Raw genomic sequence first — 112,742 nt, 5'->3', positions numbered from 1 at the left:
CCTATCAAGTCTGGTACTCGACCTTCCATGCGTTCGAGGTGCTCGGTCCGGGCGTCGAACTGTGGCTGCGGGTGGCCCAGGGGGCATCCTGGTTCGGGCTGGTCGCCTGCCTCGGCCTGCTCGCCCGCTGGTGGTGGAACGGTGCGCCGGCGTCCGGGATCGGCTGGCTCGCGATCACCCTCGTCGGCACCTTCGTGGTCACCTCGCGTGCCCTCAGCCCGCAATACCTGCTCTGGTTGGCGGCTCCCGCCGTGGTCGTGCTCGGGTATGCCTGGAACGCCGCCTGGCGGGAGCGTGATCCGGCCACCCCGGGTCGTGCCGGGTCGGCCGACGGCCCGGGGCTCGCCGCGGGTGCCTCGGACGGGCCCGGCGAGGACGCCCCCGGCCTGGTCGCGGCGCTCGTGACGGTGGCCGGCGTCCTGATCCTGTGCGCCCTCACCACCGCCGTCTACCCGGTCTACTACGGCGGAATCACCGGCCGCGGCGACACCACCGGCCACACCCTGCTGCTCCTCGCACTACGCAACGTAGGACTTTTGCTGCTGGTGTCGTGGTCCGCAGTGTGTGCCTATTTCAGTGCGCCGGGGCGGACCAAATTCAGGGCTGGGTCTGGTGTGAGGTAGTTGAAGGCACCACAATAGGCGCGTCACTCGGACGGAAGGGGGCGCATGCCCAAGCACCACGTCGTGATCATCGGATCCGGCTTCGGCGGCCTATTCGCAGCCAAGGCGCTGCGCAAGGCGGACGTCGACATCACCCTGATCGCGAAGACCTCGCACCACCTGTTCCAGCCGCTGCTCTACCAAGTGGCGACCGGCATCCTGTCCGAGGGATCGATCGCGCCCGCCACGCGCGAGATCCTTCACAAGCAGGACAACGTCAAGGTCCTGCACGGCCTGGTCACTGACATCGACGTCGAGGCGCGCACGGTCACCCACCGCATGCACGACGCCCAGATCACCACCAGCTACGACTCGCTCATCGTCGCCGCCGGTGCCGGGCAGTCCTACTTCGGCAACGACCACTTCTCCACCTTCGCGCCCGGCATGAAGTCGATCGACGACGCCCTCGAGCTGCGCGCCCGCATCTTCTGGGCCTTCGAGCGCGCCGAGCGCGAAACCGACCCCGAACGCCAGCGCCGCCTGCTCACCTTCGTCGTCGTCGGCGCTGGTCCCACCGGCGTCGAGATGGCCGGCCAGATCCGCGAACTCGCCTCGATCACCCTGCGCAACCAGTTCAAGATGTTCGACCCCAACGACGCGCGAGTCATCCTGCTCGACGGCGCGAAGCAGGTGCTGCCGCCCTTCGGCGAATACCTGGGCCGCAAGACGCAGGAATCCCTGGAACGCTCCGGCGTCGAGGTCGTGCTCAACAGCATTGTCACCGACCTCAACGGCCGCTCGGTCACCTACAAGAACGCCGACGGTGAACTCGTCACCATCGACTCCACCTGCAAGGTGTGGGCGGCCGGCGTCCAAGGCAATGTGCTCGGCAAGACCCTCGCCGCGCAGACCGGAGCCGAACTCGACCGGGCCGGGCGCGTCATCGTCAACCCCGACCTCACGCTGCCCGGTCACCCCGAGGTGACCGTCATCGGCGACCTCGCCTTCGTGAAGGGCGTGCCCGGTGTCGCCCAGGGCGCCATTCAGGGCGGACGCTACGTGGCCGCCCGGATCGCCGACCAGGTCGCGGGGCGTCCGGTCGACGACAAGCCATTCGTCTTCAAGGACAAGGGCTCGATGGCGACCATCTCGAAGTTCTCCGCCGTCGTGAAGGTGGGCAAGATCGAGTTCACCGGCTTCTTCGCCTGGGTGGCCTGGCTCGGATTGCACCTGCTCTACATCGCCGGCTTCAAGGGCCGCGTCACCACGCTGCTGCACTGGGTGCTGAGCTTCGTCGGCCGGGGCCGCTCCGAGCGCGTCACCACCAACCAGCAGCTGGTCGGACGCCTCGCGCTGGAGTCGCTGGGCCAGAACGTCACGGCGAAGCTGCTCCGTGGTGAAAAGGGCGGCACCGACCAGGCACGTACCGAGAACTAGTTCGCGCTGCCGCTGAGGCTGTCCTTGGGTTGAGGTTTGTCTGTGGGGCCGAGTGGGGTCCGGGTGGTGGGGCCGCCGCCAACCACCCTGCCGCGCTGACGCACGGCAGGGGGCCAGGACCATCCACGGCTGCGGCCCCACCACCCGGACCCCACTCGGCCAAGTCCTCAGGGTGTCTCGCGTTGGGTGCCGGGCGTGACGCCTGTTGAGGTCAGGCGGGACGCGTTGCGGGGCTCGACTTGGCGGTGAGCGACGGGTCGCGCTGGACGATGTCGCCCAGCGTGCTGTCGATCGCCGCGAGAACGCTGTCGTCCAGGGTGACGCCGACGGCGGCCACGTTCGAGGTGACCTGCTCGGGACGAGAGGCTCCCACGATGGCGCCGGCGACGTTGTCGTTGCTGAGCACCCAGGCGATGGCGAGCTGCGCCATGGTGATGCCCAACTCATCGGCGATCGGCTTGAGGTTCTGCACCCGGGTCAGCAGGTCGTCGTTCATGAAGCGGGCGATGGTCTGAGCGCCGCCCTTGGCGTCCGTCGCGCGCGACCCGGCGGGCACCGGCTGGCCCGGCAGGTACTTGCCGGTGAGCACGCCCTGGGCGATGGGCGACCAGACGATCTGGCTGAGGCCCTGCTCGCGGCAGGCGGGCACGACCTCGCCCTCGATGACGCGCCACAGCATCGAGTACTGCGGCTGGTTCGAGATCAGCGGGACGCCCAGTTCGCGGGCGATCGCCTGGCCGGCGCGGATCTGGTCGGCGGTCCATTCGCTGACGCCGATGTAGAGCGCCTTGCCCTGGCGGACGACGTCGGCGAACGCCTGCATCGTCTCTTCCAGCGGGGTTTCGATGTCGTAGCGGTGCGCCTGGTAGAGGTCGACGTAGTCGGTCTTCAGGCGGCGCAGTGAGCCGTTGATCGACTCCATGATGTGCTTGCGGGACAAGCCTGCGTCGTTGTGCCCCTTCGGGCCGGTGGGCCAGTAAACCTTCGTGAAGATCTCCAGGCTTTCGCGGCGCTCGCCGGCCAACGCCTCGCCCAGCACCGATTCGGCCGCCGTGTTGGCGTACACGTCGGCGGTGTCGAAGCTGGTGATGCCGGCATCGAGCGCGGCGCGCACGCACGCCTTCGCGGCGTCGTTCTCGACCTGCGACCCGTGGGTGAGCCAGTTGCCGTAGATGATCTCGGAGATCTTCAGGCCCGAGTTGCCCAGGTAGCGGAACTGCATTGGGGTGCGTCCTTTCGGTGGGGAGTCACCTCCCATCCTGCCACCGGCACCCGCCTGGGGAGTGGGTGGGAGCAAGGTCGTCCGTCCCAGCGTTGGCATCGCGGGCCGGCGCGCCACAATGGGTGGCATGCCGCACGACGCCGAGGGTCCCGATCTGACTGTTCCGCTCGCCCGGACGCCGCCGCTGGTCCTGCGCGGGCGCACCTTCGATGCGGGGCGTCCGGCCGTGATGGCGATCGTCAACCGCACCCCCGACTCGTTCTACGTGACCACCGGGACGCGCGGCGTCGACGAGGCGCTGGCCGGGCTCTCGGAGGCGGTGGCCGCCGGGGCCGACCTGGTGGACGTGGGCGGCGTCCGCGCCGGGCAGGAGGGCGACTGGGTCGATGTCGCCGAGGAGGTGGCCCGGGTGCGCCCGTTCCTGGTGGCGGCGCGTGAGGCGTTCCCGGATCTGCTGATCAGCCTCGACACCTGGCGCAGCGAGGTGCTGGAATCCTGCGCCGATGTCGGTATCGACCTGGTCAACGACACCTGGGCCGGGGCCGACCCCGACCTGGCGGCGGCTGCGGCCGCGTTGGGTGCCGGGTATGTCGTCTCGCACACCGGTGGGCTGCCGCCGCGCACCGACCCGGTGAACATCTCCTACGGACCGGATCCGGACGACGTGGTGGCCTCGGTGCTGGACGGTCTCGCGCAGGGAGCGCAGCGGGCGGTGGACGCCGGCGTCCGGCCCGAGGCGGTGCTCGTCGATCCCACGCTCGACTTCGGTAAGACCACCCGCAACTCCTTGCGCGTGCTGCGGGCGACGGGGCTCGTCGCGGGGCTGGGGTATCCGGTGCTGCAGGCGATCTCGCGCAAGGACTTCGTCGGAGAGACGCTGGGGCTTCCGGCGTCCGAGCGGCTCGAGGGATCGCTGGCGGCGACCGCGGTGGCCGCCTGGCTCGGGGCGACGGTGTTCCGCACCCATGACGTGCGCGCCACGCGCCGGGTGCTCGACATGGTGGCGTCCGTTCGCGGGGACCGTCCGCCGGCCGTCGCGGTGCGTGGTGAACCGGCCTCGCGCTGACCCGGCGGGTGCTTGCGGGGCGGCCGTGCCCGGACTCGACTTCGGAAAACTAGTCAGTACGACTATAGTTGACGGCCGGCGCGAATAATCGCGACCAAAGTGAGAGGCGCTCGCCCGCCCCACATCCCGCACCCCGACCTACCGTGGACATCACCATGAGCACCACTCAGACCCGCATCCCCGACTCCGATCTCGATTTCGGCCTCGATCCCGCGCGCGCCCGTGCCCCGCACGATGCCCGTGCGCTGTTCCGTGACGACCGCGCCGCCTCTGCATCGCGCGCCACCCCGGACGCCGACCGGGCCTCCGCGCGCCCGGTGGCGGACGAGCCGGAGGAGACCCCCGAACCGCCGAAACTTTCGCTGTCGCCCTCAGGCCTGACCGCGGGCGCGATGGCGGCGGTCACGTCGGCCGTCGTCGGGTCGCACCTGGGCACTGCGGGCACCCTGATCGGCGCGGCCGTCGGTTCGCTGGTGGGCGCGGTGGCTACCGCGCTCTACTCGTTCAGCCTGCAGCGCACCTGGCATGCCGTGCGCACGGCGCGCCGGGCTGATCGCGGCCGTGCCGCGGATGAGGTGGCCACGACGCAGACCGCCCGGACCGCCGCGGAGCCGGCACCCGCCCAGGCGCGAGCCTCGCAGGAGCGCGCCACCCAGCGCGGGTCGCGCCGGATCACCCCGGTGGCGCTGACCGCCTGGATCGCCGTCACTGCCGTCGCCGCCTTCGCGGTGGCCCTCGCCGTCATCACCGGGATCGAGAAGGTCGGCGGCGCATCGTTGTCGGGCCAGCCGGGCACCACCGTCCAGCAGGTGCGGCAGGCGCGCGCCGCCGTCGCCGATGAGCCGGCTACCCAAACCACCGACCGGCAGAACCAGCCGGCGGGCGCCCAGGTGCCCGCCACGCCCACCCCGCAGCCGTCGGCGTCCGTCGCCGAGCCGTCGGTGCAGGCGACCCCGCGCCTGTCCGCGGAGCCTGTCGCGACGCCGTCAGCGCCGAGCGCGCCGGCCGCGACCCCCGCCGCCGAGCCGACGAGCGGCGAGGCGTCCAGTGGGACTACTGGCAGCGGAACCACCGGCAGCAGCACCACGGGCGGCACGAGCACCACCCAGAACGTCGGCCGCTGACTCGGTGCGTGAACATTTCGTACTGCTCAATGAGCGAGGCCGGCTGAGAAGGTCAGTCCGACTGAGGTTTTCCGGGGCCGGCCGACATTGAGCAGTACGAAATTACCTTCGGCGTCAGTCGTCTACTTCGGCGTCAGTCGTCGGCGTTGATCATGAACACCGACGCCCGGTCGGCGTAGGCACGCAACTGTGCGGCGTCCTCGGGATCGATGTCGACAGAGTCCACGGCCTCGTACCAGCAGCGCGCCCAGCTCTCAGCGCCGCGCCGGGTGATCCGGTAGGGCATGTGCCGCATGCGCAGCATGGGGGCGCCGCGGGTGAGCGAATAGGTCATCGGCCCACCCCAGTACTGCTCCATGAACATGAGCAGCCGCTCCTCGGCTCCCTGCCAGTCATCGTTGGGGTACACGTGGGACAGTTCGGGATCGGCCTTTGCTCGCTCGAAGAAAGTGTGGACCATCGTCGCGAATGCCTCGTGCCCGCCCACGCGTTCGTAGAGCGATTGCTCGCTCTCGTCCGGCTGCGTCGTTGCCTGCACCCCTCCATGTCAGCACTTCTGCGGGCGCGCCGTGGCGGAATCGGTCAACTGCCCTCGTCAATTGCCCCGATACGATGAACAGGTGACCACCACCGCACCCCACGACGCCCCGCCCGCGGACTCCGGACGCCGTCCGCTCGGCGCACTGGTCCTCGACTGGGGGCTGGCGCTGATCGCGCACCTCGCCGTCGGGATCTCGTGGGTGATCACGACACTCGCGGTGATGGGATCGCTCGACGTCGCCCGCCGGATGATGATGAACTCCGAGTTCGCGTTCGACACCGGCCGGCTCCCGCAGCCCTGGGTGATCCCGATCGGGGTGGGGCTGGCCTACATCTCGCACCTGTTCCTGCGCTGGTCGATGCGCCGCGCCGGCCACGGCCGGCCCGCCTGGGGTGGCCGGGTGATCGCGGTCGTCGCCATCGCGCTCGGCGTGATGGTGGGCGCCTACCTGTGGACGCCTGCGCTGCAGGTCGGCGGCAAGGTCGGTCCGGCGTCTGGGCAGTACGCGCCTTGGGGTCCGTTCGGCTGGGCCGCGCACTACAGCCGGATGGCGCTCCCCGTGCTCGCGGCCGCGTTCGCCGGCATCCTGGTGCTGTTCTCGCGGCATTCGCCGCTGGTCGTCATCGTGAAGGCCCTGCTGCGTGCGCTCCGGTCCTGGCGGGACGCCCGCCGCGGCAAGGGCGCCGAAGCGCCGGACGCCTCGGCCCACTGATCTCGGCTCAGGGCCTTCAGATCCTGCGGCGATGTCAGGGTTGGTCGTCATTGTGAAGGCCGCGCTGCGCGCATTCCGGTCCTGGCGAGACGCCCGCCGTGGCGCGGCATCGCGTCGTTCCGCCTCGTCGGCTGAATCCACGGAGTCCTCGACCCACTGATCTTTGCTCGCGTGGTTGAGATCCTGCGGTGATGTCAGAGCGTGTCGGCGAGTGCGGTCAGTGTCGGGGAGGTTCCGGCGTCCACCTTGATGGTGGCGAGCTCGTCGGCACGGGTCGGGCCGTGATTGACGAGCACGACTGGGATGTTCCGGCGGGCGGCGTGGCGCGCGAACCGCAACCCCGACATCACCGTGAGCGACGATCCGGCGACCAGGAGGGCGTCGGTGGCGTCGAGCAGCGCGAAAGCCTCGTCGACGCGTGCGCGGGGCACGGTCTCGCCGAAGAACACCACATCGGGTTTGAGCACGCCGCCGCAGGCCGTGCACGGCGGAACCACGAAGTCGTCCGGGTCATCGATGTCGGCGTCCCCGTCGGGGCGAAGCTCGGCGGCACCTGCGGGAATGCTGCCGGTGACGGCGGGGTTGGCCCGCTCGAGTCGCGTCTGGAGCGCCGCACGGGGGCTGATCGCCTCGCAGTCGAAGCAGACCACCTGGTCGATGCGTCCGTGCAGATCGATCACCCGAGGGCTGCCGGCCTCTGAATGGAGTCCGTCCACGTTCTGGGTGATCACCGGGGCGCCCAGCCCGGCGAGCGCGCGATGCCCCGGGTTCGGCACGGCGGCGCCGAAGCTGCGGAACCCCATCATCGAGCGGAACCAATAGCGCCGCCGGGCATCCGGGTGCCGCAGGAAGTCGTCGTACTGGATCGGGTTGGTCGGTCGTGAGTCGGGGCCGCGATAGTCGGGAATGCCCGAATCGGTCGAGATGCCCGCACCGGTGAGCGCGAGCCAGGACCGTCCGCGCAGGACGTCGGCGACGGCGTCCACCTCGGCGGTGGTGGGCGGTCGGATCGGCACGGGTCGAGGGTACCGGCCCGTGCGACCGTCGTTGCGGGGCGGCGGAGGGATGGGTGCGGCGGGTGGTGAGAGTAAATCACTGCACTCGATTGCGAGGGTCGCTCAATAACATCAGTGGGACTGATGTTTTTCGAAGCCGCCCGAAATCGAGTGAAGTGATTTGCCGCGCATCGCACGGTGACCAGGCGACGAGAGGGCGCTGCGGGGAGTAGAAAGGAGCATCGCGGCAGGAGGAACCCATGACCGACCAGCACGCCACCTCATTCGGGCAGGCGAGTGACCTCTACGAGAACAGCCGGCCCACGTACCCTGCCGAGGCGGTGACCTGGCTCGTAGGGGAGGCGGCCGAGGTCGTCGATGTCGGTGCCGGTACCGGCAAGCTGACCCGCGGATTGCTTGGCGCGGGCTGCCGCGTGACGGCCGTCGATCCTGATCAGGCGATGCTCGGAGTTCTGGCTCAAGGACTGCCGGGGGTGACCACTCACCTCGGCTCGGCGGAGTCGCTGCCGCTGCCCGACGCCTCCGCCGACCTGATCACGTTCGGGCAGGCGTGGCACTGGGTCGACGTGCCGTCTGCCAGCCGCGAGTGCGCGCGGGTGCTGCGCCCCGGTGGCGCGCTCGGCCTGATCTGGAATGTGCGCGACGAGTCGGTGGACTGGATCGCCGCGATGACCGTGATCGTGACGGCTAGCAAGGCGGAGCGGATGGTCGCCGACGGGACGGTCCGGGTGGGTGAGGAGTTCGGTGCGCTCGCTGAGCGTTCCTGGTCGTGGAGCCGGACCCTGACGCCGGAGGTGATCGTGGAGCTGATGGCGTCCCGGTCGGCGGTCATCATGGCGGCACCCGAGGAGCGCGCCCGCGTGCTCGGCGGCGTCACCGACCTGCTGGCGAACCACCCGGATCTCGCCGGCCGCGACACGATCGAGGTGCCCTACCGCACCTACGCCTACCGCGCGATCCGGACGTAGGCCGGGTCACGGATACGAGAAGATCAAGTATGCGCGCACTGGCGAAGATGCACGCGGGCCCCGGGCTCGCACTCGTGGACCGTCCCGAACCCGAATGCGGTGACTGGCAGGTCAAGATCCGGGTGTTGCGGGCGGGCCTGTGCGGCACCGACCTGCACCTGCAGAGCTGGGACGATTGGGCCGCCGAACAGATCAGCGTGCCGCAGACGATCGGGCACGAGTTCTACGGCGAGATCGTCGAGGTCGGCGCCGAGGTGAAGGAACTCAAGTCCGGCGATCGGTGCTCGGGCGAGGGGCATCTGGTCTGCGGGTATTGCCGCAACTGCCGCGCCGGTCGCCGCCATCAGTGCATCCGCACCGTCGGACTGGGCGTGAACACCGACGGCGCGTTTGCCGACTACGTGGTGTTGCCGGTGGAGAACGTCTGGAGGCACCCCGACTGGGTCGATCCCGATCTCGGTGCCCTGTTCGACCCGCTCGGCAACGCCACCCACACCGCGCTGCAGTGGCCGATGGTGGGCGAGGACGTGCTGATCACCGGTGCGGGTCCGATCGGCGTGATGGCCACCGCGATCGCCCGGCACGCCGGCGCGCGGCATGTGGTGGTCACCGACCTCAGCGATGTCCGCCTCGAACTTGCTGCCGCGGCGGGCGCGGGTCATGTGGTGAACGCGAGCCGCACCCGGCTGCGCGATCTGCAGCGCGAGATCGGCATGCGCGAAGGCTTCGACATCGGGTTGGAGATGTCGGGTGCGCCGGCCGCGGTCGCTGAGATGCTGGAGAACATGAATCACGGCGGGCGGATCGCGATGCTGGGCCTTCCGGCGTCCGACTACGCCATCAACTGGGGCAAGGTGATCACGCACATGCTCACCATCAAGGGCATCTACGGGCGTGAGATGTTCGAGACCTGGTATCTGATGACGTCGATGCTGTCGACGTCGACCGCACTCAAGGACGCCGTCCGCTCGGTGGTCACCCACACCTTCGCCCCCGAGGACTGGGAAGAGGCCTTCGCCGTCGCCCGCTCGGGCCATTGCGGCAAGGTGATCATGGACTGGAGTTGATCACTCAGCGGCGGGCATCGAGAACGTCGTCACGGCCCAGGCCGAGCAACACCTGGTCGGCGGTGATGAACGTCAATCCTTCGACGGTGGCCTGGGTGAGCAGAATCCGGTCGAACGGGTCATGGTGCGGCAGCTCGGTTGTCCCGATGGAGTGGGCGTGCTCCGCGGTCACCGGCAACTCGTCTACGCCGATGGCGGGCGTGATCCGGCCAAACGGCGCGAGATTGCCGAAGCGGCCACGCAGACGTTTGATCTCCAACTCCCAGATCGACGCCGCGGAATAGTGCACGGTGGACGCCTGCGACAGTCGCTCCCGAGCCTCCGCGCCGAGACGTGGGTCGTCGGTCATCAGCCAATAGAGCGCGTTGGTGTCCAGCAAGTAGTCGCTCATGCGAGCGCCCCGCCTTCGAACAGCGAGACGAGTTCGGGGTCGACGGCATCGAAGTCGTCAGGGAGATCGATCACGAGCCCCTTCCAGGCGCCCCAGACAAGGTCGATGCGCTGATGGGGAACCAGGTCGGCGATCGGCTTGCCCGCACGGGCGATGGTCACCTTCTCACCCGCCTCGACTGCTTCGAGCAGCTTGGACAGATGAGTCTTGGCCTCATAGACGTTGACGGTCCTCATGAGCGAATAATACTAGTCTGACCAGACTTGATCAATCGATTGGTTGTTCGTCCGGTGTGGGTATGCGCCTCGCCTCGTCAGGCAGCTCGGTGGGCTGGACCGCAGGGGCGTGGACTAGCGTGGCCTCACGACGACGAAAGAGGCACGCGCTATGTACGGAGAGTTCCGCACCCACATCGACGCCACCCTGGCCGGCATCGAGGAGGCCGGGCTGACCAAGCGCGAGCGGGTGATCACCACGCCGCAGTCGGCGTCCATCGGCGTGGCCACGGCGGACGCCCCCGTGCTCAACTTCTGCGCCAACAACTACCTCGGCCTGGCCGACCATCCCGACGTGATCGCCGCCGCCCATGCCGGTTTGGACGCCTACGGCTTCGGGATGGCGTCGGTGCGGTTCATCTGCGGCACCCAAACCCCGCACCGCGAATTGGAGCAGCGGCTGTCAGCATTCCTCGGCACCGAGGACACCATCTTGTTCAGCTCCTGCTTCGACGCCAACGGAGGCGTCTTCGAGGCCCTGTTCGGCGCCGAGGACGCGATCATCTCCGACGAGTTGAACCACGCCTCGCTGATCGACGGAATCCGGCTGTCGAAGGCCCGCCGCTTCCGCTACCGCAACGCCGACATGGACGACCTCGCCGCCCAACTCGAGGCTGCGTCCGGCGCACGATTCACGGTGATCGTCACCGACGGCGTCTTCTCGATGGACGGCGCCTACGCCCCCCTGCGCGAGATCTGCGACCTCGCCGACCGCTTCGGCGCCCTGGTGCTGGTGGACGATTCGCACGCCGTCGGTTTCGTCGGCGAAGGCGGACGCGGTACGCCCGAGTTGTTCGGTGTCGCCGACCGGGTCGACATCCTCACCGGAACCCTCGGCAAAGCCCTGGGCGGGGCGTCCGGCGGCTACGTGAGCGCGCACGCCTCCATCGTCGAATTGCTGCGCCAGCGCGCCCGTCCCTACCTGTTCAGCAACTCCGTCGCCCCCAGCGTGGTCACCGGATCGCTCGCCGCGCTCGACCTGGTCGCCTCGTCCTCCGAGGGCCGGGCCCGGTTGAACGCCAACACCGCCCTCTTCCGAGAGTTGATGGACGCCGCCGGCTTCGACCTCGACCCGTTCGCAGGAAGCTCCTCGGCTGCGGGTGCTGGTGTGACTGCGACCGTGAGCGCAGGCGCAGGCGCAGGCATGAGCATGGCGGCGGGTGCGGGTGTAGTGCGCCCCGGTGACGTGCCGCCGCACCCGATCACCCCGGTGATGTTCCCGGGCGAGGACGGCGCCCGCGAGGCGTCCCGGATCGCCGAGAACATGCTCGCCGCGGGCGTCTATGTCATTCCGTTCAGCTTCCCGGTAGTGCCTCGAGGCAAGGCGCGTATCCGCGTCCAACTCTCCGCCGCCCACAGCGAGTCGGACGTCCGTGCTTGCGTGGACGCCTTCATCGCCGCCCGCGGATAGAGCTCCCGTTCGCTGGTGCCATCGGCGTCCACCGCACGGAGATGGGTGGTGTCGAACGCAATCTGGCCCTCGTTCGGGCCCGCCATCCTGGCCCCGGATCGCGAAAGTTCATACCCCTGGGGGTTACCGAGTGAACACTGAAGAGGCTCCGTGAAGAAATCTTCGTTGGTTCGCGTCATCATCTGGTGTGGGGTGGGTCTTTGTGAGTGAGCGGCCTTCGGGGGAGGTGCCGCTCGGAGGGAAACACAAGGGCATTCATGCCGTGAGCGACGCGCTTGGGGGAGGGCGTCGCACCGCATGAAGCAGTGCTGAGTGCGACGTAACTGGGGGGTGATGTCGCACCGCATGAGGAGTGCCGTGTGCGAGGCATCTGGGGGGACGCCGTCGCACCGCACGCTGAGGTGTTCTGTGTTTTCGTCGGGGGAGAGATGCCTGGCCGGGCCTCGGGACCGTGAGCGGTCCTGAGGCCTACGGCCGGAGCGTCGCCCAAGCTTACGAGGTGGCACGGTGGTGAACCGGCGCCCGACTCGGATCACAGAGGTGAAGCACCACCATCAAAGACGCGGAGCCGTGGGTGATGTCCCGCCACCACTCAGCGGGACGTCACCGAGCCGTGGGCTCCGTCACCAAGCTGGAGATGCACTGGCTGCGCGCGTGGTGTAGCAAGCGCTCCGTTGAGTAGTAGTGCGACGTGACCGTGAGTACGCTCCGTCTGGCCTGTGGGGAGAGTCTTCGTTGTCGCCGTCTGGTGATGGCAGTACTGGGCTTCGGTGGGGATGCCGACGTCGCCATCTGAGGGCGGGGTGAGGTCGTGGTGCCGGGAATGTCACTCGAATCCTTGTCGGAGTGCTCATCGGCGGCGATGAGTGTTACGTTTCCGGCGTCCGTCGCAAGGATCTGCCACTCGGCGCGCCCAAAGGCCCCTGCGGCGGGCGTCGAGTGGTCGATTCTTGCGAGCCTGAGGTCCGAGTCTGCCGGGCATGAGTCGTTTGTAGCGCTCGACGGTGTCCAAGCCTCTTCTCCATGCTTCGAGCGCTACAAACGACTCAGATGCCGAGGTCATGCACCCGATGACGGGCCGGTCCAGCGATGTGTGGCGTCCCGGCGACTCAGCCGTGTGGCGGAGCATGCGCTCCACGCTCGAGTGTAGGAAGGCGTGCTCGAGCGGGTGTTGCAGCATGCGCTCGATGGAGTAAGCAGCGCCCCGTGGCGGAGCGTACGCTCCGTCGGGGCGTGGGCGTGGGCGTGGGCGTGGGCGTGGGCGTGGGCGTGGGCGTGGGCGTGGGCGTGGGCGTGGGCGTGGGCGTGGGCGTGGGTGTGGGCGTGGGCGTGGGGCGCCAGGGTGTGAGCTCTCAACGCGGACGCCGGAATGCGCGGGATGGCGCTCGGGCCCGCCAACGGAGCCCAGATCGCGAAAGTCCATACCCCTGGGGGTTTCTGAGTGAACACTGAAAGTCGTGAGCGAGAAGATCTTCGTCGGTTCGCGTCATCATCTGGTTTGGGGTGGGTCTTTGTGAGTGAGCGGCCTTCGGGGGAGGTGCCGTTCGTGAGGGAAACACAAGGGCATTCATGCCGAGAGCGACGCGCTTGGGGGAGGGCGTCGCACGGCGTGGGTAGTGCTGAGTGCGACGAGCTGGGGGGTGGTGTCGCACCGCATGAGGTGTGTTGAGTGCGAGGTAACCGGGGGGATGCTGGCGCACCGCATGCCGGAGGTGTTCTGTGTTTTCGTCGGGGGAGAGATGCCTGGCCGGGTCTCGGGATCGCGAATGGTCCCGAGGTCTACGGCCGGAGCATCGCCCAGACTGAGCAATGATGTGGCGTTCGGCCAAGCCCCGGCCGCGCTGGGGCCAGCACGCCCGACATCTGGACCGATCCGCACCGAAGCGTGCTCGGCTCAGCGGGTGGCGTTTTCCAAACGTGCGATGTGCAGGGCCAGGTAGACGACTTCGTCGTTGGAGACCGGGTGGTTCAACCGCAACTCCAGCAATGCTCGAATGCGCTCGGCGAGCTGATAGGACCGCGGGTGCTGGGTCGACAGGGCCGCGCCGACGCCGGGGGCGTCGCCTTCGAGTTGCAGGCCTTTGCGGGCGCGGGCGAAGAAGTAGCGCAGGTGGGTGGCGAAGCGGGCGGCATCGATGGAGTCGGGATCGAAGCCGGCGCCGAAGTGTTCGGAGATCAGTTCGAAGATCTGCCGGATGAGCGCGGATTGGGCGAAGGTCTGTTCCATGCTGGCGCTGCCGGTGGTGGCGTGGAACAGGTGCATGGCCAGGGCGATCGCCTCACCCGGTGGCAGTGCGGCATCGAGCCGGGCGTTCAGCCGGTCGACGAGTGCTTCGGCGACGCGCAACTCGTCGGGGTGCAGGTGGGCCACCTCGGAGCGCATCGGGTATTCCATCAGCTCGCCGCGCGCCACCCGCTGCAGCGCCTGATGGATGTGGTCGGCGGCGGCGATGATCGACAGCGGCGGCAGGGTGGCGCCGAGTGAGCGGACGGCGTCCGCGAACAGTTCGGCGACCAATTCGAGGCGATCGGTCGGGATCTCGGCCAGCAGTTGGGCGACCGAGCCGGGATTGCCGGCGGGCACGAAGACCCGCGCCACTCGCGACGGGTCGACCTCCTGGCCGCGGCGGACCTGGAAGCCGACCCCTCGTCCGGTGAGCACCACCTCGCGGCCGAGTTCGTCACGGGCGAGGACGACGCTGTTGTTGAAGACCTGCAGGATCTCCATGCCATCCTTCCCGTGACGAACCCGATGTGACGAACCCGATGCGTGTGGCGAACCGGCCTCAGGCCAGCGAGGCCCCGTTGGACTCGATGATCTCGCGGTAGGCACCGAACGACTTCTTCTTGTAGCGCGCCAGGGTACCGGTGCCGTCGTCGTTGCGGTCGACGTAGATGAAGCCGTACCGCTTCGACATCTGCGCGGTCGAGGCGCTCACCACGTCGATGGGGCCCCACCAGGTGTAGCCCCACAGCTCGACGCCGTCATCGACGGCCTCGCCGACCGCCTTGAGGTGGTCGCGCAGGTAGTTGATCCGGTAGTCGTCCTCGACGGTGAGCTCACCGTCGAGGACGACGAGCTGATCCTTGGCGCCCAGGCCGTTCTCGACGATGAACAGCGGCTTGCCCCACCGCTCCCAGTAGTCGTTGAGGACGATGCGCAGGCCGAGCGGGTCGATCTGCCAGCCCCATTCGGACGCCTCGAGCGTCGGGTTCGACACACCGCCGAGGATATTGCCTTCGCCCTTGATCTGCTTGGCCGGATCGGCGGTGTTGCAGATGCTCATGTAGTAGCTGAACGACACGAAGTCGACGGTGTGCTTGAGCGTCTCGCGATCCTCGTCGGTGATCTGCACCTCGACGCCCGCGTCGCGCAGCGCCCGCAGGTAGTAGCCCGGGTATTCGCCGCGGCAGTGGATGTCGCCGAAGGCGTAGTTCTCCTGCTCGGTGAGGCGGGCCGCCCACACGTCGGCCGGGTCGGGCGACAGCGGGTAGACGGGCATGGCGATGATCATGCAGCCGACCTTGATGTCGGGGTTGATCTCGTGCGCGATCTTGGTGGCGGACGCCGAGGCGACCAGCTCGTGGTGGATCGCCTGGTACAGGTCGTTCTTGCTGAGCTGGTCCTTCGGCGTCCAGATGCCGCCCGACATGAGCGGGGCGTGGGTGATCGAGTTGATCTCGTTGAAGGTCAGCCAGTACTTGACCCGGTGGCCGTAGCGCTCGAACAGCACCCGGGCGTAGCGCTCGAAGAAGCCGATCATCCGGCGGTCGGTCCAGCCGTCGTAGGTCTTGGCCAGGTGCAGCGGGGTCTCGTAGTGGCTGATGGTGATCAGCGGCTCGATGCCGTGCTTCTCCAGTTCGTCGAGGACGCGATCGTAGAAGGCGAGGCCCTCTTCGTTCGGGGTTTCCTCGTCGCCGAGGGGGAAGATGCGGCTCCACGCGATCGAGAACCGGAACACCTTGAAGCCCATCTCGGCGAACAGCGCGATGTCTTCGGCGTAGCGGTGGTAGAAGTCGATGCCGATCAGCTTGAGGTTGTCCTCGGTCGGCTCGTCGGTCGGGGCGCTCAGGCCGCCGACGGGTAGGACGTCCTGGATCGACGGCAGCTTGCCGTCGTCGAGGTAGCCGCCCTCGTACTGGTTGGCGGCGACGGCGCCGCCCCAGAGGAATCCGTCGGGGAATCGGATAGCCATGAATATTCCTTGTCTGCGTTTAGCGGGTGACGATGAGCGCGGGCTCGTGGGCGGCGACGGTCTCGGCGGTGACGGCGGAGACGTCCTTCTGGGCGGCGGTGTTGGTGACCAGCATGATCGTCGTGGTCGGGTAGCCCGCGGCCTCGACGGCGGCCAGATCGACGACGGCCAGCACCTGGCCCGCCTCGACGCGGTCGCCCTTGGCCACTTGCATGGAGAAACCCTCACCCTTCATGTTGACCGTGTCGATGCCGACGTGGACGAGGACCTCGACGCCGTCATCGCCCTTGATGCCGTAGGCGTGCCCGGACGACATCGCCACGACCACCTTGCCAGAGATCGGGGCGTACACGGTGCCATCGGACGGAATGATCCCAAGCCCGCTGCCCATCTTGCCGCTGGAGAACACCGGGTCGGGCACGTCGGCCAGCGGGATGAGGCGTCCGGCCATCGGCGAGGAGACGACCACCTCGACGCTCGGCCCGGACGGCGCGGGGTCAGTGGTCTCGGACGCCACGGGTGCGGCAGCCTCGTCGGCAGCGGCCGGCGCCGGATCCTTCACGCCCCACAGGAAGGTCAGCACGAAACCGATCACGACGGCCAGCGCGGTGCCGAGGAAGAACAGCGGCAGGTTGGGCGTGGTCATGTAGGCGGGAATGCCGATCAGGGACGGGAACACGAACGCGGTCGTGCGGCCCCCGGCGATGCCGGCCAGGACGCCGCCCACGACGCCGCCGGCGATACCGAAGTAGAAGGGCAGCTTGCGGGGCAGGTTGACGCCGTAGATGGCGGGCTCGGTGATGCCGGCCAGCAGGCCGGACAGCGCGGAGGGGCCGGCGAGTTCGCGGGTGGCCTTGTCCTTGGTGCGGAACATGACGGCGAGGGTCGCGGCGGCCTGGGCGAGGACGGCGGCCAGGATGGGGCCGGTGATGATGGAGAATCCGTCCGCGGTCAGCTGCTGCAGCATGATCGGGATCAGGCCCCAGTGCAGGCCGAACAGCACGAAGACCTGCCAGAAGCCGCCCATGATGCCGCCGGCGAGCCAGGGCGCGGCGTTGAACAGGGCGGTGAGGCCGGCGGCGAGCGCGTTAGCGAGGAACGTGGTGGCCGGGCCGATGGTGAGCAGGATCAGCGGAACCATGACGAGCATCACCAGCAGCGGCGTCATGAAGTTGCGGACGGCGCCGGGCAGCGTCCGGGTCAGGAAGCGCTCGAGGTGTCCTTGCAGCCACACGCCGACGATGATCGGGATGACCGAACTGGAGTAGCTCATGATGATCAGCGGAATGCCGAAGAAGGTGAGCTGTCCCTCTTGGCTGGTCAGCGCGATGACGTCGGGGTAGACGAGCGCTCCGGCGATGGCCATCGCGGTGAACTGATTGGCCTTGAACCGCTTCGCGGCAGTGATCGCCAGCACCATCGGCAGGAAGAAGATGAGCGCATCGGACGCCGCGTTCAGCACCACGTACCCGGTGGTCTCGGTGTCGATCCACTTGAAGGTGGCGAACATCGCCAGGAACGCCTTGAACAGGCCCGCGCCGGCCAGCGGCCACAGGATCGGGTGGAAGATCGAGCTGACCAGCTTGATGAACTGGTCGAGCAGGTTGCCCTTCGGCCCGTCGTCGGTCGCGTCGGTGGCCGCGCCGGTGCCGAGGCGGGCGACGACGCCCGCGTGCACGGCCGGCACGTCGTTGCCGACGACGACCTGGTATTGGCCGCCGGCCACCACGACGGTGACCACGCCGGACAGCGCCTTGATGGCCTCGGTGTCGGCCTTGGCCACGTCACGTAGCTCCAAGCGCAGACGCGTGGCGCAGTGCTGCGCGCTCTTGATGTTCTCGACGCCGCCGACGCGCGCGACGATGTCGCCGGCGAGCTGGTCGAAGTTGACCGCCATGGGGTGTTTCCTTCCGAGTGCCCGGGCACAAAAAAAGACCCGGGACGCATGGCCCCAGGTCTTGCATCGCCGCCGGGGCGATTGACAATCCTGAATGGGTCTTCCGACCCGTGATGCCCACCCTAGGCCGACCGGCGGACGGCCGCAAACCCGGGTCTCGCCGTGGGCGGAGGCGCATCTCAGACCACGGGTGGAGGCCAAACAGTCCGCGGGTGCTTTTGTGCTCCAGGCGTGATCGGTTGGATAGAGACCATGACATCCCCAACCGATCAGGCCTGGGCCATCAGGACCCGCGACCTGCGCAAGACCTACCAGCGCGGCACGGTGGTTGCCGTCGGTGGGCTCGATCTGGCGATCCCGCGCGGCGGCGTCCACGGATTCCTGGGCCCCAACGGCTCGGGCAAGACGACCACGCTGCGCATGCTGCTCGGCCTGGCCCGCCCCGACTCGGGCACGATGGAGCTCCTCGGTGAGCCCGTTCCGGAGCGGCTGGCGGAGGTGATCGACCGGGTGGGCGCCATCGTCGAGTCCCCCAAGTTCTTCGCCTCGATGAGCGGACGCAAGAATCTGGCGCTGCTCGCCCAAGGCATCGGCGTCCCGCTCAACCGGGTGGGTGAGGTACTGGAGCAGGTCGGCCTGGCCGCGCGTGGCAAGGATCTCGCCGGCCGGTATTCGCTCGGCATGAAGCAGCGGCTCGCCATCGCGGCAACCCTGCTCAAGGATCCCGAACTGCTGATCTTCGATGAGCCCACCAACGGTCTCGACCCGGCCGGCATCCACGAGGTGCGCACCACGATGCGCGCGCTCGCCGACCAGGGCAAGACGGTGGTGGTGTCCAGCCACATCCTCGCCGAGGTGCAGCAGGTCGCCGACACGGTGAGCATCATCGCCCGCGGACGCCTGCTGCGCTCGGGCACCGTGGCCGAACTGCTGGCGGGCGGGGCTTCGCGCGTGCGCGTCCGGGTTGCCGATACGGACGCCGCCGCCCGGCTTCTGCTCGCGGCGTCCTACGAGGTGCAGCCTCATTCGGACGGCGCGCTGATGGTGCGGTGTCCGGGGCAGCCGACCGCCCCCGAAGAAGTGGCGCGCCTGCTCGGTGAGGCCGGGATCTGGCCCTCGGAGCTGGGTCTGATGGCCGACAACCTGGAACAGGTATTCCTCGACCTGACCCGCGACGAGCACCTCGGTGCCACGCAGTTCATGCCGCAGGGTCGCTCGCACACGGACGGGGGTGCGGCATGATCCGCCTGGTCCGCGCCGAGTCCAGCCGCTGGTTCGCCCGCCGCGGCCTGTGGATCACCCTCGCCGGTGTGCTCGTCTTGATGGGGTTCGTCGTCGTCTCGATCTGGTTCGCGACCGCCCCCCCCAGCGGGGAAGCACTCGCGCAGAACAAGAAGTACTACGCCCAGGCCGTGGCCGATTGGGAGCGCAACGGGCAGCAGTACATCGACGATTGCTTGGCCGAGGTCACGACGGACGCCGACCGTCAGAGTTGCCGCGAAATGGGCCCGCCGAAGGAGTCCGACTATCTCGGGGCACCGATGAGCTGGGAGAATGCCGCGAACACCGCATCGAGTGTGGCGACTGTCCTCGGCGGCCTGGCCGCGATGCTGATGGCTGCCAGCTTCTGGGGCGGTGAGTACCGGCAGGGGAGCATCTCCACCTGGCTGACCTTCGTGCCGTCGCGCGGGCGAGTGTGGAGCGCCAAGATGATCGTCGTCGCGCTGGCCGGCGCACTGGTCTCGGCCGCTTGCGCCGCGCTGGGCCTGCTCGGGGCATGGATATCGGTGAGCGTCCACCAGGGCGTGGCCGCCGTCGGCCCCTGGGCCGATCCGCTGCTGATGGCGGCGCGCGGTCTCGGCCTGGGTGCGATGTTCGCCGTGATCGGCGGAGCGCTCGCGGTCGCGTTCCGCAACACGTTCGCCGCGGTCGCGCTGCCGATGGGCTATCTGTTCGCCCAGGGCGTGGTCAACATCGTCCGGATCATTCCCGGCGCGGATCACCTGGCCACCTGGATGCCGGAGAACAACGTGCTCGCCTACCTGAGCGGCGGTTGGACGGTGATGGTGCCGGTCAGGCGCGTGACCGCCCAGGGCGTCGAATGGGAATCCGTCGAACGACTGATCACTTTCGGCCAGGGCCTGGTCTACCTGCTGGTCGTCACCGCGCTGTTCGCGCTGGCGTCCTGGGTATTGTTCCGGCGTCGCGACATCGCCGAGTGAGGGTATGCGCGGGCACCCCATAGCCAGGAGGCCAGGGAGGCGATAGCGTCCGGAAATACGCAGCCCAAAACCCCAGGAGGCTTCCCATGAATTCGCGCATGGACTTGTACGCGATCGGCGCCGATGCCGGTCTGACTCCTTGTGCATCCGCAGCCGGTATCCCGTCGGGGTACACGAGAATATGCAGCGGGAACTTCGGCGTCGACGGCGGGCTCAACCTGTTGTGCTACAGCGCCGAAACCGGTCAGGCCGACATCTGGGTGCGGGATGCGAGCGGCGTGTTCGCCAAGGCGGTGCCCGGCCTGGCCCTGCGCAAGGGGTGCACGCTGATGGCCACGCCGAACCTGATCGGTGACGCGAAACACGATGTCGTCCTCTACGACCCCACGGGCGGGACGATCGACATCTACCGCAGTGATGCTCCGGGCAAGGTGACCCTGGTGAAGACCACCACGGGAGTCCGGACGACGTGGACGCATATGGTCGTCGGCGGCTACGGCAGTCGTCCGTACCACAACCTGTTCTTCTACGACGCCCAGGCGGGGGTGGGCGAATTCTATGCCTCCGACGGCCAAGGAGGCCTGGAGAAGGTGGGGGAACGCACGGGGCTTCCCCGGGGCTGCACGCAGGTGGTGAACGGGCTCTTCGGAGGCAGCAAGTGGGCCGACTTGCTGTTCTATGATCCTGTTGCCGGCACGGGGACGTTCTACACTGTCGACGAATACACGATGGCGGAATTGCACACCCAAACGGGATGGCGGGGGACCTGGTCCTCCATCGGGAACGCGAAGTGGTCCAGCAACCCTTCGCACAGCCTCATCTTCTACGACGGCTCGGTCGGTGAACTGCTGCTCGCCGAAACCGACGGTCGGGGACGCCTGGGTGCGATGCAGGCACATAGCGGCCTGCCGAAGGGCTGGACGATCGTCGCCGGCCTGGACGCCGTGCCGGGACTTTCGGTTCCCCATCAGATGACGCTGATGGGCTACGACGCCAGCCCGATGCCCACCGGCCCGGCCCGGCTGGAACTTTTCAGCACCGATGCGGACGGCGGCCTGACCCGCTCAGGTGTCGGCTCCGGCGTCCACTCCGACTACACCCACCTGGTCACCGGGGCGTTCAGCCGCAGTGAGGGAATGGACGCCTTCTGCTACGACGCCGCGCTCGGGCGCGGCGATATCTGGACGCGTAACGCCCAGGGCGAACTCATCCTCACTTCCTCTGACACCTCGCTGCGCAAGGGGTGCACGCTGGTGGCCGCGGCCAACCTGGTCGGAAGCCCGACCTCAGGCCTGGTGCTCTACGAGCCCACCAGCGGCACCATCGACGTGTACGCATCGGCGGCGGGCAAGCTGACGCTGCTGAAGACCACGACCGGGTTGCGCACCACCTGGACCGCGATGGCGTCGGGATGCTTCGCCCCGAGCGGTTACCACGGACTGTTCTTCTACGATGCCGCGGCGGGGGTGGCGGAGATCTACTCCTCCGCCGGAGGCGGCGGTATCGCCAAGGCGGGGGAGAGTGCCGGCCTGCGCAAGGGCTGCACCCTCGCGGCGATCGGGTCGTTCGGTGGCAGTTCGTGGGACGACGTGATGCTCCACGATCCGGCCACGGGTCAGGGGGTGTTCTACGCGGTCGACAACTACGCGATCACCGATCTGTACACGATCGAGAACTGGCGCAAGGCCTTCACTCAGGTGGTCGTCGGCAGGTGGTCGGCCGGTCCGTTCACCGGCCTGGCACAGTACGACCCGTCCGCGGGTGAACTGCTGGTGCGTTCCCTCGACGGCAAGGGCGGGGTGGTCACATTGAAGACCCACACCGGTGTGCCGACCAACTGGACCGCGATCGTGAGCGCGAGGAGTCCTCAAGGCGGCGCGGACTCTCTGGTGTTCTACAGCCGCTCGGTGCCGGTGCCCCAGCCTGCTCCGGTCGTGCCGCCCACCCCGGCGCCGGTGGTTCCGCCGACACCGGCCCCGGTCGTCCCGCCCGCCCCGGTCAAGGTGGTGCCCGAACCCAAGTTGACCGGCCGGATGGCGGTGTACGCCGTCGACGACAACGGCAACTTCTCGCTGGTCGCCACGCACAAGGGCCTGCGTTCCTGGGACAGGGTCGTGGCGGGCTCGTTCGGCGGCTTCCACCCCGACAAGGCCGGCGGGGACGTGCTCTGCTACGACTCGAAGACTGGCGAGGCCGAAACCATCCAGGTCGGCGGGGACGGCAAGCTGACCAGCCTCGGCAAGCACACCGGGCTGCCGAAGTCGGCGATCCTGGTGCCTTTCACCATCAACAGCGCGCGGCAGGGCGTGTTCGCTTATTCGGCGAACTCCGGCATCAGCGTCTACAACGCGGGGCAGGGCAAGATGAAATTGCTGAAGTCCTACCCGGCCTGGCGCCGGGCCTGGGATTTCATCTTGAGGGGCACGTTCAGCAGGACGAAGAGCGCCGATGAGGACTTCGTCTTCTACAACGCCGACCGGCAGCTGTTCGAGTTCTGGACGATCAATGAGGACGGAAGCGGCTTGAGGAAGCTGGCGGACTACACGCTGGAGGGCACTCCGCGCCAGCACCAGATGACCGCCGGAGAGTTCGCCGGACCGACGGAGACCGATGTGGTGATGCGTTCCTCCAGCAGCGGAATGCTCTCCCTCTACCGGATCGCGGGTGAGACCACGGTCGAGGTGATCGCCCGGGTTCCCGAGCCCACCAGCTGGACCGACATCACCTCGATCGGGCTGAAGAGCCGGCTGCGGACGCTGCGCTCGGATCTGCTGTTCTACTCCTCCAGGACGGGCCGGGCCGAGATCCGCGAACTGACCGAGCGAGGCGATCAGCGGACGCTGTCCTCCGCGAGCGGGATCGGGTCGTTCGCCCATCTGGCGGTGCTGCCGGCCGGAGGCTCGGTGCGGCGCATCGTCTTCTATTCGCCCAACGGAGGCTAGGAAGCGAGGGCGTGGTCCCGGCCGTGGAATCCTCCCCGGCCGGGACCTGTCACGCCCAGGCCGCGCAGCAGCACGCGGACGCGGATCCGCACGACCGCGCGCCGGTCGGCGTCCGGCGTGCGGCCCACCAGGTCGCGCAGTAGCTCGGCGACCAGTGCGGAGAACATCCAACTCGCCGCGTCGGTAGGGGTGAGGCCTTCGGGGAGCATGGCGCGTGGAGCGGCCGGCGGGGTGTGCCCCGAGGCGTCCACGACGGCGCCGTCGGGTTGGTCGGGTGCGAGCAGCCCGGCGAGGACGGCGATGATGCCGTCGACCAACGTGAGGCTCTCGTCGCGATGTGGTCCGGGTTCGCCGAACAGCACCTCGCGCAGGAACGGGCCGGCGTTGCCGGGCTGGCGTTCGGCCAGGTCGAGCAGGGGTTCCATCGCGGCCATGATCGCGTCCTCGGTGCCGGACGCCGCCTGGGCCGCGGTGCGCCCGCTGGCCAGCAGCGGGGCGAGTTCGGTGTTGATCACCATCAGCAGCAGTTCGGGTTTGGTGCCCGCGTAGCGGAACACGGTGCCGTCGGCGACGTCGGCCGCGGCGGCGACCTGCTGGGTGGTGGTGCGGGCGAATCCCTGCCGGGTGAACAGTTCGGCGGCCGCGGCGATGATCCGCTCCCGCTTCTCGGCTTTGTTGCGCTCGCGGCGTCCGATCGTGGTCATGCCCCCAGACTAGCAAATTGTGAGTTCACTCAAAAATGAGTAGACTCATAAATATGAGCGTTGACCCCCTCCCTCCGGCACCCCGGCGTGCTGCCGGTTCGGTTGCCCTCACGGCGGCCGAGCCCACCCGGGCCGCGCACACCCCTCAGGTGGATCAGGCGGTCCCGGCGATACGCGCGGTCCGGCTGCGGGCCGCCACTCCCCGCGGGGTGGTGTTCGACCACCTGGACGTGACCGTCCCGGCCGGGTCCGTCGTTGCCGTCGCCGGACCGTCCGGGGTCGGCAAGTCGGCGCTGCTGCTCGCCCTGACCGGACGCCTGCGCGGCCTCAGCGGTGAACTGACCGTCGCTGGGCGCGACGGCATCAAGCACCCCGCGCAGGTGCGCGCGGTCACCTCGGTCGCCCGGATCGCCGGCCTGATCGAGCCCGAGGGGTCGCTGACGATCGAGGAGTGCATCACCGAACGCACCCTCGCGGACGCCGCCCCCGCGCGCTCGCGGCACGCCCACTTCCTGCACGCGGCCCGGCTGCTCGGCCTGGACGTCGCGCGTGAGGAACTGATGCGCACCCTGACTCCCGCCGACCAGACCCGGGCGGCCGTCGCGCTCGCCTGCATCCGTCCGGCGTCCGTCGTGGTGCTCGACGACCTCGACCATCACGCCACCCTCGCCGAGCAGCGCGACCTGTGGGCCGGCTTGTCCGCGCTCGCCGCCGACGGCTGCACCGTCGTCGCCGCCACCTCGGAGCGGGACGCGATTCCGGCGTCCGCCCTTGTCATCGACCTCGATCCCGCCCGGGAGGCCTGAGCCCGTGATCGATCCCGCACGCAATCCGCTCACCCTGGCCAACTTCGAGCTGCGCCGCTTCCGCGGGCCGCTGCCGCGCATCGCGCTCGCGTTCATCCTGCTGGTGCCGCTGCTCTACGGGTGCATCTACCTGGCCGGCAACTGGGATCCGTACGGGCGCCTCGACCAGGTTCCGGTCGCGGTGGTGAACCACGACGTGCCCACCACCGTGAACGACAAGCCGGTCACCGCGGGCGACGACTTCGTCGAGAGCCTGCACCGCGCGGGCACCTTCGACTTCCGCGACACCGACGACGCCGAGGCCGCCGACGGGCTGGCGCACGGCCGCTACTACATGGTGATCACCGTGCCGGACGACTTCTCCGCGCGCCTGGTCAGCGGGCAGGGCGACCATCCGCAGCGGGCCGGGATCACCCTGCGGCGCAATGACGCCAACGGCTTCGTGATCGGCACCATCACCAACAGCGCCCAGAACTCGATCGCCCGCGCCCTGGATGAGACCACCGTGCGCAGCTACTTCGAGGCGGTCTTCGCCAACCTGGCCACCATCCGCGAGGGCATGCTGGCCGCCTCCGACGGCGCCGCGCAGCTGGACGACGGCGCGCGTAAGGCCCGCGACGGCTCGGTGACGCTCGATCAGGGACTCGCGACGGCCGCCGACGGCGGACGCCAGCTCGCCACCAGGCTGGACGACCTGCAGGCCGGTGCCGGACGCCTGGCCACCGGAGCCACCCAGGTCGCCGACGGCACCCAGCAGATCGCCGATGTCGTCGACCCGGTGCTGAGCGTCGCGGTCGATGATCTGCCCGCGATCCAGCAGCGCGTCGGCGAGGTGTCGGCGCGGGCAGCCGAGCTGACGGCGTCCGTCTCGGGCGGCACCGACAGCCTGGCGCACTCGGTCGATTCCGCGCTGACCAGCCTGGACGCCGTGCTCGCCGCTCACCCCGATCTGGCCGGCGACCCGGCCCTGGCCGCGTTGCGCGGGCACCTCAAGGCGGCCGATACCCGTACCGATGCCCTCGCCGCGCGCGCCGGCAAGGTGGCCACGGACGCCGCCGCGGCGAACGAGCGGATCGCGTCCGCCGGTGACCTGAGCGTCGCGGCGCGCGACGCCAAGGCGAAGGTCGATCAGTTGAACGACGGCGCCCACCAGGTCGCCGCCGGGGCGTCCGAACTGCGCGACGGGGCCGGGCGAGCGGCGTCCGCCTCGCACACGCTCAGCGACGGCCTCGGTCAGCTCGCCGGTGGCGCGCACACGCTGCGCGGCGGCCTGGACCAGCTCGCGACGGGCACCGGCGAACTCGCCGGCAAGCTCACCGAGGGCGCGTCGCGCCTGCCCGTCCTCACCCCTGAGGAGGCCAGCGACGCCGCCCAGGTGCTCGCCGCCCCCGTCGACGTGGCGATGGAGGTCGACAATCCCGCGCACGTCTATGGACGCGGGCTCGCGCCGATGTTCTTCTCGATCGCGCTGTGGGTGCTCGGCATCTCCGCGTTCTTCCTGGTGCGGCCGATCACCGGCCGGGTGATCGCCGGACGCGCCAGCGACCTGCGCATCGCGATCACCGCCTGGCTGCCGCTGGCCGGCATCTCGGTGGGTGCCGGCTGGCTGATGCTCGCCGCGGCCTGGATCGGTTTGGGACTCGACCCCGTCCATCCGGTGCTGATGATCGTGACGGTGACCGTGGTGGCGCTCGCCTTCTCGTCGGTCGCCCACCTGCTACGGACGGCGCTCGGCCTGGTCTCGACCGCGGCACTGCTGGTGCTGCTGATCATCCAGCTCACCGCCGCCGGCGGCACCTACCCGCCCGAACTGCTGCCGCCGTTCTTCGCCTCGATCGGTCACCTGATGCCGATGACCTACACGATCGACGCGTTCCGCATCGTCATCTCAGGTGGTCTGATGAGCAGCCTGGTCCGCGACCTCACCCTGATGGGTGTGCTGGCGGCATCCTGCCTGGCGTTGCTGGTCCTGGTCGTGCACCGCAAGCGCCGGTTCAGCATGACCGATCTGCACCCGCTGCTCGGCTGAACCGTCTGCTTGAACGCTGGGCCTCATCTCAATCACGACCTCCAACGGCTGACCGACCACGGCGATGGCTGCTTCGCTGGCTATGCTCCTCAGCTCGCCAACCTGGAGGCCTGGCTGTTCCGGGACGATCAGGGTCAGCGTGTTCGAAACTGGATTGATGCCCAGCGCGAATTCGGTGACGTTCCTTCGAGTCAGTTGTCTCGCCATGCTGTCGGTGGCACGTTCACGGCTCTTGGTGCCCAGGCGGCCCCTCGTGTCGATTTCCACCGTGACGGGGAAGGTGGCCTGTGACGCAAACTCGCGAGCCTCTCGTGCAAGTGCGGCCTTCACTATCAGCCTGCCCCCTTGCTCGCCAAGCCATTCTGCATGAACGACCGCATCGTCAGATCTTTCGGACCAGTCGGCGACCTTCTCTGCGAAACTCCCCTGATTGATGAGGATCGTCTGTCGGCGAAGCGTCATGGTGAGAACGTAGGTGCAGGTCGAGGCCCTGTCAATGGGATGTTGTCAAACTGGGTCGTCACAGTTGAGGTCTCGTGGCTGTTCTTGATTCGTGATTCCGCGCGTGCGGGGCCCCGCATACCATCCCGCACCCGTGAATTCAGTGTATTCGGTGTCGTCGGCGAGGCCTCGCTCGGTAAACCAAGTGACGATCCCGTCCTCGCCGCAGACTCCGGCGACAAGGATAGGTCCAACGCTGTGCTGAGTCTCTTCATGGAATTCTCTTGCTAGGTCGAGCCCGGTCACGGGAGAAGGGTGAGCGTCGAGGAATCGACGCCAGAGAGACAATGGGAGTTCCAGGATTGTTGGACGGGTTGATTGGTGTGGGTGTGACAGCTGGTAGGTTCCATCGCGTAACCGCTGCACGTCGTAGCGGCAATCTCGAAGGGTCTTCAAGAAGAGCGTCCGCTCTTCCTCGGCTCTACTCATCGATCGCTCCCGGACGGGTGGTGAAATGGGCTCGGTTCCGCACATAAAGTGCATATTCTTGTCTTGCTCTCACGGCCTATCGCCTACTCCTGCGTGGTCTCCTTGGGCTACGCTCTCCTTGGAGAGTAGCGGAAGATCTGGTGTGCATCTAGTCCACTTTTCTGGTGGGAGGCTGGCGTGAATCAGGTAGTCAGGATGATTGGGGACGCTGGTGTTGGGTTGAAAGATCTCGGGTTTGCCCGCCTTCGATCGGGGATATTTGAGCGGAAAATATCAGATTCGATCCACTGGAGGATCGTGACGCTAGCTGATCGTGATGAAATTATGAGAGTCGGAATTACACCTACCACAGGAGGTGGAGATCGTGAACGGTAGTCCCTATATTACCCAGTTGGCGCGCGCGCTTGAGGAATATCAGTCGGCGGCCCGGGCCGACGCTGACCCGCAGGTGGTCTGTGCGTTGGCTGATGCGGCCATCGAAGCGATGCGGGATTATGAACGAGAGTTGTTCGAGACGACCAATTGGTCGAACCCGCTTCGGCACTATCACTCACTCGATGACCCTGGTTGGGGAAGTTCCTCCGTAATGGTGAGGGATATTCAGTCGGATGATGATTCTGAACTCGAGGTCTCTGTTCGCTACTCGATCTCAGTGAAGGATGTCGAAGGGTTGACGGAGGATGTGGAGGTCCGGTTTGGCGAAGACCCTCTCTCGGTGGAAGAGGCCATTCGTCTTCTCGTTATTGCAGACGGATGGGAGCCCGGGAAGTACCCGGGAATCCGGATGCTACGCGCTGAGTGTTCCGTGACGGAGGGTGGATGAACCAGGGTGGTGGTAGATGGGCGGCGGAAGGCCAGTTAGGGAGGGTTGCTCTGTTCCATGACGATCGATACTGGTCGATAGATGGGGTGTTCGGGTCGCTGGCTGAGGCGTCCGCCTCGGTTCGTCGTTGGGGATTGAGCGGTTGGGTCGTTGAACTTCAGATGGATGTGCTCCCTTATGACTTTGCGTGCGGGCGTGGTCTTGTCGATGGGGCGACTCCAGTGTCGGCCGAGGAGCTACGTGCCCTTCTGCAGGAACCTTGGGGGCGACATCATGCCGAGAACGGCGTCCTGTTCGGGGAGAGCGACCTGTCGGTCGCTCCGGCAGACGAGGGGTCGTCGAAATCAACGGAGACGGTGTGGGTGTTCCAGGGTGCGGATCTGGGGTGGACGGCAGCAGTGTTCTCTACGGAGGTGCTGGCTCGGCGGCGGATCGCGGAGGCGCAGCTATCTGGGGTGCTGACCTCTTACCCTCTGGGCCTGCTGCCTTACGAGTGGGCGGTACGACGCGGGTCGTTCCGAGAACCGAGAAGGCAGGCGGTGGATGGGTCGTTCATCGGGACGTACGTCAGTATCGACCAGCGGCATGAGCACTTCTGCGACGGTGTTCCGCAAGAATTGATGCCGCATGGGGACGGTGCCATTGATAAGCTATTGCCTGCGAGTCTGGATCTGATCTTCCATAAGGAGATGGGCGCTGGCCTGGGTGGCGGATTCATTCGGATCACTGACTACTCCGGCATGATGGGTCGGATATGTTATCAGCCGGCCTTCGGTGGGAGTGGTGAGGCGTACCTAGGTAGGGTGCCCAGTCGTGAATGGTTCGATGAAGAGGCCAAGGAGCAGGACAAGGCTGCCGAGGTGCGCGGCTTGACCGATTGGTTCCGCGCCGCTGGCTCGCTGAGCGCGGAAATTCCGCGTGTGCTGGACGAAATCCTGGTGGACGGGAACTCGCGCCGGTGGGGTGCGCCGATATCGGCGCAGGTGAAGAGGCTCCTCATGGTGGCGGGCATGCCCATTTCCAGTTTCGCGACCGCGGTGACGGACTTTGCTGCACTGGCCGGGCGTTATCCGCTCGGTTCTGATGAGAGCGTTTATCTCGGCGTGCGGTCGTGCTCCCGCCTGTTGCAGGCCTCGGCGAGTCTTCCGCAGGCATGGGCGCCGTATGTGTTGCTCGCGGTCACCGAAGATGAGGGTGGCGCTGGCCAAGACGGGCGAGTCCGGCGGACTGAGTTTTCTGAACTGTGTGAGGCGACATTCTCCGAAGGCGAGTACTTCGTCGCAAGTGAGCTGCTGTCACCGTGGCTGTCGGCGTGGGCAGGTGGATGCCTGTCCATACCCCAGATGTTCCTGGACCGGATGATCCGCATGTCATTGTATGACCCGGGCGACGGGGATCTTGGGTATGACGTTTCCTTGAGCGTGGCCGGGCCGGTGGGCGATGTGCGTACTGGTGACGTCTATGAACACAACGAGGTGCGTGTCATCTACCGTAGTCTGATCGAGGACCTGGGTGGTGTCTGGGCAACCGATATGTAAAGTGAGTGTGTGGCTAGCTGGATGGTTTCCGGCGGGAGGCTGGAGGTGTAGAAATGGTGGACTCTCGGTTCGTCCGTGAATATTTTCACGCCAATATTCCGCGCAGTCATGGTGTCGCTCTCGAATGTGGCCAAGATGGTGATGTCGCATGGGTGCGAATCACTCCGGCGGCTAACCCCGGTCGCTGGGTTGTCGTCTCCAGCCCCGGGAATCGCTGGTTCTCTGTTGGGGTCGAGGGTGGATACTCTTATGACTATGTCGATGAGGACCTCGACCGCGAGGAGGTGGAGGGTGCGCTCGATGAGCTTTTGGAAATCTCCGCCGAGTACATCAGTTCGGGCGGGTCGTGGTCGACGGAGGGCTGGCTTAAATCACCAGTTCTGCTCGTCAATACTTCGCAAGGCGTGCGCGTGCTCCGGCGGGATGTGCTGGTCAATCTTCGGGATTTTCTTCGTCGTTGGTTCGGCAATGCGCGTTGAGATGCGTGGTTCGAATGTGGTGTCAGTCTGACGATTGATGTCGGTTGGATCGCGGACGCAGCGTGACCGCGCCGGACGTTTAGTTTGACGACCTCGGAGGGTTATCGAAAACTTAGTCTGGGGGAGGTGGCCCGACGGTGCCGCCCGGGTTGGTCGCATTCGCCCGGGGTAAGCGCATTCGCCCGGCATGTCGCCCGGTGTAGTCACTATCGCCCGGGTAGGAAACCGGGCGAAGGCGCGGAAACCGGGCGGCGTGGGGCGCGTCGCCGCCACCACCGGGAACGGTAAGCGCCCGCGAATGAGTTCGCCCGGACGCCTGTCTTTGAGAGGCGCTTGGCGGGCCCCGTGGCGGCCGCAGGCGACGGAGCGCGTGCCCGGGTCACTTGGCGCATGCAACCGTCGTCCCGCGCACGCTTCAACACCACGACGGTGTCCGCGTCATCAATGCAAAATCGTGGTGCGTCTACTCGCCACATCTCTACATTGACGGCGCTCGTGCCTGGCCAAAGCATGGTGCTCCCTGGCGCCTGACCTCGCTGTCCCGCAGCCACGAGTGCAGCCTGCGGCGACAGGCGACGGAGTGCACGCGCCCTTGTGATCGGCCAGCCGTTCGCCAGGGACTGGGCCGATGTCGATCCGGTGCGGTGGGAACTCTCGGTAGTTCATGCCCAGTTGTAGGTCGCTACGTTCTCCTGTGTTGGGGTCGGCCACGTCGATGTCGACGAACAACGGCCGAATGCGCTTGTCAGTGACCACCAGGCCGACCGTATCGAATGCCTGGCGGAGCGCGGCGACCGCTTGGTCGAAGTGGCCCTGGTCGGCGCTCGAAGTGAACAGGTCGACATCGAGGGAGGGGCGATCGCCGATGCCATGCGCAGAGATGGCGTACCCGCCGGCGAGCACGAAGCCGTACTCCTCGAGGGCACGGAGCGAGACCGTGGCTAGGCGCCGATGGAAGTCCTTCATCGAGGGTTAGGTCGCTCGCTGGGCGGCCAGGATCGGGAATGCTTGCTCCCACTCTGATCGGCACCGGACGGGGAGTATCAGCGAGGGCCACAGCCTGAGGAGCCAGTCGTGGCGCAAGAGGGATCGCTGGTCGGCGATCGTGCCGTCGCGCACCACCCGGGTGTACAACACCCACACCTGGTCGGCGTCGGTCAGGTCATAGAACGGTCGCGGGCTCGTATCGATGTGCGCACCCACCTCAACAACACCTGACTCCGGACCACGCAACTCGTCCAGCGACGCCGGCAGGTCGTAAGGGATCGTCGACTCGTAGCGCACTCGCCCAGTGACGCTCATCGTGATCCCTCCCCTCATCTTCAAGTCACTCGATGGGGTCCAGCCTACGCGCCGTGCCCGGCCTACGCTGATCCATCAGGGCCAGCTTGCTCGGCCTTGGTGGCCTTGGGCTTCTTGCGTTCCTTCCGCTTGAGGCGGGCGTCCGCTCGGCCTCGGCGGTACAGCTCGCCCCAGCGGTTGACCTGCAGGCCACCCAAACGACCCCACAGGCTGCGCGGCTCGGGCTCCGGCAGACCCGGACGGCTCGCCTGCAGCACGACGATCGACCACGGCTCCACCGTGTATTCGCCGGTCACGTGCAGGGCGTCGGCCAGATCCCAGCAGTTGCCCTCGGGTTCCGCCCAGGAATGCGTGTCGACGATCCGGTGCCAGTCGTGCTTGCTGCCGGACGCCTCCACCCACTCGCCCAGGTCGAAGGTGGCCGGCTGGTCATACATGTTGATCAGCACCCAGAAGTCGTCGCCGCCGCAATTGCCTGCGTCGATCGCGACCGCGAGCTGGCGGTCGCCCGGGCGCGGCGGATCGTCCAGATCGGTGCCGAAGTAGACGTACGACACGTCGTCGCCGCCCAGGGACAGATCGCCCCACGAGCGCTGCCGCAGCGTCGGCTGGGCGGCGCGCAACCGCGCGACATAGCGGGCGAACACCAGCAGCGGGTTGATCCCCTCAGGTGTCGCGGTCTGGCCGACCACATCGTGGTAGCCGGGCAATGCCGGCTGTGCCGGGTCGACCGGCAGCCGGGTCGGTGTGTTCGAGCCGGCCTGGGCCCAGTTGTTCCAGATGCCGACGGTGTTCAGCGACCACGGGTTGTTGTTGCCGTTCTGCGTCCGCCCGTACTCGTCGCCCGAGACGATCATCGGGACGCCGCGGGCCAGGAAGGTGATCAGCCACAGGTTGCGCCACCGCGTCCGGCGCAAGGCCTGGTCGCCGCCCGAATCCCAGGACAGGTTGTTGTCCGACCCGCCGTCCGAGGGACCGAACGGGTAGGGCTGATCGTTGTTCTTGGCGTTGTAGGACACCAGATCGAACATGGTGAAGCCGTCGTGGGCGGTCACGAAGTTGATCGACTTCTGCGGCCCGGCGTTGTCGTTGAAGTGCAGGTAGTCGCCGTTGAAGAACGACATGAAGTCGTCGGTGTTGCCGTCACCCTTGAGGTAGGCACGCATCGCATCGCGGAACCGGCCGTTCCACTCGCCCCAGCCGGAGGGGAAATTGCCGACCTCGTAGCCCCACAGATCCCACGCCTCGGCGATCACCTCGAAGGTCTTCTCCTCGGCGAGCTTCGCCACGGCGTCCAGCAGCGGATGATTGGAGAAGAACCGCCGCTGCGCCTCCCAGTCCTCGGCCTCGGCGGCGTTGGGGCGGCGTCCGAGCACCGGCGCCAGATCGAAGCGGAACCCGTCCACGCCCATCGTGTCGTGCCAGTGCCGCAGCGAATCCAGCACCAGCCGGGAGGTGATCCGCGAGGAGAAGTTCATCTGGTTCGAGGTGCCGGTGGCGCCGTCGATCAGCCCACCGCCGGCGGTGAGCGCGTAATACTCGGTGGTGGCGAACCCGCCCAGCGTGGTGAAGCCGGCCGCGTCCAGGTCGCCGCCCCAGTTGCCGCCCTCGGCCGAATGGTTGTAGACGACGTCGAGGAACACTTCGATGTCGGCGGCATGGAAGGCCCGCACCATCTCTTTGAACTCCCGCGTCGGGCCGCCGAGGGACTGGTCGGAGCTGTAGTCGCGGTTGGGTGCGAAGAAGGCCAGCGTCTGGTAGCCCCAGTGGTTGGTGGTGCCCGCCTGGTCGCCGCGCTGGTCGGAGTCGGTCTCGTGCACCGGCAGCAGCTCGATGACGCTCACCCCGAGCGCCTTCAGGTAGGGCGCCATCAGTGCAGCGCCCGCGTAGGTGCCGCGCAAGGCGTCCGGAACGTTCTCGACCTCCTCGAACCCGGGGACGCCCGCGAGCAGGTCGGCGAGCCGCACCGAGTTCGGGTGCATCGTCAGGTTCTTGACGTGCGCCTCGTAGATCGAGTTGTTCTCCTCGGGGTGCTGGGGGTGATCGCCGTAGGGGGTGGAGTCCTCGATCACCACGCCCTTGGGGGCGACGGACGCCGTGTCCCACGCGCGCCCGGGCTTGCCGCGGCACTCGACCGGTCCCGAGCCCAGCAGTTCGGAGTCGGGGCCGAGGCTGAGCGGGGTGTGCGTCACCTCGCGCGCGTACGGGTCGAACAGCACCTTGTTCGGGTTGAAATGGTTCAGGTCGGCGTCCCGGTCGGACACGAAGCCCGCCGTCGAACCGGGCGTCCACTCCGGGGTGTACGGCCAGTTCTCGCCCCACACCCGGAACCCGTACAGCGTGCCGTGCCGGGCATTGGTCACCGCTGCGCGCCAGATGCCGTTCTGGGCCCTTCGCCATCGCGACCTGCGCGTGCGCGGACGCTCCCTTCGCCTCAGGGTAGAACTCCAGCAGCACACGGGTGGCCCGTGGGGCCGCCACCGCAAAGGTGGTGGCCGCGACAACGGGATCGAGATGAGCACCCAGCCGCCAGGTGGCGGACTCCCAGAGATCCTCGTGCACGGCGGACGGCAATCGCATGGACTCAAAGGTGCCACACTCCGCAAGCCATTGCTCGCTGCCGCCCCATGGGTCCGTGTCTCGGTCAGGTGCCACGTCGCGACGGTGCGGTGCTTGCTCAGTCGTTGAGTCGATGGAGCCAGTAGCCGGGTTCGCGGCGTTCGTGAGCGTAGGCAAGGATCAGGATCATGCCTGGTTCCACGGCATAGATGACTCGGTAGGGGTACCCGCGAACGGCCTTGCTGCGGATCACGGTGCCATCGTCAGCTGTGGTGAACAATGGGGCGGCGTCCGGCCAGTCGGCGATGTCTTGTCGGGCCTGCCTCGCACGGTCGATGAGCGTAACGCCGATCCCTGGTTCTTGTGCTTCGTACCAATTCACAGTGGCGTCGAACTCGACGACCGCTTCCGGGTGTTCCCGCTGAGGCAAGGTCATGCGGTGAGCGAGGCGCGCAAACGTGCGTAGTGCTCGTCGGCGTCCACCAGGTCGACTGCGCCGGCGCGCACGTCGGCGAGACGCCGAGTGACTTCTGCTCGCCACGCCGCATCGACATCGCTCGTGTCGTCTACGCCGTGGAGGCTCTCGAGCAGGGCGTTGGCGACGACCGCACGCTGATCGGCGTCGAGCGCGAGAGCGTCTCGGATCAAGGTTGCGGTGTCCGGTGTCATGCCCGAAGTGTACTTGTCGTGCCGGCGTGTGTTCCTGGCTTAGATCTCAGATTCGTTTCGTCATGCGTCCTTCCTGACCAGCGCCACGGCGCCGAGAGCACAGACGACCAACGCCCACGCTGCGATGAGCCAGCCGGCTCCGGGTTCGGGCGCCGCGACCTGGACGCCGTACCAGCGCGTGGCAGCGGTGCCCGGGAGATAGCGGGCGAGGCCGGTGAGTGGGGTGAGGAGCGGCGGTGCGATGACCAGCAGGCCCAGGGCCGTTCCCAGGGTGGGGATGAGGTGACGTAGAACCAATCCGAGGCCGCCGGCCATCAGGCCCACCGCGGTGAGGTAGCCGACGGTGAGGGTGGTCAGGCGGGCTTCCCCGGCGGACCAGGTGGCCCCGGCGACGTGGAATGTGATCAGCATCGAGACCAGCGAGATCGCCGCGGTGGACGCCGTAAGCGCCAGCAGTTTCGCCGCGACGAGGTCGGCTCTGCGGGGGACTGCGGCCAGCGAGACCACGATCTGGCGTGAGGTGTACTCGCTCGTCGTCGCGATGACGCCCAGCACGATGGGCCCGGCCTGGACGTAGTCGGGTACGAGGGCGGCCATGTCGACGGGGGTGAGCATCATCTCAGGGGTGGTGCGCAGGGTTGCGGCCACGATCCCGGCCATCGCCCAGGTGGCGACCGCCACCAGTGGCACCTGCCAGAGGCTCCAGAGCTTGCGCAGTTCGGCATCGACCATGCCGGCGATCCGGGTCATCAGGCGTCCCGAATGATGTAGCTGATCGCTGTGGCCGCAACGGCAGCGGCTCCCCAGATGGCCAGGACGACCAGGCCCGCCGACGGCTCCAGGGGGTGGGTCATGGGGTGCTCGGAGATGAAACTCGGGTACGCCGCGAGGTCGGGAAGGTACTTGGCGAAGTCGGTGACCCGGGACGCAAGCAGGCTGAAGGAGATCATCGACGCGTTGGTGATCAGCAGCACCATGGGCACCACGCCGTTGCGGGTGAGCGCGGTGAGACCGAGGGCCAGCAAGGCCATACACACCCAGTAGGCCGTGACGCCGACGCTCCTGGACAACATGTCGGGGAAGGCGGACGCGTACCGACCCAACCCGGCGCGCGACACGGTCACGGTCAGCGGAATCGTAATGGCGGCCATGACGGCGGTGCAGGCCGTGACCGCCACGATCTTGGCCGCGATCACCTGCCCTCGTCGCGGCATTGCGACCATGGTGCTCAGTAGCTGACGGCTCCCGCCGCTGTGCTGGCCACTGCGCGTGTACTCCGATGACACCGCGACGACCGCCAGCACGATCACGCCGACGATTCCCAAGGTGAGCTGGCCGAAACCCTCGTCGACCGTTGATGTGCTGAGGAGACCGTCCAGGCGACCCGTGTCGAGGGCGCGGCGCAACATGGCGGCGTTCGCGGAGGCCAGCGCGGGCGGAAGCCCGATGGTGAGTGCGACGGCCAGCCAGACCGCCGGCAGGGTGACGAGTTTGCGGAACTCCGCGTCGAGCGCCGCGATCACCGGGCACCGCCGGCCTGGCAGGACGACGACGCGGTGCTGCCCTCGCCGCCGGTGAGCGCGAAGAAGGCGTCCTCCAGGCTGGTATGCGCGCCGGTCACCTGCGCCAGCGTGCCCGCCGCCCGGATGCGGCCGCGATGGATGACGACGACGTCGTCCGCGATCTCGGCGAGCTCGCCCATGAGGTGGCTCGACAACAAGACGGTTCCGCCCGCGTCCGCATGACCCCGCAGAAGTCGTCGCAGCCACCGGACGCCCTCCGGATCGAGCCCGTTGACGGGCTCGTCCAGCACCAGCACCGGCGGCTCACCCAACAGGGCCGTCGCCAGCCCGAGCCGCTGGCCCATTCCCAAGGAGAAGGTGCCGACGCGCCGGCGGGCCGCCGACTCCAGACCCACCACCTCGAGAACGGTGGCGATGCGGTGGCGCGGGATGCGGTTGCTGGCGGCCACCCAGCCGAGGTGCGCCCGCGCCGTCCGTGACGGATGGGCGCCGCTGCCGTCGAGCATCGATCCCACCTCGACCAGGGGGCGCGCGAATGAGGCGTAGGGGCGCCCGGAGAAGGTGGCGGAGCCCGCGGCGGGCCGGTCGAGGCCCAGCAGGATGCGCAGGGTGGATGACTTCCCCGCACCGTTGGGCCCGACGAAGCCGGTCACCCGGCCGGGTTGGGCGGTGAAGGAGACGTCGTGCAGCACCTCAATGCTGCCGTGTCGTTTGGTGAGTCCGGTTACCTCGATCATGACATTCAGGTTCTCGTGCCGGACGCCGCCCGCCATCGCCCCTGGGGGTGGAGCGGCCCGTCGGCCTCAACCCTGGGGGTGTCAGCCCCAAGGCTGAGGCCCCGCCCGAGGCCTTTCGGTAGGCTCCCGGCATGGTCCGCCGCCACTCGATCGTCGGCGTGGCGAGCGTGGCGCTGGTGCTTACCCTCGCCGCGGTGCTGTTGGCTGTGGGGATGCCGGATGCGCCCCCGTGGGGGACGGTGCTCGCCCTGTCCGTGGGGGCGGGTGCGGTGCTGTGGGCATTGCGGCAGTCGTGGCACGACCGCCGCCGGTTCGAGGAGGCGCTACAGCGGCAGGCTGCCGACCAGGCGGTTGCCGCCGAGCGCCTGGCCATCGCGCGCGACCTGCACGACCTCGTCTCGCACGGGCTGGGACTCATCACGCTGCGGGCCTCGGTCGCTACCCGGCTGGCCGACCGCGACCCGGCCACCGCGCCGGACGCGCTGCGAGATATCGAGCGGGTCAGCCGCGCCACCACGACCGAGATGCGGCGCATGCTCCACGTCCTGCGTGGCACCGGCGATGCGCCCCGCGAACCGACACCCGGGTTGGAGGCGATCCCCGAACTGCTGAGCCGTGCGCGTGCCGCCGGCCTGGACGTCCGCTGGACCGGTGAGGACGTCCGGTCGAACAGCGACGGGGTGGCACTCACGGCGTACCGCGTGGTGCAGGAGGGGCTGAGCAATGTCGCCCGCCACGCGGGCCAGACGCAAGCCGATGTCAGCCTGCGTCACACCGGAACCACGCTCGAGGTGCGCGTCAGCGACGCAGGCCGCTCCGCCCACTGGACGCCCCGCCCGGGAGCCAATCACGGCCTGCTGGGTCTGCGGGAACGAGCCGGGGCCCTCGGGGGCACGGTGGAGGCCGGCCCGCGCGGCGACGGGTGGTTGCTGACCGCTTTTCTTCCCGATCCATCGGAGGTCGGCGATGACTGAGATCCGCGTCGTGCTGGCCGATGACCAGACTCTGCTGCGCCGATCATTGGCCGCACTCATCGACTCCGAACCCGACCTCACCGTCGTCGGCGAGGCGGCCACCGGGGCGGACGCGATCGCGGTGGCGCGGGCGACCCGCCCCGACCTGGTGCTGATGGACATTCGCATGCCCGAGATCGACGGACTCACGGCCACCCGGCGTCTGTGCGCCGACCCCAACCTCGCCGGGACCCGCGTCGTGGTGCTCACGATGTTCGAGCTGGATGAATATGTCGTCGAGGCACTGCGGGCGGGGGCGTCCGGGTTCCTGCTGAAGGACACCCCGCCCCAAGCGCTGGTGGACGCCCTCCGCACCGTGCATGCCGGGCGGGCGCTGCTCTCGCCGCGGGCGCTGGGCGTCCTGGTCGAGCGGTCGCTCCCGACGGCCGGCCCCCGGGGCAGTCTTGACGGATTGACCCCACGCCAGACCGAGATTCTCACCCTGGTGGCTCGCGGGCTGTCCAACGATCAGATCGAGGCCGAGTTGCGGATCACCAGGGCCACGCTCAAGACGCACATCTCGGCGCTGCTCGCCCGCCTCGGTGCGCGGGACCGCGCGCAACTCGTCATCGCCGCATACGAGGGCGGACTGGTCGTGCCCGGTTGCAGCGGTCCGGCCTGATCGCGCGGACGCGCCGGGCTCACCCCGTCAGCTCGGCGAGCTCTTCGCGCATATTGGTCCGCGCGGGGCGTTCCCACAACTGGATGCCGGCCGGGGTGCGGAACAGGGGCCGGCGCGCCAGCAGCGTGCGCAGCACGGCGGCGCGTCCGGCGGCGAAGGTGTCGGCGTCCAGGTGGTCGTATTCGAGGCGGACGTCGCGCGCGTAGACGTGGTAGCGGCCCGGCAGCGCGCCCAGGATGGACAGGTCGGCGTCCACCAAGGCGGCGCCGCGTGCGTCGCCCGGGGCGGGATCGTGGGTGGCGGTGAGCCGCACCAGGCGGGCGACCTCGGCGACGTCGGCGTCCGGTAGCAGGCCGTCCAGCCGTTGCTCGGCGAGTACGGCGGACGCCTCCTCGTCCTCGCCGGCCCGGCCGGTGTAGACCGCATCATGGAACCAGGCGGCCAACTGCACGACCGGATCGTCGTCGACGTCGAGGGCGGCCAACGCCATCAGGCAGGACGCCAGGTGGCGCAGGTCGTGGTAGCGCCGGTGCGGCTCGCTCCAACGGGCCAGCAGGTCGTCGCGCAGACCGCGCTCGGCGGGCAGCAGTCCCGACCAGGCCCGCCGCAGCCGGTCGGACGCCTCCGCGCGGCTCGGCGTCTTCTGCGCGGGCCGGACGCGTAGGCCGGCGGTCCGCAGCCGACGCAGCAACTCCGTCGACGGCACCAGCGCCGCGCCGAGCGCGACCAACTCGTCGTGGCGCGCCAGGGGATAGTCGTAGTGATCGTGGTCGAAGGAGCGCGCGGGCAGGCCGGCGGCGCGGGCGAAGGTGTGCAACTCGGCGAGCGAGGCGTCCGAGACGAGATGTCCCCACAGGGTGCCGTGCGCCGGCCAGCGCGGCGCGTCCAGCAGGATCATGGCTGCGGACGCCGCGCCCGCGCCCGCGCGGCGTGCAGCGCGATGATCACCAGCGTGGTCGCGATGCCGCCCAGGAAGCCGCCGAGGTGGCCCTGCCACGAGATGCCGGCGCTGCCCATGATGGTGATCACCACGTTGATGCCGATCCACATCAGCACCGATTGGGCGTTGCCGCGCAGCCGCAGCACCAGCACCAACAGTGCCCCCATCAGCCCCGAGATCGCGCCCGAAGCGCCGAGGGTTGAGGTCTCCGGCGCCGACAGCAGCAACACGAAGACGGACGCGGTGAGCAGCGAGACGCCGTAGACGGCCAGGAAACGGGTCCGACCCAGTACCCGCTCGACCATCGGCCCGATGAACCACAAGGCGAGCATGTTCATCGCCAGATGCAGCAAATCGACGTGGGTGAACGCGTTGGTCACGATCTGCCACCAGCCGCCGTCGAGGGGGCCGGGCAGGAACGTGCCCCCCGCGCCCGCGCACTGGAGCGCGGAGACGCCGACGTAGCTGCCGGCGGGCAGGTCGCAGATGCCGCCGGGGGTGAGAGCGAGGATGCCCGTGAGGCGTCCCTGACCGCCGCCGGCGAGCAGGATCGCGAGCCACACGGCGACGTTGAGGCCGATCAGCACCAGCGAGGTGAGGGCGGGGTTCGCCGAGCGGCGTCCGCCGAAGGGGCCTTCCGCCTGCCGGGTGAGGGCCATGCCCTGCGCGACGCAGGCGCGGCACTGGAAACCGACCGGCGCCTCGACCATGCATTCGCCGCAGATCGGGTTGCCGCAGCGCTGGCAGCGGACGCCCGCCGCGCGGTCGGCGTGGTAGGCGCACGGCGGCGGAACGGACGGCTGCGGCGTGCTCGGGGGCGGCCAGGTGGGTGGGGGAGCCTGCCAGCCCGCGGACGGGCCCTGCGCCGGGGGCGGCGGCCACCCCTGCGGTGGTGGTTCCTGCGGTGGCCACCCCTGCGGTGGCTGGGCCTGGAAATCGGGGCCGCTGGGTGGGGTGCTCGTCACCCGTCCACCCTAATCGCCGGCCCCTTTCCGCCGAAGCGCGCGTGCGGCGTCCGAGGAGTACCGGCGCGTTCGCAACCCAATAGTTACTTACCTACGTTCAGTAGTTACTGGCGCCGGACTAGGGTTTCGACATGGTGGAGGATGCTCGCAGCCCGGTCGTCGAGATGGAGCAGGTCAACAAGTTCTTCGGCGACCTCCACGTGCTCAACGACATCAACCTCGTCGTCGACAAGGGCGAGGTGGTTGTCGTGATCGGCCCGTCCGGGTCAGGAAAGTCGACCTTGTGCCGCACGATCAACCGGTTGGAGGCGATCAACTCCGGCACGATCCGCATCGCGGGGGAGACGCTGCCCGAAGAGGGCAAAGCGCTCGCCGAACTGCGCGCGAAGGTCGGCATGGTCTTCCAGTCGTTCAACCTGTTCGCGCACAAGACCATCCTGGAGAACGTGACGCTGGGGCCGCTGAAGGTGCTCAAGATGCCCGCAGCCCAAGCCAAGGAACGCGGCATGGAACTGCTCGAACGCGTCGGGGTCGCCAACCAGGCCGGCAAGTATCCCGCCCAGCTCTCCGGCGGCCAGCAGCAGCGCGTGGCGATCGCGCGGGCGCTGGCGATGAATCCGATGGTGATGCTCTTCGACGAGCCCACCTCGGCGCTCGACCCCGAGATGGTCAACGAGGTGCTCGACGTGATGGTCAGCCTCGCCAAGCAGGGCATGACGATGATCGTGGTCACCCACGAGATGGGCTTCGCCCGCAAGGCCGGCGATCGCGTCGTGTTCATGTCGGACGGCCAGATTGTCGAGACCAACACCCCTGATGAGTTCTTCACCCACCCGCAGACCGCCCGCGCTCAGGATTTCCTGTCGAAGATCCTGACCCACTGATCACCCGGCGCCGCCGGCGCCGTGGGGTACGACCGAGTGAACGAGAGGACACACACTCATGGCACGATCCAAGATGTGGGCGCTGGCGGGGGCCGCTTCCGCCCTCGCGCTCGTCCTGACAGCCTGTTCCAGCCCCTCCGGGACTCCGGCCCCCGGCGGCGGTGGCGAGAAGATCAAGATCGGCATCAAGTTCGATCAGCCCGGCCTCGGCGTCCAGGAAGGCAACACCTTCACCGGCTTCGACGTGGAGGTCGCCAAGTACGTCGCCAAAGAGATGGGCTATGCCGAGAACCAGATCGAGTTCGTCGAGGCCAAGTCGCCGCAACGCGAGACGATGATCCAGGCCGACCAGGTCAAGCTCATCTTCGCGACCTACTCGATCACCGACGCCCGCAAAGAGAAGGTCTCCTTCGCAGGGCCCTACTTCATCGCGGGCCAGGATCTGCTCGTCCGCACCGACGACACCTCCATCACCGGCCCTGACTCCCTGGCCGGCAAGAAGGTGTGCTCGGTGGCGGGCTCGACCCCGGCGCAGAACATCAAGAAGGAGCAGCCGAACCTCGACCTCGTCGAGTACGACGCCTACTCGCTGTGCGTGTCGGCGCTGGAGTCCGGCGGTGTGGACGCGGTGACGACCGACAACGTGATCCTGGCCGGCTACGCGTCCCAGCCGCAGTACACGGGCAAGTTCAAGGTGGTCGGCAAGCCGTTCACGACCGAGCGCTACGGCGTCGGTCTCAAGAAGGGCGACACGGCGACCTGCACCAAGGTCAATGAGGCCCTGACCAAGATGGTGTCCTCCGGCGCCTGGGCGAAGGCGCTCGACGACACGGCGGGCAAGTCGGGCTTCAAGCCGGACGACCGCAACCCGCCGGCCCTGGAGGCCTGCAGCTAGGCGACCGTCTCGAAGGCCGGCCGCCCACGGCGTGTGGGCGACCGGCCCGGGCCGGCGACACGCACACCCGGCCGCGACCCGCCTGACCGACGCGAAGGAGGATCCATGGACCGTCTCAGCCAGATGCTCACCGACTACAACGTCCTGGGCGCGTTCTGGATGACCATCCAGCTCACCGTCTGGGGCGCGCTCGGCGCGCTGATCCTCGGCACGATCATCACGATCATGCGCGTCTCCCCGGTGGCGGTGTTCTCGAAGGCGGCGGCCCTCTACACCAACGTCATCTTGTACACGCCGCTCACGCTGATCGCCTTCTTCTTCGCGTTCGGCGTCTACATGAAGATGCAGTTGTCGCTCGCACCCTTGTCGGAGCCGACGCGGGTGCACAACTACTTGATGGGCATCGTCGCCATCGCGGTCTACCACAGCTCCTTGGTGGCCGAATCGTTGCGTTCGGGGATCAACACGGTGCCACCCGGCCAGGCCGAGGCCGCCCGCGCGATCGGGCTCGACTTCGGCCAATCGCTGCGCGAGGTGATCCTGCCGCAGGCGTTCCGCGGCTCGATCGCCCCGCTGGGCAACACGATGATCGCCCTGTGCAAGAACACCACGGTCGTGGCCACCATCGGTGTGGCCGAGTCTGCATTCGTGATGAAGGAGATGATCGAGATGTACTCCGACCTGATCATCCCGATCTTCGTGATCATGGCCACCGGCTTCGTCGTCCTGACCCTGCCGCTGGGCTTGCTGTTCACCTGGTGGAGCAAGAAGGCGACGGTGCTGCGATGAGCGTCCAGAACGTCCTGTTCGACCTGCCCGGCCCGAAGGCCCGTCGCCGGTACGCCCTGCTCGCCGTCGCCGGCATCGTCGCGATCGCCGGACTGCTGGCCGGCATGCTGTGGCTGCTGCGCGCCGAGATCACCCCCGAGCGCTGGACGCCCTTCCTCAACCCTGTGGTCTGGACGGCCTACGTGCTGCCCGGCCTGCAGGCGACGCTGATGGCGGCGGCGATCAGCGTGGTGGCGGCCGGTCTGCTCGGCGTCCTGCTGGGCATGGGGCGCCTTTCGCCGCGCCGGATCCTGTCGGTGATCTCGGGCGTGGTGGTGGAGTTCTTCCGCTCGGTGCCGGTGCTGCTGATGATGATCTTCGCCTACTACTTCTTCATCTACTCGCGCGTCCTCACCGGGCCTGCGGCGTCCTTGGCCGGTGTGGTGACCGGCCTCACGCTGTACAACGCGTCGGTGATCGCCGAGTTGGTGCGCAGCGGCGTCCATGCCCTGCCCAAGGGGCAGACCGAGGCCGGGCTCGCCATCGGGCTCACCCGCGGCCAAACGTTGCGGATGGTGCTGCTGCCGCAGGCGATCCGGGCGATGCTGCCCGCCCTGGTCAGCCAGCTGGTCGTCGTGCTCAAGGACACCGCGCTCGGGTACATCATCACCTATCCCGAACTGTTGCAGTCGGCGCAGCGGATCTCGGCCAACTACGGCAATCTGATCGTCGCCTACTTCGTGATCGCGGTGATCTTCATCCTGATCAACTGGGCGCTGGCCGGGCTCGCCGACCGCGCCGAGCGCTGGGTGGCCAACCGTCAGGCGGGAACCGTGATGACGACGACCAATGAGTCAGTGGCGCTGGTGGCGGGCATGCGGCCGGTCAAGCCGATCGATCACATCGAGGACGAGCCCCCACGCTGAAGCAGCGGGGGCGTCGCTCGGGTGGGGTGGCGGGGGACCCGCCGGCACTCGGCTCAGTACCAGCCGTGGGCCTTCTTGAACGACCAGGCGCCGCAGGGCGTCCCGAAGCGCTCCTTGACGTACTTCAGGCCCCACTTGATCTGGGTCGCGGGGTTGGTCTTCCAGTCCGCGCCCTCGCTGGCCATCTTCTTGCCGGGCAGGGCCTGCGGGATGCCGTAGGCGCTCGAGGTGGGATTGTCGGCGGTGGTGATCCACAGCGACTCGCGCATGATGATGTTGTCGTAGCAGGAGAACTGATCCTCGCCCCAGCCGTAGAGGTCGCGGGCCAGCTTGCGGGCCAGCTCCTTGTTCTGCGCCGGAGTGCCGCCCTTGAGTGCTTCGGCTTCGGCCTTCTCGGCGGCGGCCTTGGCTTCGGCCTCCGCCTTCTCGCGGGCCGCCTTCTCTTCGGCGAGGCGCTGCGCGATCGCGGCGTCGGTCTCCGAGATCGCCTCGGCGGTCGCGGTCAGCGTCGCGTTGCGGGCCTCCACGGACGCGAGCATTTCCGCATCTAGGGCCTCCCGGGCCGCCGCACGGCTGATCTCGGCCTCGCTGCGCGCGTGGGCATCGCTCAGCAGCTCGGCGGACGCCTCGTGCACGGCAGGGTCCGTGGCGGTGGCGACGACCTCGGCCGGCGTGGTCGCGATGACGATGCCGGCGGAGGCGCCGATCGCGAGAGCCAGGGTGGAGACCGCGAGCGCGCGGAGCGGAGTGACGAAGCGCATGAATATGATGATTACATAAGAAACCCATTTAGGAAAATCTCAGGTTCGTGGTGGGGGTTGCGGTGAAGCACCCGCACGGCGTAGGAGACTGACATGAGCCTGCTCGATGCGCCCGTCCTCGCCCACGTCGTCCGCGGGGGCGTGATCGAGTCCGTGCACCGGGGGATCGCGGTGGTCACCGACCCCGGCGGGGCGGTCGCGCAAGCGTGGGGAGACCCCGGCACCGCCGTGTTCCCGCGCTCCTCGTCCAAGCCGATACAGGCCGTGGCCGCGCTCCGTGCGGGCGCTGATCTGGCCGGTGCCTCCCTGGCGCTCGCGTGCGCCTCCCACTCCGGTGAGGACGCCCACCTGGACGGCGTCCGGTCGATGCTCGCCCGCGCCGGACTGAGCGAGGCAGACCTCGACAACACCCCGATGCGTCCCCTCGGCGAGGCGCCGCTGGCCGCCTGGTTTGCCGCCGGGCGTCCGCCGGCGAGCATCGCCCAGAACTGCTCGGGCAAGCACGCCGGCATGCTGATCGCCTGCCGTGCCGCCGGATGGCCGACCGCCGGCTACCGGGACCCGGGCCACCCCCTGCAACGACTGATCGCGGACACGATCGAAGACCTGGCCGGCGAGACGATCAGCGCTGTCGTCACCGACGGCTGCGGTGCGCCCGCGCACCGGATCCCCCTCGCCGGGCTCGCCCGCGCCTTCGGACGCCTCGCCGCGGCGGCGTCCGGGTCTGAACGACGGGTGGCCGACGCGATGCGCACCCACCCCTGGTTCGTCGGCGGCACCGGACGTCCCGACACCGGCATCATGACCGATGTGCCCGGCCTGATCGCCAAGGAGGGCGCCGAGGCCGTGTTCGCGCTCGGTCTGCCCGACGGGCGCGGCATCGCGGTCAAGATCGCCGATGGCGCCCGCGCCGGACGCGTGGTCGCCGGCGCGGTCCTCGCCTGGCTCGGCGTCGACCCGGACGCCGCCGCTCGGCTCGGCACCGTCCCCGTGCTGGGCCACGGTGTGCCGGTCGGCTCGGTCGTGGCAGTGCTGTGAACTATTCCGGGGGGTGGCACCCTGTTGCCGGTTGGAGCTGCTGCGTACCGTTGAACGGGTGACGCATTCCGACGATGAGGACTGGTTGTACCGGCGCGGTCGCTACTCCGCCGGGGGGCGGCCGCGACCGCCGGTCCCCGAACCCGGCGCGCCCGCACCACGCGACGCCGCCGGCCAGGCAGGCGGCCACACTCCCGATCCGGCCGCGGGCCAGGAGCCGCGCTACGCCGCGCCAACCCCTGTCGGCCACTACGGTCCCGACGGGCGTCCGCTCGACGGTGGCACCGCAGCGCCCCGCCGATCCCCGGTCTCCCCGCCACCCGTGGCCCCGCCGCCGGTCGCTCGGCCGGCCCGCGCCCCGCGCGCGAAGCGGCGGCGTCCGGGCCGGGTCATCCTCGGCCTGCTCGCCCTCCTGCTGCTCTACGTCATCGCCGTTCCGCTCGCCACCTGGCCGTTCGTCACGCGGGTGAACGCGGCCCCGGCCGGGAACCGCCCCGCGGACACACCCGGACACGTGTTCCTGCTGGCCGGCTCTGACTCCCGCGAAGGCATGTCGGACGCCGACCGCAAGCGCCTCGGTACCGGTGAAGCCGTCGGGCACCGCACCGACACGATCATGTTGCTCTATGTGCCCACCGGCGGAAAATCCGCGCTGATCTCGCTTCCGCGCGACAGCTACGTCACCATTCCCGGCCGCGGGAAGAACAAGATCAACGCCGCCTACGCCTTCGGCGGCCCCTCCCTGCTCGTCGCCACGGTCGAACAGAACACCGGACTCAAGATCGACGGCTTCGCCGAGATCGGCTTCGGCGGGTTCGAAGGCGTGGTGGACGCCGTCGGCGGCATCGAGATGTGCCCCGCCAACGCCATCAAGGATCCGGCGTCCAACCTCGACATTGCCGCCGGCTGCCAGCAGATGGACGGCGCCACCGCGCTCGGCTACGTCCGGATGCGCAAACTCGACCCCGACGGAGACTTCGGCCGCGCCAAGCGGCAGCGTGAGATGGTCACCGCGCTGGCGAAGAAATCGCTGTCGCCCGCCACCGTCCTGCTGCCCTGGCGCTGGTGGGGACTCAATTCCTCGCTGGCCCGTGGCGTCACCGTGGGGGAGGAGGTCGGTGCCGGCGAACTGGCCGCCCTCGCGTCCGGCGCCGCCAAAATGGCCATCGGTCAAGGCGAGATGATGGTCGTCCCGATCGGCAACCCCGACTACACCACCCCCGCCGGGTCGAGCGTGCTGTGGAACGCGACCAAGGCCAAGGCCCTGTTCGATGCGATGGCGCGCGGTGAGGGCGATCTCTCCGCCTACGCGTGATTCCTGGTTAGTAGGTGCTCGTCCTCACCTCTTGTCGCCCGGTTTCCGCACCGTCGCCCTGTTTCCTGCCCGGGCGACTGTTCCGGAGCCGGGCGGTGCGGCGGGCGTTCGTGCGTATCCCGGGCGTCCGTGCGCAACCCGGGCGTGAGTGGGACTAGCTCTCGGAGAAGCGCTGGTTCATCTCCAGGGCGGGGAAGGACTCGGCGGGGAACGACACCAGCTTCGCCGGGACGCCGGCGACCGTGGAGTGCGGCGGCACATCGTTGAGGACGACCGAGCCGGCACCGATCTTGGCGCCCTCGCCGACCCTGATGTTGCCCAGCACCTTCGCGCCCGCGCCGATCATGACGCCGCGCCCGATCTTGGGGTGGCGGTCGCCGCCGGTCTTGCCGGTGCCACCCAGGGTGACCTCGTGCAGCATCGAGAAGTCGTCCTCGATCACGGCGGTCTCGCCGACCACCACCGAGGTGGCGTGGTCGAACATGATGCCGCGGCCGATGCGGGCGCCCGGATGGATGTCGACGGCGAACACTTCCGAGATCCGGCTCTGCAGCCACAGCGCGAGCGCCTGGCGGTCCGAGACCCAGAAGTGGTGGGCGATCCGGAAACTCTGGATCGCATGGAAACCCTTGAAGTACAGCAGCGGCTGGCTGTAGCCACGGGTGGCCGGGTCGCGGGTGACGACTGCCTGCAGGTCGGCGACCACCGACTCCTCGATGTAGTGATCGCCGACGAACGCCTCGCCGATCAGGTCGAGAAGCGTCAGCGGTGACATGACCGGGTTCGCCAGTTTGTGCGCCAGCAGCGATCCGAGGGAGTCCATCAGCGAGGTGTGCCGCAGGATCGCCTCGTGCAGGAAACCGCCCAGGCAGGGTTCGGCGTCCGCGTCACGGGCGGCCTCCGCGCGAATGGTGGGCCAGATGTCGTAGTCGGCGACGGGCTCGGTCATGGCGTCTTCCTTCGGTCCTGAACTGCACGGCAGCGTGCGCGCCCCAGAGTAACCGTGAGCCGGGCGGTCTCGCGACGCGGACGCCCACCGGGCACACTCACTCCGCCGATTCGGGCTCGGCCCGTCCATGCCGATCTCGGGTGTGTGTCTTCACCAGAATGCTGCACGGACGCCAACGGCCCCATGCTCGCCTCCAGCGGTCCACGATCATGGTGGGCATCACGACACCGAAGGCCTGCACTGGCCGGCGGCCTTATGCTCGCGTCCAGGTAACCCGAGCGAGAGAGGGGAGCGATGAAGGGGTCGCATGCGTACGCGTCGATGCCGATCGACGCGCTCTACCGGTGGTTCGCGGGTGAAGCCGATCCGACCTCGCCGGTCTGGGGTGCGCTGTGCCGCTGGATCGCCGGCGACGAGGCCCTGTGCGCCCGTCTCGACGCGTTGCCCGGCGGCAAGCGGCAGCCGAACCTGTTCCTGGCCGCGCTGCGCTATCACGGCGCCCCCACCCTGGAGGGCGGGCCTGCCTTCGCGGCCTGGGTCGACGCCCACTGGGACGCGCTACGCGCCACCATCCTGGCCCGGTTCACTCAGACCAACGAACCGGGGCGCTGCGCGGTGCTGGCGCCGATCCTGGCGAGCCTGCCGCAGCCGATCGCGCTGCTGGAGGTGGGGGCGTCGGCCGGTCTGTGCCTGATCCCTGACCGCTACCGCTACCGGCAGCCCTGGGGAGACGTGATCGCGACAGGGGCCACCGTTGCGCCGGCCTCGTGCCGGCCAGCGGGCCGATCTGGTCTGGTGCTCGACTGCGCCATGACCGGACGCCCGCCGGGCAACCCCGCCGATCTGGTGATCGCCCACCGGGCAGGACTGGACGCTCATCCGCTGGCGGCCGCCGATCCCGGCGACGCACGCTGGTTGCGGGCGCTGGTCTGGCCCGGTGAGCACGCACGCGAGGCGCGGCTCGCGACCGCTCTCCAGATCGCGGCGTCCGACCCGCCGCCCGTTCGTACCGGGCGGCTTCCCGAGGATCTGGACGCCTTCCTCGCCGAGGGTCTCGCTGCCGCGGAGGCCGCCGGTGCGACCCCCGTCCTGATGCACTCGGCCACGCTGGCCTACCTGCCGCGCGACGAGCGGGACGCCGTCGTCGAGACCATCGGTGCCAGCGGCGTCCGCTGGTTGTCGTTCGAGGGGCCGAGCGTCGTCACCTCGCTGCGCGGACGCCTGCCGGACGACCCGCGCCCACATTTCATCGCGGCGCTCGACGGTGAACCGGTCGCCCGCTGCAGCCCGCACGGCGGTTGGGCCGACTGGCTGGACGGCGTCCCAGTTGGAGCGCCCGATCCGCGCTGATTAGGGTATGCGGGTGACTGACCTGCGCTGGAGCGCCGTCCTGTTCGACTTCGACGGCACGCTCGCCAACACCATCCCGCTGATCATCGGATCCTTCCGGTGGACGCTCGCCGAGTACGACCTGCCGCCCGCCGACGACGCGACGATCCGCTCCTGGATCGGGCGCACCCTGCCCGACGTGTTCACCGAACTCGCCGGGACCGACGAGGTCGACGAACTGATGGCCGGCTACCGGGCCTGGCAGTTGGAGAACCATCACCTGCTGCAGACCTACCCGGGCATGGACGCCCTGCTGGCCAGGCTGGCGGATGCGGGCGTGCCGCTGGGGATCGCGACCTCGCGGCGGCGCGACAGCGCCGAGCACCTGATGCGGGTGGCCGGCCTGGACGGCAGCCTTCCGCTGCTGGTCGGCCTGGAGGACACCAGTGCCCACAAACCGGACGCCGCCCCGCTGCTGCTGGCCGCGGAACGGATCGGTGCCGACCCGTCGGGTGCAGTGTACGTCGGGGACGCGGTCGTCGACCTGCGCGCGGCCCAGGCCGCGGGCATGACCGGTGTGGGCGTCACCTGGGGGGCCGGCCTCCCCGGCGACCTGCGCGCCGAAACGAGCTTGGCCGTGGTGGACACGGTCACCGAGCTCACCATGGCGCTGGCCGGCTGAGCACCGCGGGAACGGGCCAGCCGGCCAGCGCCGGAACGAGGGGAAGGGCGTTCAGTCCCACTCCCAAACCATCGAGTAGACACCCGGCTTGGCATCGGTCCACACGTGCTGCGCCTGGGTGCCGCTGAGCGGGACGCTCACGGTCGTGGTCGGTGCGTCGTCGTCGTCCATCGAATCCTGGACGCCGGCGAGCACCCGGCTGGGCAACGCGTCCGGATGGAAGTGGATGACCATCGTCAGCGTCTTCAGGGCGTTGGACACCGCGCGCAGCAGGCGAAACGACGGCATCGCCGTCGGGGTGGTCGTCACCCGGTAGTCGGACGCGAACAGGTCGCCCCGCTGCATGCAACGGTTCGCCTTCATCTCGGCGATGAGCAGATGCCGCTCGGGATAGTCGACGATCTCGCCGACCTCGCATCCCATCAGGGCCTCGATGGCCTGGTCGGTGGGAACCTGGGCGTCCTGCTCGCTCACGACCGCCCAGCGCGGCACGCCGGAGCGTTCGGCCCGCCAGATGACGCGCATCTCGTGGTGCGACTCGGATCGATCGGCCGTAACGGTGAGGTGGTCCTGGTGTGCGACGCGGGTGAGTTCACCCTGCATGTCGATACCGAGGTCTCCGATCACCTGCGCGACGAGGTCGCGCGCGGGCATCACCTTTTGCCATTCGAACACCTCACGACGGGTGCGCCCGTCGGCGGTGTACGTGTGCTGGGTCAGGTGTCCGGGGTCGAGATTGAGGATGCGTTCGAGCTCCACCAGAGTGTGGAAGCTGCGGGAACGGGTCGGAAGCGAGCGCCCCGATTGCCAGTAACTCAAGGTGGCAATACTCACGGGCACGCCCGCCTTGTCCAAATGCGTGCGGATGCGCTCCAAGGAGAGCCCGCGGGCTTGGATGGCGGCGGTCAGGATCTCTGCGAACGTTGGGGGGGATTCATTCACGGGCCTATTGTCGCAGGAAATTGCTGGAGATGTTTCATGTGAACATCCCCGTGAACAACCACCGGTCTCAGATGGGCTCCACCAAGCCGAGTTCGTAGGCCCGAACGACGGCCTTGAGGCGCGAGGGCACCTTCATTTTCGTCATGATCGCGGAAACGTGAGTCTTGACGGTGGATTCCGACAGGAATAGCTCGCCGGCGATTTCGGTATTGCTGTATGCGGCGCACAGCAGGCGCAGGATCTCGAGCTCGCGCGGGCTGAGGCCCAAGTCGGCGGGCGGCGGCGTCGGGCGCGCGGTTCGCTGGCTGAGCAGCAACGACGTGATCGGCCCGGGCGAAACGACCGAGGTTCCCTGCATGACGGCGCGGATCGCGTCCACCAATGCGGACGGCGAGGTGTCTTTGAGGAGGAAGCCGTTGGCGCCCGCTTTCAGGGCGTCGCGCACGACGTCGTCCTCGTCGAAGGAGGTGATCACCAGGATCTTGACCTGGGGCAGGCGCGCGCGCAGGGCCGCCGTCGCCTCGATGCCGCTCATCCGCGGCATGCGCACGTCCATGATGACCACGTCGACCGGGTCTGCGGTGATCTTCTCGACCGCCTCGGCGCCGTCGGTGCATTCGTGCCGCACCACGAAACCGTCCGCGGCGTCGAGGTAGGCCCGTAGCGCGGTCCGGACGATGGCGTCATCGTCCACGAGTGCTACGAACACCGTCTGCTCCATGTGGGCCATTATCACCTGATCTGTCGGTTTTTGCTTAACTTGGTGTGCCTTGTGGACGCCACGCCCGTCACACGCTGCTTTCCAGCGGAATCCGGGCTCGCAGGATCCAGGTGCCGCCGACGGCGTCCGCCTCCAGTTCGCCGCCCAGCGCCTCCAGCCGCTCCGCCGCCCCCACGAGGCCAAGGCCGAGGCCGGTGGCCCGGCCTTGGGTGTCACCGGCGCTGATCTGGTTGGTGAAGACGGCCTCCACGGCGTCGTCGTGGATGTCGAGGAGGAGCTGGCATGTGCCGCGAGCAGCGTACTTGACCATATTGGTGGTCGCCTCGAACACCAGCTTGGCGAGTGCCTCGCGCACCGAGGTCGGCAGCGTGTCGGGGTCGACCTCGATGCTGGTCTGCAGTTTCAGGCCGTGGGCGGCGAGTTCGGCCTGCTGCTCGCGGATCATCTGGTTCGGGGGCACGATGTGCCGTAGCTCTTGTTCGGTCGGCTCCAGGTCCGGATCGTTGCGCCGCAGCGCTTCCATCATGCCGCGGAGGTCGCGCACCGAGCGGCGCCCGGTGGAGATGATGAAGTCGAGGTCGTCGATCAGTTCGGGATCGGTGCTGCGCAGCTTGATCTGTTCGGCGCGCATGATCATCGTGGCCGTGGCGTAGGAGACGGTGTCGTGCAGGTCACGGGCGATGCTGCGGCGCTGGCTGCGCAACGCCTGCCCTCGTAGTTGGGCCTGACGACGGCTTTCGCTGCGCAGCCGGTCGATCGAGCGTCCGGTCACCCAGGCCAGGCCGGTCACCAGGGTCCAGATCATGGCGGTCTGCGCGATCTCGAGGGGGTCGTGCGCCTGGGGGATGGTCCAGGCCAGCCCGCCGACGAGGTAGATGAACGCCGACGCGTCGCGCAATGAGCGCTGCCCGTGGGCGCCGTTGGACACGATCGGGATGAACAGCGCGACGAGCGTCGTGGTGGGCATGATCCGGCTCATGCTGAGCAGGAGCAGGCAGGCGCCGACACCGATCGTGCCGATCCGCGGCCACCGTCCGGTGACGCCGGCGAAGATGCACATCAGGGTACTGACGAACGCGAAATGGGCCGGGACCACGCCCTCGGAGGGGAAGAACTCGCTGTAGATCAGGATGACCAGGCTGATCATCGCTTCCGGGGCGCCCGCCATGCCGAGGCGTCCCATCCATTCGGGCAGCTGAAAGCGGTGCGGCTCTGCGTGCTGGCCGATCGCGGTTGTCATGGCACCAGTTTGACATGCCCGCGGGTCCACCTTAGGGCCTCCTACTTTGGTACGGGGCGCTCGGCACCTTTTCCTGATGGTGACCCCGAGGTCCTTCAATTAACGTAGGTGGCGTCCCAACCCCGGGAGATAAGGAGCCAGAAGATGGGCCGTGTGCCCGACGCCATTGTCATCGCATGTACGGTGGCCGGCGCAGCAGCAGGTCTTCTCATCGGGCTCCTCGTCGGTAGTCCAGCCGCCTTTGCCGCAGTCGGCTCTATGGTTGGAATCATCGTGGGTAGTTTGCTGACAGTCCTCGCCCCCAGGACGCCGCGCCCCACAGGTTCCGTCTATTCTCAGGATCACTGACGATAAGGCACGCGGGGCGCCCTGATCGCGAGTCAGGGGCGCCCCGCTGGCTTTCCAGAACTTGTCCGTCTGTCCCTTCGATGTACTTGTTGTTCTCTCCTCTTTCTGTTTTTCGCTCGTGTTGTTGTTCTCTGTGATCCTTCGGGGTCGATCGAGACGATTGGCCCCGGTTCGTGTTTCCTGTTTCCCGGCCCCGTGGTCGCTCTCTCCCTGGCCAATGAAGGCTGGGCAACAGGGACGCGGTGGGCGGGCGCCGTCGTGGTGTCGGCGGGTGTGGTGCCGTCGGGTCGTCGCTCAGGGCGATCGGTGCCAGGACATGGATCAGCCCGGCCTGCGGGGGGCGCTGGCCGGGCTGATCGAAGCTAGTGGTTTGGGGGGTTGTTTGGTGTTGCTTGGGGGTCTAGATCGTTGGGGGTTCTAGATCGTGTTGAAGGACTGGCGTCGGGTCGCGGTCAGGTCTGGGGGGCAGACGGTGACCGTGAGGATCAACGGCAGAAAATCGGAAGGATGTTGCACGCCCACCGAGGAACCATCAACATGTTGACGTTCGCGACGCCCACGTTGCTCAAGACAAGTCCACTGACCACTGCGACGATGATGCTCTTCATATTCTCTCCCCTAACTTTGTTGAGAGAGCAATTACCCTGCCCTCACGTTTAGAATTATAAATCATCCTGCTGGTGTATCCCATCGGTGAAAGGTACTAGTCGGGTCGTCCGAAGGTGTGGTTCGCCCCGGCGTGCCCGGCGCTGCCGAGGGCGGGCCGGCCACTCGCGACAGGAAGACCTCAACATTATGACGCAAGCGCCGGGTCCTCGCGTCCGGATCGAGCGTCTCCGGCAGGCGTCCGCCCCCGGTGGCCCGTCGCAGGCCACGCAGGTAGAGCGAGCAGGCGAGATCGGCGCAGATGTAGGTGCCGACGGTGTTGTGATCGAGCCCGGCCTTGCCCGCGCGCCGGGCGACCATGAGCACGGCGCCCTCGCCACGGTGTTGCGTGCAGCACAGGTTGCACAGGGCATGGCGTCCGCGCGGGCGTACCGACGGCAGCCGCAGCGTGACCCCCGCCAATCCCCAGCCGGTCTCGGCGACCAGATAGCCCCGATCAGGCAGCTGAGGATCGGTCCATCCCAGATAGTCGAGTGAATCCCACAAGGTGGCGTCGAACCACCAGGGCAACTCCAGGCGCGCCAACTCGGGCTCGGTGGCGTTGATGAAGCTGGTACGGACCTCGTCCGGACTGAGGGCTCTCATGCCTCCAGTCTGCCTCTGTGGCCTTGCCGTCAGGCGAGCGGCGCCAGCAGTTCGTCGATCCGCTCGGGGCCGAGGATGCCGACCTGGGTGGCCCGGATGATGCCCTGGGCGTCGATGAACCAGTGCACAGGGATGCCGTTGACGCCCCACGCGGACGCCAGTGCCTTGTCCGGGTCGGGCACATGGTCGTAGGTGAGGCCCAAGGCGTCGGCGAACGACCTCACGGCGGCGGCGTCCTCGCCGAGGTACACACCCACCACCTGGACGCCGGCCCGCTGAGCGCGATGTGCCGCCTCGATGTCGGGCGCCTCCACGCGGCAGGGGGCGCACCAGGTAGCGCCGAAGGTCAACCACACCGGACGCCCACGCAACTCCGACAGCGAGAGGGTGCGCCCGTCGGCGGTGAGCGCGGTGAAGTCCGGCGCAGGCGTCCCCACCTTGGGGGCCGGCCGGGCACCGTCGACGACCACCTGCGCGACACCGAACTCCGAGCCGCCGTAGCTGGTCGGCCGGGTGATCCACCACCCGCCGCCCACGACGATCCCGACGACGACCGCGATCGCCAGCAGGGTGCGCCACTGGCTGCCGGCGGGGCGTTCCTCGACCGTGGTGTGTTCGCCGGGACGCGGGGAGGCTGGTGCGCTCATGACTGGGTGCTCCGATCAGGCGTAGCTGTGCAGGCCGCCGAAGAAGAGGTTGCCGAAGTAGGTGAACAGGATCGCCAAGAAGCCGAGGATCAGCAGCCAGGCCGCGCGGCTGCCGCGCCATCCTCGCACGACGCGGGCGTGCAGGTAGGCGCCGTAGATCAGCCAGGTGACCAGCGCCGAGGTCTCCTTTGGGTCCCAGCTCCAGTAGCGGCCCCAGGCGATATTGGCCCACAGCGCGCCGAGGATGATCATGATGGTCAGCAGCGGAAAAGTGATCACCACTGCGCGGTAGCCGATCTCGTCGAGCAGGTCCTCGTGCGGCAGGCCGCGCAGGGTCAGCTTGGGCCGCAGCAGGTACAAGATGGCCGCTCCGGCCGAGACGCCGGCGGCTCCGTAGGCGACCACGGCGGTGATCACGTGCAGGGTGAGCAGCAGATGGTTCTGCAGCGCGGGCATCAGCGGGCGCGCCTCGGCTCCTACGGTGGAGGCGTACAGCAGCATGACCAGGCCCAGCGGCAGCACCATCAGGCTGAGCGCACGGACGCCGTAGCGGCGCTCGAAGAACACGTAGGCGGCGGTGATCCCCCACGCGAACGAACAGGCGAACTCGTACTGATTAGCGAACGGCGCGTGGCCGGTGCTGATCGAGCGGACGATCAGCGCCACCGTCATGCTGGCCAGTGCCACCTCGACCGCGCGATCGGCGGCCCAGGCCACGCCTCGCTGGGGCGCGGTCGCCGGTGTGGTCGCCGGGCCGTAGGGTGCGTCGAGATCCGAGGCGGGACTCATCGGCGAGACGGGGTGCGAGCCGCCGCCGGCCCGTGCGGGTTTGCGGGCCGCGACCGCGGCCGGGCGGCGGTGCCGGGTGGCGACCACGAACACGTTCACCACGAGGGCGACCGCGATCAGCGCGGTCGCGGCGGCGAGCAGGGAGCGGGACAGTTCGAGCATGGCGATTACCTCTTCTTCGCGGGCGCGGAGGCGGTGTGGGGCAGGGACGCGACGAGCGCGTGCACGGAGCGCTCGAAGGTGACGTCGTGGCGGTCGGGCGAGGCCAGGGTGACGCGGGTGCCGGAGCCGGCGGGCTCCAGGCGGATCCACAGGCGGTGGTGCCGCAGGAACATCGTCCAGCACGTGCCGATGGCCAGCAGCGCGCTGCCCACCCACACCCACACCGCACCTGGATCGCGGCTGAGCATCAGGCCGGTGAACTGGCGCTCGCGCTCGAAGGTGAGCTCGAAACCGCCGCCGGTGACCGGCTCTCCCGGGGCGAGCAGTGCGGCGAACGAGGGTGTCTCGGCGCCGGGCGGGTAGACCTCGACGCGCGCCTTGCCGGCGGGGATGTCGGCGGCGACCTGCCCGGACGCGGGGGTCATCAGGTAGATCTGCGTGCCGTCGGCCAGTTCGGTCTTGCCGTAGGAGTAGCGCTTGTCACTGGTTTGGTACTGCAGGGCGATCGCGTTGTCGAGCACCGCGGCGCCCGCGGCGTCGCGGACGGACAGGTCGGCGGCGATCCCGAAGAAGGCCTGGTTGAGCGACCAGCCGTTCCAGCGCAGCGGGGCGTTCACCCGGACGGTCTGCTGGGCGACGAGTTGCCCCTCGCTGTACAACGCGAGTTCGCTGACGTAATCGGACGGCGAACCGTCGGGGTTGTAGGAGTCGCTGAACGCGACCGCCTCGACGGCCAGGTTCGTGCCACGGCCCACCTCGACGCGCTTGCCGACCGGCACGGTCAGGTCGTCGTAGCGGAACCCGAACGTGGAGGTGACGAATACGCCGATCAGGATGACCACGAAGGCGGTGTGTGCGATCAGCGTGCCGCCGGGGGCGAACCGGTTCTTGTCGGCATAACGGGGGACGCCGTCGGCGTCCGCGATCACCCGGTACCGCGCGCGGAGCAGCGCCGACTTCACCGCGGCGGCGGCGGTGCCGGCGTCCGCTTCGAGGAGGGCGGAGGCGTTGACCCGGGCGTGGTCGAAGAAGGTGGGGCGGACGTGCACGTGCGGCTTCATCGCCTGGGCGTACAGGGTGGGCGTCCGGTGCGTGGTGCAGGCGATGATGCTGAGCGCCAGCGCGATGGTGACCGCCTTGAACGGAATCGAGCCGAACATGGTGAAGATCCCCAGTACCGCGAGCATGCTCGTCCAGCCGCCGTAGCGCGGGCGCAGGTCCTCCAGCCAGGTGGCCATGTAGTCGGGGTTCTCGGCGACCCCGCCAGGAGCCTGGGGGAACAGGACGCCGAGCATGGTCAGCAGGGTCATCGCGAGGATCAGGAACAGCCCGAAACGCTTGTTGTAGAACAGCGCGTAGATGCGGTGCAGCAGCTCCGCGACGCCGATGTCGTGCTGGTCGTGGCCCGGCCGTGGCTCGGGGGCGTCCGCCGGGGGAGTCTGCGGCTGCATGTCGAGGCTCATGGCGTCCCTTTCAGCGGCTCGGGGTGGGCGACGGCGTGCTGCCCGGAACCCCGGAGTCCAGCGCGGACAGGTGCTTGCCGACCGTGATCGCCATGTCCGAGCTGGGATCGATGTCGATCACCCGCTGCCAGGCGGCTTCGGCCCGCTGATCGTCGGGCGGGTCGAGACTCAGGTAGAGGAAGCCGAGGTTGTACCAGGGCTCGGCGCTGGTCGGTGCGAGCACGGCCGTCTTCAGCCACACCTTCTCGGCCTCGGCGAAGTCGGAGCCGGAGTAGAGCGCAACGCCCAGAATCAGCAGGTTGTCGACGTCGTCGGGGTTCAGCTCGACGAGCTTGGCCTGCCAGCGCGCCGACTCGGCGTACTCGCCGACCCGGTAGTACTCATGGGCGATCGCACGCAGACTCTCGGCGTCCTTCGGGTTCTGTTCGACTTTCGCCTTCCAGGCCGCGACGGACGCCTCATCGAGCGGGCGTGCGGTGGCGGTGGGCTGCGTCATGCCCTCCAGCGACGGGTGCCCCGGTGGCAGCGCCGCACTGGACGGCTGACCCATCTGCCAGACCGAGAAGATGATGCCGATCCCGAAGGCGAGCGCCACCAGCACGAACAGCGTGCGCGGACGCCGCCGCCTGGGCGTCGTGGACGCCTTGCCGGCCGGTGAGGCCGCCGGGGCGGCGGACGTGGTGGGCCTGGGCTCGGCGGGAGTACCGTCCAATGCCTCGACGTCGGCGTAGGTGCCGTCGTCGTCGTGGGCGCGAGTCATCGTTGCTCCTCGTGGGGGGCCGGGTGATAGCCCTACCCACCCTCGTCATTGTTCTCCTACGCTCTGTCGTAGGCCATCCGTCGCGGGTCATGCTTTCGGTAGAGGCGCCGCGGCCGCGGTGTATCCAACGGCACAGCGGCGGCAAAAGGAACGGGGAGCGAGGTCACCCTTCCTCGCTCCCCGTCCGTCCGCCGGACTTCGACCCCTAGGTCCGCTTGTCCGGTGCCATGGTGGGCTGGCCCTGCGGTGCTTGCGCCGGCGGGCCAGCCGGTTCGTAATTGACGCCGCGCAGCGCCATCTGGCCGCGACGGGAGGCGTCGGTCACATCGTTGAGCAACCGGTTGGTGTAGGCCGGTGCGTGGAAGCCACGGCTGTTCTCGCTGACCACGTAGTCCAGGAAGAACTGCGCCTTGCGCTGGTAGCCGCGGGCGGCGTCGAGGCGGTCGGCCGGCGTGCCGTCCTTCGTGGCCGCCTCGATGTCGTAGATGAGCGCGGTCAGGGCGTCGAAGGCGACGTCCTTGGTGTGCTCGTAGGTGTCGTGGATCTTGGTGACGCGCTCGCGCATCTCCTGCTCAGAGGTGTTGTGGCAGGTCAGGCAGGAGGCGTTGATCGTCTCGTCGCTGCGCATCGGGCTGGCGATCTGGTGATCGCTGACCTTCGCGGCGCCCTCGCGCTTGTACGGCATGTGGCAGTCGGCGCAGGTCACGCCCGAGGAGGCATGGACGCCTTGCGCCCAGGTCTCGAAGTCGGGGTGCTGGGCCTTGACCGCTTTGCCGCCGGTGAGCTTGTGGGTGAAGTCGGTCCAGCCGATCTCGTCGTAGTACTTCAGGGCATCGTCGGCGGTCAGGCCGTGCTTCCACGGGAAGGTGAGGGTCTTGTCGTCGCCGGCGAAGTAGTACTCGACGTGGCACTGGGCACACACGTAGGAACGCATCTCCTGCGCGGTGGCCATCGTGTTGACGTCGTAGTCCTTGATGCCCTGGCCCGCCTTGTACGCGGCGATGCCGATCTCGAACGCCGGGCGGGTGACGCGCAGCGCCATCGTCTTCGGATCGTGGCAGTCGATGCAGGCCACCGGGTGCTTGGCCAGCTGGGTGGCCTCCTGGTAGCTCATCTTGTTCATCGCGTGCCAGCCGGCCGTCTGGTCGCCGTTGCCGAGGGTGTCCATCACCTCGACGGTGGAGGCATGGCAGTTGAGGCAGGCGCCCGGCTGCTTGAACTGCGGGCTGGTGACGCGCTTGGTGAGCCGCTGGTCCTCCAGCATGTAGGCGTGACCGCGCGGGTGCCGGTAGTCGGTCGAGAAGGCGTAGCCCTGCCACATGGTGACCAGCCTCGGGTCCTGCTCGATCTTGCTGTGCGCGACGATGGTGCGCGGATCGGTGTCGGTGGGCTGCTGCACCTGCTGGTCGTCGTTCTCCATCTGCGCTGTCGCGCGCCACCCCTCGTACTGCAACGGGAAGTTCTGGCCCCAGGTCGCGGGGTCGTAGCTGGTCGCGGTGAGCTCGGTCACCCGGAAGTACGGGTTCTGGGCTTCGCCGCGTTTCTCGAAGATCGAGATCAGCAGCGAAGCGATGCCCACCGTGACGAGGGCGCCCGCCACGAGGAACGCGGCCGCGAGCAGCAGGCGGTTCTTCTTCTTGGATTCACTGGCCATAGGTGCTCACCTCATGTGCCCCACGTCGGCGTGACACTGGAGACAGTCGATCTGGTTGTTGTGGGTGGTCATGCGCGGTTCTTCGATGTCGGAGACGATGGCGGCGTGACAGTGCAGGCAGTTCTCGCGTGCGATGTCACGGTTCATCTCGCGGATCTTGATGTTCTCCGGGTAGTCGCCCGTGGTGAACTTCACCGCGTGCCAGAACCCGTTGTCGGCCTTGTTCAGGTACTTGTGAACGATGTTGTCGTGGGGTGAGTGGCAGTCGTTGCAGCCGGCGACGGCCTTGTGGCTGCCCTTGGCCCAGCTGTTGTACTGCTCGTTCATCGCGTGACACTGGTTACAGGTGGCCGGATCGTTGCCGAAGTAGGCCCACCCGCCGGCATAGCCGAAGGTGAAGATGGCGATGCCGAACAGGATGCCGACCAGCCCGCCGCTGACGATGATGAAGGCACCCTTGACGCGGCTGAACAGCGACGATGCGGACTTCTGGCCGGCCATGCGGGAACCTCCTCTCGGCGCGCAACTCTCCTGTCTCCTACATAGTGTCGTGGTGGCTGCGGCGCCGATATCTGCCGGGAGGTAGAAAAGCGGCACACCCCGTGCCGATGGATACAGTGCCCCTCACCCCGTGGGCGGACGCCGCTGCGCGCCGCCGTCCGGCGTGGGGCGGGCTCAGCTGCGCGGCAGCCCCAGCCCGTGGCGGACGATGTAGGCGGCGGCCTGGATCCGGTTCTCCAGCCCCAGCTTGGACAGGGCATGGTGCACGTGGTTCTTCACCGTGCCCTCGGTGATCGACAACACGACGCCGATCTCCTTGTTGGACAGCCCGTCGGCGACCAGGCGCAGCACCTCCAGTTCGCGGCGCGACAGATCGCCCTCCGGTGCGCTCGGCACGGCCGGCGTCCGGCCCGCATCGCGCACCGCGGTGAGCAGGCGTCCGACCAGGGCGGCGGAGACCGGCGCCTCGTCGCGCATCGCCGCGCGCAGCATGGCGTAGAGCTCGTCGGGGTGCAGATCCTTCAGCAGGTAGCCGTGGGCGCCGAGTTTGATGGCCTCCATCAGGTGATCGTCGTGCTCGGAGACGGTGAGCATCACGATGCGGGCGTCCGGCACCAGTGCGCGCAGCCGGCGGGCTGCGGCGATCCCGTCCATGACCGGCATCTCGACGTCCAACAGGACGATGTCGGGCTGCAGCGACTGGGCCAGTTCGATCGCCTCGATGCCATTGCCGGCCTGCCCGACCACGACGAGGTCGGGCTGTTCGTCGAGCAGATGCGCGATCGCGCGGCGGAACAGCGGCAGATCGTCGGCGATCAGGATGCGTGCCGGACGCGGCAGCAAGGCGTCCGTCATGCGGTCGCCTCGGCAGGGTGTGCGGACGCCGCGACGCCGCGGCCGGGCACGCGTACGGTCACCCGGGTGCCGCGCCCCGGAGCCGAGTCGACGTGCAGGCCCCCGCCGGCCGCCTCGGCACGCTCACGCATCGACGTCAGGCCGAAGCCATCGCCGGAGAGGGCGTCCGCGGGTTCGAAGCCGACGCCGTCGTCGGCGACGGTGCACTCGACCTGGTGAGGCAAGGCGCGCACGGTGACCGTGGCCCCGGAGGCGCCGGAGTGCTTGCGCACGTTGGTGAGCGCTTCCTGGATGATCCGGACCACCTGGATCTCCGCGCAAGGCGCCAGGCAGGGCTCGGCGCCGGTGTGGACGACCAGGCTGGTGGGGACGCCGCTGGTGCGGGAGAAGGTGGCGACGTAGGCGCGCAGGTGCTCCAGCAGGGTGCGGTCGGGGTTGGTGGACTCGCGCAGGGCGAGAATCGCCTCGCGGACATCCGCGTACGCCTCGTGGCACAACTCGGCCAGGTCGAGCACCTCGCGATGGGCGGGTTCGTCGGCGCGCACCGACGGCCGCGCCGCCAGGGCGTGCAGTCTCAGATGGGCCACCCCGAGCACCTGGGCGAGGCTGTCGTGCAGTTCGCGGGCGATCCGCTCACGCTCAAGCAGCGCGGCGGCGCGCATTCGCTCATCGAGGCTCATGCCTGTCCTTGGGTGTGAGGGCGGAGACTGAGTCCGACTCAGTGTAGTAGTGATTCCGCGACGGTGCTCGCGTTTGGGTGTGTGGTGTTCGCGCCGTGCCCGGGCTGGGCGTTTGGGTCAGGCGTCCGGGGTGGTGGCGCTCGCCTCGGCGGAGCCGGCCGGCTTGGCGGGCGGTGCGGGGTCGGTGCGCTCATGCTCCTCGATCCACTCCGAGTCGCATCCCGGGCAGCGGTAGACCGGCGCCCCCTCGACGCGCCGATCGGTCTCGATCTCGCCGCACGCGTCCTCGCACGGGTACGACACCAGGAAACGGGCCATGGCGTCCATGGTGCCCCACCCGGCGCGATCCCGCCCCCGGCGTTGGCCCACAATGGAAGGCATGGGAGCAGGACACAGCCATGGGCCGGCGGCCCGAATCGAGATCCCGCGCCTGGCGAGACTCGCCAGCGTCGTGCTGCTGGTGGTGGTGGCGGTGCTGACCGTGGTCGGCGTGGTGACGCTGTGGCCCGGCGAACGTCCGGCGCTGAGCGCGTCGGTGTCGGGCCCGGCCGCCTCGGTGGCGGCCATCGACGGTGGCGTTGTGACCGCGCTCGAACCATGTGAGGGCGTCGATCCCTCGATGATCACCTCTCCGCAGCACGCCTGCCTGGTCGCCGCGGTCGAACTCACCTCCGGTGCGCAGAGCGGAAAGGTCGTGCCGGTGGAGTTGATCGGCACCTCCGCGCTCAGCGGGGTCACCGTCGGCGACGGCGTCCAGGTGACCGACGTGGGGTCGCCCGGGCAGAGCGTCTACGCGCTCGTCGTCGTCGACCGGTTGGCGCCGCTGGCCTGGTTCGCGCTGGCCTTCGTCGCCGTCGTCATCGCCGTCGCCGGATGGAAGGGGGTGCGGGCGCTGATCGGGCTGATCGTGGCGGGTGCGGTCTTCTTCGGCTTCATGCTTCCCGCGCTCGCGACCGGACGCCCCGCACTCGCCGTCGCTTTGGCCGGCGGCTCGGCGATCATGTTCGCGGTGCTCTACCTGGCCCACGGCATCTCGATGCGCACCACCTCGGCGTTCGTGGGCACCATGGTGAGCCTGCTGGTGACCGCCGGACTGGGCACGCTCGGCGTCCAGGCCGCCCGGTTGAGCGGCTTGTCCAGCGATGAGAGCATCGCGCTGGCCTCGCAGAGCGAAGGGCTCTCGTTCACCGCGTTGCTCACCGCCAGCCTGGTGATCGCGGGCCTCGGCGTCCTCAACGACACCACCATCACCCAGTCGTCGGCGGTCTGGGAACTGCGCGCCGCCGGCCCCCAACTGACCCGCTGGGACCTGTTCACCTCGGGCATGCGCATCGGACGCGACCACATCGCGTCCACCATCTACACGATCGTGTTCGCCTACGCCGGCGCCGCGCTCGCCACCTTGGTGCTGCTCGCGTTCTACGAGCAGCCGCTGGGGTTGCTGCTGTCCACCGAACAGTTCGCCGAGGAGATCGTCCGCACCATCGGCACCGGCATCGGCCTGATCCTCAGCGTCCCGCTCACCACCGGCGTTGCCGCCCTCACCGTCGGTGGCCCCGCGGACTCCGACCCCGTGCACGCCCACTGATTCGCGCCCGGTGTGGAGGGCAGCCCTGTTGAGTCTTCACTTTGTGGGGTCTCCACAAAGTCTTGCGCAGGGCGTTGGGCCTGGAGCGGTTGAATCGCTCGCGGTGCCCACAAGACCCGCGCGTCACGTCGCGCGAACGCGTCCCGGGGTGGGACATTCGTCCTCAGCTCTCCGCCCGAGGGCTGTCCGTTCGCGCCAGGAGGTCCCATGTTCAAGCGCATCGCCATCGTCAACCGCGGTGAAGCCGCCATGCGGCTCATCCACGCCGTCCGCGAGTTGAACGCGGAACGGCGAGGCGCCGAACCGGTCACGGTGATCGCGCTGTACACCGACGCCGAGCGTTCGGCCATGTTCGCGCGCGAGGCCGACGAGGCCTACCCGCTCGGGCCGGCGTCCGAGCGGCCCTACCTCAACCACGACCTGCTGGCGCGCGTGCTCACGCAGGCGAAGGCGGACGCCGTGTGGGTGGGCTGGGGATTCGTCGCCGAGGATCCGGCCTTCGCCGACCTGATGGCCTCTCTCGGCATCACCTTCATCGGTCCCTCGGGCGACGCGATGCGCCAGCTCGGCGACAAGATCGGCAGCAAGATCCTCGCCGAGTCCGCCGGCGTCCCGGTCGCGCCCTGGTCGAACGGCGGCGTCGACACCCTCGAGGACGCCATCGAGGCCGCCGAACGGATCGGCTACCCGTTGATGCTCAAGGCCACCGCGGGCGGCGGCGGCCGGGGCATCCGCAAGATCGAGAGCGCCGGCGACCTGCGCGAGGCGTTCCAGCGCACCTCAGACGAGGCGCTGCGCGCCTTCGGCTCGGGGGTGTTGTTCCTGGAGAAGCTGGTCACCGGCGCCCGGCACGTCGAAGTGCAGCTGATCAGCGACGGCGAGCAGGCGTGGGCGCTCGGCGTCCGGGATTGCACGGTGCAGCGCCGCAACCAGAAGGTCATTGAGGAATCCCGCTCGCCGCTGCTCACGCCCGGCCAGGTCGCGCTGGTGTGCCGTTCGGCCGAACGGCTGGCGCGCATGGTCGGCTACCAGGGCGCGGCCACCGTCGAGTTCCTGTACCAGCCGCAGCGGGCCGAGTTCGCCTTCCTGGAGGTGAACACCCGGCTGCAGGTCGAGCACCCGATCACCGAGGTAGCCACCGGGTTCGACCTGGTCAAGGCCCAGATCCGGATCGCGGCGGGCGAGAAGCTGCCCGCGCAGCGGCCCGCCGAGGACGGCCACGCCATCGAAGCGCGGCTGAATGCCGAGGACGCCGACCGCGATTTCGCCCCCGCCCCCGGCCGGATCGCCCGGCTCGATCTGCCAGCCGGCCCCGGCATCCGGGTGGACACCGGCTTCGCCGAGGGCGACACGATCCCGGCCGACTTCGACTCGATGGTCGCCAAGATCATCGCCTTCGGACGCCGCCGCTCGGTGGCGCTGGCCCGCCTGCGCCGCGCGCTGGCCGAGACCACCGTCGTCATCGAGGGCGGCACCACCAACAAGAGCTTCATCCTGGAATTGCTGGAGCGCGACGAGGTGATCGGCCCGGACGCCGGCGAGGAGCAGGACCGCTGGTCGCCGACCCCCCAGGCGCACGACCATGCCGCGCCCGCGCGCGTCGGCTGGGCCGACACGGGCTGGATCGACCGCGCCCGCGCCGAGGGCGATCTGGTCGCCGACGCGCACGCCGGGGTCGCCCTGGTGGTGGCCGCCATCGAGGCCTACGAAGAGACCACCGCGCTCGAAATGGAGCGGCTGCTCGAGACCGCGCACGGCGGGCGTCCGCAAACCCAGCACAAGTCCGGCATCCAGGTCGACCTCAAACTGCGCGGCACCGTGCATGCGGTCACCGCGCTCGCCGTCGGGCCCGACCGCTACCGGGTCGTCGTCGACGGCGTCACCTGCGAGGCCGACATGATCCGCATCGACGACGTGCACGGCCGGGTCGTCGTCAACGGCACCCGCTACCGGGTGGTGTCGGCGACCCATGGCCCTGTGCATCACATCGAGATCGAGGGCGTCACCCATCGGGTCTCCCGCGATGAGGGCGGCGTGCTGCGTTCGCCGGCGCCCGCGCTCGTGGTGGCCACCCCGGTCGCCGTCGGCGACGAGGTCGAGGCCGGCGCGCCGGTGATCGTGCTGGAGTCGATGAAGATGGAGACCGTGATCGGGGCGCCCTTCGCGGCGCGGGTGCGTGAGGTGCACGTGATCACCGGCTCCCAGGTCGAGACGATGGCGCCGCTGGTCCGCCTGGAGCCGCTCGGTGACGGTGACGACGAGGTGACCGGTGCCGCTGAGGCGGCCGTCGAACTGCCGGCCGCGCCCGCCGCGCAAGGAGCCGCCGAGCGCGCGCAGGCGCTGCGCGCGACTCTGTCGGCGATCCTGCTGGGCTACGACACCGAGTCCGGTCCCGCCGTGCTGCGCGCCTACCTGGCCGCCCGCGACGAGGTGCGGGCCGCCGGCGGCGACGTGCTCGGCCCCGAGACCCAACTGATCGAACTGTTCGCCGACCTGGCCGAACTGAGCCGCAACCGGCCGATCGGCGAGCAGGTCAACACCGAACTGCGGGTGCATTCCGACCGCGAGCACTTCCACCGCTTCCTCACCACGCTGGACGCCGACCGCGCCGGCCTGCCCGCCCAGTTCGTCGAACGGCTCACCCGCGCCCTGCGCCACTACGGGGTCGACTCGCTCGACCGGACGCCTGCCCTCGAGCAGGCCGTGTTCCGGATCTTCCTCGCCCAGAAGCGGGTCGCCTCCGACCTGCCGATCGTGCTCGGCGTCCTCGACCGCTGGATCACCGAACCCGCCCCGGACGCCGAACGTGCGGCGTCCGCCCGCGCTCAGCTGGAGCGCCTGGTGCGCGCCACCCAGCTGCGCTTCCCGGCTGTTGGCGACCTGGCCCGCTCGGTGCGCTTCCGCTGGTTCGACCAGCCCTTGGTGGACGCCGAACGCGCCTCGGTGCTCGCCGGTGTCGGCGACGAGGTAGCCGCGCTGGCCGCCGACCCGGCGGCGTCCGACTACGCCCCCCGCGTCGCCGCGCTGGCCGCGATCCCCGAATGGACGGCGAACGTCCTGGCCGACCGGCTCGGGCGGGGTATCAGCGCGTACGAGCCGATGCTGGAGGTGCTGCTGCGCAAGTACTACGCCGACTTCCACCTCGCTGACGTGGACCGCACCGAGGCGTCCGGGCGGCCCGTCGTGACCGCGCGCTACCGCCTCGACGGCCAGCCCCGCCGATTCGTGTCGACCATCGCCGGCGTCGATGAGCTGCGTCCCGACGGCCCGGTCGCGGCCGTGCTCGCGGACGCCGTGGCCGCGCGGGCGGCGTCGGAGGTGGTCGTCGCCGAACTGTACGTGCGCTGGCCCGAGACGCCCGACCCGGCCACGGTCGGCTCCGACCTGCTCGCCCTGCTCGACGGCTGGGCCTGGCTGGACGGCGTGCACCGGATCACCGTCGCCGCGTGCGCGGCTGACGGCAGCGTCGAATACCGCACCTTCCGCAACGAGGGCGAAGGGCCGGTCGAGGACGTCAAGGTGCGCGGCATGCACCCGATGTCGGGCCGTCGGCTCGACCTGTGGCGTCTGCGCGAGTTCGACGTCACCCGGCTGCCCGCCCCCGAGGACGTGGTGCTCTATGAGTGCGTCGCCCGCAGCAATCCCGGTGACCGGCGCCTGGTCGCGATGGCGCAAGTGCGCCAGCTCGCCGCCGTCCGCGACGACGAGGGCAACCTGATCGGGCTGCCGCACGCCGAGCGCGCCGTCGAGAACTGCCTCGAGGCGATCCGGCGGACCCGGTCCGGGCGGGGCGCGGCGGGCAGCAAGCTCGACACGAACCACGTCTGGGTGCATGTCTGGCCCGAGGTCGATCTTGAGTTCGCCGACATCGCCCGGCTGCAGCACAAGATCACGCCGTTGTCGGACGGCGCCGGCATCGAAGAGGTGCTCTGCCAGGGCCGGTTCGTCCGCGACGGCGCGCTGGTGCCGATGGCGGTGCGCTTCCACGCCCAGCCGGGCGCCGGGGTGACCGCCTCGGTGAGCGCGCCGCCCACCGAGCCGCTGAAGCCGTTCGACGACTACGCCGGCAAGGTGCTGCGCGCCCGCCGCCGCGGCCTGGTGTACCCCTACGAACTGTCCGGCACGCTGGCCGGCCCGGGCGGTTCGCTCGTCGAGCTCGACCTGGACGCCTCGGGTGCACTGGTCGAGGTGGACCGGGCGCCGGGGCTGAACAAGGCCGGTCTCATCGCGGCCAAGGTGACCACCAAGACGCCGCTCTACCCCGAGGGCATCACCCGGATCGTGCTGTGCGGCGACCCGACCAAGGGCCTCGGCGCGGTCGCCGAGCCCGAGTGCGCGCGGGTGATCGCGGCCATCGACCTGGCCGAATCCTTGGGCGTCCCGCTGGAATGGTTCACGCTGTCTTCTGGTGCGCGGATCTCGATGGAATCCGGCACCGAGAACATGGACTGGGTGGGTGCCGCGCTGCGGCGGATCATCGAGTTCACCCAGGCCGGCGGCGAGATCAACGTGGTGGTGGCCGGCATCAACGTCGGCGCCCAGCCGTACTGGAACGCCGAGGCGACCATGCTGATGCACACCAAGGGCATCCTGGTGATGACGCCCGATTCGGCGATGGTGCTGACCGGCAAGCAGTCGCTCGACTTCTCCGGTGGCGTCTCCGCCGAGGACAACTTCGGCATCGGCGGCTACGACCGGGTGATGGGACCCAACGGGCAAGCGCAGTACTGGGCGCCCAACCTGGCGGCGGCGCTTGGCGTCCTGATGGCGCACTACGAGCACACCTATGTGGCGCCGGGCGAGTCCGGGCCGCGCCGGGCGGCCACCACCGACCCGGTCGACCGCGACGTGTCGGACTACCCGCATACGGTGGAGGGCTCCGATTTCAGCACGGTCGGGCAGATCTTCTCGCCGCTGCACAACCCGGACCGCAAGAAGGCCTTCGACATCCGCACCGTGATCGCGTCGGTCTGCGACGCCGACCACCCGCGCGTCGAGCGCTGGGCGGGCATGGCCGAGGCCGAGACCGCGGTGGTGATGGACGCCCGCGTCGGCGGCTACTCGGCCTGCGTGCTCGGGGTGGAGTCCAAGCCGGTGCCGCGCGCCGGGTTCCCTCCCACCGACGGCCCCGACACGTTCACCGCCGGAACCCTGTTCCCGCGGTCGAGCAAGAAGGTGGCGCGGGCGATCAACGCGGCCTCGGGCAACCGGCCCCTGGTGGTGCTGGCGAACCTGTCCGGATTCGACGGCTCGCCCGAATCGATGCGCAACCTGCAGCTCGAATACGGCGCCGAGATCGGCCGGGCGATCGTGAACTTCGTCGGACCGATCGTGTTCGTGGTGATCTCGCGCTACCACGGCGGTGCGTTCGTGGTGTTCAGCAAGACCCTCAACGAGAACATGACGGTGCTGGCGATCGAAGGCTCCTACGCCTCGGTGATCGGCGGCGCGCCCGCCGCGGCGGTCGTGTTCGCCGGCGACGTGGGCAAGCGGACCTCCGCCGACCCGCGGGTCGTCGAGGTCGAGGAGCGGCTGCGCTCGGCCTCGGCGGCTGACCGGGCCGCGCTGCAGCTGGAGTTGGCCGATGTGCGGGCCGGCGTGCGGGCCGAGAAGATCTCCGAGGTCGCCGCCGAGTTCGACGGCGTGCACGACATCCACCGCGCGGTGCGGGTCGGTTCGGTCGACCGGGTGATCAGCCCCGCCGAGCTGCGGCCCGCGATCATCGCGACGATCGAGGCCTACCAGGCCTGACCAGCGGCTAGGACCAAGAAAAAGTCGTTTTCAGAGGGGTCGGCGACGCCTGAGGCGGCTTGGGCCACGCTGTGGTCGTTATAAGGCATCAAGCTCTCGATGATAACGACCACACCGTGGCCCAACCCCTCGGGAGCGCTGATCAGCGCTCTGAGAACGACCATTTCTTGGTCCTGGCCCTTGCCGACGATATGCCCCGCAGGGAGACGGTGAGGCTGCTCACCACGATCATCGCGATGCCGAGCCACTCGTGGGCGCCGAGCGCCTGGTGCAGGAGGAGCCACCCCGCCAGCGCGGCCCAGGCCGGGTTGATGCTGGTAAAGATGCCGAACATGGCGGCGGGGACGCGGCGCAGCGCGAGCAGGTCGGCGACGTAGGGGACGATCGAGGACAGCAGCCCGCAGGCGGCCGCGAGCAGCAGCGCCGTCGCCGTCGGCGGATGGGTCGCGAACCAGACCACGGCGACCGGCAGCCAGAGCACCGCGGTGACCGCGCTGGCCAGCGCGGTTCCGTGCAGTCCCGGCAGGCGCACGCCGAGGATCCGGTTGAGCAGGATGTAGCAGCCCCACGCCACCGCGGCCGTCAGCGCGAGCGCGATGCCGGGCAGATCGGTGGCCGGTCCCGGATTGGTCAGCACCAGGACGCCGGCGCCGGCCAGGATCGCGCACACCGCATCGATCGCGCGGCGCGACCCGGCGATGGCGACCGTCAGTGGGCCGAGGAACTCCAGCGTGACCGCGAGCCCGAGCCCGATGCGCTCGACCGCCATATAGAGGGTCAGGTTCATCACGCTGAACACGGCGGCCAGCCCGAGTACCGGCAGCCACTGATCCCGCCGCAGCCCGCGCACGCGCGGGCGCACGGACGGGACGAGGGCCAGCGCGGTGGCGAACTGCCGCACCGCCACGACTCCCACCGGTCCGATCGCGGGAAACGCCATCGCCCCGATCGCCGCGCCCGCCTGGTTGGACGCCGAACTGGCCAGCATCATGACGATCCCGGCCGCACGGCGTCCGGTCGTGCCGCCGCGCCCGTCGCCGTGCGCCCCTGTCTGGTTCATTCCCACGAGGTCACGGTAGGAGCGCGTGTTGCCTTTCACCTAGTGCATATTTCGTCTTTGCCATACGGTTTGATTATGGATTGGACGCTGCGTGAGCTGAGGGTGTTCGTCGTCGCCGCGGAGACCGGATCGTTCACCGACGCCGCGCTCGAACTGGGGGTGTCGCAGGCGTCCGTGTCGCGCACCATCGCCGGCCTGGAACGAACGGTCGGCGACCGGCTGCTGCGCCGGATTCCGCGCGGCTGCGAACCGACCGGTCTGGGGCAGCAGGTGCTGCCGCATGCCCGGCGGCTGCTCGCGGAGGCCGACGGTTTCGAGCGGTTCCTGCGGACGCGGCACGGCCGGCTCCGGCTCGGCTACGCGTGGGCGGCGCTCGGCCGGCACACGATCCCGCTGCAACGGGTGTGGGCGCGCGAGCATGAGGCGATCGAGCTGGAACTCGTCCGGCACAACTCGCCGACCGCGGGCCTGGCTGAAGGGTTGTGTGACGTCGCGATCGTGCGCAGGCCCGTCGACGAGCGCCGGTTCGAGTCCGCGATCGTCGGGCTAGAGCGACGGCTGGTTGCCTTCCCCGCCGACGACGCGCAGTGGGCCCGCCGCCGCCAGATCGGCATGGCCGAGATCGCCGAACGCACCGTGGTGATCGACCCGCGAGTCGGCAACACCACCGAAGACCTCTGGCGTAGTTCGGGCCGGGTGCCCCGGTTCGTGGAGTCCAGCGACGTGGACGGCTGGCTCGACGCCATCGCCGCCGGACGCGGCGTCGGCACGACCGCCGCGGCCACCGCCGACCACCATTCCCGCCTCGGGATCAGCTACCGGCCGGTCAAGGACGGCCCGCGCATCCCGGTGCGGCTGGTCTGGTGGCGCGATGCGCCCCCGGTCGGGTTGGCGCCGCTCATCGACGCGGTGACCGGTCTCTACGCCGAGCGGATCAGGCGAGCTTGAGCGTGGTCAGGCAGGTGGCGTCGTCGTTGGCCTGCGACGAGAACGGGACCGTTCCCGACTTGCCGTCGGACTCGACCGTGACCGTTCCGGTGATGCCCTGCGGCAGCCAGAAGGCGACGAAGCCGTTGGTGTAGGTGGTGGCGTCCTGGTCGATGAGGACCTTGCCGGAGGCGTCCTTGATCAGCACGTGCACGGGCTTGCTCACCAGCTCGCCCTGGCAGGTGGCCAGGCTGTGGAAGTGGCACTCGTGGGTGCGGTTCACGAACGGCGCGATCGACAGGTAGAAGGAGTTGTCGCCTTCGATGGGCAGGGCGGCCTCGGTGGTGCCGTCGCCGATCAGCAGGTGATCGGGGCGTACGGACGCCTTCATCTGCAGCGGGCGCGGGGTGGTGTCCTGGTCGAGCTTCTCGACGATCTGCCGCGGGGTGAGGTTCTCGAGGCCGAGCTTGGCCAGCATGGCGGCGGCCGCCGTCGCCTGGTCCGCCGGCTGTGACGCGGCCGGTGCTTGCGGGGTCTGCTGCGGCGCCGGGGTACATCCCGCCACCGCGATCAGGGCTGCGGCGGCGAGAGCGGCAAGGGGGGTGCGACGCATGGGAATACTCCTGGAGGGTATCGACAACTACGTTCCGTAGTATGTCATGCCCGTTCAAACCTGTCTGGTCTCGCGCTGCGATCGCACTCCGGGCCGGGATGGGTGGGGGCTCCCGCACCGAGACCGGCGCCCTCCCGGCGCACTACGCTGGGGCGCCATGGCTGAGGATCTGTTCGCGGACGCCGCGCGCGTGCTGTTCGTGCATGCCCATCCCGACGACGAGACGCTGGCGACCGGCGGGCTGATCGCCCACCTGACCAGTCGGGGAGTCGAGGTGGCCGTGCTCACCGCGACCCGCGGCGAGCAGGGTGAAGTGCCTCCGGGACCGCTCGCCGCGCTGCAGGGGACCCCCGAGTTGGCCGTCCACCGTGAGGGCGAACTGACCCGCGCCTGCGCGGCGCTGGGCGTGACCGCCCGCGCGTTCCTCGGTACGCCGCCCGCCCGCGCCGCGGGACTGAACCAGCGGCGCTACACCGACTCGGGTATGCGCTGGCTGGACGATGCCGAGACGGTCGCGGGCCCGGGTGACTCGGCGACCCCGGACGCCCTCAGCCTCGCCGCCCCCGGCGAGATCGCCGCAGACATCGCCGCCTACGCGACCCACCTCGGCGCGACCACGATCGTCAGCTACGACGCCCACGGCGGCTATGGGCACCCCGACCACGTCGCGTTGCACGCGCCGAGCCGGACGGCGGCGTCCGTGCTGGGGGTGCCGTTTCTCGAGGTGGCGTCGGTGACCGACTCACCCGGCCAGCGCATCGCTACCCCTGAGCTCCTCGATCAGATCAAGGACGCGCTGAGCAGCTACGCCAGCCAACTCGCCGTCGAGGGTGACGAGGTCGTCCATGTCGGCGGCCAGCGTCAGCCCATCCAGACCGAGTTCACCGTCCGCTCAGCGGGCTAACTGGTCGCGCAGCACGTCCAAGGGTAGGGAACCGAGGTTGAGCGCCCGGGAGTGGAAGTCCTTCAGCGAGAACTCCTCACCGCGTGCCCGGGCGGCCGACGCGGCGGCGGCGCGGATGTCCTCCCACAGCCGCTGGCCGACCTTGTAGCTGGGCGCCTGCCCGGGCCAGCCCAGGTAGCGGTTCAGTTCGAAGCGCAGGAAACCGTCGTCCATGTTGACGTTGTCCTTCATCAACGCCCAGGCCTTGTTGTGGTCCCACACCCCGCCGCCGTAGCGGCCGAACGCCGGCTTGCCGAGGTGGACGCCCAGATCGAGCACCACGCGGGTGGCGCGCAGGCGCTGGGCGTCCAGCATGCCGAAACGGTCGCCGGCGTCGTCGAGGAACCCGAACTCCTCCATCAACCGCTCCGCGTACAGCGCCCAGCCTTCGCCATGACCCGACAGCCAGCAGATCTGCCGGCGCCACCAGTTCAACTCGGCGGCGTTGTAGACCGCCTGCCCCAGTTGCAGGTGATGCCCGGGAACGCCCTCGTGATAGACGGTCGTCTTCTCGCGCCAGGTGTTGAAGGTGGTCACGCCCGCGGGCACGCTCCACCACATCCGGCCCGGGCGCGAGAAGTCGTCGGTCGGCCCGGTGTAGTAGATGCCGCCCGACTGGGTGGGCGCGATCATGCATTCGATGGTGCGCAGCGGTTCGGCGATGTCGAAGTGGACCCCGTCCAGCGCCGCGATCGCCTCGTCGGCGGTGGCCTGCATCCACTCCCGGAGCGCGCCGGTGCCGTGCAGCGTGCGGGACGGATCGGCGTCCAGGGCGGCGACGGCGTCCGCGACGCTCGCGCCCGGGCCGGCGATCGTGGCGGCGAGGGCCTCTTGTTCGGCGGTGATCCGGGCCAGTTCCTCGATCCCCCAGGCGTAGGTCTCATCGAGGTCGATCCTCGCGCCCACGAACAGGCGCGAGGCACGCGCGTAGCGCTCGCGACCCACGGCGTCCGGCGCGGGGGCGTGCGGGGCCAGTTCGTCGCGCAGGAACCGGGCCAGGCCGGCGTAGGCCGCGCGTGCGTCGCTAACACCGCGGGCCAGGTCGGCCTCGAGTGCCGCGGAGGGCGCGGCGCCGTCCGGGCGGGCGGAGGCCGCGAAGGTCACGAAGAACGAGGAATCGTCGGCGAGCTCCTGGGCCTCGGCGATGCCCAGTTCGACCTGCCGGCGGGCGGGGAAGCGTCCGGCGCACGCGCCCTCGCGCAGGGTCGCGGCGTACTGCCGCATCGCGGCCGGGGCCGCCGACATGCGCGCGGCGATCGCCGCCCAATGGTCGGCGGTGCTGTGCGGCATCAGGTCGAAGCCGTTGCGCACCTGCTGCAGCGGTGAGGCGATGTTGTTCAGGTCGGTCAGGTGGTCGCCGGCCTCGAAGCTCTCCAGTTCGAGTCCCAGCCGGTCGCGCATCGCGGCGACGGTGACCTCGTCGATCGCGTCCTGGGGAACCGCGGCGGCGAGCGCATCCAGGGTGCGCCGGTTGAGGTCCGCGTGGGCGGCGTGGGCGTCCGGGGACAGATCGTCGAGCAGATGGTCGCTGCCCGGCACACCGAGCGCGGTGGCCAGCAGCGGGCTGGCCTGCACCAGGTGCTGGGTGTGCTGGTCGGCGATGTGGTCGATCGGCGTGGCTGCTCTCACCCGACCGAAGGTAGCGCACGAACCCGCGAGACCTCCGGGCGCACCGGTGGTCGATTTCTATGTCCAGATTCACCCGCCGTCGCGTTTGCCCTTGTCGTGGACCCTCCCCTCCAAACTGGACATAGAAAACGACCATGCGTGCGCGCAGCCGACCGCCGCGACCTCATCCTGAGCCGCCTCTGTGATGCCCTCACCGAGCGCGCGGGCTCAGCCGGCTGCCGCGATCTCCCCCTGGGGCGCGGCGCCGAGCGCCGGTCCGGTGTCCTTCAGCCGGACTCCGGACTCACCGAGCTCCCAGGCGCCGGTGACCAGGCGGATGGCCGTCTGCGCGGCGGCCTGATAGCTGAGCCCGTCGGGGGGATGGATGTTCGAGATGCAGTTGCGCGCCGAATCCGCCAGCCCGGGGCGGGGCTGGTGGGTCAGGTAGATGCCGAGGCTGTCGGCCACCGAGAGCCCGGGACGCTCGCCGATGATCACCAGCAGGGTCCTCACGCCCAGGGCGGCGCCGATGTGGTCGCCGAGCGCGACCCTGCCCTGCGTCACCAGGACCGGTGGTGCCACGGTGTAGCGGTCGCCGATCTCCTCCCGCAGCGCCCGCACCAGCGCCGCGCCGTGGTCGGCCAGCGCCCGCGAGGACAGGCCGTCCATCACCACGATCCCCAGATCGGCGTGCGCGGGACGCAGCGCGTCCAGCGGCCCGGGCAGACGGCCGAGATCGGGGCGCCGCACGTACTCCTCGCGGGTCGCCGCCCGGCTGGTCACATGCACCGGTTCACCCAGGCCGGTCTCGGCCAAGGAATCCAGCAGTGTGCCGACATCCAGCGGGGTGTGAACCGCGTCCCGGGCGAGCGCGTGCGCGCCGCGGAACTCCAGGACCTGCCGGGTCGGCAGTGCGTCGCCGGCGTGGCCGAGACCGATCCGTGCCTGGGTGTGCACGCGGAGGCCTGCCCAGAAACCGTCCGATTCCTCGCGTGTCACCGCACTCATGCGCGTCCTCCCACCAGTGCCCGCAGCGGCGAGGCCGCGGCGTCCAACGGCCGGATCAGGCCGTCGGGGCCGGTCATCTGCTGGCGGTGCAGCCAGGCCTCGAACTCGGGCGCGGGGCGCAACCCGAGGGTGCGGCGCGCGTAGAGGGCGTCGTGGAACGACAGGCTCTGGTAGCCGAGCATCACGTCGTCGGCGCCGGGCACCGTGATCACGAACGCGCACCCGGCCGCGCCGAGCAGGGTGAGCAGCACGTCCATGTCGTCGGAGTCGGCGTCGGCGTGGTTGGTGTAGCAGACGTCGACGCCCATCGGCAGGCCGAGCAGTTTGCCGCAGAAATGGTCCTCCAGCCCGGCGCGAATGATCTGGCGGCCGTCGGCGAGATATTCCGGTCCGATGAACCCGACCACCGTGTTGACCAGCAGCGGTTCGCAGGCGCGCGCCACCGCGTACGCGCGCACCTCCAGGGTCTGCTGGTCGACCGGACGCCCGCCGACGCCCAGGTGGGCGCCCGCCGAGAGCGCCGATCCCTGTCCGGTCTCCAGGTACATGACGTGGTCGCCGACGGTGCCGCGGCGCAGCGAGCGCCCGGCCTCCAGGCCCTCGCGCAGCACCGCGAGGTCGACGCCGAAGCCTCGGTTGGCCGCCTCGGTGCCGGCCACCGACTGGAACACCAGGTCCACCGGGGCGCCCGCCTCGATCAGCCCGATCGTGGTGGTCACATGGGTGAGCACGCACGACTGCATCGGGATCTCGTAACGCACCCGGACATCGTCGAGCAGGCGCAGCAGTTCGGCGCAGTTCTGCGGGCTGTCGCTGGCCGGGTTGATGCCGATCACCGCATCGCCCGCGCCGTACATCAGCCCGTCGAGGGTCGCCGCCGCGACGCCGAGCGGATCGTCGGTGGGATGGTTGGGCTGCAACCGGGTCGCGAGCGTTCCCGGCAGCCCGATCGTGGTGCGGAACCCGACGACCACCTGCATTGCCCGGGCGACCGCGATCAGATCCTGGTTGCGCATCAGTTTGCTCACCGCGGCGACCATCTCGGGGGTGAGGCCCGGCGCGACCGCGCGCAACAGCAGAGCGGCGTCCGGCCGGGTGCTCACCTCCAGCAGCCAGTCCCGGAACCCGCCCACGGTGAGCGAGGCGAGCGGCGCGAAGGCCTCCGCATCATGGGTGTCGACGATGAGCTGGGTGACCTCGTCGGTGTCGTAGTCGACCACCGGCTCGTTTAGGAAGGTGCGCAACGGCAGGTCGGCCAGCACCCATTGGGCGGCCACCCGTTCGGCACCCGAGGTCGCCGCGCACCCGGCGAGCTGGTCGCCGGAGCGCTCGGGGGTCGCCTTGGCGAGCAGGTCGACCAGGCCGTCGAAGCGGTAGCTGTGGCCGGCGATCGTCTGATGCCAGATCATCGACGCCTCCCCTAGGACACGTCGTCCGCGGCGGAATCGAGCGCCGCGAACTCCTCGTCGGGGGAGTTCGCCACCAGGTGGTGGCGCGAGTAGAGCGCGAAGTAGGCCAGCAGGGCCAGCAGGACGCCGGCGGTGGCGGACGCCGCGACCGGGTCGACCAGGAAGGTCGCCACCACGGCGGCCACGCCGATCACCAGCGCGATCGAGGTGGTCACCACGCCGCCCGGCGTGCGGTACGGACGCGGCATCTGGGGCGCCTTGACCCGCAGCACGATGTGGCTGGCCATCATCAGCACATAGCTGACCGCCGCGCCGAACACGGCCATGTTGAGCAGCATCGCGCCGCTGCCGGTCAGCGAGAGCGCGAACCCGATCACGCCCGGCACGACCAGTGCCCACACGGGCGCCTTGCGGGAGGTGGTCAGCGAGAGCCAGCGGGGCAGGTAGCCGGCCCGGGACAGCGCGAAGGTCTGCCGCGAGTAGGCGTACATGATCGAGAAGAAGCTCGCCACCAGGCCGGCCAGCCCGATGTAGTTGACCAGGGTGGCCGCCGGTCCGGCGCCGAGGGCCTCGACCAGCGGATTGCCCGAGGCGCCGAGTGCCTGCGCGCCCAGCGCGCCGGTGCCGAGGAACAGCACCAGGGCGCCGGTGATGATGAGCACCACCATCGCGACGATGATGCCGCGCGGCACGTCGCGGGCCGGATTGCGCGCCTCCTCGGCGGCCAGCGGGACGCCTTCCAGCGCCAGGAAGAACCAGATCCCGAACGGCACCGCGGCCCAGATCCCCATCAGCCCGTGCGGCAGGAAGGGGCTCGCGCCGAACGCGGTCGCATCCACCGGAATGTCGAACAGGTTGTTGATGTCGAACAGGCCCACCGCCGCGACGGCGAAGATCACCAGGCCGAGCAGGGCGACCACCGTGATCGCGAACATGGCCTTCAGGGCCTCACCGACCCCGGCCAGATGGACGGCGATGAACAGGGCGTAGACGGCCAGGTAGATCCACCAGCCATCGGTGATGCCGAACAATCCCAGCGATTCGACGTAGCCACCGATGAACGTCGCGATCGCCGCGGGCGCGATCGTGTACTCGATCAGGATCGCCGACCCGGTGATGAACCCGCCCCAGGTGCCCAGCGCCTTGCGGGCGAACGTGTAGCCGCCACCGGCCGCCGGCAGCGCAGAACTCAGCTCGGCCATGCCGAGCACCATCGCCAGGTACATCGTCGCGACGATCAGCGAGGCGATCAGCAGGCCGCCGAAGCCACCCAGTAGGAGTCCGTTGTTCCATCCGGCGTAGTCGCCGGAGATCACGTAGCTCACGCCCAGTCCGGCGAGCAGCACCCAGCCGGCCGTCCCCTTGCGCAGCGAACGTTTGGCGAGATAGTCGTCGGATTCGATCGTCGACCCGTGGGCCGGTTCCTGTAGCAGCGTGTCGCTCATGTCTGAAGAACCTAGGAGCCGAATATTCCGGCGGCGTTGCGTCCGGGTTACTCATCGGGCCCCGGGATGTCAGCATGGGGTCATGACCAAGGTCTGGGCCCACCGCGGCGCGAGCGCCGATGCTCCCGAGAACACCCTGCCCGCATTCGAACTCGCCCTCGAACAGGGCGCCGACGGCTTTGAGCTCGACGTGCAGCTCACCCGCGATGACGAGGTGGTCGTGATCCACGACGAGACGCTCGAACGCTGCACCGACGGCCATGGCTGGGTCGCGGACCACAGCCTGGACGATCTGCGGAAACTCGACGCGAGTGCCGGACGCGACGGCTTCGGCGGCACCCGCATCCCCACTCTGGGCGACGTGTTCGGGCTGGTGCAGGGCACCGAGGCCGTGATCAACGTCGAACTGAAGAACTCCAAGATGGCCTACAAGGGACTCGAGGAACGTGTCCTGGCGGTGATCGCCGAGTACGAGATGACACACCGGGTGGTGCTGTCGTCGTTCAACCACGACTCGTTGCGCTACCTGAGGTCGCTCACCGGCGGCGTCCGTCTCGGCGCGCTGTACGACCAGCCGCTGTGGAAGCCGTGGGCGTACGCGCGGCGCCTCGGCGTCCACGCGCTGCACCCGTCGCTGTCGTCTGCGCGCCGCCGGGTCGTCCGGCACGCCCACGACGAGGGACTGGACGTGAACGTGTGGACGGTCAACGAGGCGTCCGACATCATGCGGATGGTCGAGATCAACGCGGACGCCGTCGTCACCAACCACCCCGCCCTGGCCCGCGAGGTGATCGGTTGAGCCGGCCGCCGCGGTGGGCCCCGGCGTGACCCACCCGGTGCGCGCGGGGCTGCCGCGGAGTACCCTCGCCCGGGTGATCAGCGAGACCAGAGGCATCCGGTGACGGCCAAGGACGCGCTGCGGGGCCTGTTCGCCGACGTGACACCGCTGCGGCATCCGGACTTCCGGCGGCTGTGGACGGCGAACATCGTCACCGTGATCGGCGCGCAGCTGACCGTGGTGGCGGTGCCCGCGCAGATCTACGCGATCACCCAGTCCTCAGGCATGGTGGGGCTCACCGGCCTGTTCGGGCTGGTGCCGCTGATCGTGTTCGGCCTGTGGGGTGGCGCGCTCGCCGACCACATGGACCGCCGTCGCCTGCTCGAGATCACCACCACCGGCCTGGTGGTCACCTCGGGACTGTTCTGGCTGCAGGCCTTTCTGGCTTGGAACAACGTGTGGGTGCTGCTGGGATTGTTCGCCGTCCAGCAGGCGTTTTTCGCGGTGAACCAGCCGACCCGGACGGCGATCCTGCCCAAACTGCTGCCGGCCGAACAACTGCCGGCCGCGAACACGCTCAACATGACCATCATGTCGGCCGGCGCCATCGCCGGGCCGCTGGTCGGTGGGGCACTGATCCCGGTGCTCGGCTATTCCTGGCTGTACCTGCTCGACACGCTCACCCTGTTCGCCACCTTGTACGCGGTCTGGCGGTTGCCGTCGCTGCCGGTCGACCGCGCGCCGGACGCCCGCACGCCCGGTCTGCGCGCGGTGTGGGACGGGCTGGTCTACCTGCGCGGGCATCAGATTCTGCTGATCAGCTTCGTCGTCGACCTGATCGCGATGATCTTCGGCATGCCGCGGGCCCTGTTCCCGCAGATGGCGCACGAATCGTTCGGCGGCCCCGCCGAGGGCGGCCTCGCCTTCGCGCTGCTCTACGCCGCGATGCCCGCCGGCGCGGTGCTCGGCGGCGTCTTCGGCGGCTGGGTGTCGCGGGTGCGGCGGCACGGCAGTGCGGTGCTGTGGTGCGTCGCCGTCTGGGGTGCGGCGATGACGGTGCTCGGTGTGGCCGTCGGCCTCGCGCCGCATGCGCAGCGCGCCATGCTCGGGCTCGTGCTGGGCATGCTGGTGGTCGGCGGCGCGGCCGATATGGCGTCGGCCGCATTCCGGCAGAGCATCCTGCTCGGCGCCACCGACGACGCGGTGCGCGGACGCCTCCAGGGCGTCTTCATCGTCGTGGTCGCGGGCGGCCCGCGGATCGCCGACGTGTTGCACGGTGGTGCCGCCGACCTGGTCGGCACGGCGTCCGCGACCGGGATCGGCGGCGCGCTCGTGGTTCTCGGAATGGTGATCGTCGCGCTCGCTGTTCCGTCGTTCAGGCGCTACCGGGTGTCCTCCGGTCGGTGAACGTCAGACCCGGACGCCGAGGAACCGGCGCAGGGCGTCCGCGCCCTCGACGGTGATCGGGTCGCCGCGGCGGAAGTCCTCGGGAAGCAGTAAGAGTCGCCGCACCGACACGCGCTCCTTGCGCGGGACCGACCAGTCCACGCCGTTGTCGACATAGCCGAGTTTCTCGCTGATCCGCAGCGAGGCCGCGTTGTCGAGCACCGCCGAGGAGGTGATGAACTCGAAATCGAGTTCGTCGAACAGGAACGCGCACATCGCCTGGCGCATCGCCGTGCCGATGCCGCGGCCGTGGAAGCGGCGTCCGAGCCACGAGCCGGTCTCGCCGTAGCGGACGGTCGGGAAGTCGCGAGTGGCGACGCTCTGCACGCCCACCACCTCGCCGTCCCACAGCACGCACAGGTTCAGGTTCCACGCCTCGGGCGTCCAGGTCGCCAATTCGCGCCACCACCACTGCAGATAGTTGCGCGGGATCTCCTCGCGCGAGGCGTCCGTCCACGGGAAGGAGAACGGCATCTGCGCGGGGTCATGGACGCCGTCACGCACGACATCGATGAGCGCCAGCACCTCGTCGGTGCCGATGCCGCGCAATTCGAGCCGACCGGATGCGACCCGGACGCCGAGAGGCGGAAAATAGTGGGCGAGGCGCGGGTCCATGACCCGATAGTACGGTGTGCGCGACGGCTGCCCAGGAGGTCCGATGATCACGATGCTCGACCAGCTCACCCCCGCCACCCGCGCGGTGGCCCAGGCCTGGCTGGACTCGTCCGTCGCCGCCGCGCAGACCGGCGCACCCGAGGCCGTCCGCGCGGCGCTCACCCGCGCGCTGTGCGAGGCGCTGGACGCCGACACCTCGCCCGAGGAGTTCGCCGACGTGATCGCGCGGATCGACATCGACGCTGAGGACGCCGAGCAGGGTGCCCTCGCGGCGCCCGCCGAGGAGGCATTCGTGTTGGCCGCCGGTTACCCCGCGCTGGTGTTGGCCGCAGTCGTCGCCCATTACGCGGTGCGCGGACGCGCCCTGGCCGACCCGCTGCCCAGCGCGTGGGGTTCGGACGGATGCCCGGTGCGCTGGGTGAGTAAGGGGGAGGCGGTCCTCACCGACATCGGGATCACCCTCGCCGCCTCGGCGCTCGCCACCGCCGCCGCCACCTCGCGCCGCCGCCTTTCCGGGCGGGTATGCGCGATGGCCGCGGCGTCCGCGGTGTCGACTCTGGTCGGAACGGTGACGGTGCTGCGTCCAGTGCGCCGTACCGGACGGTGGGTGCGTCCCGCGCTGGCGGCCGGTCCCGTCGCGGCGGCCGTCGCGACGCTGATGCTGCTCAGCCTCGCCGGGCGCGCGGCGCAGCCGGCCGACTCCTGAACGGGGGTGCCGAAGTCCGCGATGTCTGCGACGATGGTACGACGAGGAAAGGGGGTCCCCGATGGACGCGCGTGAGGATGACTTCGACGCCGAACTCGCCGACATCGGCGACGACCGGCCGGGTGTCGACGAGGTGGACGGTGACGACTTCACCGCGCTCGGGCTCGACGAGGACACCGACGACGGCGACGACTACGACGACGAGGACGCCGACTATCCCGAGGACGCCCTCGAGGACGAGATCGACCTGGTCGCGGCGCTGTACCGCGAGGACGGCGAACCCGCCGCGATCGCGCTCGACAAGGAGCTGGCCAACGACCTCGACGGCCTGATCGACGAACTGCGCCGGGTGCCCGGCGAGGCCGGCGCGGTCGGCGTGGTCAGCATCGACGGCGACTTCTTCGTCATCGTGCGGGTGCGCGGCCGCAAGGTCGAGGTGCTGTTGTCCGACATCGCCGCCTCGCAGGATTGGCCGATCGCCCGCGACGCCGCCGACTTCCTCGGCCTGGAACTGCCGGGCGAGGACGACGATTCCGAACCCGTGGGGGACTTCGACCTGTTCGCCGACGCCGGTCTGTCGGAGTTGGAGATCGAGGCGATCACCTCCGACGAGGACGCCGATCCGCTCGAGATCCTGGAGACCGTCGTCGAGAAGCTCGGCTTCAGCGACGCCTACGACAAGGTCGCCGCCCAGTTCGACCTGTGAGGTTGTCGCCGTGACGTCCGGCCGCGCGTTCTCGACGCGTCGGGTTCGTGCGACATCGTCGGTGAGGCGCACCCGGTGACCGGCGGCGCTCGGTGGTGGCCCGCGATGCGGCTCGCGCTGGACCAGGCGCGGGCGGCGTTCGCACACGGTGATGTGCCCATCGGTGCGGTGGTGCTGGACGCCGGCGGTGTCGTGCTCGCCCGGGCTGGGAACGAACGCGAACTGACCGGTGACCCGACCGCGCACGCGGAGGTGCTGGCGTTGCGGCGCGCGGCGTCCGCGCGGGCGGCGGAGGACCGGGGATGGTCGTTCGAGGACTGCACCCTCGTCGTCACCTTGGAGCCGTGCGCCATGTGCGCGGGCGCCCTGGTCAACGCCCGGATCGGACGCCTCGTCTTCGGCGCCTTCGATGCCAAGGCCGGCGCGGTGGCGTCCGTGTTCGACATCGTCCGCGACCCGCGCCTCAACCACCGCGTCGAGGTGATCGCCGGTGTCGAAGCGGACGCCTGCGCGGCACTGCTGCGTGAGTTCTTCGCCGGACACCGCTGACCCGCACGCCCACGGCCGGACCGCTCAGGCGTCCGCGTGCCAACCGAGGGTGTGCAGGCCGAGTTCGTCCAGCGTCGGCACCCACGGCTCGACGTCGAGGCGCATGCCGGCCTGCTCCGGCGTCCGGTCCGCCTTCTTGCCGTTGCAGGGCTGGCAAGCCGCGACGCAGTTCAGCCAGGTCGAACGTCCGCCGTGAGCCTTCGGCAGGACGTGGTCGATCGTGGTGCCGGTCTTGCCGCAGTAGGCGCAGCGGTACCGGTCGCGCTTGAGCACGTTCTGCTTGGAGAACATCACCCGGCGGGTGCTGCGGTACACCAGCAGGGTGGCGACCTCGTTGACCAGCTCGACCGCGGTCACCCGGCGGTAGGGGCCGATGAACTGGCCGTCCAGCCACTCCAGTTCGCGGGCGACGCCGCGGAACAGCATGCCGATCGCATGCTTCAGCGGCACCCGGCGCAACGCGTAGCGGGCGCGCTCCCCAGGCCGGACGCGGCCGGCGCCGGTGTTGTAGACGATCACGTGTGCGGTCACGGCCGCGTCCTCCTTTCTTGCTCATCTTGCTCATCGGTGTCGCCCGCGGGCTCAGCCCTTGACGCAGAGCAGCGTCTCCAGGCGGGTGACGACCTCGATCAGGTCCGCCTGGTTGGCGATGACCTGGGCGAGATCCTTGTAGGCGCCGGGCGCCTCGTCGATCACGCCGGCGTCCTTGCGGCACTCGACTCCCCGGGTCTGGGCGGCCAGGTCGTCGAGGGTGAAGGTGCGCCGGGCGGCGCCACGGCTCATCCTCCGTCCGGCACCATGGGACGCCGAGCAGTAGGACGCCTCGTTGCCGAGTCCGCGCACGATGTACGACCCGGTGCCCATCGACCCCGGGATGACGCCGAGCGCGCCCGCGCCGGCGAAGATCGCGCCCTTGCGGGTGATCGTCAGCGGCACACCGTCGTAGGTCTCTTCGGAGACATAGTTGTGGTGGCACTCCACCGGCTTGTCGAAGGCGATGCCCGCGAAGGTCTCGCGCAGCACCGTCATCACCGACTCGAGCATGACCCGCCGGTTGAGCAGGGCGTAGTCCTGTGCCCAGTACAGGTCGTGCAGGTAGTCGGCCATCAGCTCGGTGCCCGCCAGGAACACCGCCAGGTCGGGATCGGCCAGCTGCCGGTTGTGGTCGAGCCCCTTCGCCTTCTTGATGTGCCGCTCGGCGAGCTCCTTGCCGATATTGCGCGAGCCCGAATGCAGGGTCACCCACAGCCGGCCCTCGGCGTCCGCACACAACTCGATGAAGTGGTTGCCGCTGCCCAGCGAACCGCACTGGGCGACCGCCCGCGACTCGCGCGCCGACATGTCGACGCGCAGATCGTTGAAGGTGCCCTGGGCCCCGAACATCACCTGGAACTGCCGCTTGAGCGCCTCGTTGCGGCGCGTCGCGGGTGCCTGGTGGTCGTGGCCGCGGAACCCGACCGGGACGACGTCCTCGATATGCTGGCGGAGGTGGCCCAGATCGTCGGGCAGGTCGGCCAGCGTGAGGGACGTCCTCACTGCCGCCATGCCGCAACCGATGTCGACGCCGACCGCGGACGGCGACACCGCCTGCCGCATTGCGATCACCGAGCCGACCGGCACCCCGTAGCCGCCGTGCACGTCGGGCATGACGCGGACACCGTGCACCCACGGCAGCGTGCTGACATTGCGCAACTGCGACAGCGCCATCTGGTCGACTTCGGCGAGCGGCGCCCACATCAGGACGTCACCGGCCGTGCCGGGGACGCCGACCGGCAGGCCGAGTTCGTTGATCATTTCCTTCTCCTTGTTTGTATTCTCGGGTGGGAGTGGTGCTTGTTTCTGCGCTCTCTTGGTGGTGGAAAAGGGCGCTTGGGTATTCCGCGCCGGCGTGGTGCCGGGCGGTGAATTGCCGCTGTTCGGGCACGCATCATGGTGCCCGGTATGTTGATTCATCGAATCAGCACGGACGGAGGGGCTCGAACCCCCAACCAGCGGTTTTGGAGACCGCGGCTCTTCCTGTTGAGCTACGTCCGTATGACCTGTCCTGAACACGAAAAAGGCCACTCCCAAGCCGTGTGGCTAGCGGAGTGGCCCTGTGTGTGCAGGTTCGATCGACCTACCTCACGTCACTCCTTCGCCTCGGCTCGCCGTCGCTGACGCGCCATGGGGTGCCTTCGATGGGCAGCATGAAGGAAGCGTCATACGAACGCGCCGTGCGCGCCTCGTTCCGCTTCTGCCCGAACATTGCCGCCTCCGGAAGTGATTGATCGGTCGTTCTTTCTTCCACGGTAATGCACGGGAACCGCTGAGTGCAAATTCCGGTTGTTCGTGGCGCCGGTCGAGCCGATAATCGTCCCCGGTTCCGGCGGGTTAGGGTGTGTTCCGGCCAGAGCGGCGCGGCAGCATCGCGTCGCCCGGTTTACGCACCGTCGCCCGGTTTGCACCCAGGGCGACGGTGCGTAAACCGGGCGACCTCGGTGGGGAACCCGGGCCACTGTGTGTACCTCGGGCGACGAAGCCCGCCGCGTGCGCGAGTGAAAGCTAGGTAGAGCTCGCGGTCCCCTTCCTGCCGGTCGAGGCCCCACGTGTGCGCGAGTGAGACGGGCGTCCCCTCACCCAATGAAGGGACGCCGTCCGTGCCGCCGATCGCCGATTGGCGACGGAGGGCGCCTGCTTGCTACCCTTCTCGGCGGTGGCGTGTCCGAGCGGCCTAAGGAGCGCGCCTCGAAAGCGCGTGAAGGGTTACCCCTTCCGTGGGTTCAAATCCCACCGCCACCGCCATGTGAAAGCCCCTGCTCGTCAGGGGCTTTCGCGTCTCTCGGCGCAGATGCCGGTGATGGAGACCGACCCGCTCCGCGAGATGTCGTGATCGTGCCACGCTCCGCGAGGTGCTGCGAACGTGCCACGCTCCGCGAGCCTCCGTACGCGCACGGGTCCGCGTCCGGCAAGCTTCGGAGCGGTTCGCCGAGGAACCCCGCTCCGCGGGAACGCCGGACAGGACGCGACGGGCGACCGCACCCTGACGCTCGCCAACGGACGCCTATGCCGTGATCGCCGTCCCTGAAGCTCGTCGTTTGCCGGCCAGGACGTTCATCGCGACGACGGTGCTGACCAGTGTGATCAGGCTGATCACGTACAGCGGCGCCGCCCATGGCGAGTAGTCGGCTCCGCTGATGCCGTAGGCGTCCGCGAGCGCCATGCCCGGCCCGAAACTGGCCACGAAATATGCGGGTGCGCCCAGGGTCAGGAGCGCCGAGTAGGACAGGATCGCCGACCAGGGGTCTGTGTCGTGGTGGCGCCACGAGCGCACCAGGACGGCCAGCGCGAGGGCGACACCGATCCCCAGCGTGATGAGCACCAACGGGGGCGCCAGCGTCTCTCCCTGGGCGGCGAGACCCGCGTGGATCTGGTCAAGGGACTGTCCTGGCACGGCCGCGAGCGGATTGAGCACCAGGATCTGCACGGCGGCGAAGGCGGCGTAGAGCACCACCAGCGCCGTCCCGGCGAGAGACACGAGCCGAGTGGAACCAAGACGAGACTGCGACATGCACCGAGCGTAGAAGCCCGGTCCTCCCGCGCGGCCTTCGGGAGCCGATGGTGGCCTGAAGTCGTACTCACGCCGCACTTCCGGACGACCCCGGTCCACCTGGTCGGTGCTCCGGCCTTGCCTCAGGCCATCAGGCGGTGCCGCCGGCCGCGAAGTCGGTGATCTCATCGTCGGGGGTCCGGAGACCTCTCGGATAGAGTGGCCGCGATGAAGACCAGTCAGGCCCGTGGTGGCCGCTCCCGGAACGGCGATCTGGTCGTTCCCTGATCCGCGCTCCTCCTGGCATCGATGCGATTCACCAACCATCGATGACCCAAGGAGATCCCATGACCGCACGTTTCAACCACACCATCATCGCCTCACTCGACCCGGCCGTCATGGCTGCGTTCTACCTCGACCTGCTCGAAGCGGACGAGGCCGCCTCGTGGGGCGTGTTCACCAACATCCAGATCGGCGACGGCGTCCTGCTTCAGTTCGCGGCGCCGCCGTTCGAGTTCCCGCCGCAGCATTACGCCTACCTGCTGGACGACGACCACTTCGACCGCGCCTGCGCCACGATCCGGGCTCAGGGACGCGAGCACTGGGCCGACCCGCAGCGGACGCGTCCCGGTGAGATCAACCACGAGCACGACGGACGCGGCGTGTACCTGCTCGACCCGTCCGGCCACTACCTGGAGCTGATCACCCACCCGTACCTCTGAGGGTCCGGACGCCGTCGCCGGCGGGGAGGTAGCTCGGGGCGCCGCCGAGTGAGCTGCTGGCACGCAGGTCATTCCAGTGCGGGATCTTGGTCCGTAGTCGGACCACGATCCCGCACGGAAGCGATCACTCGATGCCGATGTCCGCACTGGCCGGGGGATCAGGTCGCGGTCCCGCCTTGGACGGACTGCACGACGGTGTCCGCGCCATCAATGCAAGATCGTGGTGCGTCTACTCGCCACGTCTCTACATCGACGGCGCTTCTGCGTGACCTGACGCTCGCGCGCACGAGTTGAACCGTTGCCGACGAGATTTCGTGCGTGACGGTGCAACTCGTGCGCGAAGGTGCGTGAGTGGCGGGCCGTGGGGTCAGTTCGCGGTCTCGTGGGTGGTGAGCAAAGCGGCGTCGGCGAAGACGAGCCCCTCGTGGGTGACGACTGCGCAGAGGAGGCGTCCGTCGGCGTCGAAGAACCCGAGATCGGCGGTGCCGAGGGCGGTCGGGGTGATGTGATCGCCGTGCGGGCTCGGCTCGACCGTGAACAACCCGATGTCGGCGAGCAGTGCGAACAGGGACCGCTGCGTGCGGCAGACCAGCACGACGGCTTCCGGTTCGGGGCGTGGGTAGCCGGGGCGGCGTCCGACACCGATGGTGGACGCCGGCGCGAACGGCGCCAGCAGATCGGCCAGCGGCTCCGGTGCGCCCGTGCGGGGGCGGACCACGAACTCGACCGACGCTGTCCGCGGGCGCAATCGGCTGAGTAGCGCGCGCTGGGCGTCCGCGGTGAGGCCCCACTGTTCGGTGAGCCGTGCGGTGTGAGCGTCGTCCATGAGGGCTCCATTTGGCGGTCGTCCGGGATTGGGCTAAAGTATTGCCTCGGTCACCGACCAAGCGCTCGTAGCTTAATGGATAGAGCAGCTGACTACGGATCAGCAGGTTGGGGGTTCGAGTCCCTCCGAGCGCGCAATAGGTCCTGGACGTCAACGCCCAGGACCTTTGCCACATCCTCAAGCTCTGTTAGCTGCCACTGGCGCGCGCCAAACCACTTTCGGCTGACCGTCGCGCTGGTCACGCCAAGCGCCCGCGCAAGATCGCTCTGATTCCACCCTCGCCGCGCAGCGGCCACGCGTACGTTCTCGGCGATTGTCGCCACCAACCCATTCCGGTCGGGTAGGGGAGTAACGGTTGTCATGTTGCCACCGTAGTAAGTCCTCTGCCGTGTCGGCAAACATTCTGCCCACTCATCGGCGTGGCGCGTTGAATTATCTGCCGATTCGGCAAAGTCTCTGCCGTATGACTACTTTGGCGGCTTCGGCCGATGATCCCCGTCCTGTTGACCCTGCTGTTTTGGATCGGCCTGATCCTCGTCGGTGGGCGCAGGCGCATGCCCTGGCGGCGCGTGCGCTGCTGCTTGATGAGCCACCGCCGGACTGGTTGCGGGTGATCGCGGAGGCGGTGACGTCGTTGGCGTTGACCGAGTTGCATCCGCCTCGCCGTCATCCGGTTGGTCCACTTGACGCGCGGATCTCCGCTGCTGTGGCTGACGCGTTGGCGGACCGTGACAAGGCGCGCCGCGAGGGTGTGCGGACGGTCGACCTAGCGCCGCCGGCGGCTGTGCCGGATGTCGACTTGCAGCTGACGCTCTCCGACATCTTGATGGCGACACCGTGGGCGGGCGCTCCGGGGTCGCCGGACTCCAGTAAGCCGCCGTTGATCCTGGCCACGGTTCCGGCTCTCGCTGAGGCGGTCGCCCACGGTCTCGCCCGTCTCGGCTACCGGGTGGTGCGCACCTCATGAGCCTTTTCGATGTCTTGAACGTCGTGGCCGTGGTGCTCGTTGTGGTGTTGGCGTTGCCGGCGCTCGCTGTGGGTGTGGCGGAGCTGTTGGCTTGGTTGTTCGGGCGCGGTGGTCGGCCGTGATCCCGCACGATCAGGTCCGCTATGCCCGCCAGGTGTCCCGGACGGCGACCCGGACGGTGTCCTGTTCGGGCGGCACGGTGTGGTGCACGCAGGTGATCACGCCGCGTCAGTCGTACACGGCGTTGTTGGTCGATGACCGGTTCGTCGGCGTGTGGTGTGTCGAGTGCGCGCGGGTCCTCGGGAGGTCATTGTGACCACGACGACGCCATGTCGTGTGCTGTGGGCGCAGCTGGAGGGCATCGAGTCCTACGGCGTCCTGGACGGCCGCCAGTATCGCGGCGTCCGGGACGTCCTCCGCTGCCTTGTGCATCTCCAGTCTGACCGGGCCGTGGTGATCACGGCCCGGCAGCTCGCTCAGCGGGTCGGGCTCTCGACGAAGTGGACACGTAAGTGCTTGCACGTCCTGGAAGCGTTCCGGCTGATCCGGTGGACACGTGGCCACATCGAGGCCGGACGCCCGCGTCCGGGCTGGATCAAGGTCTACGCCGGCCAGCTCGCCCGCGTCGTCGAGGACGCCCGCCGGCAAGCCCGCACGGCGCGGCGTGAGCACCGCGCGGCGACGGCCCACCGGATCCGCCACACAGTGCGCAACCACACGCTGTGGCCCCGCAAGACGACGCATCGCCCCTTGCCGGATCAAGGGGAACTGAATTCGAGCCTTCCCCTCAGAGAGGGAAAGGAGGACGCCGCCCCACCGGGCCGGCGGCGTCTCCCAGCCGTCGACATACCGCCACGAAAGGAGACCACGGCCATGCAAGTGTGCATCCACGACATCCCAATCCCGCCACCGGGCGAAGTGCACCCGTGTCCCGCTTGCCGCACCATCCTGCGCCGCAACCCAGCACGGACGGCGGCGTCCCTGATCAGGGAAGTCCCCACCGGGAGCACCGAGGTCGCGGCGGCCGGGCTCGCCGCGACACGCGCAGCACTGCGCCGCGCGCGGTTCGAGTCGCCCACCCTGCTGTGAAGACGTGGGGAGGGCTCCGCGCCCGGCGTCTGGTCCAACTCGTGCACGAGACCTTCGGTGACGTGTGTCACCTGTGCCTGCACGCAGCCAGCGACAGCGCCGATCACCTCATCCCGCGCTCACTCGGCGGCCCGGACAGCCTGGCCAACCTCAGGCCTGTGCACCACAAGCCATGCCCCACATGTCGCCGCAGGTGCAACCAGGAGCGAGGCGTCACGCCGCTACCGGCCACGCCATCAGCGTTCACCGACCTCGCGTTTTTCAGCTCGCCGCCAACGACTCTTGCCGGAGTCACTGGACCTCTTTCCCCGGCCCTGACAAAACCCGACCCCGCCCAGCCGACCCGCCCGTCCGCGATCGAGCAGCGCCCCCTCAACTGGCCGTTGACAAGCATAAACACGCCCACCCAGGAGAAAAAGTGACCCTGCCAGGCCTCGAAGTCGCCCCGCACGAGCTCGGCGCGCTCGGCGTGTCCGCTACCCGCCACGTCGAGCGGCTGAGGGCGTCCGGGATGCTCGGTCCGGCGCTCGAGCTCCGCGCCGCGCTGGTGCTCGAGCTCGCCCAGCGCATTAGCCGCGCGCCGGCCTACGCGGTGGCGCCGCTCGCCGCGCAGCTGCGTGAGGCCCTCGACGACTTGCCCGAGCAGGGCGGCGACGCCTGGGACGCGCTGATCACCGCGATCCGCGGCGCGGCCCGGTGCCCGAACTGTCCGTGCCCCGCTTGCGTCGCCGCGCGCGCCGAGCTCGAGGTCAACGCATGACCGCCCGCCCGACCTGGTGGACACGACCCGACCCGCGAGCAGCGCACGACCTCGCCGAAATCCGCGCCGTCGCTGCCGCGCTCGGAACGCCGCTCATGCCCTGGCAGGCTCTCACCGCCCGCATCGCCAGCGAGCGCCGCGCAGACGGCTCATGGCGCTATCCGATCATGGTCGTGACCGTGCCACGCCAGTCCGGCAAGACGACGGTCCTTCGTGCCCTCATGACGCACCGGGCGATGACCCGACCCGACTGGCTCGGCTTCTACTCGGCGCAGACAGGCAAGGACGCCACCGCCCGGTGGAAGGACCTCGTCAAGATCGTCAACCGCAACGAGGTCCTCCGCGCCTACACCAAGACCCGCGAGGCTGCCGGCAGTCCCGCACTGACGTTCCTGCGCACCGACTCGCAGATCAGCCCATTTGCTCCGACGTCGACATCGCTGCATGGGTACACGCCGCCGTTCGTCGCGCTTGACGAGGCCTTCGCGCACACCGAGGACGAGGGCACCGACCTACTCGGCGCGATCCTGCCGGCCCAGTCCACCCTCATCGACCGACAGCTTTGGCTCATCAGCACCAAGGGCGACGCCAGCGCGACATGGTTCCAAGGCTGGATCGACAGCGGCCGCGCCGCGACCGCCGACCCGAACGCCAGCATCGGGTACATCGAGTACTGCGCGCCCGAGGACGCCGACCTCTACGACCCCGCCGTGTGGTCCACCTACCACCCCGCGCTCGGGCACACCATGACCGCCGACAGCCTCGCCGAGCAGTCCCTACACTGCCCGCCCGGCGAGTGGCGCCGCGCCTACGGCAACCTCACCAGCGTCACCACCGAAGCCGTCCTCGACCTCCTCGTCTGGGACGCCCTCGCCGGCATCATCACGCCGCCGCCCGACCGCCGCCCGATCGGTCTCGGCTACGACGTCCACCACGACCGCAGCCACTCCGCCGTGTGGACGTCCTGGCTCGACGACAACGGCAAAGCCGTCCTCAAGGTCATCGCCTCCGCCCCCGGCATGGACTGGGTCGCCGACGCCGTCACCGCCACCCGCGAAACGCTCGGCGATCGCGCCCGCCTCGTCGCGCACGACGACGGCCCCGTCCGCCAAGTCACCGACCAACTCATCCGCGACGGCCGCAAGGTCACCACCATCGGCGGACGCGACTTCACCACCGCCTGCAGCACGATCCTGTGGCGCGCGAACACCCGCCAACTCATCCACGACGCCACCCCATCGCTCCGCAACGCCTGGGCCGCCGCCGCGCACCGCCCACTCGGCGAGGGCTGGGCCTTCACCCGGCACCTGTCCGCCGGCCCCATCGACGACCTCATCGCAGCACTCTGCGCCATCCGCGCCGCCGAACTCGAACCCGAACCCGAAACCCCCCTCCTGGTGTTCGGATGATCCGCCTCGACCGCTCACCATCCAGCATCGTCGTCTGGTGCACCACCTGCCCATGCTGGAGATCACTAGCCCTCACCGACAACCAGGCATACCTCTACGCCGCCGAGCACGAGGCCTCTTGCCACCCCAACACCCACCGCGCCCGCAACGCCGCGCAGATGGCGAAACGCCGCCAATCGCCCACTGTGTAACCTCCCCTCCATCCTGTCGGGTATGGGTCTCCTGCAGTGGCTCGGCTTCGGTGCCGCGAACCAAACCGGCGTGCTCACGCCCTACGCCGGCCCCACCCACCTCCAGGCCATCACGCTGCAGCACCTCTACGACCTCGCGGACGACCACACCCCCGTGACCCGAGCCCAAGCGATGGCCATCCCCGCCGTCGCCCGCGGCCGCAACGTCATCTGCCAGACCCTCGGCCGAGTCGCGTGGGAAGCCCGCACCGGCACCAAGCGCACCCACCCCCAGCCGGCCATCATCACCCAGCCCGAGGGCAACGCCCGCGCCCGAGCGCTCACCTACGCATGGACCGCCGACGCCCTGCTGTTCTACGGCCGCGCCTGGTGGATCGCCCGCGCCCGCGACTACAACCAGCGCATCACCTGCGTCGAGTGGGTGCCCGAGTCCGCGATCACCTGGGACAGCGAGCACTACTACGTGCGCGGAATCCGCACGCCGCCCGAAAACATCATCCGCATCGACGGGCCGCACGAAGGCCTCCTCGTCTACGGCCAAGACGTCCTCAAAGCCGCCCGCGCCATCAGCAAGGCCTACGGTCGCACCGCCGCGAACCCCACCCCCGCACTCGAGCTCCACCAGACCCAGGGCGACAAGCTCACCAAGGAAGAGATCGATCAGCTCATCGCCCGATGGATCGCCGCACGCAATAACCCCAACGGCGCCGTGAGCTACACGAACCAGGCCATCGAGCTCCGCACCCACGGCCTGCCCGCCGAACAACTACTCATCGCCGGCCGCAAAGCCAGCTCCCTCGACATCGCCCAGGCCATGGGACTCCCCGCCTGGGCCGTCGACGCCGAGGTCGGCGGCAGCAGCATCACCTACAGCAACAGCCCCTCACGCATGCGTGAACTCCTCGACCTCAGCCTCACCGGCTACTTCGACGCCATCGGCGGCCGGCTGTCCCTCGACGACGTGCTGCCACGAGGCACCTGGGCGCACGCCCTCGTCGAGCAACTCACGACCCCCGACTTCGCCGACCGGATGGCCGGCTACAAAGCCGCCCAGGAAGCCGGCATCTACACCGCCGAACAATGCATCGCAATCGAAACCGGAACCCCTCTCGAAGGAGACCCAAAATGACCCCCTCGCTCTACCTGACCGCCTCCCAGGCACCCACCCCCGTGACGCCGTCGAGCGTCACCCCGGACGCCACACCGGCCCGCGATGTCCCCCCGTCGCCCACCCCGGCCGGCACAGCATCCGAGGTGGCGCCCGTCAGCGTCACGCTGTCGCTGCAGTCCGACCTCACCCTCGACACCACGGCCCGCACCCTCAGCGGCATCATCCTGCCCTACGGCGTCATCGCGCAGCGCACCAGCATGGGCGCCGTCCGGTTCGCCGCCGGCAGCATCCGTCACCACCCCGACCTCAAGCGCATCAAGCTCCTCATCGACCACGACCGCACCCGCGCCGTCGGATACGCCACCGCCATCGAGCAGGACGAGGACGGCGTCCGCGCCACCTTCCACGTGCCCGCAGGCGACGCCGGCGACGAAGCCCTCGCCAAGGCCGCCAACGGCATCCGCGACGGTCTCAGCATCGGCGCCAACCTCACCATGCACCACCGCGGCGCAGACGGCGTCATCACCGAGGTCACCGAGGCAGCCCTCGACGAAGTGTCCCTCGTCAGCCTGCCCGCCTTCACCGACAGCCGCGTGTGCACCGTGCGAGCCAGCCAGCAGGCCCACAACCCCGCACCGGCACCGGCGATCGCGCCCGCCCCGTACACGCCCGAGCAGCCGGCCATCATGACCGCCGCCCAGGCCACCCAGGCCATCGCGACCGCGCTCACCGCCGGCGGCAAGGCCGCCCAGGTCACCGCCGCACTCGCCGACATCGTGCCCGCCAACGACGCCGGCCACGGGTTCATCGGCCGCCCCAGCTGGCTCAACGAGCTGTGGACCGCCGACAACACCGACACGCCCATCGTGGACGCCCTCAGCAAGGGCGACCTGACCTCGACCAAGGTCCAGGGCTGGAAGTGGAACATCAAGCCGCAGGTCGCGCCCTACACGGGCAACAAGGCCGAGATCCCGACCGGCCCCATCTCCACCATCCCCGCCGAAGCCACCGCCAAGCGGCTCGCCGGCGGCTGGGATGTCGATCGAATCTACCTCGACCTCGGCGACGGCAGCTTCATCACATCGGTCTTCACCGCCGCCACCGCCGACTTCAAGCGCAAGCTCGAAGCCGCGGCGGCCACCGAGCTCCGCACCTCCGCTACCGTCGTCGCGCCGTCGGCGAGCCTCACCGAGGCGCTCGGCAAGCTTGGAACGGTCGCCGGGCAGCTCGGCAGCTCCCTCAACGTCATCGCGATGGCGCCCGACGTCTGGGCCGCCTTCACCAACCTCGTCCCCGACGAAGTGCCGTGGTGGCTGCAGCGGCAGGGAGAGATCAACCTGGGCACGAACTCCGGCACCGCCGGCGGCCTGAAGTTCGCGGTCAACCACGGTCTGCCCGCCGGCCAGGTCCTCGCGTTCGACGCGCGCGCGGCCAAGCTGCACCAGCCCAAGAGCGGCCCCGTCAAGGTCCAGGCCCTCGACCTGGCCCACGGCGGCGTCGACCTTGGCGTGTACGGCTACTACGCGCTCCAGGTGCATGACGCGCGCGCCATCCTCCTCACCACCATCACCGGCTGACCCGATGGCCACCGTGGACGTCACCCGCGAGCAGGTCAAGGCCTGGCTCAAGCTCCCATCCGCCCCGCACGCCGACGACGCACTGATCGACCAGTGCGCCGCAGCGGCGGGCAGTGTCGCGAGCCGCTACGCCGACGGGCTGCCCGCTGGTGACGCCCACCTCGCCGGCGTCATGCTCGGCGCCCGCCTCTACCGGCGCCGCAACAGCCCCGAGGGCGTCCAGGCCATGAGCGACGGCACCGCCGTCTACGTCGCCCGAACCGACCCCGACATCGCACGCCTCCTCCGCATCGACGGCTACACCACCCCGCAGGTCGGCTGATGTTCGGCGAAGCCGTGTCGTGGGTCGTCGCGCAGCTGGCCGCCGCCGGCATCAGCGCCGCCGCCGACCCCGCCGACCTCAACACCCCCGGCGTCTGGGTGCTGCCCGACACCTCAACGGCGTCCACGCTCGACGACCAGCTGCACGAGGTCACCATCCTCCTGTACCTCATCGTCGGCAGCCTGCCGGCCACGGACGCCCTCGCCGCCCTCGATGGGCTCCTCGCCGGCGTGCGGGCGGCCATCCGTGTCCGCAGCGTCCAGGCGGTCACCGTCGCGCTCCCAAACCACAACCCGGCCGGTCTGCCGGCCTACCGCGCAACCATCAACCTCGACATCAAGGAGTAGTCATGACCGTCTACCAAACCGAGCTCGGCCCCGGCGTCCTCGACATCGGCCCCGTCGGCACCCTCACCTCGTTCGCAAGCCAGGTCACCAAGTGCACCCTCACCCCCAAGCACGACGAGGAAGACGACATCCCCGTGCTGTCCGGTGAGGTCGTCGCTGGTGACCTCACCACCAGCTGGACACTCGAAGGTGAAATCCTCCAGGACTTCGGCACCCAGTCGGCCAAGAGCCTGTCCGAGTGGACCCTCACCAACAACGGCAAGACGTTCCCGTTCACGTTCACGCCGAACTCGGGCGGCAGCAAGAAGCTCACCGGGCAGCTACAGGTGCGTGCCACCAACATCGGCGGCGACGTCAAGAAGCGCAACCGCGCCGACTTCACCTTTAAGGTCATCGGCGACCCCCTCATCGCCGTGATCGCCTGACATGGACATCACCGTCGAGGGCGCCGACCGGCTCGCGCACACCCTGCGCGACGCCGGCCGGCAACTCGACACGCTGGACCACACCGCCGCCGGCCAGATCATCGCCCAGCAGGCCGCCCAGGACGCCCCCAGGCGCACCGGACACCTCGCCAGCAGCCACGCCCTGGTCACCACCCCCGGCGCCGTCCAAGTCACCAACACCGCCCGCTACGCCATCCCGCAACACCAGGGCTGGGCCGGTCACAACGGCCGGCCCTGGCTCACCCACGCCGCTGAGGCCACCGAATCCGCCTGGCTGCACACCCTCGACCTCGAAGCACAACACGCCCTCGACACCGTCCAAGGAGCCTGACCATGACCATCCAATTGAAGAGCCCCATCATCGACGTCGTCGTCGAGCAGCCCGACGGCACCCTCGTCCAGCTCGAAGTGCAGACCGACAACCGTGACGTGGTCCGCTGGGACCTCACCCGCGGACGCCGACAGTGGCCCCAGGCCATCGACGCCCCCTTCCTCTGGTCAACCTTCCTCGCGTGGGCAGCCATGACCCGCGCCGGCGACACCACCGACACCTTCGAGGACTTCGAAGCCCACTGCCTCCAAGCCCAGGTCAAGAAGATCGACGACACGGCGCCGGCGGACCCTACCCGGCCGGCTCCCGCATCCGGCTCCTGACCGAGATCGCGGCAGCCGCCCCCGGCTTCCCGATGCCCTGGCTCCTCCAGCAGGACGACCAGCAGATCGCGACCATCCTCACCATCCTCGACGACCGCGCAGCAAGGAGGTAAGCCCATGACCGCCATTCTCAAGGTCCAGGTCGTAACCGACGCATCCGACGCCGCCCGCGACCTCGACAAAGTCGCCAGCGCCGGCAGCCGACTCGACGACGGCCTGCGCCGCGCCGCCGTCCCCGCGGCCGCCGTCGGCGTCGGGCTCCTCGCACTCGCCCAGGACGCCGCCAGCAGCGCCAGCAGCCTCCAGGAATCCACCGGCGCCGTCGAGAGCGTGTTCAAGGGCCAGGCGGACGCCGTCAAGGCCTACGCCGCCCAGGCTGTCGACAGCGTCGGACTGGCCACCAGCGAATACCAGGAGATGGCCTCCATCGTCGGCTCGCAGCTCAAGAACATGGGGGTGCCGACCGCCCAGCTCGCGGGCCAGACCGACGACCTCATCAGCAAGGGCGCCGACCTCGCCGCCACCTTCGGCGGCCCCACCTCGGACGCCGTGGCCGCACTGGGCAGCCTCATGCGCGGCGAAGCCGACCCGATCGAACGCTACGGTGTCAGCATCAAGGCAGCCGACGTCGAGGCCCGCAAGGCCGCCATGGGCCTCAACGGTCTCACAGGCGAGGCCGACAAAGCCGCCACCGCCCAAGCCATGCTCGCCCTCCTCAACGAGCAGACCGCTGATACCGCCGGCGCGTTCGCCCGCGAAGCCGACAACGCTGCCGGCGCCCAGCAGCGCGCCCGCGCCGCCGCCGAGGAAGCCTCAGCCACCCTCGGCACCGCGCTCCTCCCCGCACAGACCGCAGCCAACCAGGCCATGGCCGTCGCCGCAACCTTCATCACCGAGAACGCAGACGCGTTCCTGATCCTCATCGGCGTGCTGGGCACCCTGGTCGGCGTCGTCGTCGGCTACAACGCGATCATGACCGCGTTGCCGGCCATCCAGGCCGCCGTGACCGCCGCCCAATGGCTGTGGAACGCCGCCCTCGCCGCCAACCCCGTCGGCTTGGCCATCATCGGCATCGCCGGGCTCATCGCCATCATCGTTCTCCTGGTCCAGAACTGGAACGCCGTCAAGCAAGTCGCCCTCGACTGTTGGCGGGCGACCGTCGCCGCCGGACAAGCCGCCTGGGGATGGCTCTCCCAGACCTTCAACCAGATCGAAGCCGCCGGCGCCGAGTTCCTCCAACCTGCCATGGACGCCATTGACAGGCTCATGGGACTCGCCCGGCGCGCCGCCGACGTGGTCGGCGGCCTCCTCGCCGGCGCCAAGAAGGTCGGCGCCGACATCGGCAGCTTCTTCTCTGGCGCATCCGTCGGCGCGCAGCTCACCGTCAGCCCGGCCGATTTCACTGCCGCCGCCGGCATCAGCGCCGCGCCCGCCTTCATGCGCGGATCTAACTCGGCGGCTACCGCGGTCGCGCCCGTCATCGCGATCACCGTGAATGGTGCTTTAGACCCGCGCGCCGTCGCCGCACAGATCCGCAGCATCCTGACCTCAGACGCACGCATCCGAGGCGTCATTGACCTGACCGGCTCACCGCTATGAGGTGGTCCACGCCCGTCGACGTTTCTCTCAAGATCGACGACACCATCACGGTGAACACGACAAGCGGTGCAGCCGCTAACCTCGGCATCCTCACCGCCGTCGGCGCCCTGACCTGCGAGTGGTCGCACCCGAACGCCCGCACCCACGAAGAGCCAGGCTCACTATCCCTTACGCTCCGCTACCCCACCCCGGGGCTCATCCACCTCGACTCAAAACTGCACATATCCTGCCGAGTCCACAACGCCACCCTCGACCTTGGGTCATGGTGGGTCGAATCAGTCCACGCCCGCCGCACCTCCGATGCCTGGATCTACAAGATCGCCGCCGCGAACGCAGTCGGACGCGCCGCCGGAATCCGACTCGCCGCGTCCCCGTGGCCAGCCGCTGACGTGCGGCTCCGAGACCGCATCGCACAGATCAACCACGCATCCCCCATAGCGCTCCTCGACCCCGACGACGACTCACCAGAGCATCAGTGGCTGGTCGCCCGAGACGTCGACGCCGCCGACGCCCTCGAGATCATCCACCGGACCGCCTCAAGCTACGCCCGCCTCGCAGTCGCGAGCTCGACCGGCATAGCCCTCGTGCACCCTGACGGCACACATATCAGAGTCCCCCGCCATGACCCACCCCACCCACCGGCCGCCGTCGTCTCACGCGGCGCGCCCCCCGCGGTCCTGTCAGCCTCCCGCGTCGAGGACGCCGGACGCGACCTAAGTCGCCGCGGGCTAGTCACAGTTGTCCGTGTCACCTTCTACGTCGCCGACCGCGACACCGGCGACGTCAGCGAGACAAGCCGCAACTGGCGATCGCCGCAGGCCCGGCACCTCCCCACAGCGTCACTGACGATCGACACCGACCTCGAATTCGAGACCACCGCCGCTCACCCCCTCGACCCGTCCACAGTCGTCCTCCCCGAGATCGGCCCTTTCGCCGCTGGCATCGCCGGCGAAGGCACCACCCCGCGACCGGTCCTCACCGCCGCCCGCCTGGCCGTCGGCCTCGACGATGTGCCCTGGGACGCCGTCCTAGACGTCCGCCGGCGCACCACCACCATCTTCTTCCTAGACCCCGTGCCCGCCGATCTCGACCCCGCCGTCTACATCTCTGCCGGCACCATCGAGATCGCCGCCGGCCAGCTCACAGCCAGCGTCACCCTCGCCCCGGCCGTCACCGCCGGAATCCGCCCGATGAGGTGGTCAGACTGGCCGACGCCCGCCGATGTCCCCACCAACCCAAGGCCTCGAGACACCGTCGCCGCCCGCTTCGAGCATTGCGGACCACTCGACGACCCGCTGACCCTCGCCGACCAGATCCGCATCATCGATACCCGCGTCGTCGACGCGCCGACCAGCTGGAGAACCACATGACACTGTCCATCCCCCCGCACGACGATGAAATCGGCCGCATGGACCCCGGCGGCTTCCCGCTCCTCGACAGCAGCAACTACCTCTATCTACTGCCCGAGTACACGCAGCGGCTCGCCTCGAAGCTCACTGCCTCGAACGACGCGGCGACCACCTGGCTCGCGCAACTCCCAGCACTGATCGCCGCCGGGCAACAGATGCAAGCCGCGCTGGCCACCGCCGAACAGATCATGGGACTGACGGGTGAGGATGACGCCGTCGCGCACCTCATCGACGACAGCGCCACCGAGACCGCCAACGCGGTCGCCGACCGAATCGCTTTCGTCACCACCCGACTCCCCATCAACGTGGCCCTACGTGGCATTTACGGCGACGGAAGCGACATCACCGACGCGCTCAACGACCTCTTTGTTGCACTCGAGCCCGGCGACGCCCTCTACTTCCCGCGCGGCGCTTACCACCATCGCGGCCTGACCATCGCCAGCCGTCACCACTTCCAGCTTCTCGGCGACGGCGCAGAACTCGTCTGCTCCTCCACCACCAAGCCATACCTCCAGCTCGTCGGGTGCACAGACTTCGCCCTCGACGGCCTCATCTCCCGCGGGGCCAACCCCACCCTGCGCCGCGGCCCCACCCGAGGCATCTCCATCGAGTCCTCCGACCGCTGGAGCGTGGCCCGCTGCTCAACCACCGGCACAGAGGGCGTCGGCATCTACGTCGGCCATGGCTGCACTTCCGGACGGATCGAGGGATGCCACATCCGCGACACCAAAGCCGACGGCATTCACGTCACCGGCGCATCACGAGACATCACCATTACCGGCAACCAGCTCGAGAACACGGGAGACGACAGCATCGCGGTGGTCTCCTACCTGACCGATTCCGGCCGCTGCCGATCTGTCAGCATTACCGGCAACGTGATCCGCCAGTCTCACAGCCGCGGCATCGCTGTGGTCGGCGGTGACACCGTCGCCATCAGCTCCAATGCAGTCGACACCACGCGCAACGCCGGGATCTACATCGCAGAAGAAAGCTCCTACGGAATCCGATCTACCGCTAACGTCACGATTTCCGGAAACACCATCACGCAAGCGAACACATATGGTGCTACCACCAACTATGCCGGCATCCAGGTCGTCGGATCATCCGTCGACCACCCCGTCCGCGCGATCAGCATCACCGGCAACACCGTCACCGCCGCCGCCTGGCACGGCATCATGGTCGGCTCCGGCGGCCCCGGCTGCTACGCGATCACCGTCACCGGCAACACGGTCACCGATGCCGGCGTCACGGGAATCCTGATCCAATCCGTCACTGACGCCGTGGTTTCCGCCAACCTCATCCACGCCTCAGGCAGCAGTGGCCTGCTCCTCACCGGCACGCTCGGCGCCGTCGTCGTCGCCCTCAACGCGATCACCAGTTCCTGGACCACCAACACGGCCACGACCCGCCGATCCATGGCCGTTCTCGCCCCAGACGCCACCCGAATCGTCGCTATCGGCAATACCATCACCGACCCCGGAAACCGCGCCACCGAGCAACTTTCCTTCGCCACCTCGCGCAACGTCTTGAGCATGGCGAACTCGCACCCCGGCCCAATCGCGAACTACCCGTCGGCAGACGGGCTGCCGCTCATCATCCCCGGCTCGACACTGCTGGCCGGCGCCCAAGAATCATCCGGGCTCGGCGCCGGGAAAGGCGTGATCGGAATCCGCAACGCCCACGCTGTGCCGACCGCGAGCCCGGCCAGCGGCGGAATCATCTACGTCGAAAACGGCGCCCTGAAATACCGCGGCTCCTCCGGCAGCGTCACCACCATCGCTAACGCATAACGAAAGGCCCGTCGAATGCGCTATGACTACCGCCGCACCGACTGGGGTGCGCAACCGGCCAAAGGCCGCACCCTGCTCACCTGGTCACGCGTCCGTAAAATCGTCATCCACTGGCCCGCCTCCACCACCCCAATCGGCGCCAACCCCGAGGCGATCGCCAGCTACCTGCGCGCCTGGCAGCGCTATCACCAGGCCGTCCAAGGCTGGACCGACATCGCCTACGCGGTCGGCGTCGACCAAGCCGGCCGAGTCTGGGAGCTCCGCGGCGCCGACGTCCGCGACGGCGCCACCGCCGGTCAGGGTGGCACCTCGCAATCCATCCTGGCCATCCTCGGCATGGCCGAGACCCCCACCCCCGCCATGCTCACCACCCTGCGCCGCGTCGCCCACGAGCTCGCCGGCAAGGCAGCCAAGGGCTGCACCATCGTCGGCCACGGCGACGCCGGCAGCACCCGCACCGACTGCCCAGGCCCGCACCTACGCGCCTGGGTCCGCGCCGGCTTACCGGCACCCACCACCACCCACACCCAGCCCAAGGAAGACGACATCATGGCCACCAAAGACGAGCTCCGCACCATCATCCGCGACGAGCTCACCGCAGCATTCGCCGCCGCCATCCCCGTCAGCGGCCGCGACCCTGCCCGCACGTGGACCACCACGCGCGACGACGCCCTCGCCGCCGCCGCCGAGCTCGAGCGCCTGACCCTCGCCGACGGCACCAGCATCCGCACCGACGACGCGATCGCCGCGATCTACAACCACATCACCAAGACCACGGACGCCGAAGAGGCCGCGCTGTGACCAACGACAAGACCATGCCGCTACGCTCCCTCGTCGCCGGCATCATCATGACCGGCCTGTTCCTCGGCGCCTGGCTGGCCGCCGAGCAATCCGGCGTCGATTCCTCACCCATCTGGGTCATCGCCGGACCCGTGATCCTCGGGCTCCTCGTCGGCGAAGTCGTCGCCTCTGCCAGCCGAAACAGCGCCCAAGCCGCCTCACAGACCAACGGCGTCCTGGACGCCCGGATCAAGGCCGCCGTCTCAGCAGCCCTCGCCGACCGAGACGCCGCCCGCACCCGCCAAGCCCAAGGCGACATCAGCACTGCCCAACCCGGCGTCATGAACGAATAGCTCGTCGCAGCGGGACTGATCCCCGCACGTCACCCAGCAATCGGTGTCGGCGTCTGCGCACACCTGGCGCAACGCCGGCACCACTTCGCACCTCCAGCACGCCTCGCCGTCATCGAGGTCAAGGCCGCACCCCCAGCACTTCATGAACCCTGAGCGTATCTGCTACGCGGCGGCCGCGGCCGCACGACGTAGAGCATCCTGAGACGACGCAACGTAGCGCTGGGTCGTGGCAACCGACGCATGCCCTAGAAGTCGCTGGACAGCGATCAGGTCGTGAGTCGCGTCATGAGCCCTCGTGGCGAACCGGTGCCGCAAACTGTGCAGCGTCCAAGCGCCCGGCAACACCCGAGCAGCCAGTGTGCCGACCCAGCGCGGTGACAGGTGCCCGTCCACATCGCCAGGCAGCACCCACCCGCCGCCCGCCGCGGCGATCGCCACGCGCAGCGCGTCCGCCAACGCGTCCGTGAGTGGCACCACCCGCGTCTTGCCGCCCTTGCCGTGCACCGTGAGGCTCCACCCCGCGAGATCACGCCACAAGTCACGAGCATGCACCCGGGCGATCTCACCACGCCGTAAACCAGCCTCGGCCGCGAGCCTCAAGATGATCCACGTCCGCGGATCAGCATCGGCGAGCGCCTGGTGGTGCACGTCATCCGGCGTCGGCCGCGGGCACGGATCAGACGCCCGCACCGCCGGCAGACCATCAGCAGGGGAGTGGCCGATCAAACCCGCGCCGACCGCCCACCGGTAGAACGCTCGGACGCCGGCGTAGACACTCCGGCGCGTCTCCCGGCTCCACACCTGCCGAGCAGCCCACTCGACGAGCTGCACACTCGTCACGTCCCACGGGCCGACATCGCCCATCGCCCGCGCAAGCCGGCGCAGCTGGTCGCCACGCGTCACCACAGTGTCCGCCGCCCGGCCTGCTGTCACCAGCGCAGCGCACCACGCCGCGATCGGCTCACACCAACAGGCAGGCACATACTTCGATCGAGGATCGTCCAGATTCACGCCGCCGGACAGTAGAGCGCCGGCCCCCGTCATCGAGGACCGTGGTCGAGACTTTCAACCCACGCCCACGCCGCATGAGCCGCTTGCCGCGTGACTCCCAGGCCGCGGCCGATGTCGCCCCACGAGACGCCTCGGCGCCGCATACCCCGGATCGCCGTGGCGGTCGCCTGCTCGACAACCCCACGCATCGCGAGCAACTCGGCCAGGTCCTCGACATCGGCATCACCCACACGGCGCCCCAGAGCCATGTTCACCCGCCGCACCATCGCGGCATACTCAGGGATCTCCCGCTCACGTTTCGGCGTCAAACCAGGCTTGACACTCATTTCATGACACCCACCGCCGCGGGAACGGCACCACCACGCCATCATCAGACGTTGTCAGCACGCCAAAATCGCCGACGTCGCCGTCGACGGCGACGAACGGAAGCGTCTCCTGGCACTCCCAACCAGCAGGTTGGGGGTTCGAGTCCCTCCGAGCGCGCCAATGTGTCACCGATGAGAACCCGGCCTATGGCCGGGTTTCTTGCGTAGAGGGACGACCGCGACCTGAAGCGTCCGCGATCAGGCAGGAGGGACGCCCGGAGAGCCGGCTCTCGTGAGCCGGTTGAGGCCACCGGTGAGGCCTGGAACGATCAGGCAAGACGGTCGCCAACCACCTACCACGGACGCTGGTAGCGGGCGATCAGATCATGTGCCGTGCTGCCGGGGGCGTGCTCCCAGCACACCGCTCGGGGGTCGAACAGGCTGCCAGCCGTGCACCGCTCGGTTTTCTCGAGGTCACGCATCATCTGCTCGCGTGAGGCACCCTCGCTCGGGCTGAGCGACACCGCTGCCCAGCAGCCTCCGCTGGCGCAGTCGGAGCCGCTCGCGGTGATCTGCGCCGAGGAGGGCAAGGCGATCCGGCCGATCGGCGGCGCCCCATAGTCGTCCTCGCTGGTCATCGTCGCCCACCAGAACGGTGCGATCACGACGACGAAGATCCCGGGAATGAAGATGGCCGCTGTGATCACGCGCCCTCGGGTGCCCCAGCGCCGGCCGGCCGCGACCGAGATGACCGCCCAGACGATCGCGTAGGCGGCGAGGGGCAGTACGACGAACAACAGGACCACCGTCAGAATCATGCGCGTTCTCCCCACTGCCGCAGCGTGTGCGGTCGTCACGATCTTAGTCGTGGCGGACGCCGGGATCGGGCCATGCTGCCCAGGCCCAGGCCCAGGCGCAGGAGTGGGTGCCGGTGAACGCCACGACCAGGGGAGTCTTGGATCCGCGCCCATCCTCTGGATGGTCGGCGGTGGGTGGTGTTTGTGGCGCACAATGGGGCGTCTGTGCCAGGCAACGGGAGAAGGTCAATGAAGGTGCGCAGTCACTCGGTGACGGCTTCGGTGGATCCCAGGATCGTGTGGGAGCACTTCACCAACCCCGAACGATGGGCCCTCGATAGCCCCTATGTCGCCAAGGCGCAGCTCAACGGCCCGGTCGCCAAGGGTGCCGGCGGCATCGTGTACCCCGTGGGCGGACGCCGCCAGGGGTTCCGGGTCACCGAGGTCGAGCAGAATCGGCGCTTTTCGATCCGGTTCGCGCTGCTGTTCGCCTACCTCACCGTCGACTTCACCCTGACCCGCCCCGAACCAGCCGAGGCGGAGGAGTCCGGTGGAGCGGACGCGGGGACGCCCGCCGCGCGGGCCTTTGAGGCGCCCGCGGGCGACGAAGCGAACCGGGACGACACCGACGCCGGGACAGCCGCCTCGAACGTGTGGGTGCTCACCCAGGCCGTCTCGGTCAAGGGCCCGAGCGCCAAGGTGTGGGACCGTCTGTGCGGTCGCGCGATCGCCGAGACCATGCCGGCCACGCTGGCCGCCATCGCGGACGCCGCCGCCGTCTGAGAACGCCGCCGCCGTCTGAGAACGCCGCCGTCGTCAGAGGACTCAGCCGGCGTACTCCTGGTAGGGCAGGTCGCTGAAGGCGCGGGCCACGCCCTCGTGGCGGAGCCGTTCGTCCTGCACGTTGAGACCCAGGCGCAGGGCGGCGTCCGTCTCGATCGCTTGCCGCCAGCCGAGCGCGGCCAGCTTCTCGACGTAGGGCAGGGTCGCGTTGGTGAGCGCCCAGGTGGAGGTGTGCGGCACTGCGCCGGGCATATTCGCCACGCAGTAGAACACCGAATCGTGCACCGGGAAGGTGGGGTGCTCGTGCGTGGTGGGGTGGGAGTCCTCGAAGCATCCGCCCTGGTCGATCGCGACATCGACGAGCACCGATCCGGGTTTCATCTGCGCCACCATCTCGTTGGTGACCAGCTTGGGAGCCTTCGAGCCAGGCACCAGCACGGTGCCGATCACCAGGTCGGCGGCCAGCACCTGCTCGCGGATCGTCATCGCGTTCGACGCCAGTGCCTGAATCCGGTTGCCCCAGCGCCAGGACACCTCGCGCACCTTGGCGAGGTCCTTGTCGATGATGGTGACGTCGGCGCACATGCCCACGGCGACGTTGGCCGCGTTCTGGCCGGCGACGCCACCGCCGAGAATCACCACCTTCGCGTTGGCCACCCCCGCCACCCCGCCGAGCAGGACGCCGCGTCCGCCGTGCGCCTTCATCAGCGCCTGCGCGCCGGCCAGTGGGGCGAGACAGCCGACGACCTCCGACATCGGGTAGAGCAGCGGCAGCATGCCCGAGGGCAGCCGGACCGTCTCGTAGGCGATCGCGGTGGTTCCGGCGTCCAGCAGCGCCTCGGTCTGCGGCCGGTCCGCGGCGAGGTGCAGGTAGGTGAACAGCAGTAGATCCTCGCGCAGGAACCCGTACTCGGCCGCGATGGGTTCCTTCACCTTGAGCACCATCTCGCCGGACGCCCAGGTCGCCTCGGCGCCCTCGACGATGGTCGCTCCCGCCGCGCGGTAGTCCTCGTCGGCGATCGACGACCCCACCCCCGCGCGGGATTGCACGAACACTTGATGCCCGGCCCGGGTCAACTCATCGACGCCGACCGGCGTGATCGCGACGCGGTACTCCTGGGGCTTGACCTCCGTGGGGACCGCGATTCTCATCGCTATCCGCCGGACTTACGGCGGAACGTCCGCTTGCCGCCCTGCTGGCCGTGCGGCCCGCCCGCGTTCTTGCCGCCCCCGTTCGCGCCTTGGGCGCTGCCGTGGTGCGCGTTCTTCTTGGCCTCCAGAGCAGCCTTCATCTGCTCCTTCGGATCGACTGCCTTGCCTGCATCGCCGCTTGAATCAGTCATGACCACACTGTGTCAGCCCGGACGCCGGGGCGTCCAGAGGCAGCGGCGCCTCGCGCGTGAGTGGCACGATGGACCCCATGCCCCTCTACAGCGCCGGACTCCTGCCGTTCACCGTCGGGGACGCAGGCGTCCAGGTGTTCATCGTGCACATGGGTGGGCCGTTCTGGGGGCACCGCGACCGGGGTGGGTGGTCGCTTGCCAAGGGCATGTACATCCCGGGCGACGAGGCTCCCGAGGACGCCGCACGCCGTGAGTTCGGCGAAGAGGTGGGGGTGCCGGCGCCCGAAGGTGAGCTGATCGACCTGGGCGAGGTGCGGCTCAGTTCGGGCAAACGGGTGCACGGCTTCGCGGTGGAGGCCTCACCCGATCTGGCGTTCGTCGCCTCGAACACGTTCGAGGTCGAATGGCCGCGCCGCTCGGGACGCTACCGCACCTATCCCGAGGTTGACCGCGCGGGATGGTTCTCTCTCGACGAGGCTCGCACGAAACTGACTCTCGGGCAGGTCCCCCTGCTCGATGCGCTCCACGAGCACTTGACCCGACCATGAAGGAGTAACCGATGAATCACCCCCTGACCTCTCCGAGCCGCGCGCTGCGTTCGCTCTGGCTGGTTCCCGTGACCGCCATCGTTCTGGCGGGCTGCTCGGGCGCGCCCGCGACCTCGACCCCGGCCGGCTCTCCGGCCGCGTCGGCGGCCGCAACGGTCGCGGCCTCTCCCGCCGATGTCACGTTCGCGCAGCAGATGATCGGCCATCACGAACAGGCGGTGCAGATGAGCGACATCCTGCTGGGCAAGCCGGGCCTGTCGACCGAGATCAAGGAACTCGCCACCGCGATCAAGGACGCCCAGCAGCCCGAGATCGACCGGATGCGCGGCTGGCTCAAGGAGTGGGGCCAGCCCGAAGTGGGCGCCCATGCGGCGCACGACCCCTCCCACGGCATGCTGGATGCCGCTGGTCTCAAGGCGTTGCAGGACGCCGACACGCTGGCCGCGACGAAGCTGTTCCTCGAGGGCATGATCGCCCATCACGAGGGTGCCGTCGCCATGGCCGAGAGCGTGCTGGCGACAGGCTCCGACCCGCGCGTCAAGCAGCTTGCCGAGGACGTCGTGCGCACCCAGAAGACCGAGATCACCCTCATGCAGGAGTTGCTCGTCGGGTTCTGATCCGGCGCCCTAGCGCATCGGCGAGGACGCGACACGCGGCGTCCGGCAGCCCGGGGCGACCTCGGCGGCGAGCTAGGGTCGTGGGCCTATGTCGCCCACCTCCTCTGCGTTCGACCGGATCAGCCCGGCCTTCCCGCAGCGCGCTCCCTGGGGCACCTCGGCGCGGCTGCGGGCCTGGCAGGCCGAGGCGCTCGAGCTGTACCTGAGCACCGCGCCGCGGGATTTCCTCGCGGTCGCGACCCCGGGTGCGGGCAAAACGACGTTCGCGCTCCGGGTGGCCTCCGAACTGCTCGCCGCCCGGATCGTGCGCCGGGTGATCGTGGTCGCCCCCACCGAGCACCTCAAGGTGCAGTGGGCGGACGCCGCCGCCAAGGTCGGCATCCAGCTCGACCCCGGCTTGGGCGGACGCCGCCGCGGGCGGTCCCGGCAGTTCAACGGGGTGGCGGTCACCTACGCGGGTGTGGCCGCCGCCATGCTCAGCTACCAGACGATGACGGCCAACTCCGAGACGCTGGTGATTCTCGATGAGGTGCATCACGCCGGTGATGCGCTGTCGTGGGGCGACGCGGTGCGCGAGGCGTTCCAGTACGCGACCCGGCGGCTCGCGCTGACCGGTACGCCCTTCCGGTCCGATGACAACCCGATCCCGTTCGTCACCTACACCGAGGCGCCCGGCGGCGGCCTGATCTCGCGGGCCGACTACACCTACGGCTACGCCGACGCGCTGCGCGACCACGTGGTGCGCCCGGTCGTGTTCATGAACTACGGCGGGCCGATGCGCTGGCGCACCAAGTCCGGCGACACGATCGAGGCCAACCTGGGCGAGCTGACCACCAAGGACGTCTCCCAGCAGGCGTGGCGCACCGCGCTCGACCCGAAGGGGGAGTGGATCGCCGCCGTGCTGCGCGCGGCCGACCGCCGGCTGACCGAGGTGCGCCGCCACGTGCACGACGCCGGCGGTCTGGTGATCGCCACCAACCAGACCCATGCCCGCGCCTACGCGCGGCTGCTGGAGTCGATCACCGGAACGAAGCCCACGCTGGTGCTCTCCGACGACGCTGGGTCGAGCGGACGGATCGATGCGTTCGCCGAATCCGAGGACCGCTGGATGGTGGCGGTGCGCATGGTGTCGGAGGGAGTCGACGTGCCGCGGCTGGCGGTGGGTGTGTACGCGACCGCCACGTCGACCCCGCTGTTCTTCGCTCAGGCGGTCGGCCGCTTCGTGCGCACCCGGCGCCGCGGCGAGGTGGCGACGGTATTCCTGCCGACGGTGCCGATCATCCTGGCGCACGCCTCATCGCTGGAGCGGCAGCGCGACCACATCCTCGGCCGCAAGGCCGGCGACGAGGTGATCGACGTCTGGGCCGAGGCGGAGGCACTGATTGAGGCGGCGAACCGGCGCGAGGCGGCCTCCGATGAGTTGATGGGCGCCTTCGAGGCGATCGACTCGGCGGCCACCTTCGACCACGTGCTGTTCGAATCGCAGCAGTTCGGCATGCATGCCGTGCCCACCTCCGACGATGAGGCTGACTATCTCGGCTTGCCCGGGCTGCTCGACACCGAACAGATCACCCACCTGCTGCGCGAGCGGCAGAACCGGCAGATCAACCGGCATGCCCGCGCCGATAAGCGCGAGAAGCTCACCCCCGAGGCCTCGTTGCACCGCGCGCTGGCCGCTCGCCGCAAGGAGCTCAACTCGCTGGTGTCGCAGTACGCCCGGGTGAAGGGCATGCCGCACAGCCACGTGCACGCCGAACTGCGCCGCCAGTGCGGCGGGCCGGCGCTCGCCCAAGCCACCACCGAGCAGGTGGATGCCCGGATCGCGATGATCCGCGACTGGCAGCGCCGTTCCTGACCGGCTCGCGCCGCCTGGGGCCTCGGGTGGGGCCGTTTCGCGACTCCGAAGGGGATCGTCGCCGCTCTGAGATGGTCGAAATCTATGTCCAGATGTGACCCTGCGCGCGTTTCCCCTTGTCGCGGAGATGCCCCCTCGAACTGGACATAGATTTCGACCATCGACACCCGCGCAGGTTCGGATAGGGTGCCGATGTGCCACGCCTCTCTGTGACCTCCGAAGTCGGCCAACTGCGCCGTGTGATCGTGCATCGTCCGGGCATTGAGCTCGCCCGGCTGACGCCCAGCAACTCCGAGGAGTTGCTCTTCGACGACAGCCTCTGGCTGGAACGTGCCGACGAGGAGCACGACGCCTTCGCGGACGCGCTGCGGGGCGCGGGCGCCGAGGTGCTCTACTTCGACCAGCTGCTGCGCGAGACGCTGACCAGCACGGGTGCCCGCGGCTGGGTCCTCGGCCAGACCTTCGACGACCGGACCTTCGGCCCGGCCCTCGCCGAGGCGCTGCAGTCTCACCTGGCCCACGCCGAGGTCGATGAGCTGTACAACGTGCTCGTCGGCGGCCTCACCAAGCAGGAGGCGCTCGACCGCATGCCGGTCCCGCAGTCGGTGGTGTTCGGCATCGCGCACCCCTACGACTTCTTGGTGACGCCGCTGACCAACCACCTGTTCACCCGCGACGCGACCTGCTGGATCGGCGACGGCGTCTCGGTGAACTCGATGAAGCACTTCGCCCGCCGCCGCGAGGCCGTCAACTATCGCGCGATCCTGCGCTGGCATCCGCTGTTCGCCGGCACCGGGCACCGGGTGTGGTCTGAGGATCTGGAGACCGGTAACGCCACCATCGAGGGTGGCGACGTGTTGGTCATCTCGCCGGACGCCCTACTCGTCGGCATCTCCGAGCGGACCACGCCGCAGGCGATCGAGCGGCTCGCGCTGCGCCTGTTCGCCGACAACGCCCTCAAGCGGATCGTCGCCGTGCGGCTGCCCGCGCGCCGCGCGTTCATGCACCTCGACACCGTGCTCACCATGGTCGACCCGGAGTCGTTCCTGCTGTACGCCGACCTGCCCCAGCCCGAGTGCTACCTGATCGAGCCCGGCGACATGGATCTGCCGCTGCGCACGACCCGGCTCGACGGCGACCTGGCCTCCAGCCTCGCCGTCGCTTTGGGCATCGACTCGGTGCGCATCCTGTCCACCCAGCAGGACTACTTCGCCCGCGAGCGCGACCAATGGCACGACGGCTGCAATGTCCTCGCGGTCGCGCCCGGCACGGTGATCGGGTACGAGCGTAACCAGGCCTCCATCGCCGATCTGCGCGCCGGCGGCATCGAGGTGATCGAGGTGCCGGGTTCCGAGCTCGGGCGCGGACGCGGCGGCCCCCGCTGCATGTCCTGCCCGATCGAACGCGACCCGCTCTGATCGGCTGATAGCCCCGGCTCGTCGACGGCCTCGCGCGGCGCTGCGCCCGCTCTGAGTAGGCCGGACGCCGACCCGGTTCGGCGCTGACCCCCTGTTCGGGACCCGGCGCGTCCGCCTATTGTGGGCGCATGGGGGGACCTGCCGGGTGGACCGGCCCGCGCTCGCGCCGGGGCGATAACTCAGGCATGCCCGATCTCGCGGAGGCGCTGCGCGCATCCATGGCGATGTTGCACGAGGCGGTCCGGTTCGATAGCGCCGCACTGCTGGTCGTCGATCCGACCACCCTGCTGCCGATCGCCGGGCTGGTGGAGGGCATTTCCGCAGACGCGTGCCAGGGTTTCTGGGCCGCGGAGTTTGCCGAGACCGGGCTCAACAAGTTCGTCGATCTAGCCCGGGCGGACGTCCCTGTGCGCACGCTGATCGAGGCTGCCCGCTCGCATGCGCGGCAGCAGGGCGGACGGTCATGCCCGGACCTGCCGCCGGACGTCACCGCGATCACCGAGGCGTCCGAAGCCGGTGCCGATGAGAGCGCGGACCGGCTGGCGCGGCGCTATCTCGATATCTTCCGTCCCGCGCTGTTCGTCGACGAGCTTCGTGTCGCCTTCCGCACCGGTGAGCACTGCCGCGCCTTCGTCCACATTCTTCGTGACCGGCCGTTCGAGCCCGCCGAACTCGCGCGCGTTCACGCGCTGGTCCGTCCGGTCGCCGGCATGCTTCAGCAGGCCGTCAGCCGCGGGGCGGAGGCGG

General features: G+C 69.1%; 111 protein-coding genes and 3 tRNA genes (2 of these 114 running past the window's edge). 62 read left to right on the top strand and 52 right to left on the bottom strand.

Features of this window, described 5'->3' with window-relative positions; translation table 11 throughout:
• Window positions 1-623, top strand: the 3' portion of a protein-coding gene (locus tag QM708_RS07710) for a hypothetical protein (protein WP_415106298.1). It extends 751 nt beyond the left edge of the window; the window shows 623 of its 1,374 coding nt (coding positions 752-1,374); its start codon lies off the left edge, out of view; its stop codon occupies window positions 621-623.
• A gap of 45 nt (window positions 624-668) precedes the next feature.
• Window positions 669-2,039, top strand: a complete 1,371-nt coding sequence (locus tag QM708_RS07705) for an NAD(P)/FAD-dependent oxidoreductase (protein ID WP_415106295.1) — start codon at window positions 669-671, stop codon at window positions 2,037-2,039.
• A 211-nt stretch (window positions 2,040-2,250) separates the two neighbouring features.
• On the opposite strand, the gene QM708_RS07700 is transcribed toward QM708_RS07705, so the two are convergent.
• Window positions 2,251-3,261 (bottom strand): aldo/keto reductase family protein, encoded by a 1,011-nt coding sequence (locus QM708_RS07700; RefSeq protein WP_415106292.1) that lies wholly within the window; start codon window positions 3,259-3,261, stop codon window positions 2,251-2,253.
• Between the two features lie 127 nt (window positions 3,262-3,388).
• Here QM708_RS07700 and folP point away from each other — a divergent pair, with 127 nt between their 5' ends.
• Both folP and QM708_RS07690 read left to right on the top strand, forming a co-directional pair.
• Window positions 3,389-4,327, top strand: a complete 939-nt coding sequence (folP, locus tag QM708_RS07695) for a dihydropteroate synthase (RefSeq protein ID WP_415106289.1) — start codon at window positions 3,389-3,391, stop codon at window positions 4,325-4,327.
• A 155-nt stretch (window positions 4,328-4,482) separates the two neighbouring features.
• Window positions 4,483-5,451 carry a hypothetical protein gene (locus tag QM708_RS07690; protein ID WP_415106286.1) on the top strand — a complete coding sequence of 323 codons (969 nt, stop codon included), beginning with the start codon at window positions 4,483-4,485 and terminating at the stop codon, window positions 5,449-5,451.
• 133 nt (window positions 5,452-5,584) lie between these two features.
• On the opposite strand, the gene QM708_RS07685 is transcribed toward QM708_RS07690, so the two are convergent.
• Window positions 5,585-5,989, bottom strand: a complete 405-nt coding sequence (locus tag QM708_RS07685; protein WP_415106283.1) for a globin — start codon at window positions 5,987-5,989, stop codon at window positions 5,585-5,587.
• Between the two features lie 82 nt (window positions 5,990-6,071).
• Between QM708_RS07685 and QM708_RS07680 the strand changes: the two genes are divergently transcribed.
• Complete coding sequence (locus tag QM708_RS07680; protein WP_415106281.1) at window positions 6,072-6,704, top strand: hypothetical protein; 633 nt, start codon at window positions 6,072-6,074, stop codon at window positions 6,702-6,704.
• A gap of 194 nt (window positions 6,705-6,898) precedes the next feature.
• Here the strand turns inward: QM708_RS07680 and QM708_RS07675 are convergent, their stop codons facing one another.
• The gene (locus QM708_RS07675; protein ID WP_415106278.1) at window positions 6,899-7,720 is read right to left on the bottom strand and encodes an NAD-dependent protein deacetylase; all 822 of its coding nucleotides are present in this window, start codon (window positions 7,718-7,720) and stop codon (window positions 6,899-6,901) included.
• Between the two features lie 239 nt (window positions 7,721-7,959).
• Here QM708_RS07675 and QM708_RS07670 point away from each other — a divergent pair, with 239 nt between their 5' ends.
• Both QM708_RS07670 and tdh read left to right on the top strand, forming a co-directional pair.
• Window positions 7,960-8,688, top strand: coding sequence for a class I SAM-dependent methyltransferase (locus tag QM708_RS07670; RefSeq protein ID WP_415106275.1), 729 nt, complete (start codon window positions 7,960-7,962; stop codon window positions 8,686-8,688).
• 29 nt (window positions 8,689-8,717) lie between these two features.
• Window positions 8,718-9,755 (top strand): L-threonine 3-dehydrogenase, encoded by a 1,038-nt coding sequence (gene tdh / locus QM708_RS07665; RefSeq protein ID WP_415106272.1) that lies wholly within the window; start codon window positions 8,718-8,720, stop codon window positions 9,753-9,755.
• 4 nt (window positions 9,756-9,759) lie between these two features.
• Here tdh and QM708_RS07660 read toward each other — a convergent pair whose 3' ends face one another.
• Together QM708_RS07660 and QM708_RS07655 are read right to left on the bottom strand one after the other, a co-directional pair.
• On the bottom strand, window positions 9,760-10,146 hold the full coding sequence (locus QM708_RS07660; RefSeq protein WP_415106269.1) for a type II toxin-antitoxin system VapC family toxin: 387 nt from the start codon (window positions 10,144-10,146) through the stop codon (window positions 9,760-9,762).
• Complete coding sequence (locus tag QM708_RS07655; protein ID WP_415106266.1) at window positions 10,143-10,382, bottom strand: type II toxin-antitoxin system Phd/YefM family antitoxin; 240 nt, start codon at window positions 10,380-10,382, stop codon at window positions 10,143-10,145. Before QM708_RS07655 ends, QM708_RS07660 begins: the two co-directional genes overlap by 4 nt.
• A 151-nt stretch (window positions 10,383-10,533) precedes the next feature.
• Here QM708_RS07655 and QM708_RS07650 point away from each other — a divergent pair, with 151 nt between their 5' ends.
• On the top strand, window positions 10,534-11,832 hold the full coding sequence (locus QM708_RS07650) for a glycine C-acetyltransferase (RefSeq protein ID WP_415106263.1): 1,299 nt from the start codon (window positions 10,534-10,536) through the stop codon (window positions 11,830-11,832).
• A 1,894-nt stretch (window positions 11,833-13,726) separates the two neighbouring features.
• Here QM708_RS07650 and QM708_RS07645 read toward each other — a convergent pair.
• Genes QM708_RS07645 through QM708_RS07635 form a run of 3 tightly spaced genes read right to left on the bottom strand, consistent with a single transcriptional unit; the run spans window position 13,727 to window position 17,925 of the window.
• Window positions 13,727-14,560, bottom strand: a complete 834-nt coding sequence (locus QM708_RS07645; RefSeq protein ID WP_415106260.1) for a PRD domain-containing protein — start codon at window positions 14,558-14,560, stop codon at window positions 13,727-13,729.
• Between the two features lie 58 nt (window positions 14,561-14,618).
• The gene (locus tag QM708_RS07640; protein ID WP_415106257.1) at window positions 14,619-16,028 is read right to left on the bottom strand and encodes a glycoside hydrolase family 1 protein; all 1,410 of its coding nucleotides are present in this window, start codon (window positions 16,026-16,028) and stop codon (window positions 14,619-14,621) included.
• 19 nt (window positions 16,029-16,047) lie between these two features.
• The gene (locus QM708_RS07635) at window positions 16,048-17,925 is read right to left on the bottom strand and encodes a beta-glucoside-specific PTS transporter subunit IIABC (protein WP_415106254.1); all 1,878 of its coding nucleotides are present in this window, start codon (window positions 17,923-17,925) and stop codon (window positions 16,048-16,050) included.
• A 252-nt stretch (window positions 17,926-18,177) separates the two neighbouring features.
• Here QM708_RS07635 and QM708_RS07630 point away from each other — a divergent pair, with 252 nt between their 5' ends.
• The 3 genes from QM708_RS07630 (at window position 18,178) to QM708_RS07620 (ending at window position 23,089) form a co-directional block, all read left to right on the top strand.
• Window positions 18,178-19,167: an ABC transporter ATP-binding protein gene (locus QM708_RS07630; protein ID WP_415106251.1), complete on the top strand. Its 990-nt coding sequence runs from the start codon at window positions 18,178-18,180 to the stop codon at window positions 19,165-19,167.
• The gene (locus QM708_RS07625) at window positions 19,164-20,147 is read left to right on the top strand and encodes an ABC transporter permease subunit (RefSeq protein WP_415106248.1); all 984 of its coding nucleotides are present in this window, start codon (window positions 19,164-19,166) and stop codon (window positions 20,145-20,147) included. Before QM708_RS07630 ends, QM708_RS07625 begins: the two co-directional genes overlap by 4 nt.
• Window positions 20,148-20,233: 86 nt before the next feature.
• Window positions 20,234-23,089: a hypothetical protein gene (locus QM708_RS07620; protein ID WP_415106245.1), complete on the top strand. Its 2,856-nt coding sequence runs from the start codon at window positions 20,234-20,236 to the stop codon at window positions 23,087-23,089.
• Here QM708_RS07620 and QM708_RS07615 read toward each other — a convergent pair.
• Complete coding sequence (locus tag QM708_RS07615; protein WP_415106242.1) at window positions 23,086-23,793, bottom strand: TetR/AcrR family transcriptional regulator; 708 nt, start codon at window positions 23,791-23,793, stop codon at window positions 23,086-23,088. The genes QM708_RS07620 and QM708_RS07615 overlap by 4 nt on opposite strands.
• Window positions 23,794-23,846: 53 nt before the next feature.
• Between QM708_RS07615 and QM708_RS07610 the strand changes: the two genes are divergently transcribed.
• From QM708_RS07610 to QM708_RS07590, 5 genes are all read left to right on the top strand, one after another.
• On the top strand, window positions 23,847-24,599 hold the full coding sequence (locus QM708_RS07610; protein WP_415106239.1) for an ATP-binding cassette domain-containing protein: 753 nt from the start codon (window positions 23,847-23,849) through the stop codon (window positions 24,597-24,599).
• A 4-nt stretch (window positions 24,600-24,603) separates the two neighbouring features.
• Window positions 24,604-26,628, top strand: a complete 2,025-nt coding sequence (locus tag QM708_RS07605; protein ID WP_415106236.1) for a YhgE/Pip family protein — start codon at window positions 24,604-24,606, stop codon at window positions 26,626-26,628.
• A gap of 1,285 nt (window positions 26,629-27,913) precedes the next feature.
• Window positions 27,914-28,381 carry a hypothetical protein gene (locus QM708_RS07600; RefSeq protein WP_415106233.1) on the top strand — a complete coding sequence of 156 codons (468 nt, stop codon included), beginning with the start codon at window positions 27,914-27,916 and terminating at the stop codon, window positions 28,379-28,381.
• Entirely contained in the window at window positions 28,378-29,919 is a 1,542-nt protein-coding gene (locus QM708_RS07595) for a hypothetical protein (RefSeq protein ID WP_415106230.1), read from the top strand. The genes QM708_RS07600 and QM708_RS07595 overlap by 4 nt, the downstream gene beginning before the upstream one ends.
• Window positions 29,920-29,972: 53 nt before the next feature.
• The gene (locus QM708_RS07590) at window positions 29,973-30,398 is read left to right on the top strand and encodes a hypothetical protein (RefSeq protein ID WP_415106227.1); all 426 of its coding nucleotides are present in this window, start codon (window positions 29,973-29,975) and stop codon (window positions 30,396-30,398) included.
• Between the two features lie 441 nt (window positions 30,399-30,839).
• On the opposite strand, the gene QM708_RS07585 is transcribed toward QM708_RS07590, so the two are convergent.
• The 8 genes from QM708_RS07585 to QM708_RS07550 form a co-directional block, all read right to left on the bottom strand.
• Entirely contained in the window at window positions 30,840-31,364 is a 525-nt protein-coding gene (locus tag QM708_RS07585) for a nucleotidyl transferase AbiEii/AbiGii toxin family protein (RefSeq protein WP_415106224.1), read from the bottom strand.
• 6 nt (window positions 31,365-31,370) lie between these two features.
• Window positions 31,371-31,700, bottom strand: coding sequence for a hypothetical protein (locus QM708_RS07580; protein ID WP_415106221.1), 330 nt, complete (start codon window positions 31,698-31,700; stop codon window positions 31,371-31,373).
• A gap of 62 nt (window positions 31,701-31,762) precedes the next feature.
• Window positions 31,763-34,063, bottom strand: a complete 2,301-nt coding sequence (locus QM708_RS07575) for an alpha-amylase family glycosyl hydrolase (RefSeq protein WP_415106218.1) — start codon at window positions 34,061-34,063, stop codon at window positions 31,763-31,765.
• Between the two features lie 314 nt (window positions 34,064-34,377).
• Window positions 34,378-34,695 (bottom strand): hypothetical protein, encoded by a 318-nt coding sequence (locus QM708_RS07570; RefSeq protein WP_415106216.1) that lies wholly within the window; start codon window positions 34,693-34,695, stop codon window positions 34,378-34,380.
• On the bottom strand, window positions 34,692-34,928 hold the full coding sequence (locus QM708_RS07565) for an addiction module protein (RefSeq protein WP_415106213.1): 237 nt from the start codon (window positions 34,926-34,928) through the stop codon (window positions 34,692-34,694). Before QM708_RS07565 ends, QM708_RS07570 begins: the two co-directional genes overlap by 4 nt.
• Window positions 34,929-34,988: 60 nt before the next feature.
• Window positions 34,989-35,678: a hypothetical protein gene (locus QM708_RS07560; RefSeq protein ID WP_415106211.1), complete on the bottom strand. Its 690-nt coding sequence runs from the start codon at window positions 35,676-35,678 to the stop codon at window positions 34,989-34,991.
• Window positions 35,678-36,451 carry a hypothetical protein gene (locus QM708_RS07555; protein WP_415106208.1) on the bottom strand — a complete coding sequence of 258 codons (774 nt, stop codon included), beginning with the start codon at window positions 36,449-36,451 and terminating at the stop codon, window positions 35,678-35,680. The genes QM708_RS07560 and QM708_RS07555 overlap by 1 nt, the downstream gene beginning before the upstream one ends.
• Window positions 36,448-37,188, bottom strand: coding sequence for an ABC transporter ATP-binding protein (locus QM708_RS07550; RefSeq protein WP_415106206.1), 741 nt, complete (start codon window positions 37,186-37,188; stop codon window positions 36,448-36,450). The genes QM708_RS07555 and QM708_RS07550 overlap by 4 nt, the downstream gene beginning before the upstream one ends.
• A 131-nt stretch (window positions 37,189-37,319) precedes the next feature.
• On the opposite strand from QM708_RS07550, the gene QM708_RS07545 reads away from it, so the two are divergent.
• Window positions 37,320-38,162, top strand: a complete 843-nt coding sequence (locus tag QM708_RS07545) for a sensor histidine kinase (protein WP_415106203.1) — start codon at window positions 37,320-37,322, stop codon at window positions 38,160-38,162.
• Window positions 38,155-38,823, top strand: coding sequence for a response regulator (locus QM708_RS07540; protein WP_415106200.1), 669 nt, complete (start codon window positions 38,155-38,157; stop codon window positions 38,821-38,823). Before QM708_RS07545 ends, QM708_RS07540 begins: the two co-directional genes overlap by 8 nt.
• Window positions 38,824-38,842: 19 nt before the next feature.
• On the opposite strand, the gene QM708_RS07535 is transcribed toward QM708_RS07540, so the two are convergent.
• On the bottom strand, window positions 38,843-39,721 hold the full coding sequence (locus QM708_RS07535) for a DUF4031 domain-containing protein (protein WP_415106197.1): 879 nt from the start codon (window positions 39,719-39,721) through the stop codon (window positions 38,843-38,845).
• Complete coding sequence (locus QM708_RS07530) at window positions 39,718-40,728, bottom strand: rhomboid family intramembrane serine protease (protein WP_415106194.1); 1,011 nt, start codon at window positions 40,726-40,728, stop codon at window positions 39,718-39,720. The genes QM708_RS07535 and QM708_RS07530 overlap by 4 nt, the downstream gene beginning before the upstream one ends.
• Window positions 40,729-40,892: 164 nt before the next feature.
• Here QM708_RS07530 and QM708_RS07525 point away from each other — a divergent pair, with 164 nt between their 5' ends.
• From QM708_RS07525 to QM708_RS07510, 4 genes are all read left to right on the top strand, one after another.
• A complete protein-coding gene (locus tag QM708_RS07525) occupies window positions 40,893-41,612 on the top strand; it encodes an amino acid ABC transporter ATP-binding protein (protein ID WP_415111351.1) in 720 nt (239 codons plus the stop codon).
• A 58-nt stretch (window positions 41,613-41,670) separates the two neighbouring features.
• Window positions 41,671-42,507: a glutamate ABC transporter substrate-binding protein gene (locus tag QM708_RS07520; RefSeq protein WP_415106192.1), complete on the top strand. Its 837-nt coding sequence runs from the start codon at window positions 41,671-41,673 to the stop codon at window positions 42,505-42,507.
• 105 nt (window positions 42,508-42,612) lie between these two features.
• Window positions 42,613-43,296 (top strand): amino acid ABC transporter permease, encoded by a 684-nt coding sequence (locus QM708_RS07515; protein WP_415106189.1) that lies wholly within the window; start codon window positions 42,613-42,615, stop codon window positions 43,294-43,296.
• Entirely contained in the window at window positions 43,293-44,201 is a 909-nt protein-coding gene (locus tag QM708_RS07510) for an amino acid ABC transporter permease (RefSeq protein ID WP_415106186.1), read from the top strand. Before QM708_RS07515 ends, QM708_RS07510 begins: the two co-directional genes overlap by 4 nt.
• Before the next feature lie 53 nt (window positions 44,202-44,254).
• Here the strand turns inward: QM708_RS07510 and QM708_RS07505 are convergent, their stop codons facing one another.
• Complete coding sequence (locus QM708_RS07505; protein ID WP_415106184.1) at window positions 44,255-44,962, bottom strand: hypothetical protein; 708 nt, start codon at window positions 44,960-44,962, stop codon at window positions 44,255-44,257.
• Between the two features lie 93 nt (window positions 44,963-45,055).
• Here QM708_RS07505 and QM708_RS07500 point away from each other — a divergent pair, with 93 nt between their 5' ends.
• Both QM708_RS07500 and QM708_RS07495 read left to right on the top strand, forming a co-directional pair.
• Entirely contained in the window at window positions 45,056-46,000 is a 945-nt protein-coding gene (locus tag QM708_RS07500) for an asparaginase (RefSeq protein WP_415106181.1), read from the top strand.
• Window positions 46,001-46,058: 58 nt separating this feature from the next.
• Window positions 46,059-47,315: an LCP family protein gene (locus tag QM708_RS07495; RefSeq protein WP_415106178.1), complete on the top strand. Its 1,257-nt coding sequence runs from the start codon at window positions 46,059-46,061 to the stop codon at window positions 47,313-47,315.
• A 154-nt stretch (window positions 47,316-47,469) separates the two neighbouring features.
• Here the strand turns inward: QM708_RS07495 and cysE are convergent, their stop codons facing one another.
• Window positions 47,470-48,264 carry a serine O-acetyltransferase gene (gene cysE / locus QM708_RS07490; protein ID WP_415106175.1) on the bottom strand — a complete coding sequence of 265 codons (795 nt, stop codon included), beginning with the start codon at window positions 48,262-48,264 and terminating at the stop codon, window positions 47,470-47,472.
• A 294-nt stretch (window positions 48,265-48,558) separates the two neighbouring features.
• Between cysE and QM708_RS07485 the strand changes: the two genes are divergently transcribed.
• Together QM708_RS07485 and QM708_RS07480 are read left to right on the top strand one after the other, a co-directional pair.
• Window positions 48,559-49,614 (top strand): DUF2332 domain-containing protein, encoded by a 1,056-nt coding sequence (locus QM708_RS07485; protein ID WP_415106172.1) that lies wholly within the window; start codon window positions 48,559-48,561, stop codon window positions 49,612-49,614.
• A gap of 13 nt (window positions 49,615-49,627) precedes the next feature.
• The gene (locus QM708_RS07480) at window positions 49,628-50,275 is read left to right on the top strand and encodes an HAD family hydrolase (RefSeq protein ID WP_415106169.1); all 648 of its coding nucleotides are present in this window, start codon (window positions 49,628-49,630) and stop codon (window positions 50,273-50,275) included.
• Window positions 50,276-50,326: 51 nt separating this feature from the next.
• Here the strand turns inward: QM708_RS07480 and QM708_RS07475 are convergent, their stop codons facing one another.
• From QM708_RS07475 to QM708_RS07415, 13 genes are all read right to left on the bottom strand, one after another.
• The gene (locus QM708_RS07475; RefSeq protein ID WP_415106166.1) at window positions 50,327-51,217 is read right to left on the bottom strand and encodes a helix-turn-helix domain-containing protein; all 891 of its coding nucleotides are present in this window, start codon (window positions 51,215-51,217) and stop codon (window positions 50,327-50,329) included.
• A gap of 67 nt (window positions 51,218-51,284) precedes the next feature.
• On the bottom strand, window positions 51,285-51,938 hold the full coding sequence (locus QM708_RS07470) for a response regulator (protein ID WP_415106163.1): 654 nt from the start codon (window positions 51,936-51,938) through the stop codon (window positions 51,285-51,287).
• A gap of 67 nt (window positions 51,939-52,005) precedes the next feature.
• The gene (locus QM708_RS07465) at window positions 52,006-53,178 is read right to left on the bottom strand and encodes a sensor histidine kinase (protein WP_415106160.1); all 1,173 of its coding nucleotides are present in this window, start codon (window positions 53,176-53,178) and stop codon (window positions 52,006-52,008) included.
• Between the two features lie 1,017 nt (window positions 53,179-54,195).
• Window positions 54,196-54,777, bottom strand: a complete 582-nt coding sequence (locus QM708_RS07460; protein ID WP_415106157.1) for an FBP domain-containing protein — start codon at window positions 54,775-54,777, stop codon at window positions 54,196-54,198.
• Window positions 54,778-54,806: 29 nt separating this feature from the next.
• Entirely contained in the window at window positions 54,807-55,424 is a 618-nt protein-coding gene (locus QM708_RS07455; RefSeq protein ID WP_415106155.1) for a TlpA family protein disulfide reductase, read from the bottom strand.
• A gap of 15 nt (window positions 55,425-55,439) precedes the next feature.
• Window positions 55,440-56,375 carry a c-type cytochrome biogenesis protein CcsB gene (gene ccsB / locus QM708_RS07450; protein WP_415106152.1) on the bottom strand — a complete coding sequence of 312 codons (936 nt, stop codon included), beginning with the start codon at window positions 56,373-56,375 and terminating at the stop codon, window positions 55,440-55,442.
• A gap of 5 nt (window positions 56,376-56,380) precedes the next feature.
• Window positions 56,381-57,838 (bottom strand): cytochrome c biogenesis protein ResB, encoded by a 1,458-nt coding sequence (locus QM708_RS07445; RefSeq protein ID WP_415106149.1) that lies wholly within the window; start codon window positions 57,836-57,838, stop codon window positions 56,381-56,383.
• A 10-nt stretch (window positions 57,839-57,848) separates the two neighbouring features.
• Entirely contained in the window at window positions 57,849-58,598 is a 750-nt protein-coding gene (locus QM708_RS07440) for a tetratricopeptide repeat protein (RefSeq protein WP_415106146.1), read from the bottom strand.
• Window positions 58,599-58,803: 205 nt separating this feature from the next.
• Window positions 58,804-60,252 carry an ammonia-forming cytochrome c nitrite reductase subunit c552 gene (locus tag QM708_RS07435; protein ID WP_415106143.1) on the bottom strand — a complete coding sequence of 483 codons (1,449 nt, stop codon included), beginning with the start codon at window positions 60,250-60,252 and terminating at the stop codon, window positions 58,804-58,806.
• A 6-nt stretch (window positions 60,253-60,258) separates the two neighbouring features.
• Window positions 60,259-60,753: a cytochrome c nitrite reductase small subunit gene (gene nrfH / locus QM708_RS07430; protein WP_415106140.1), complete on the bottom strand. Its 495-nt coding sequence runs from the start codon at window positions 60,751-60,753 to the stop codon at window positions 60,259-60,261.
• A gap of 174 nt (window positions 60,754-60,927) precedes the next feature.
• The gene (locus QM708_RS07425; RefSeq protein ID WP_415106137.1) at window positions 60,928-61,608 is read right to left on the bottom strand and encodes a response regulator; all 681 of its coding nucleotides are present in this window, start codon (window positions 61,606-61,608) and stop codon (window positions 60,928-60,930) included.
• Window positions 61,605-62,288, bottom strand: a complete 684-nt coding sequence (locus tag QM708_RS07420; protein WP_415106134.1) for a sensor histidine kinase — start codon at window positions 62,286-62,288, stop codon at window positions 61,605-61,607. The genes QM708_RS07425 and QM708_RS07420 overlap by 4 nt, the downstream gene beginning before the upstream one ends.
• Before the next feature lie 117 nt (window positions 62,289-62,405).
• Window positions 62,406-62,669, bottom strand: coding sequence for a hypothetical protein (locus QM708_RS07415; RefSeq protein ID WP_415106131.1), 264 nt, complete (start codon window positions 62,667-62,669; stop codon window positions 62,406-62,408).
• Here QM708_RS07415 and QM708_RS07410 point away from each other — a divergent pair.
• Window positions 62,668-63,876: a YibE/F family protein gene (locus tag QM708_RS07410; protein WP_415106128.1), complete on the top strand. Its 1,209-nt coding sequence runs from the start codon at window positions 62,668-62,670 to the stop codon at window positions 63,874-63,876. The two genes, QM708_RS07415 and QM708_RS07410, sit on opposite strands and share 2 nt — an antisense overlap.
• A gap of 207 nt (window positions 63,877-64,083) precedes the next feature.
• A complete protein-coding gene (locus tag QM708_RS07405) occupies window positions 64,084-69,627 on the top strand; it encodes a carboxyl transferase domain-containing protein (RefSeq protein ID WP_415106125.1) in 5,544 nt (1,847 codons plus the stop codon).
• 142 nt (window positions 69,628-69,769) lie between these two features.
• Here the strand turns inward: QM708_RS07405 and QM708_RS07400 are convergent, their stop codons facing one another.
• The gene (locus tag QM708_RS07400) at window positions 69,770-70,687 is read right to left on the bottom strand and encodes an EamA family transporter (protein WP_415106122.1); all 918 of its coding nucleotides are present in this window, start codon (window positions 70,685-70,687) and stop codon (window positions 69,770-69,772) included.
• 75 nt (window positions 70,688-70,762) lie between these two features.
• Here QM708_RS07400 and QM708_RS07395 point away from each other — a divergent pair, with 75 nt between their 5' ends.
• A complete protein-coding gene (locus QM708_RS07395; protein WP_415106119.1) occupies window positions 70,763-71,635 on the top strand; it encodes a LysR family transcriptional regulator in 873 nt (290 codons plus the stop codon).
• On the opposite strand, the gene QM708_RS07390 is transcribed toward QM708_RS07395, so the two are convergent.
• The gene (locus QM708_RS07390) at window positions 71,622-72,227 is read right to left on the bottom strand and encodes a CueP family metal-binding protein (protein WP_415106116.1); all 606 of its coding nucleotides are present in this window, start codon (window positions 72,225-72,227) and stop codon (window positions 71,622-71,624) included. The genes QM708_RS07395 and QM708_RS07390 overlap by 14 nt on opposite strands.
• A gap of 157 nt (window positions 72,228-72,384) precedes the next feature.
• On the opposite strand from QM708_RS07390, the gene QM708_RS07385 reads away from it, so the two are divergent.
• Window positions 72,385-73,131, top strand: a complete 747-nt coding sequence (locus QM708_RS07385) for a PIG-L family deacetylase (RefSeq protein ID WP_415106113.1) — start codon at window positions 72,385-72,387, stop codon at window positions 73,129-73,131.
• Here QM708_RS07385 and QM708_RS07380 read toward each other — a convergent pair.
• The 4 genes from QM708_RS07380 to eat all read right to left on the bottom strand — a co-directional run bounded on the left by QM708_RS07380 (window position 73,120) and on the right by eat (window position 78,640).
• The gene (locus QM708_RS07380; protein ID WP_415106110.1) at window positions 73,120-74,799 is read right to left on the bottom strand and encodes a DUF885 domain-containing protein; all 1,680 of its coding nucleotides are present in this window, start codon (window positions 74,797-74,799) and stop codon (window positions 73,120-73,122) included. The genes QM708_RS07385 and QM708_RS07380 overlap by 12 nt on opposite strands.
• A gap of 207 nt (window positions 74,800-75,006) precedes the next feature.
• On the bottom strand, window positions 75,007-75,786 hold the full coding sequence (gene eutC / locus QM708_RS07375; RefSeq protein ID WP_415106107.1) for an ethanolamine ammonia-lyase subunit EutC: 780 nt from the start codon (window positions 75,784-75,786) through the stop codon (window positions 75,007-75,009).
• A complete protein-coding gene (locus tag QM708_RS07370; RefSeq protein ID WP_415106104.1) occupies window positions 75,783-77,195 on the bottom strand; it encodes an ethanolamine ammonia-lyase subunit EutB in 1,413 nt (470 codons plus the stop codon). The genes eutC and QM708_RS07370 overlap by 4 nt, the downstream gene beginning before the upstream one ends.
• Window positions 77,196-77,206: 11 nt before the next feature.
• Window positions 77,207-78,640, bottom strand: coding sequence for an ethanolamine permease (eat, locus tag QM708_RS07365; protein WP_415106101.1), 1,434 nt, complete (start codon window positions 78,638-78,640; stop codon window positions 77,207-77,209).
• Between the two features lie 82 nt (window positions 78,641-78,722).
• On the opposite strand from eat, the gene QM708_RS07360 reads away from it, so the two are divergent.
• Both QM708_RS07360 and QM708_RS07355 read left to right on the top strand, forming a co-directional pair.
• Entirely contained in the window at window positions 78,723-79,439 is a 717-nt protein-coding gene (locus tag QM708_RS07360) for a glycerophosphodiester phosphodiesterase (protein ID WP_415106098.1), read from the top strand.
• A 99-nt stretch (window positions 79,440-79,538) separates the two neighbouring features.
• Window positions 79,539-80,825, top strand: coding sequence for an MFS transporter (locus QM708_RS07355; protein ID WP_415106095.1), 1,287 nt, complete (start codon window positions 79,539-79,541; stop codon window positions 80,823-80,825).
• A gap of 3 nt (window positions 80,826-80,828) precedes the next feature.
• Here the strand turns inward: QM708_RS07355 and QM708_RS07350 are convergent, their stop codons facing one another.
• Window positions 80,829-81,479, bottom strand: coding sequence for a GNAT family N-acetyltransferase (locus QM708_RS07350; RefSeq protein WP_415106092.1), 651 nt, complete (start codon window positions 81,477-81,479; stop codon window positions 80,829-80,831).
• Between the two features lie 43 nt (window positions 81,480-81,522).
• On the opposite strand from QM708_RS07350, the gene QM708_RS07345 reads away from it, so the two are divergent.
• The 3 genes from QM708_RS07345 to QM708_RS07335 all read left to right on the top strand — a co-directional run bounded on the left by QM708_RS07345 (window position 81,523) and on the right by QM708_RS07335 (window position 83,440).
• A complete protein-coding gene (locus QM708_RS07345; protein WP_415106089.1) occupies window positions 81,523-82,185 on the top strand; it encodes a hypothetical protein in 663 nt (220 codons plus the stop codon).
• 61 nt (window positions 82,186-82,246) lie between these two features.
• Window positions 82,247-82,891, top strand: a complete 645-nt coding sequence (locus QM708_RS07340) for a tRNA adenosine deaminase-associated protein (protein ID WP_415106086.1) — start codon at window positions 82,247-82,249, stop codon at window positions 82,889-82,891.
• Window positions 82,892-82,996: 105 nt separating this feature from the next.
• Entirely contained in the window at window positions 82,997-83,440 is a 444-nt protein-coding gene (locus QM708_RS07335) for a nucleoside deaminase (protein WP_415111348.1), read from the top strand.
• Between the two features lie 24 nt (window positions 83,441-83,464).
• On the opposite strand, the gene QM708_RS07330 is transcribed toward QM708_RS07335, so the two are convergent.
• The 3 genes from QM708_RS07330 to QM708_RS07320 all read right to left on the bottom strand — a co-directional run bounded on the left by QM708_RS07330 (window position 83,465) and on the right by QM708_RS07320 (window position 85,474).
• Window positions 83,465-83,971 carry an HNH endonuclease gene (locus QM708_RS07330; RefSeq protein ID WP_415106083.1) on the bottom strand — a complete coding sequence of 169 codons (507 nt, stop codon included), beginning with the start codon at window positions 83,969-83,971 and terminating at the stop codon, window positions 83,465-83,467.
• 51 nt (window positions 83,972-84,022) lie between these two features.
• Window positions 84,023-85,216 (bottom strand): RtcB family protein, encoded by a 1,194-nt coding sequence (locus QM708_RS07325; RefSeq protein ID WP_415111345.1) that lies wholly within the window; start codon window positions 85,214-85,216, stop codon window positions 84,023-84,025.
• 185 nt (window positions 85,217-85,401) lie between these two features.
• Window positions 85,402-85,474: transfer RNA gene (locus QM708_RS07320), tRNA-Trp, on the bottom strand.
• A gap of 657 nt (window positions 85,475-86,131) precedes the next feature.
• Between QM708_RS07320 and QM708_RS07315 the strand changes: the two genes are divergently transcribed.
• Window positions 86,132-86,221 (top strand) — tRNA-Ser (locus QM708_RS07315).
• Window positions 86,222-86,480: 259 nt separating this feature from the next.
• On the opposite strand, the gene QM708_RS07310 is transcribed toward QM708_RS07315, so the two are convergent.
• The gene (locus QM708_RS07310) at window positions 86,481-86,954 is read right to left on the bottom strand and encodes a hypothetical protein (RefSeq protein ID WP_415106080.1); all 474 of its coding nucleotides are present in this window, start codon (window positions 86,952-86,954) and stop codon (window positions 86,481-86,483) included.
• Between the two features lie 359 nt (window positions 86,955-87,313).
• On the opposite strand from QM708_RS07310, the gene QM708_RS07305 reads away from it, so the two are divergent.
• Window positions 87,314-87,688, top strand: coding sequence for a VOC family protein (locus QM708_RS07305; RefSeq protein WP_415106077.1), 375 nt, complete (start codon window positions 87,314-87,316; stop codon window positions 87,686-87,688).
• 367 nt (window positions 87,689-88,055) lie between these two features.
• On the opposite strand, the gene QM708_RS07300 is transcribed toward QM708_RS07305, so the two are convergent.
• Window positions 88,056-88,514 carry a hypothetical protein gene (locus tag QM708_RS07300; RefSeq protein ID WP_415106074.1) on the bottom strand — a complete coding sequence of 153 codons (459 nt, stop codon included), beginning with the start codon at window positions 88,512-88,514 and terminating at the stop codon, window positions 88,056-88,058.
• Between the two features lie 61 nt (window positions 88,515-88,575).
• Here QM708_RS07300 and QM708_RS07295 point away from each other — a divergent pair.
• Window positions 88,576-88,648: transfer RNA gene (locus tag QM708_RS07295), tRNA-Arg, on the top strand.
• Here the strand turns inward: QM708_RS07295 and QM708_RS07290 are convergent.
• The gene (locus tag QM708_RS07290; RefSeq protein ID WP_415111342.1) at window positions 88,607-88,876 is read right to left on the bottom strand and encodes a helix-turn-helix domain-containing protein; all 270 of its coding nucleotides are present in this window, start codon (window positions 88,874-88,876) and stop codon (window positions 88,607-88,609) included. The two genes, QM708_RS07295 and QM708_RS07290, sit on opposite strands and share 42 nt — an antisense overlap.
• Window positions 88,877-89,220: 344 nt before the next feature.
• On the opposite strand from QM708_RS07290, the gene QM708_RS07285 reads away from it, so the two are divergent.
• From QM708_RS07285 to QM708_RS07200, 18 genes are all read left to right on the top strand, one after another.
• Entirely contained in the window at window positions 89,221-89,481 is a 261-nt protein-coding gene (locus QM708_RS07285) for a hypothetical protein (RefSeq protein ID WP_415106071.1), read from the top strand.
• A complete protein-coding gene (locus tag QM708_RS07280; RefSeq protein ID WP_415106068.1) occupies window positions 89,478-89,603 on the top strand; it encodes a hypothetical protein in 126 nt (41 codons plus the stop codon). Before QM708_RS07285 ends, QM708_RS07280 begins: the two co-directional genes overlap by 4 nt.
• Window positions 89,600-89,797 (top strand): hypothetical protein, encoded by a 198-nt coding sequence (locus QM708_RS07275; protein ID WP_415106065.1) that lies wholly within the window; start codon window positions 89,600-89,602, stop codon window positions 89,795-89,797. Before QM708_RS07280 ends, QM708_RS07275 begins: the two co-directional genes overlap by 4 nt.
• The gene (locus QM708_RS07270) at window positions 89,794-90,570 is read left to right on the top strand and encodes a hypothetical protein (RefSeq protein ID WP_415106062.1); all 777 of its coding nucleotides are present in this window, start codon (window positions 89,794-89,796) and stop codon (window positions 90,568-90,570) included. The genes QM708_RS07275 and QM708_RS07270 overlap by 4 nt, the downstream gene beginning before the upstream one ends.
• Before the next feature lie 418 nt (window positions 90,571-90,988).
• Window positions 90,989-91,330, top strand: a complete 342-nt coding sequence (locus QM708_RS07265) for a hypothetical protein (protein ID WP_415106059.1) — start codon at window positions 90,989-90,991, stop codon at window positions 91,328-91,330.
• Complete coding sequence (locus QM708_RS07260) at window positions 91,327-92,739, top strand: terminase large subunit domain-containing protein (protein ID WP_415106056.1); 1,413 nt, start codon at window positions 91,327-91,329, stop codon at window positions 92,737-92,739. Before QM708_RS07265 ends, QM708_RS07260 begins: the two co-directional genes overlap by 4 nt.
• 213 nt (window positions 92,740-92,952) lie before the next feature.
• Window positions 92,953-94,059, top strand: a complete 1,107-nt coding sequence (locus tag QM708_RS07255; protein WP_415106053.1) for a phage portal protein — start codon at window positions 92,953-92,955, stop codon at window positions 94,057-94,059.
• A complete protein-coding gene (locus QM708_RS07250; RefSeq protein WP_415106050.1) occupies window positions 94,056-95,618 on the top strand; it encodes an HK97 family phage prohead protease in 1,563 nt (520 codons plus the stop codon). The genes QM708_RS07255 and QM708_RS07250 overlap by 4 nt, the downstream gene beginning before the upstream one ends.
• A gap of 4 nt (window positions 95,619-95,622) precedes the next feature.
• Window positions 95,623-95,940 (top strand): hypothetical protein, encoded by a 318-nt coding sequence (locus QM708_RS07245; RefSeq protein ID WP_415106047.1) that lies wholly within the window; start codon window positions 95,623-95,625, stop codon window positions 95,938-95,940.
• Complete coding sequence (locus QM708_RS07240) at window positions 95,940-96,287, top strand: hypothetical protein (RefSeq protein ID WP_415106044.1); 348 nt, start codon at window positions 95,940-95,942, stop codon at window positions 96,285-96,287. Before QM708_RS07245 ends, QM708_RS07240 begins: the two co-directional genes overlap by 1 nt.
• A 2-nt stretch (window positions 96,288-96,289) precedes the next feature.
• Window positions 96,290-96,712, top strand: coding sequence for a hypothetical protein (locus QM708_RS07235; RefSeq protein ID WP_415106041.1), 423 nt, complete (start codon window positions 96,290-96,292; stop codon window positions 96,710-96,712).
• A gap of 1 nt (window position 96,713) precedes the next feature.
• Window positions 96,714-97,064, top strand: coding sequence for a hypothetical protein (locus QM708_RS07230; RefSeq protein ID WP_415106038.1), 351 nt, complete (start codon window positions 96,714-96,716; stop codon window positions 97,062-97,064).
• A 2-nt stretch (window positions 97,065-97,066) separates the two neighbouring features.
• On the top strand, window positions 97,067-97,387 hold the full coding sequence (locus QM708_RS07225; protein ID WP_415106035.1) for a hypothetical protein: 321 nt from the start codon (window positions 97,067-97,069) through the stop codon (window positions 97,385-97,387).
• 117 nt (window positions 97,388-97,504) lie between these two features.
• Complete coding sequence (locus QM708_RS07220) at window positions 97,505-98,986, top strand: hypothetical protein (RefSeq protein WP_415106033.1); 1,482 nt, start codon at window positions 97,505-97,507, stop codon at window positions 98,984-98,986.
• Window positions 98,983-100,356 carry a hypothetical protein gene (locus tag QM708_RS07215; protein ID WP_415106030.1) on the top strand — a complete coding sequence of 458 codons (1,374 nt, stop codon included), beginning with the start codon at window positions 98,983-98,985 and terminating at the stop codon, window positions 100,354-100,356. Before QM708_RS07220 ends, QM708_RS07215 begins: the two co-directional genes overlap by 4 nt.
• Entirely contained in the window at window positions 100,353-102,185 is a 1,833-nt protein-coding gene (locus tag QM708_RS07210) for a right-handed parallel beta-helix repeat-containing protein (RefSeq protein WP_415106027.1), read from the top strand. The genes QM708_RS07215 and QM708_RS07210 overlap by 4 nt, the downstream gene beginning before the upstream one ends.
• Window positions 102,186-102,200: 15 nt before the next feature.
• Window positions 102,201-102,986 (top strand): peptidoglycan recognition family protein, encoded by a 786-nt coding sequence (locus tag QM708_RS07205; RefSeq protein WP_415106024.1) that lies wholly within the window; start codon window positions 102,201-102,203, stop codon window positions 102,984-102,986.
• Window positions 102,983-103,318: a hypothetical protein gene (locus tag QM708_RS07200; protein ID WP_415106021.1), complete on the top strand. Its 336-nt coding sequence runs from the start codon at window positions 102,983-102,985 to the stop codon at window positions 103,316-103,318. Before QM708_RS07205 ends, QM708_RS07200 begins: the two co-directional genes overlap by 4 nt.
• A 162-nt stretch (window positions 103,319-103,480) precedes the next feature.
• Here QM708_RS07200 and QM708_RS07195 read toward each other — a convergent pair whose 3' ends face one another.
• The 3 genes from QM708_RS07195 to QM708_RS07185 all read right to left on the bottom strand — a co-directional run bounded on the left by QM708_RS07195 (window position 103,481) and on the right by QM708_RS07185 (window position 105,452).
• Window positions 103,481-104,149: a tyrosine-type recombinase/integrase gene (locus QM708_RS07195; RefSeq protein ID WP_415106018.1), complete on the bottom strand. Its 669-nt coding sequence runs from the start codon at window positions 104,147-104,149 to the stop codon at window positions 103,481-103,483.
• Between the two features lie 209 nt (window positions 104,150-104,358).
• A complete protein-coding gene (locus QM708_RS07190) occupies window positions 104,359-104,655 on the bottom strand; it encodes a hypothetical protein (RefSeq protein WP_415106015.1) in 297 nt (98 codons plus the stop codon).
• 332 nt (window positions 104,656-104,987) lie between these two features.
• Entirely contained in the window at window positions 104,988-105,452 is a 465-nt protein-coding gene (locus tag QM708_RS07185) for a hypothetical protein (RefSeq protein WP_415106013.1), read from the bottom strand.
• Between the two features lie 249 nt (window positions 105,453-105,701).
• Between QM708_RS07185 and QM708_RS07180 the strand changes: the two genes are divergently transcribed.
• Window positions 105,702-106,214 (top strand): hypothetical protein, encoded by a 513-nt coding sequence (locus tag QM708_RS07180; protein ID WP_415106011.1) that lies wholly within the window; start codon window positions 105,702-105,704, stop codon window positions 106,212-106,214.
• 42 nt (window positions 106,215-106,256) lie between these two features.
• Here the strand turns inward: QM708_RS07180 and ald are convergent, their stop codons facing one another.
• A complete protein-coding gene (gene ald, locus QM708_RS07175) occupies window positions 106,257-107,366 on the bottom strand; it encodes an alanine dehydrogenase (protein WP_415106009.1) in 1,110 nt (369 codons plus the stop codon).
• 2 nt (window positions 107,367-107,368) lie between these two features.
• Window positions 107,369-107,557, bottom strand: a complete 189-nt coding sequence (locus tag QM708_RS07170) for a DUF5302 family protein (protein WP_415106006.1) — start codon at window positions 107,555-107,557, stop codon at window positions 107,369-107,371.
• 77 nt (window positions 107,558-107,634) lie between these two features.
• Between QM708_RS07170 and QM708_RS07165 the strand changes: the two genes are divergently transcribed.
• From QM708_RS07165 to QM708_RS07145, 5 genes are all read left to right on the top strand, one after another.
• Window positions 107,635-108,105, top strand: coding sequence for an NUDIX domain-containing protein (locus QM708_RS07165; protein WP_415106003.1), 471 nt, complete (start codon window positions 107,635-107,637; stop codon window positions 108,103-108,105).
• 11 nt (window positions 108,106-108,116) lie between these two features.
• The gene (locus QM708_RS07160) at window positions 108,117-108,722 is read left to right on the top strand and encodes a DUF305 domain-containing protein (RefSeq protein WP_415106000.1); all 606 of its coding nucleotides are present in this window, start codon (window positions 108,117-108,119) and stop codon (window positions 108,720-108,722) included.
• 88 nt (window positions 108,723-108,810) lie between these two features.
• A complete protein-coding gene (locus tag QM708_RS07155; RefSeq protein ID WP_415105997.1) occupies window positions 108,811-110,577 on the top strand; it encodes a DEAD/DEAH box helicase in 1,767 nt (588 codons plus the stop codon).
• Window positions 110,578-110,771: 194 nt separating this feature from the next.
• Window positions 110,772-111,995 carry an arginine deiminase gene (locus tag QM708_RS07150; protein ID WP_415105994.1) on the top strand — a complete coding sequence of 408 codons (1,224 nt, stop codon included), beginning with the start codon at window positions 110,772-110,774 and terminating at the stop codon, window positions 111,993-111,995.
• Between the two features lie 185 nt (window positions 111,996-112,180).
• On the top strand, window positions 112,181-112,742 hold the 5' portion of the coding sequence (locus QM708_RS07145) for a helix-turn-helix transcriptional regulator (protein WP_415105992.1). The gene runs 557 nt beyond the window's last position; the window shows 562 of its 1,119 coding nt (coding positions 1-562); its start codon is at window positions 112,181-112,183; its stop codon lies beyond the right edge, outside the window.

This window comes from Propioniciclava sp. (assembly GCF_047602245.1).
In the GTDB taxonomy this organism is placed as follows: Bacteria; Actinomycetota; Actinomycetes; order Propionibacteriales; family Propionibacteriaceae; genus Propioniciclava.
This window is presented reverse-complemented; position numbering and strand designations above follow the sequence as displayed.

Bases quoted from the DNA above. Each gene is read 5' to 3' on its own strand.
- QM708_RS07255 (WP_415106053.1), top strand. From the start codon at position 92,953: ATGGGTCTCCTGCAGTGGCTCGGCTTCGGTGCCGCGAACCAAACCGGC.
- QM708_RS07460 (WP_415106157.1), bottom strand. From the start codon at position 54,777: ATGAGAGCCCTCAGTCCGGACGAGGTCCGTACCAGCTTCATCAACGCC.
- QM708_RS07250 (WP_415106050.1), top strand. From the start codon at position 94,056: ATGACCCCCTCGCTCTACCTGACCGCCTCCCAGGCACCCACCCCCGTG.
- QM708_RS07465 (WP_415106160.1), bottom strand. From the start codon at position 53,178: ATGACAACCGCGATCGGCCAGCACGCAGAGCCGCACCGCTTTCAGCTG.
- QM708_RS07550 (WP_415106206.1), bottom strand. From the start codon at position 37,188: ATGATCGAGGTAACCGGACTCACCAAACGACACGGCAGCATTGAGGTG.
- QM708_RS07515 (WP_415106189.1), top strand. From the start codon at position 42,613: ATGGACCGTCTCAGCCAGATGCTCACCGACTACAACGTCCTGGGCGCG.
- QM708_RS07395 (WP_415106119.1), top strand. From the start codon at position 70,763: ATGGATTGGACGCTGCGTGAGCTGAGGGTGTTCGTCGTCGCCGCGGAG.
- QM708_RS07640 (WP_415106257.1), bottom strand. From the start codon at position 16,028: ATGGCTATCCGATTCCCCGACGGATTCCTCTGGGGCGGCGCCGTCGCC.
- QM708_RS07220 (WP_415106033.1), top strand. From the start codon at position 97,505: ATGACCGCCATTCTCAAGGTCCAGGTCGTAACCGACGCATCCGACGCC.
- QM708_RS07245 (WP_415106047.1), top strand. From the start codon at position 95,623: ATGGCCACCGTGGACGTCACCCGCGAGCAGGTCAAGGCCTGGCTCAAG.
- ald (WP_415106009.1), bottom strand. From the start codon at position 107,366: ATGAGAATCGCGGTCCCCACGGAGGTCAAGCCCCAGGAGTACCGCGTC.
- QM708_RS07470 (WP_415106163.1), bottom strand. From the start codon at position 51,938: ATGGAGCAGACGGTGTTCGTAGCACTCGTGGACGATGACGCCATCGTC.
- QM708_RS07290 (WP_415111342.1), bottom strand. From the start codon at position 88,876: ATGACAACCGTTACTCCCCTACCCGACCGGAATGGGTTGGTGGCGACA.
- QM708_RS07565 (WP_415106213.1), bottom strand. From the start codon at position 34,928: ATGACACCGGACACCGCAACCTTGATCCGAGACGCTCTCGCGCTCGAC.
- QM708_RS07260 (WP_415106056.1), top strand. From the start codon at position 91,327: ATGACCGCCCGCCCGACCTGGTGGACACGACCCGACCCGCGAGCAGCG.
- QM708_RS07645 (WP_415106260.1), bottom strand. From the start codon at position 14,560: ATGGAGATCCTGCAGGTCTTCAACAACAGCGTCGTCCTCGCCCGTGAC.
- QM708_RS07215 (WP_415106030.1), top strand. From the start codon at position 98,983: ATGAGGTGGTCCACGCCCGTCGACGTTTCTCTCAAGATCGACGACACC.
- QM708_RS07235 (WP_415106041.1), top strand. From the start codon at position 96,290: ATGACCGTCTACCAAACCGAGCTCGGCCCCGGCGTCCTCGACATCGGC.
- QM708_RS07280 (WP_415106068.1), top strand. From the start codon at position 89,478: ATGAGCCTTTTCGATGTCTTGAACGTCGTGGCCGTGGTGCTCGTTGTG.
- ccsB (WP_415106152.1), bottom strand. From the start codon at position 56,375: ATGCTCGAACTGTCCCGCTCCCTGCTCGCCGCCGCGACCGCGCTGATC.
- QM708_RS07340 (WP_415106086.1), top strand. From the start codon at position 82,247: ATGGACGCGCGTGAGGATGACTTCGACGCCGAACTCGCCGACATCGGC.
- QM708_RS07585 (WP_415106224.1), bottom strand. From the start codon at position 31,364: ATGAAGGACTTCCATCGGCGCCTAGCCACGGTCTCGCTCCGTGCCCTC.
- QM708_RS07425 (WP_415106137.1), bottom strand. From the start codon at position 61,608: ATGACGGACGCCTTGCTGCCGCGTCCGGCACGCATCCTGATCGCCGAC.
- QM708_RS07240 (WP_415106044.1), top strand. From the start codon at position 95,940: ATGTTCGGCGAAGCCGTGTCGTGGGTCGTCGCGCAGCTGGCCGCCGCC.
- QM708_RS07500 (WP_415106181.1), top strand. From the start codon at position 45,056: ATGAGCCTGCTCGATGCGCCCGTCCTCGCCCACGTCGTCCGCGGGGGC.
- QM708_RS07415 (WP_415106131.1), bottom strand. From the start codon at position 62,669: ATGCCTTCCATTGTGGGCCAACGCCGGGGGCGGGATCGCGCCGGGTGG.
- QM708_RS07210 (WP_415106027.1), top strand. From the start codon at position 100,353: ATGACACTGTCCATCCCCCCGCACGACGATGAAATCGGCCGCATGGAC.
- QM708_RS07520 (WP_415106192.1), top strand. From the start codon at position 41,671: ATGGCACGATCCAAGATGTGGGCGCTGGCGGGGGCCGCTTCCGCCCTC.
- QM708_RS07630 (WP_415106251.1), top strand. From the start codon at position 18,178: ATGACATCCCCAACCGATCAGGCCTGGGCCATCAGGACCCGCGACCTG.
- QM708_RS07655 (WP_415106266.1), bottom strand. From the start codon at position 10,382: ATGAGGACCGTCAACGTCTATGAGGCCAAGACTCATCTGTCCAAGCTG.
- QM708_RS07230 (WP_415106038.1), top strand. From the start codon at position 96,714: ATGGACATCACCGTCGAGGGCGCCGACCGGCTCGCGCACACCCTGCGC.
- QM708_RS07300 (WP_415106074.1), bottom strand. From the start codon at position 88,514: ATGGACGACGCTCACACCGCACGGCTCACCGAACAGTGGGGCCTCACC.
- QM708_RS07350 (WP_415106092.1), bottom strand. From the start codon at position 81,479: ATGGACCCGCGCCTCGCCCACTATTTTCCGCCTCTCGGCGTCCGGGTC.
- QM708_RS07440 (WP_415106146.1), bottom strand. From the start codon at position 58,598: ATGACTCGCGCCCACGACGACGACGGCACCTACGCCGACGTCGAGGCA.
- QM708_RS07560 (WP_415106211.1), bottom strand. From the start codon at position 35,678: ATGACCCGGATCGCCGGCATGGTCGATGCCGAACTGCGCAAGCTCTGG.
- QM708_RS07305 (WP_415106077.1), top strand. From the start codon at position 87,314: ATGACCGCACGTTTCAACCACACCATCATCGCCTCACTCGACCCGGCC.
- QM708_RS07405 (WP_415106125.1), top strand. From the start codon at position 64,084: ATGTTCAAGCGCATCGCCATCGTCAACCGCGGTGAAGCCGCCATGCGG.
- QM708_RS07620 (WP_415106245.1), top strand. From the start codon at position 20,234: ATGAATTCGCGCATGGACTTGTACGCGATCGGCGCCGATGCCGGTCTG.
- QM708_RS07610 (WP_415106239.1), top strand. From the start codon at position 23,847: ATGAGCGTTGACCCCCTCCCTCCGGCACCCCGGCGTGCTGCCGGTTCG.
- QM708_RS07455 (WP_415106155.1), bottom strand. From the start codon at position 55,424: ATGAGCGCACCAGCCTCCCCGCGTCCCGGCGAACACACCACGGTCGAG.
- QM708_RS07170 (WP_415106006.1), bottom strand. From the start codon at position 107,557: ATGACTGATTCAAGCGGCGATGCAGGCAAGGCAGTCGATCCGAAGGAG.
- QM708_RS07390 (WP_415106116.1), bottom strand. From the start codon at position 72,227: ATGCGTCGCACCCCCCTTGCCGCTCTCGCCGCCGCAGCCCTGATCGCG.
- QM708_RS07410 (WP_415106128.1), top strand. From the start codon at position 62,668: ATGGGAGCAGGACACAGCCATGGGCCGGCGGCCCGAATCGAGATCCCG.
- QM708_RS07345 (WP_415106089.1), top strand. From the start codon at position 81,523: ATGATCACGATGCTCGACCAGCTCACCCCCGCCACCCGCGCGGTGGCC.
- tdh (WP_415106272.1), top strand. From the start codon at position 8,718: ATGCGCGCACTGGCGAAGATGCACGCGGGCCCCGGGCTCGCACTCGTG.
- QM708_RS07595 (WP_415106230.1), top strand. From the start codon at position 28,378: ATGAACCAGGGTGGTGGTAGATGGGCGGCGGAAGGCCAGTTAGGGAGG.
- QM708_RS07155 (WP_415105997.1), top strand. From the start codon at position 108,811: ATGTCGCCCACCTCCTCTGCGTTCGACCGGATCAGCCCGGCCTTCCCG.
- QM708_RS07705 (WP_415106295.1), top strand. From the start codon at position 669: ATGCCCAAGCACCACGTCGTGATCATCGGATCCGGCTTCGGCGGCCTA.
- QM708_RS07670 (WP_415106275.1), top strand. From the start codon at position 7,960: ATGACCGACCAGCACGCCACCTCATTCGGGCAGGCGAGTGACCTCTAC.
- QM708_RS07445 (WP_415106149.1), bottom strand. From the start codon at position 57,838: ATGAGCCTCGACATGCAGCCGCAGACTCCCCCGGCGGACGCCCCCGAG.
- QM708_RS07385 (WP_415106113.1), top strand. From the start codon at position 72,385: ATGGCTGAGGATCTGTTCGCGGACGCCGCGCGCGTGCTGTTCGTGCAT.
- QM708_RS07545 (WP_415106203.1), top strand. From the start codon at position 37,320: ATGGTCCGCCGCCACTCGATCGTCGGCGTGGCGAGCGTGGCGCTGGTG.
- QM708_RS07700 (WP_415106292.1), bottom strand. From the start codon at position 3,261: ATGCAGTTCCGCTACCTGGGCAACTCGGGCCTGAAGATCTCCGAGATC.
- QM708_RS07570 (WP_415106216.1), bottom strand. From the start codon at position 34,695: ATGACCTTGCCTCAGCGGGAACACCCGGAAGCGGTCGTCGAGTTCGAC.
- QM708_RS07225 (WP_415106035.1), top strand. From the start codon at position 97,067: ATGACCATCCAATTGAAGAGCCCCATCATCGACGTCGTCGTCGAGCAG.
- QM708_RS07590 (WP_415106227.1), top strand. From the start codon at position 29,973: ATGGTGGACTCTCGGTTCGTCCGTGAATATTTTCACGCCAATATTCCG.
- QM708_RS07370 (WP_415106104.1), bottom strand. From the start codon at position 77,195: ATGATCTGGCATCAGACGATCGCCGGCCACAGCTACCGCTTCGACGGC.
- QM708_RS07535 (WP_415106197.1), bottom strand. From the start codon at position 39,721: ATGATCCTGCTGGACGCGCCGCGCTGGCCGGCGCACGGCACCCTGTGG.
- QM708_RS07540 (WP_415106200.1), top strand. From the start codon at position 38,155: ATGACTGAGATCCGCGTCGTGCTGGCCGATGACCAGACTCTGCTGCGC.
- QM708_RS07625 (WP_415106248.1), top strand. From the start codon at position 19,164: ATGATCCGCCTGGTCCGCGCCGAGTCCAGCCGCTGGTTCGCCCGCCGC.
- QM708_RS07420 (WP_415106134.1), bottom strand. From the start codon at position 62,288: ATGAGCCTCGATGAGCGAATGCGCGCCGCCGCGCTGCTTGAGCGTGAG.
- QM708_RS07635 (WP_415106254.1), bottom strand. From the start codon at position 17,925: ATGGCGGTCAACTTCGACCAGCTCGCCGGCGACATCGTCGCGCGCGTC.
- QM708_RS07525 (WP_415111351.1), top strand. From the start codon at position 40,893: ATGGAGCAGGTCAACAAGTTCTTCGGCGACCTCCACGTGCTCAACGAC.
- QM708_RS07650 (WP_415106263.1), top strand. From the start codon at position 10,534: ATGTACGGAGAGTTCCGCACCCACATCGACGCCACCCTGGCCGGCATC.
- folP (WP_415106289.1), top strand. From the start codon at position 3,389: ATGCCGCACGACGCCGAGGGTCCCGATCTGACTGTTCCGCTCGCCCGG.
- eat (WP_415106101.1), bottom strand. From the start codon at position 78,640: ATGAGCGACACGCTGCTACAGGAACCGGCCCACGGGTCGACGATCGAA.
- QM708_RS07690 (WP_415106286.1), top strand. From the start codon at position 4,483: ATGAGCACCACTCAGACCCGCATCCCCGACTCCGATCTCGATTTCGGC.
- QM708_RS07510 (WP_415106186.1), top strand. From the start codon at position 43,293: ATGAGCGTCCAGAACGTCCTGTTCGACCTGCCCGGCCCGAAGGCCCGT.
- QM708_RS07190 (WP_415106015.1), bottom strand. From the start codon at position 104,655: ATGAGTGTCAAGCCTGGTTTGACGCCGAAACGTGAGCGGGAGATCCCT.
- QM708_RS07360 (WP_415106098.1), top strand. From the start codon at position 78,723: ATGACCAAGGTCTGGGCCCACCGCGGCGCGAGCGCCGATGCTCCCGAG.
- QM708_RS07160 (WP_415106000.1), top strand. From the start codon at position 108,117: ATGAATCACCCCCTGACCTCTCCGAGCCGCGCGCTGCGTTCGCTCTGG.
- QM708_RS07400 (WP_415106122.1), bottom strand. From the start codon at position 70,687: ATGAACCAGACAGGGGCGCACGGCGACGGGCGCGGCGGCACGACCGGA.
- nrfH (WP_415106140.1), bottom strand. From the start codon at position 60,753: ATGGCCGGCCAGAAGTCCGCATCGTCGCTGTTCAGCCGCGTCAAGGGT.
- cysE (WP_415106175.1), bottom strand. From the start codon at position 48,264: ATGACCGAGCCCGTCGCCGACTACGACATCTGGCCCACCATTCGCGCG.
- QM708_RS07505 (WP_415106184.1), bottom strand. From the start codon at position 44,962: ATGCGCTTCGTCACTCCGCTCCGCGCGCTCGCGGTCTCCACCCTGGCT.
- QM708_RS07185 (WP_415106013.1), bottom strand. From the start codon at position 105,452: ATGATTCTGACGGTGGTCCTGTTGTTCGTCGTACTGCCCCTCGCCGCC.
- QM708_RS07660 (WP_415106269.1), bottom strand. From the start codon at position 10,146: ATGAGCGACTACTTGCTGGACACCAACGCGCTCTATTGGCTGATGACC.
- QM708_RS07485 (WP_415106172.1), top strand. From the start codon at position 48,559: ATGAAGGGGTCGCATGCGTACGCGTCGATGCCGATCGACGCGCTCTAC.
- QM708_RS07335 (WP_415111348.1), top strand. From the start codon at position 82,997: ATGCGGCTCGCGCTGGACCAGGCGCGGGCGGCGTTCGCACACGGTGAT.
- QM708_RS07205 (WP_415106024.1), top strand. From the start codon at position 102,201: ATGCGCTATGACTACCGCCGCACCGACTGGGGTGCGCAACCGGCCAAA.
- QM708_RS07435 (WP_415106143.1), bottom strand. From the start codon at position 60,252: ATGGCCAGTGAATCCAAGAAGAAGAACCGCCTGCTGCTCGCGGCCGCG.
- QM708_RS07165 (WP_415106003.1), top strand. From the start codon at position 107,635: ATGCCCCTCTACAGCGCCGGACTCCTGCCGTTCACCGTCGGGGACGCA.
- QM708_RS07580 (WP_415106221.1), bottom strand. From the start codon at position 31,700: ATGAGCGTCACTGGGCGAGTGCGCTACGAGTCGACGATCCCTTACGAC.
- QM708_RS07615 (WP_415106242.1), bottom strand. From the start codon at position 23,793: ATGACCACGATCGGACGCCGCGAGCGCAACAAAGCCGAGAAGCGGGAG.
- eutC (WP_415106107.1), bottom strand. From the start codon at position 75,786: ATGAGTGCGGTGACACGCGAGGAATCGGACGGTTTCTGGGCAGGCCTC.